Source organism: Nocardioides marmoribigeumensis, from assembly GCF_031458325.1.
Lineage (GTDB): Bacteria > Actinomycetota > Actinomycetes > Propionibacteriales > Nocardioidaceae > Marmoricola_A > Marmoricola_A marmoribigeumensis.
In genome coordinates, this window is sequence record NZ_JAVDYG010000001.1 from 170390 (window position 1) to 280261 (window position 109872).

Annotated in this window: 111 protein-coding genes and 4 pseudogenes (2 of these 115 only partly in view); 66 read left to right on the plus strand and 49 right to left on the minus strand. The window is 72.5% G+C overall.

All coding sequences use genetic code 11. From position 1 onward, the window contains the following. From lipB to J2S63_RS00790, 5 genes are all read left to right on the plus strand, one after another. Positions 1 to 654 carry the 3' portion of a lipoyl(octanoyl) transferase LipB gene (gene lipB / locus J2S63_RS00770; RefSeq protein ID WP_310306550.1) on the plus strand. The gene continues 24 nt to the left of window position 1, outside the view, so only the last 654 of its 678 coding nucleotides appear in the window; the start codon falls outside the window, past its left edge; it ends in the stop codon at positions 652 to 654. 70 nt (positions 655 to 724) lie between these two features. Further along, positions 725 to 1657 (plus strand): ABC transporter ATP-binding protein, encoded by a 933-nt coding sequence (locus tag J2S63_RS00775; protein WP_310297309.1) that lies wholly within the window; start codon positions 725 to 727, stop codon positions 1655 to 1657. Then, a complete protein-coding gene (locus J2S63_RS00780) occupies positions 1654 to 2625 on the plus strand; it encodes a hypothetical protein (RefSeq protein WP_310297312.1) in 972 nt (323 codons plus the stop codon). Before J2S63_RS00775 ends, J2S63_RS00780 begins: the two co-directional genes overlap by 4 nt. 36 nt (positions 2626 to 2661) lie before the next feature. Continuing rightward, entirely contained in the window at positions 2662 to 3630 is a 969-nt protein-coding gene (gene lipA, locus J2S63_RS00785; RefSeq protein WP_310297314.1) for a lipoyl synthase, read from the plus strand. A gap of 53 nt (positions 3631 to 3683) precedes the next feature. Beyond that, entirely contained in the window at positions 3684 to 4376 is a 693-nt protein-coding gene (locus J2S63_RS00790; protein WP_310297317.1) for a DUF4191 domain-containing protein, read from the plus strand. 3 nt (positions 4377 to 4379) lie between these two features. On the opposite strand, the gene J2S63_RS21370 is transcribed toward J2S63_RS00790, so the two are convergent. Continuing rightward, entirely contained in the window at positions 4380 to 5348 is a 969-nt protein-coding gene (locus J2S63_RS21370; protein ID WP_486348067.1) for an SCO4651 family lipoprotein, read from the minus strand. Here J2S63_RS21370 and J2S63_RS00800 point away from each other — a divergent pair. The 3 genes from J2S63_RS00800 to J2S63_RS00810 are packed head-to-tail and all read left to right on the plus strand — an operon-like array spanning position 5275 to position 8668. Beyond that, complete coding sequence (locus tag J2S63_RS00800; RefSeq protein ID WP_310297323.1) at positions 5275 to 6615, plus strand: NAD(P)/FAD-dependent oxidoreductase; 1341 nt, start codon at positions 5275 to 5277, stop codon at positions 6613 to 6615. The genes J2S63_RS21370 and J2S63_RS00800 overlap by 74 nt on opposite strands. Continuing rightward, the gene (locus J2S63_RS00805; protein WP_310297325.1) at positions 6612 to 7394 is read left to right on the plus strand and encodes a DUF1365 domain-containing protein; all 783 of its coding nucleotides are present in this window, start codon (positions 6612 to 6614) and stop codon (positions 7392 to 7394) included. Before J2S63_RS00800 ends, J2S63_RS00805 begins: the two co-directional genes overlap by 4 nt. Continuing rightward, positions 7391 to 8668 carry a class I SAM-dependent methyltransferase gene (locus tag J2S63_RS00810; RefSeq protein WP_310297328.1) on the plus strand — a complete coding sequence of 426 codons (1278 nt, stop codon included), beginning with the start codon at positions 7391 to 7393 and terminating at the stop codon, positions 8666 to 8668. Before J2S63_RS00805 ends, J2S63_RS00810 begins: the two co-directional genes overlap by 4 nt. Before the next feature lie 3 nt (positions 8669 to 8671). On the opposite strand, the gene J2S63_RS00815 is transcribed toward J2S63_RS00810, so the two are convergent. Beyond that, on the minus strand, positions 8672 to 9091 hold the full coding sequence (locus tag J2S63_RS00815) for an RDD family protein (RefSeq protein ID WP_310297331.1): 420 nt from the start codon (positions 9089 to 9091) through the stop codon (positions 8672 to 8674). Between the two features lie 189 nt (positions 9092 to 9280). Here J2S63_RS00815 and glnA point away from each other — a divergent pair, with 189 nt between their 5' ends. Then, the gene (gene glnA / locus J2S63_RS00820; RefSeq protein ID WP_310297334.1) at positions 9281 to 10702 is read left to right on the plus strand and encodes a type I glutamate--ammonia ligase; all 1422 of its coding nucleotides are present in this window, start codon (positions 9281 to 9283) and stop codon (positions 10700 to 10702) included. 137 nt (positions 10703 to 10839) lie between these two features. Here glnA and J2S63_RS00825 read toward each other — a convergent pair whose 3' ends face one another. The 6 genes from J2S63_RS00825 to J2S63_RS00850 all read right to left on the minus strand — a co-directional run bounded on the left by J2S63_RS00825 (position 10840) and on the right by J2S63_RS00850 (position 15566). Continuing rightward, entirely contained in the window at positions 10840 to 11784 is a 945-nt protein-coding gene (locus J2S63_RS00825) for a right-handed parallel beta-helix repeat-containing protein (protein ID WP_310297337.1), read from the minus strand. Between the two features lie 218 nt (positions 11785 to 12002). Further along, positions 12003 to 12197, minus strand: a complete 195-nt coding sequence (locus J2S63_RS00830; protein WP_310297340.1) for a hypothetical protein — start codon at positions 12195 to 12197, stop codon at positions 12003 to 12005. Beyond that, the gene (locus tag J2S63_RS00835) at positions 12179 to 12736 is read right to left on the minus strand and encodes a CPBP family glutamic-type intramembrane protease (protein ID WP_310297342.1); all 558 of its coding nucleotides are present in this window, start codon (positions 12734 to 12736) and stop codon (positions 12179 to 12181) included. The genes J2S63_RS00830 and J2S63_RS00835 overlap by 19 nt, the downstream gene beginning before the upstream one ends. A 111-nt stretch (positions 12737 to 12847) precedes the next feature. Then, positions 12848 to 14290: a VWA domain-containing protein gene (locus J2S63_RS00840; protein ID WP_310297345.1), complete on the minus strand. Its 1443-nt coding sequence runs from the start codon at positions 14288 to 14290 to the stop codon at positions 12848 to 12850. 93 nt (positions 14291 to 14383) lie between these two features. Beyond that, a complete protein-coding gene (locus tag J2S63_RS00845; protein ID WP_310297346.1) occupies positions 14384 to 14896 on the minus strand; it encodes a flavin reductase family protein in 513 nt (170 codons plus the stop codon). A 25-nt stretch (positions 14897 to 14921) separates the two neighbouring features. Next, the gene (locus J2S63_RS00850; RefSeq protein WP_310297347.1) at positions 14922 to 15566 is read right to left on the minus strand and encodes an esterase/lipase family protein; all 645 of its coding nucleotides are present in this window, start codon (positions 15564 to 15566) and stop codon (positions 14922 to 14924) included. A gap of 132 nt (positions 15567 to 15698) precedes the next feature. Here J2S63_RS00850 and J2S63_RS00855 point away from each other — a divergent pair, with 132 nt between their 5' ends. From J2S63_RS00855 to imuA', 14 genes are all read left to right on the plus strand, one after another. Continuing rightward, the gene (locus J2S63_RS00855) at positions 15699 to 16667 is read left to right on the plus strand and encodes a ferritin family protein (protein WP_310297349.1); all 969 of its coding nucleotides are present in this window, start codon (positions 15699 to 15701) and stop codon (positions 16665 to 16667) included. A 1-nt stretch (position 16668) separates the two neighbouring features. Further along, entirely contained in the window at positions 16669 to 18777 is a 2109-nt protein-coding gene (locus J2S63_RS00860) for an MMPL family transporter (RefSeq protein ID WP_310297351.1), read from the plus strand. Beyond that, entirely contained in the window at positions 18774 to 19712 is a 939-nt protein-coding gene (locus tag J2S63_RS00865) for a diacylglycerol/lipid kinase family protein (protein WP_310297353.1), read from the plus strand. The genes J2S63_RS00860 and J2S63_RS00865 overlap by 4 nt, the downstream gene beginning before the upstream one ends. Positions 19713 to 19724: 12 nt before the next feature. Next, positions 19725 to 20834, plus strand: a complete 1110-nt coding sequence (locus tag J2S63_RS00870; RefSeq protein ID WP_310297356.1) for a fatty acid desaturase family protein — start codon at positions 19725 to 19727, stop codon at positions 20832 to 20834. A gap of 3 nt (positions 20835 to 20837) precedes the next feature. Next, positions 20838 to 21743 (plus strand): class I SAM-dependent methyltransferase, encoded by a 906-nt coding sequence (locus tag J2S63_RS00875; protein WP_310297358.1) that lies wholly within the window; start codon positions 20838 to 20840, stop codon positions 21741 to 21743. After that, complete coding sequence (locus J2S63_RS00880) at positions 21740 to 23206, plus strand: MmgE/PrpD family protein (protein WP_310297361.1); 1467 nt, start codon at positions 21740 to 21742, stop codon at positions 23204 to 23206. Before J2S63_RS00875 ends, J2S63_RS00880 begins: the two co-directional genes overlap by 4 nt. An 83-nt stretch (positions 23207 to 23289) precedes the next feature. After that, positions 23290 to 23739, plus strand: coding sequence for an SRPBCC family protein (locus J2S63_RS00885; RefSeq protein WP_310297365.1), 450 nt, complete (start codon positions 23290 to 23292; stop codon positions 23737 to 23739). Position 23740: 1 nt separating this feature from the next. Continuing rightward, complete coding sequence (locus J2S63_RS00890; protein WP_310297368.1) at positions 23741 to 24775, plus strand: SDR family oxidoreductase; 1035 nt, start codon at positions 23741 to 23743, stop codon at positions 24773 to 24775. Next, positions 24772 to 26016 (plus strand): aspartate aminotransferase family protein, encoded by a 1245-nt coding sequence (locus J2S63_RS00895; RefSeq protein WP_310297370.1) that lies wholly within the window; start codon positions 24772 to 24774, stop codon positions 26014 to 26016. The genes J2S63_RS00890 and J2S63_RS00895 overlap by 4 nt, the downstream gene beginning before the upstream one ends. Before the next feature lie 45 nt (positions 26017 to 26061). Beyond that, positions 26062 to 26541, plus strand: a complete 480-nt coding sequence (locus tag J2S63_RS00900) for a type II toxin-antitoxin system RatA family toxin (protein ID WP_310297373.1) — start codon at positions 26062 to 26064, stop codon at positions 26539 to 26541. Then, a complete protein-coding gene (locus tag J2S63_RS00905) occupies positions 26541 to 27665 on the plus strand; it encodes an acyl-CoA dehydrogenase family protein (protein WP_310297376.1) in 1125 nt (374 codons plus the stop codon). Before J2S63_RS00900 ends, J2S63_RS00905 begins: the two co-directional genes overlap by 1 nt. 12 nt (positions 27666 to 27677) lie before the next feature. Continuing rightward, positions 27678 to 28166, plus strand: coding sequence for a hypothetical protein (locus tag J2S63_RS00910; protein WP_310297379.1), 489 nt, complete (start codon positions 27678 to 27680; stop codon positions 28164 to 28166). After that, positions 28108 to 29121 carry an MprF family protein gene (locus J2S63_RS00915; protein ID WP_310297383.1) on the plus strand — a complete coding sequence of 338 codons (1014 nt, stop codon included), beginning with the start codon at positions 28108 to 28110 and terminating at the stop codon, positions 29119 to 29121. The genes J2S63_RS00910 and J2S63_RS00915 overlap by 59 nt, the downstream gene beginning before the upstream one ends. 84 nt (positions 29122 to 29205) lie before the next feature. Continuing rightward, positions 29206 to 29868 (plus strand): DnaE2-dependent mutagenesis accessory factor ImuA', encoded by a 663-nt coding sequence (imuA', locus tag J2S63_RS00920; RefSeq protein WP_310297385.1) that lies wholly within the window; start codon positions 29206 to 29208, stop codon positions 29866 to 29868. A 30-nt stretch (positions 29869 to 29898) separates the two neighbouring features. Here imuA' and J2S63_RS00925 read toward each other — a convergent pair whose 3' ends face one another. After that, positions 29899 to 30861, minus strand: coding sequence for a hypothetical protein (locus tag J2S63_RS00925; protein WP_310297389.1), 963 nt, complete (start codon positions 30859 to 30861; stop codon positions 29899 to 29901). 297 nt (positions 30862 to 31158) lie between these two features. Between J2S63_RS00925 and J2S63_RS00930 the strand changes: the two genes are divergently transcribed. Both J2S63_RS00930 and J2S63_RS00935 read left to right on the plus strand, forming a co-directional pair. After that, the gene (locus tag J2S63_RS00930) at positions 31159 to 32727 is read left to right on the plus strand and encodes a Y-family DNA polymerase (RefSeq protein ID WP_310297393.1); all 1569 of its coding nucleotides are present in this window, start codon (positions 31159 to 31161) and stop codon (positions 32725 to 32727) included. Positions 32728 to 32742: 15 nt separating this feature from the next. Beyond that, positions 32743 to 36138 (plus strand): error-prone DNA polymerase, encoded by a 3396-nt coding sequence (locus J2S63_RS00935; RefSeq protein ID WP_310297396.1) that lies wholly within the window; start codon positions 32743 to 32745, stop codon positions 36136 to 36138. Between the two features lie 87 nt (positions 36139 to 36225). Here the strand turns inward: J2S63_RS00935 and J2S63_RS00940 are convergent, their stop codons facing one another. Next, entirely contained in the window at positions 36226 to 36828 is a 603-nt protein-coding gene (locus tag J2S63_RS00940; protein ID WP_310297398.1) for a hypothetical protein, read from the minus strand. Between the two features lie 232 nt (positions 36829 to 37060). Between J2S63_RS00940 and J2S63_RS00945 the strand changes: the two genes are divergently transcribed. After that, on the plus strand, positions 37061 to 37498 hold the full coding sequence (locus tag J2S63_RS00945) for a pyridoxamine 5'-phosphate oxidase family protein (RefSeq protein WP_310297400.1): 438 nt from the start codon (positions 37061 to 37063) through the stop codon (positions 37496 to 37498). A 37-nt stretch (positions 37499 to 37535) separates the two neighbouring features. Then, the gene (locus tag J2S63_RS00950; protein ID WP_310297402.1) at positions 37536 to 39110 is read left to right on the plus strand and encodes a GAF domain-containing protein; all 1575 of its coding nucleotides are present in this window, start codon (positions 37536 to 37538) and stop codon (positions 39108 to 39110) included. Here the strand turns inward: J2S63_RS00950 and J2S63_RS00955 are convergent. The 3 genes from J2S63_RS00955 to J2S63_RS00965 form a co-directional block, all read right to left on the minus strand. Next, positions 39104 to 39763 (minus strand): response regulator, encoded by a 660-nt coding sequence (locus J2S63_RS00955; RefSeq protein ID WP_310297406.1) that lies wholly within the window; start codon positions 39761 to 39763, stop codon positions 39104 to 39106. The genes J2S63_RS00950 and J2S63_RS00955 overlap by 7 nt on opposite strands. 87 nt (positions 39764 to 39850) lie before the next feature. Next, positions 39851 to 40057 carry a hypothetical protein gene (locus tag J2S63_RS00960; protein WP_310297408.1) on the minus strand — a complete coding sequence of 69 codons (207 nt, stop codon included), beginning with the start codon at positions 40055 to 40057 and terminating at the stop codon, positions 39851 to 39853. Positions 40058 to 40175: 118 nt separating this feature from the next. Next, on the minus strand, positions 40176 to 43373 hold the full coding sequence (locus J2S63_RS00965; protein WP_310297410.1) for a carboxypeptidase regulatory-like domain-containing protein: 3198 nt from the start codon (positions 43371 to 43373) through the stop codon (positions 40176 to 40178). A gap of 200 nt (positions 43374 to 43573) precedes the next feature. On the opposite strand from J2S63_RS00965, the gene J2S63_RS00970 reads away from it, so the two are divergent. Then, positions 43574 to 44005, plus strand: coding sequence for a type II toxin-antitoxin system Rv0910 family toxin (locus tag J2S63_RS00970; protein ID WP_310297411.1), 432 nt, complete (start codon positions 43574 to 43576; stop codon positions 44003 to 44005). Between the two features lie 15 nt (positions 44006 to 44020). Here J2S63_RS00970 and J2S63_RS00975 read toward each other — a convergent pair whose 3' ends face one another. Next, the gene (locus tag J2S63_RS00975; RefSeq protein ID WP_310297414.1) at positions 44021 to 44794 is read right to left on the minus strand and encodes an ABC transporter permease; all 774 of its coding nucleotides are present in this window, start codon (positions 44792 to 44794) and stop codon (positions 44021 to 44023) included. Positions 44795 to 44930: 136 nt separating this feature from the next. Between J2S63_RS00975 and J2S63_RS00980 the strand changes: the two genes are divergently transcribed. The 5 genes from J2S63_RS00980 to J2S63_RS01000 all read left to right on the plus strand — a co-directional run bounded on the left by J2S63_RS00980 (position 44931) and on the right by J2S63_RS01000 (position 48590). After that, the gene (locus J2S63_RS00980; RefSeq protein ID WP_310297416.1) at positions 44931 to 45440 is read left to right on the plus strand and encodes a hypothetical protein; all 510 of its coding nucleotides are present in this window, start codon (positions 44931 to 44933) and stop codon (positions 45438 to 45440) included. Further along, positions 45437 to 46156, plus strand: a complete 720-nt coding sequence (locus tag J2S63_RS00985; RefSeq protein ID WP_310297418.1) for a CPBP family intramembrane glutamic endopeptidase — start codon at positions 45437 to 45439, stop codon at positions 46154 to 46156. The genes J2S63_RS00980 and J2S63_RS00985 overlap by 4 nt, the downstream gene beginning before the upstream one ends. A gap of 28 nt (positions 46157 to 46184) precedes the next feature. Next, positions 46185 to 47342 carry a sensor histidine kinase gene (locus J2S63_RS00990; protein WP_310297420.1) on the plus strand — a complete coding sequence of 386 codons (1158 nt, stop codon included), beginning with the start codon at positions 46185 to 46187 and terminating at the stop codon, positions 47340 to 47342. Beyond that, positions 47339 to 48010, plus strand: coding sequence for a response regulator (locus J2S63_RS00995; RefSeq protein WP_310297422.1), 672 nt, complete (start codon positions 47339 to 47341; stop codon positions 48008 to 48010). The genes J2S63_RS00990 and J2S63_RS00995 overlap by 4 nt, the downstream gene beginning before the upstream one ends. Before the next feature lie 121 nt (positions 48011 to 48131). Next, a complete protein-coding gene (locus J2S63_RS01000) occupies positions 48132 to 48590 on the plus strand; it encodes an SRPBCC domain-containing protein (protein ID WP_310297424.1) in 459 nt (152 codons plus the stop codon). A gap of 31 nt (positions 48591 to 48621) precedes the next feature. Here the strand turns inward: J2S63_RS01000 and J2S63_RS01005 are convergent, their stop codons facing one another. Then, entirely contained in the window at positions 48622 to 49854 is a 1233-nt protein-coding gene (locus J2S63_RS01005) for an alpha/beta fold hydrolase (RefSeq protein WP_310297426.1), read from the minus strand. Positions 49855 to 49921: 67 nt separating this feature from the next. Between J2S63_RS01005 and J2S63_RS01010 the strand changes: the two genes are divergently transcribed. From J2S63_RS01010 to J2S63_RS01020, 3 genes are all read left to right on the plus strand, one after another. Continuing rightward, complete coding sequence (locus tag J2S63_RS01010; RefSeq protein WP_310297428.1) at positions 49922 to 50380, plus strand: TrkA C-terminal domain-containing protein; 459 nt, start codon at positions 49922 to 49924, stop codon at positions 50378 to 50380. Next, complete coding sequence (locus J2S63_RS01015) at positions 50377 to 51669, plus strand: ArsB/NhaD family transporter (protein WP_310297431.1); 1293 nt, start codon at positions 50377 to 50379, stop codon at positions 51667 to 51669. Before J2S63_RS01010 ends, J2S63_RS01015 begins: the two co-directional genes overlap by 4 nt. A gap of 392 nt (positions 51670 to 52061) precedes the next feature. After that, positions 52062 to 52343 carry a hypothetical protein gene (locus J2S63_RS01020; RefSeq protein WP_310297434.1) on the plus strand — a complete coding sequence of 94 codons (282 nt, stop codon included), beginning with the start codon at positions 52062 to 52064 and terminating at the stop codon, positions 52341 to 52343. A 19-nt stretch (positions 52344 to 52362) separates the two neighbouring features. Here the strand turns inward: J2S63_RS01020 and J2S63_RS01025 are convergent, their stop codons facing one another. Next, entirely contained in the window at positions 52363 to 52497 is a 135-nt protein-coding gene (locus J2S63_RS01025) for a hypothetical protein (protein WP_310297437.1), read from the minus strand. A gap of 66 nt (positions 52498 to 52563) precedes the next feature. On the opposite strand from J2S63_RS01025, the pseudogene J2S63_RS01030 reads away from it, so the two are divergent. The 3 genes and pseudogenes from J2S63_RS01030 (at position 52564) to J2S63_RS01040 (ending at position 54791) form a co-directional block, all read left to right on the plus strand. Beyond that, positions 52564 to 53857: pseudogene (locus tag J2S63_RS01030) on the plus strand (IS3 family transposase). Between the two features lie 320 nt (positions 53858 to 54177). Beyond that, positions 54178 to 54408 carry a hypothetical protein gene (locus tag J2S63_RS01035; RefSeq protein ID WP_310297440.1) on the plus strand — a complete coding sequence of 77 codons (231 nt, stop codon included), beginning with the start codon at positions 54178 to 54180 and terminating at the stop codon, positions 54406 to 54408. 152 nt (positions 54409 to 54560) lie between these two features. Continuing rightward, a complete protein-coding gene (locus tag J2S63_RS01040; RefSeq protein WP_310297443.1) occupies positions 54561 to 54791 on the plus strand; it encodes a hypothetical protein in 231 nt (76 codons plus the stop codon). A gap of 615 nt (positions 54792 to 55406) precedes the next feature. On the opposite strand, the gene J2S63_RS01045 is transcribed toward J2S63_RS01040, so the two are convergent. Together J2S63_RS01045 and J2S63_RS01050 are read right to left on the minus strand one after the other, a co-directional pair. Beyond that, the gene (locus J2S63_RS01045; protein WP_310297445.1) at positions 55407 to 56864 is read right to left on the minus strand and encodes a DUF222 domain-containing protein; all 1458 of its coding nucleotides are present in this window, start codon (positions 56862 to 56864) and stop codon (positions 55407 to 55409) included. Positions 56865 to 56953: 89 nt separating this feature from the next. Beyond that, positions 56954 to 57586: an MBL fold metallo-hydrolase gene (locus tag J2S63_RS01050; protein ID WP_310297449.1), complete on the minus strand. Its 633-nt coding sequence runs from the start codon at positions 57584 to 57586 to the stop codon at positions 56954 to 56956. A gap of 198 nt (positions 57587 to 57784) precedes the next feature. Here J2S63_RS01050 and J2S63_RS21250 point away from each other — a divergent pair. Together J2S63_RS21250 and J2S63_RS01060 are read left to right on the plus strand one after the other, a co-directional pair. Beyond that, a pseudogene (locus tag J2S63_RS21250) lies at positions 57785 to 57880 on the plus strand (GntR family transcriptional regulator); the annotation flags it as partial. 784 nt (positions 57881 to 58664) lie between these two features. Further along, positions 58665 to 59036 (plus strand): aminotransferase-like domain-containing protein, encoded by a 372-nt coding sequence (locus J2S63_RS01060; RefSeq protein ID WP_310297455.1) that lies wholly within the window; start codon positions 58665 to 58667, stop codon positions 59034 to 59036. Between the two features lies 1 nt (position 59037). Here the strand turns inward: J2S63_RS01060 and secD are convergent, their stop codons facing one another. From secD to J2S63_RS01075, 3 genes are read right to left on the minus strand one after another with little or no spacing between them, the layout of a single operon-like run. Continuing rightward, the gene (gene secD / locus J2S63_RS01065) at positions 59038 to 61296 is read right to left on the minus strand and encodes a protein translocase subunit SecD (protein ID WP_310297457.1); all 2259 of its coding nucleotides are present in this window, start codon (positions 61294 to 61296) and stop codon (positions 59038 to 59040) included. Then, entirely contained in the window at positions 61293 to 61940 is a 648-nt protein-coding gene (locus tag J2S63_RS01070) for a response regulator (protein ID WP_310297460.1), read from the minus strand. Before J2S63_RS01070 ends, secD begins: the two co-directional genes overlap by 4 nt. After that, a complete protein-coding gene (locus J2S63_RS01075; RefSeq protein ID WP_310297464.1) occupies positions 61937 to 62914 on the minus strand; it encodes a HAMP domain-containing sensor histidine kinase in 978 nt (325 codons plus the stop codon). The genes J2S63_RS01070 and J2S63_RS01075 overlap by 4 nt, the downstream gene beginning before the upstream one ends. A gap of 73 nt (positions 62915 to 62987) precedes the next feature. Between J2S63_RS01075 and J2S63_RS01080 the strand changes: the two genes are divergently transcribed. The 5 genes from J2S63_RS01080 to nhaA all read left to right on the plus strand — a co-directional run bounded on the left by J2S63_RS01080 (position 62988) and on the right by nhaA (position 67496). Beyond that, positions 62988 to 63797, plus strand: a complete 810-nt coding sequence (locus tag J2S63_RS01080) for a hypothetical protein (protein WP_310297466.1) — start codon at positions 62988 to 62990, stop codon at positions 63795 to 63797. Between the two features lie 34 nt (positions 63798 to 63831). Further along, on the plus strand, positions 63832 to 64590 hold the full coding sequence (locus J2S63_RS01085) for an ABC transporter ATP-binding protein (protein ID WP_310297469.1): 759 nt from the start codon (positions 63832 to 63834) through the stop codon (positions 64588 to 64590). Next, positions 64587 to 65348 (plus strand): ABC transporter permease, encoded by a 762-nt coding sequence (locus J2S63_RS01090; RefSeq protein WP_310297472.1) that lies wholly within the window; start codon positions 64587 to 64589, stop codon positions 65346 to 65348. Before J2S63_RS01085 ends, J2S63_RS01090 begins: the two co-directional genes overlap by 4 nt. Continuing rightward, positions 65342 to 66100: a MerR family transcriptional regulator gene (locus J2S63_RS01095; RefSeq protein ID WP_310297475.1), complete on the plus strand. Its 759-nt coding sequence runs from the start codon at positions 65342 to 65344 to the stop codon at positions 66098 to 66100. The genes J2S63_RS01090 and J2S63_RS01095 overlap by 7 nt, the downstream gene beginning before the upstream one ends. A gap of 85 nt (positions 66101 to 66185) precedes the next feature. Then, the gene (gene nhaA, locus J2S63_RS01100; RefSeq protein ID WP_310297478.1) at positions 66186 to 67496 is read left to right on the plus strand and encodes a Na+/H+ antiporter NhaA; all 1311 of its coding nucleotides are present in this window, start codon (positions 66186 to 66188) and stop codon (positions 67494 to 67496) included. An 11-nt stretch (positions 67497 to 67507) separates the two neighbouring features. Here the strand turns inward: nhaA and J2S63_RS01105 are convergent, their stop codons facing one another. Both J2S63_RS01105 and J2S63_RS01110 read right to left on the minus strand, forming a co-directional pair. Beyond that, positions 67508 to 68179, minus strand: a complete 672-nt coding sequence (locus J2S63_RS01105; protein WP_310297482.1) for a haloacid dehalogenase type II — start codon at positions 68177 to 68179, stop codon at positions 67508 to 67510. Between the two features lie 170 nt (positions 68180 to 68349). Continuing rightward, positions 68350 to 69855: an acyl-CoA carboxylase subunit beta gene (locus J2S63_RS01110; protein WP_310297485.1), complete on the minus strand. Its 1506-nt coding sequence runs from the start codon at positions 69853 to 69855 to the stop codon at positions 68350 to 68352. Positions 69856 to 69977: 122 nt separating this feature from the next. Between J2S63_RS01110 and J2S63_RS01115 the strand changes: the two genes are divergently transcribed. From J2S63_RS01115 to J2S63_RS01135, 5 genes and pseudogenes are all read left to right on the plus strand, one after another. Further along, positions 69978 to 70889 (plus strand): ABC transporter ATP-binding protein, encoded by a 912-nt coding sequence (locus tag J2S63_RS01115; protein ID WP_310297487.1) that lies wholly within the window; start codon positions 69978 to 69980, stop codon positions 70887 to 70889. Further along, positions 70886 to 71674 carry an ABC transporter permease subunit gene (locus J2S63_RS01120; RefSeq protein ID WP_310297489.1) on the plus strand — a complete coding sequence of 263 codons (789 nt, stop codon included), beginning with the start codon at positions 70886 to 70888 and terminating at the stop codon, positions 71672 to 71674. Before J2S63_RS01115 ends, J2S63_RS01120 begins: the two co-directional genes overlap by 4 nt. A gap of 18 nt (positions 71675 to 71692) precedes the next feature. After that, entirely contained in the window at positions 71693 to 72124 is a 432-nt protein-coding gene (locus J2S63_RS01125) for a hypothetical protein (RefSeq protein ID WP_310297491.1), read from the plus strand. Positions 72125 to 72217: 93 nt separating this feature from the next. Further along, the gene (locus J2S63_RS01130) at positions 72218 to 73003 is read left to right on the plus strand and encodes an alpha/beta fold hydrolase (protein ID WP_310297494.1); all 786 of its coding nucleotides are present in this window, start codon (positions 72218 to 72220) and stop codon (positions 73001 to 73003) included. A gap of 54 nt (positions 73004 to 73057) precedes the next feature. After that, positions 73058 to 73162 (plus strand): annotated as a pseudogene (locus J2S63_RS01135) (SigE family RNA polymerase sigma factor); the annotation flags it as partial. A gap of 113 nt (positions 73163 to 73275) precedes the next feature. Here the strand turns inward: J2S63_RS01135 and J2S63_RS01140 are convergent. The 4 genes from J2S63_RS01140 to ppgK form a co-directional block, all read right to left on the minus strand. Next, positions 73276 to 73962: a DsbA family oxidoreductase gene (locus J2S63_RS01140; protein WP_310297497.1), complete on the minus strand. Its 687-nt coding sequence runs from the start codon at positions 73960 to 73962 to the stop codon at positions 73276 to 73278. Positions 73963 to 74001: 39 nt separating this feature from the next. After that, positions 74002 to 74397, minus strand: coding sequence for a VOC family protein (locus J2S63_RS01145; protein WP_310297499.1), 396 nt, complete (start codon positions 74395 to 74397; stop codon positions 74002 to 74004). A gap of 171 nt (positions 74398 to 74568) precedes the next feature. After that, positions 74569 to 75531 carry a Rossmann-fold NAD(P)-binding domain-containing protein gene (locus J2S63_RS01150; protein ID WP_310306552.1) on the minus strand — a complete coding sequence of 321 codons (963 nt, stop codon included), beginning with the start codon at positions 75529 to 75531 and terminating at the stop codon, positions 74569 to 74571. A 5-nt stretch (positions 75532 to 75536) separates the two neighbouring features. Next, positions 75537 to 76292, minus strand: coding sequence for a polyphosphate--glucose phosphotransferase (gene ppgK, locus J2S63_RS01155; protein WP_310297502.1), 756 nt, complete (start codon positions 76290 to 76292; stop codon positions 75537 to 75539). Between the two features lie 55 nt (positions 76293 to 76347). On the opposite strand from ppgK, the gene J2S63_RS01160 reads away from it, so the two are divergent. After that, complete coding sequence (locus J2S63_RS01160; RefSeq protein WP_310297504.1) at positions 76348 to 77292, plus strand: hypothetical protein; 945 nt, start codon at positions 76348 to 76350, stop codon at positions 77290 to 77292. 8 nt (positions 77293 to 77300) lie between these two features. Here J2S63_RS01160 and J2S63_RS01165 read toward each other — a convergent pair whose 3' ends face one another. After that, positions 77301 to 77759 (minus strand): MarR family winged helix-turn-helix transcriptional regulator, encoded by a 459-nt coding sequence (locus J2S63_RS01165; RefSeq protein WP_310297506.1) that lies wholly within the window; start codon positions 77757 to 77759, stop codon positions 77301 to 77303. Positions 77760 to 77815: 56 nt separating this feature from the next. On the opposite strand from J2S63_RS01165, the gene J2S63_RS01170 reads away from it, so the two are divergent. From J2S63_RS01170 to J2S63_RS01190, 5 genes are all read left to right on the plus strand, one after another. Further along, positions 77816 to 78880: a glucose 1-dehydrogenase gene (locus tag J2S63_RS01170; protein WP_310297509.1), complete on the plus strand. Its 1065-nt coding sequence runs from the start codon at positions 77816 to 77818 to the stop codon at positions 78878 to 78880. After that, a complete protein-coding gene (locus tag J2S63_RS01175) occupies positions 78877 to 81234 on the plus strand; it encodes a molybdopterin oxidoreductase family protein (protein ID WP_310297513.1) in 2358 nt (785 codons plus the stop codon). Before J2S63_RS01170 ends, J2S63_RS01175 begins: the two co-directional genes overlap by 4 nt. Next, complete coding sequence (locus tag J2S63_RS01180; protein WP_310297516.1) at positions 81234 to 81698, plus strand: hypothetical protein; 465 nt, start codon at positions 81234 to 81236, stop codon at positions 81696 to 81698. The genes J2S63_RS01175 and J2S63_RS01180 overlap by 1 nt, the downstream gene beginning before the upstream one ends. A gap of 21 nt (positions 81699 to 81719) precedes the next feature. Further along, positions 81720 to 82292, plus strand: coding sequence for a hypothetical protein (locus J2S63_RS01185; RefSeq protein WP_310297518.1), 573 nt, complete (start codon positions 81720 to 81722; stop codon positions 82290 to 82292). Positions 82293 to 82553: 261 nt separating this feature from the next. Further along, positions 82554 to 82850, plus strand: a complete 297-nt coding sequence (locus J2S63_RS01190) for a DUF1330 domain-containing protein (protein ID WP_310297520.1) — start codon at positions 82554 to 82556, stop codon at positions 82848 to 82850. Positions 82851 to 82852: 2 nt separating this feature from the next. Here the strand turns inward: J2S63_RS01190 and J2S63_RS01195 are convergent, their stop codons facing one another. The 12 genes from J2S63_RS01195 to J2S63_RS01250 form a co-directional block, all read right to left on the minus strand. Then, positions 82853 to 84292 carry an aldehyde dehydrogenase gene (locus J2S63_RS01195; protein ID WP_310297522.1) on the minus strand — a complete coding sequence of 480 codons (1440 nt, stop codon included), beginning with the start codon at positions 84290 to 84292 and terminating at the stop codon, positions 82853 to 82855. After that, positions 84289 to 84492 carry a tautomerase family protein gene (locus tag J2S63_RS01200; RefSeq protein WP_310297525.1) on the minus strand — a complete coding sequence of 68 codons (204 nt, stop codon included), beginning with the start codon at positions 84490 to 84492 and terminating at the stop codon, positions 84289 to 84291. The genes J2S63_RS01195 and J2S63_RS01200 overlap by 4 nt, the downstream gene beginning before the upstream one ends. 2 nt (positions 84493 to 84494) lie before the next feature. Then, positions 84495 to 85301 carry a 2-keto-4-pentenoate hydratase gene (locus tag J2S63_RS01205; protein WP_310297529.1) on the minus strand — a complete coding sequence of 269 codons (807 nt, stop codon included), beginning with the start codon at positions 85299 to 85301 and terminating at the stop codon, positions 84495 to 84497. Beyond that, positions 85298 to 86266 (minus strand): PDR/VanB family oxidoreductase, encoded by a 969-nt coding sequence (locus J2S63_RS01210; protein WP_310297531.1) that lies wholly within the window; start codon positions 86264 to 86266, stop codon positions 85298 to 85300. Before J2S63_RS01210 ends, J2S63_RS01205 begins: the two co-directional genes overlap by 4 nt. Continuing rightward, positions 86250 to 86918: an HAD-IA family hydrolase gene (locus tag J2S63_RS01215; RefSeq protein ID WP_310297532.1), complete on the minus strand. Its 669-nt coding sequence runs from the start codon at positions 86916 to 86918 to the stop codon at positions 86250 to 86252. The genes J2S63_RS01210 and J2S63_RS01215 overlap by 17 nt, the downstream gene beginning before the upstream one ends. Next, positions 86918 to 87214 carry a hypothetical protein gene (locus tag J2S63_RS01220; RefSeq protein WP_310297534.1) on the minus strand — a complete coding sequence of 99 codons (297 nt, stop codon included), beginning with the start codon at positions 87212 to 87214 and terminating at the stop codon, positions 86918 to 86920. The genes J2S63_RS01215 and J2S63_RS01220 overlap by 1 nt, the downstream gene beginning before the upstream one ends. Then, complete coding sequence (locus J2S63_RS01225) at positions 87207 to 88463, minus strand: Rieske 2Fe-2S domain-containing protein (RefSeq protein ID WP_310297536.1); 1257 nt, start codon at positions 88461 to 88463, stop codon at positions 87207 to 87209. Before J2S63_RS01225 ends, J2S63_RS01220 begins: the two co-directional genes overlap by 8 nt. Positions 88464 to 88503: 40 nt before the next feature. Beyond that, positions 88504 to 90318: a PEP-utilizing enzyme gene (locus tag J2S63_RS01230; RefSeq protein ID WP_310297538.1), complete on the minus strand. Its 1815-nt coding sequence runs from the start codon at positions 90316 to 90318 to the stop codon at positions 88504 to 88506. A 76-nt stretch (positions 90319 to 90394) separates the two neighbouring features. Beyond that, on the minus strand, positions 90395 to 91498 hold the full coding sequence (locus J2S63_RS01235) for a PEP/pyruvate-binding domain-containing protein (protein ID WP_310297539.1): 1104 nt from the start codon (positions 91496 to 91498) through the stop codon (positions 90395 to 90397). Between the two features lie 8 nt (positions 91499 to 91506). Beyond that, positions 91507 to 92610: a histidine phosphatase family protein gene (locus tag J2S63_RS01240; protein WP_310297541.1), complete on the minus strand. Its 1104-nt coding sequence runs from the start codon at positions 92608 to 92610 to the stop codon at positions 91507 to 91509. A gap of 10 nt (positions 92611 to 92620) precedes the next feature. Next, a complete protein-coding gene (locus tag J2S63_RS01245; protein ID WP_310297543.1) occupies positions 92621 to 93517 on the minus strand; it encodes a catechol 2,3-dioxygenase in 897 nt (298 codons plus the stop codon). A gap of 14 nt (positions 93518 to 93531) precedes the next feature. Next, entirely contained in the window at positions 93532 to 94647 is a 1116-nt protein-coding gene (locus J2S63_RS01250; RefSeq protein ID WP_310297545.1) for a catechol 2,3-dioxygenase, read from the minus strand. 100 nt (positions 94648 to 94747) lie between these two features. Here J2S63_RS01250 and J2S63_RS01255 point away from each other — a divergent pair, with 100 nt between their 5' ends. Genes J2S63_RS01255 through J2S63_RS01265 form a run of 3 tightly spaced genes read left to right on the plus strand, consistent with a single transcriptional unit; the run spans position 94748 to position 97394 of the window. Beyond that, positions 94748 to 95401, plus strand: coding sequence for a hypothetical protein (locus J2S63_RS01255; protein WP_310297547.1), 654 nt, complete (start codon positions 94748 to 94750; stop codon positions 95399 to 95401). Then, positions 95398 to 96168 (plus strand): IclR family transcriptional regulator, encoded by a 771-nt coding sequence (locus J2S63_RS01260; protein ID WP_310297549.1) that lies wholly within the window; start codon positions 95398 to 95400, stop codon positions 96166 to 96168. Before J2S63_RS01255 ends, J2S63_RS01260 begins: the two co-directional genes overlap by 4 nt. Beyond that, positions 96165 to 97394, plus strand: coding sequence for an alpha/beta fold hydrolase (locus tag J2S63_RS01265; protein ID WP_310297551.1), 1230 nt, complete (start codon positions 96165 to 96167; stop codon positions 97392 to 97394). The genes J2S63_RS01260 and J2S63_RS01265 overlap by 4 nt, the downstream gene beginning before the upstream one ends. Positions 97395 to 97436: 42 nt before the next feature. On the opposite strand, the gene J2S63_RS01270 is transcribed toward J2S63_RS01265, so the two are convergent. The 6 genes and pseudogenes from J2S63_RS01270 to J2S63_RS01295 form a co-directional block, all read right to left on the minus strand. Next, entirely contained in the window at positions 97437 to 98297 is an 861-nt protein-coding gene (locus J2S63_RS01270; RefSeq protein WP_310297554.1) for an alpha/beta fold hydrolase, read from the minus strand. A 34-nt stretch (positions 98298 to 98331) separates the two neighbouring features. After that, positions 98332 to 99107: pseudogene (locus tag J2S63_RS01275) on the minus strand (SPFH domain-containing protein). Beyond that, entirely contained in the window at positions 99104 to 99535 is a 432-nt protein-coding gene (locus tag J2S63_RS01280; RefSeq protein WP_310297556.1) for a DUF5994 family protein, read from the minus strand. The pseudogene J2S63_RS01275 and the gene J2S63_RS01280 overlap by 4 nt, the downstream one beginning before the upstream one ends. A 96-nt stretch (positions 99536 to 99631) precedes the next feature. After that, a complete protein-coding gene (locus tag J2S63_RS01285) occupies positions 99632 to 100774 on the minus strand; it encodes a N(5)-(carboxyethyl)ornithine synthase (RefSeq protein WP_310297558.1) in 1143 nt (380 codons plus the stop codon). Beyond that, on the minus strand, positions 100771 to 100911 hold the full coding sequence (locus J2S63_RS01290; RefSeq protein ID WP_310297561.1) for a hypothetical protein: 141 nt from the start codon (positions 100909 to 100911) through the stop codon (positions 100771 to 100773). The genes J2S63_RS01285 and J2S63_RS01290 overlap by 4 nt, the downstream gene beginning before the upstream one ends. A gap of 61 nt (positions 100912 to 100972) precedes the next feature. Then, a complete protein-coding gene (locus J2S63_RS01295) occupies positions 100973 to 101998 on the minus strand; it encodes a hypothetical protein (RefSeq protein ID WP_310297563.1) in 1026 nt (341 codons plus the stop codon). Positions 101999 to 102101: 103 nt separating this feature from the next. Between J2S63_RS01295 and J2S63_RS01300 the strand changes: the two genes are divergently transcribed. The 5 genes from J2S63_RS01300 (at position 102102) to J2S63_RS01320 (ending at position 106530) form a co-directional block, all read left to right on the plus strand. Further along, entirely contained in the window at positions 102102 to 103229 is a 1128-nt protein-coding gene (locus J2S63_RS01300; RefSeq protein ID WP_310297565.1) for a DUF6544 family protein, read from the plus strand. A 90-nt stretch (positions 103230 to 103319) separates the two neighbouring features. Continuing rightward, complete coding sequence (locus tag J2S63_RS01305) at positions 103320 to 103559, plus strand: hypothetical protein (protein WP_310297566.1); 240 nt, start codon at positions 103320 to 103322, stop codon at positions 103557 to 103559. After that, positions 103556 to 104830 carry an HNH endonuclease signature motif containing protein gene (locus J2S63_RS01310; protein ID WP_310297568.1) on the plus strand — a complete coding sequence of 425 codons (1275 nt, stop codon included), beginning with the start codon at positions 103556 to 103558 and terminating at the stop codon, positions 104828 to 104830. The genes J2S63_RS01305 and J2S63_RS01310 overlap by 4 nt, the downstream gene beginning before the upstream one ends. A gap of 105 nt (positions 104831 to 104935) precedes the next feature. Further along, positions 104936 to 105664: an alanyl-tRNA editing protein gene (locus J2S63_RS01315; protein WP_310297569.1), complete on the plus strand. Its 729-nt coding sequence runs from the start codon at positions 104936 to 104938 to the stop codon at positions 105662 to 105664. A gap of 98 nt (positions 105665 to 105762) precedes the next feature. Continuing rightward, positions 105763 to 106530: a dienelactone hydrolase family protein gene (locus J2S63_RS01320; RefSeq protein ID WP_310297571.1), complete on the plus strand. Its 768-nt coding sequence runs from the start codon at positions 105763 to 105765 to the stop codon at positions 106528 to 106530. Between the two features lie 15 nt (positions 106531 to 106545). On the opposite strand, the gene J2S63_RS01325 is transcribed toward J2S63_RS01320, so the two are convergent. Together J2S63_RS01325 and J2S63_RS01330 are read right to left on the minus strand one after the other, a co-directional pair. Continuing rightward, complete coding sequence (locus J2S63_RS01325; RefSeq protein WP_310297572.1) at positions 106546 to 108012, minus strand: DEAD/DEAH box helicase; 1467 nt, start codon at positions 108010 to 108012, stop codon at positions 106546 to 106548. Positions 108013 to 108147: 135 nt separating this feature from the next. Next, entirely contained in the window at positions 108148 to 108447 is a 300-nt protein-coding gene (locus J2S63_RS01330; RefSeq protein ID WP_310297574.1) for a MerR family transcriptional regulator, read from the minus strand. A 111-nt stretch (positions 108448 to 108558) separates the two neighbouring features. On the opposite strand from J2S63_RS01330, the gene J2S63_RS01335 reads away from it, so the two are divergent. Further along, positions 108559 to 109002, plus strand: coding sequence for an Hsp20/alpha crystallin family protein (locus J2S63_RS01335; protein WP_310297576.1), 444 nt, complete (start codon positions 108559 to 108561; stop codon positions 109000 to 109002). Between the two features lie 51 nt (positions 109003 to 109053). Here J2S63_RS01335 and J2S63_RS01340 read toward each other — a convergent pair whose 3' ends face one another. Beyond that, on the minus strand, positions 109054 to 109872 hold the 3' portion of the coding sequence (locus J2S63_RS01340; protein WP_344117095.1) for an alkaline phosphatase family protein. It continues 27 nt past the right edge of the window; the window shows 819 of its 846 coding nt (coding positions 28-846); its start codon lies off the right edge, out of view; the stop codon is at positions 109054 to 109056.

Genomic DNA, 109872 nt, shown 5'->3' on the forward strand with positions numbered 1-109872 from the left:
CTCCAGCGCAGGATCCACGCCGAGGTCGTGGCCGGCGCCGAGGGGCAGGTCCTGCTCCTCGAGCACCCGCCGGTCTACACCGCGGGCAAGCGCACCGAGGCCCACGAGCGCCCCCTCGACGGCACGCCCGTCGTCGACGTCGACCGCGGCGGCAAGATCACCTTCCACGGGCCCGGACAGCTCGTCGGCTACCCGATCGTCCGCCTCCCGCAGCACGTCTACGTCGTGGACTACGTCCGCCGCCTCGAGGAGGCGCTGATCGGCGTGTGCACGGACCTGGGCGTCACGACCGCGCGCGTCCCCGGCCGCAGCGGCGTGTGGCTGCAGGAGGACGACCGCGGGCCCGAGCGCAAGGTCGCCGCCATCGGCATCCGCGTGAGCCACGGCGTCGCGATGCACGGCTTCGCGCTCAACTGCGACGTCGACCTGGGGTGGTACGACCGCTTCGTCCCTTGCGGCATCAGCGACGCCGGCGTCACCACGCTGTCCGCCGAGCTCGGCCGGGACGTGACCGTCCACGAGGTCGCCCCGCGCCTGCGACCGCACCTGGACCGCCTGCTCTCCTGGGCGCCGTACGACCGCACGCCCGACTACGCGCCGAAGCCCGACCCGAGCGCCCGGGTGCGTGTCCCCGTGGTCAATCCGCTGACCTGACGCCTGCGTGCGAGAGGGTGGAGCGGGCCTCCAGGGGCCCGTCCCGCCGAGCAGGAAGCGCAGGAGCGTCGTGAGCGAGCTGGCCATCGAGACCCGAGGGCTGCGCAAGGAGTTCCGCGGCGCACGTGGGCGCCGCCACCTCGCCGTCGAGGACCTCGACCTCCAGGTGCCGTACGGCGGCGTGCACGGCTTCCTCGGGCCCAACGGCAGCGGCAAGACCACCACGATCCGCCTGCTCCTGGGGCTGGCCCGCGCCAGCGCCGGCGAGATGAGGCTCCTCGGCGAGCCCGTCCCCCGCGCCCTCCCCCAGGTGATCGGCCGGGTCGGGGCGGTGGTGGAGCAGCCGCGGTTCCTCCCGGGCTTCACCGGCGAGCGCAACCTGGCCCTCCTCGCCCGTGCGGCGGGCCTCCCGGAGCAGCGGGTCGGTGAGTCGATCGAGCGCGTCGGGCTCGCGGGGCGCGAGGGCGACCGCTACCGCACCTACTCCCTCGGCATGAAGCAGCGGCTCGCGATCGCGGCGACCCTGCTCAAGAAGCCCGACCTGCTGATCCTCGACGAGCCGACCAACGGCCTCGACCCGGGCGGCATCCGCGACATCCGCGGCATGATCCGCGACCTCGGCCGGTCCGGGGTCACGGTGCTCCTGAGCTCCCACCTCCTGGCCGAGGTGCAGCAGGTCTGCGACTCGGTCTCGATCATCGGACAGGGTCGCCTGCTCTCGTCGGGCCGCGTGGGCGACCTGGTCGGCAGGGAGCCGGGCGCCGCCGTACGCGTCGGCGTGTCCGACCCCGCCGCGGCCCAGCCCCTCCTGGAGCAGGCCGGGTGGCGCGTCGAGCGGCTCGGCGACGGCCTCCGTGTCGTCGGTGCCCCCGACCCCGCCGACATCAGCCGCGTGCTCGGAGAGCAGAGCATCTGGGTGCGGGCCCTCACCGCGGAGCAGACCGACCTGGAGAGCGTGTTCCTCGAGCTGACCGACCGTGACCGGCAGAAGGGCGGGCGATGAACCTCGTCGGGGTCGAGGCGCGCCGCTTCTGGGCCCGTCGCGCCGTCGCCGTCGTCCTGCTCCTCACCACGGTGCTGGTCGGGCTGCTCGTCGCCTCGACGGTCTGGTCGAGCCGTCCCGCGACCTCCGCCGAGACCCGTGACGCCCAGGTGCAGGTCGAGCAGGCGGGCGACTCCTGGAAGCTGGAGGTGGCCCGGTGCGAGAAGGACCCCACCTCCTACCTCGGGTCCGGCCGGAGCGCCGCGGACTGCGCCAGTCTCCGACCGCGGGTCGAGGACTTCCTCGGCCGCGCGCCGCTCGACCTCGAGCAGGAGCGCGGGACCCGCGGGATCGCCCTGGTGGTCGTCCTGGCGGGGGCCGCGATCGTGCTCGCCACCACCTTCAGCGGGGCCGACTGGAGCAGCGGCGCGATGGGCACCCAGCTGGTCTTCGAGCCCCGCCGCGTGCGGGTCTGGGTCGCCAAGGCGGTCGCCGTCGTCCTCTCGACCGTGATGGCGGCCGCGCTGCTCTCCGCGGTCTTCTGGGGCGTGCTCTACGCCGTGGCCCGGGCCCGTGGCCTGCCGGTGCCCGGTGCGACCGTCACGGCCTTGCTCGAGCAGTCCGGACGGGGCGTCGTGCTCGTCGCGGCCGCGGCGCTGGGCGCCCACGCGCTCACCATGCTCCTGCGCAGCACGGTCGGCACCCTGGGGCTGCTGTTCGGCTATGCCGTGGCCGGCGAGATCGTGGTCGCCTCGCTCCCCCTCGACAAGGTGAGCCAGTGGTCGCTGGCCAACAACGTGCAGGCCTGGATCTCCGACGGGGTCCGGGTGTACGACGAGAGCACGTGCTCCGGCTCGGCCGGGGCCCGCGGCGGCTGCGACCCGACGTACCTCCTGAGCGGGGCGCACGGCGCGGCCTACCTCGCGGTGCTCCTGCTGGTCGTGGTGCTGGTCTCGCCGCCTGCCTTCCGGCGGCGTGATCTCGACTGAGCCCGATCACCGCGGGGCTCGTAGGATGGGGCCACGATGACTGCTCCCGCTGAGACCTCCTCGACCTCCTCCAACGTGGCTCCCGACGGGCGCCGGCTGCTGCGGCTGGAGGTCCGCAACGCGGCGACGCCGATCGAGAAGAAGCCGGAGTGGATCAAGACCCGCGCCCGGATGGGCCCGGAGTACACCGCGCTGCAGCAGCTGGTGAAGTCCGAGGGACTGCACACCGTGTGCCAGGAAGCCGGCTGCCCCAACATCTACGAGTGCTGGGAGGACCGCGAGGCCACCTTCCTCATCGGCGGCGACCAGTGCACCCGACGCTGCGACTTCTGCCAGATCGACACCGGCAAGCCCCAGCCGCTGGACCGAGACGAGCCCCGCCGCGTCGCGGAGTCGGTGCAGACCATGCAGCTCAAGTACGCCACCATCACCGGCGTCGCCCGCGACGACCTGCCCGACGGCGGCGCCTGGCTCTACGCCGAGACCGTCCGCGCGATCCACGACCTCAACCCCGAGACCGGGGTGGAGAACCTGATCCCCGACTTCAACGGCCGCCCCGAGCTGCTGGCCGAGGTCTTCGAGTCCCGCCCCGAGGTCCTGGCCCACAACGTCGAGACCGTCCCGCGGATCTTCAAGCGCATCCGCCCCGCGTTCCGCTACGACCGGTCCCTGGACGTGCTGACCCAGGCCCGCGCGTTCGGCCTGGTCACCAAGTCCAACCTCATCCTCGGCATGGGCGAGACCCGCGAGGAGGTCTCCCAGGCACTGCGCGACCTGCACGACGCCGGGTGCGAGCTGGTCACGATCACCCAGTACCTCCGCCCCTCCCCCCGCCACCACCCCGTGGAGCGGTGGGTCCGGCCCGAGGAGTTCGTCGAGCTCGCCACCGAGGCCGAGGAGATCGGCTTCGCCGGCGTCCTGTCCGGCCCGCTCGTGCGCTCGTCGTACCGCGCGGGACGGCTCTACCAGCAGGCCATGGACCGGCGCGCGGCCGTCGAGGCATAGGGAACAATGGCGGGCGAGGCCATCGAGGTCTCGACGAGCTGACGAGGAACGAGATGGCACGCAAGAACGGCAAGCCCGGACGCGCATCGCAGGTGCGACAGGTCTACACGCTCACCAAGCAGGGTGACCCCCGCATCGGCTGGATCCTGCTGGGCACCTTCCTGGCCGGCACGCTGATCGCGTTCTTCCTGCTGTCGCTGATCCCGCCGAGCTGGTTCGTCCTGGACCTGGTCACCGCGCTGCTGGTCGGCGTGGTCGCGCTCCTCTTCGTCTTCGGCCGCCGCGCGACCAAGTCGCAGATCGCCCAGGTCAAGGGCAAGCCGGGCGCCGCGCTCGCGGTCCTCACCGTGCTGCGCCGCGGCTGGCGGATCGACCAGATGGTCGCCTTCAACCGCAACCAGGACGTCGTCCACCGCGTGGTCGGCCCGCCCGGCATCGTGCTGATCGGAGAGGGCCAGCCCAGCCGGGTGCAGCAGCTGCTCCGCACCGAGAAGGCCCGCCACCAGCGGGTCGCCGCCGACACCCCCGTGCACGAGCTGATCGTCGGTGACGGCGAGGGCCAGGTGCCGCTGGAGAAGCTCACCCGCCACATCACCAAGCTGGGCCGCCAGATGCAGCCGGCCGAGATGACCGAGGTGCTCTCCCGCCTCAAGGCGATCGACGCCTCGCGCCAGCAAATGCCGCTGCCCAAGGGCCCCGTGCCGACCTCCATGAAGGGGATGCGCGGCAACCTGCGGGGTCGCTAAGCCTCAGAAGCCCGGTGGCGGCTTGACCACGTCTGACTTCGGCGGGGCCGCGATCGAGACCGGCTCGCCCCACCGGGACAGCTCCATCGTGAGGCGGGTCCCCTCGATGACCAGACCCATCCGGCGCATGCGGTCCTGCCCGTCGAGCCACACCTGGTAGGTCAGCGTGTCGGGCATCCCGGGCACGGCGTCCGAGCCCTGGGCCTGCAGCGCGCGGACGGTGTCGGCCTTGACGTCGTACCTCGTGGTGCTGACGCCCTGGACCGTGTCACGCCCCCGCTCGCGCACCGAGATCAGGCCCGCTCGGAAGGCCTTGACCGACTGGTCGGGGCTCATCTGGAGGCTCGCGCCCGCCAGCTGCTCGAAACGGGGGTCGTCCTTGCCGATGCGGATGAACTTCCCGGCCTTCACCAGGCCGGGGATGCTGACGTAGGCGGCGTCGTGGAGCACCACCATCTCCAGCGCCCCGGACCCGAGCTTGGGCGTGCGGGTGGTCAGATCGATCTCGCTGCCGCGGCCGCCGTACCTCATGTCGCCCGAGGACCGGCTCGGCGCGCTGCCCGCCACCGTCATCTCGAGGTGAGCGGTCCCGCGGGGCCCCATCCCCCGCCGCATCCGGTCGAGGAACCGCTGCGCGGCCGCGTCCAGGCGTGGGGAGGGCGAGGCCGAAGGTGTGGCGGAGGCCGTGGACGGGGAGGACTCGGACGGGACGAGAGACGGGGCCGCAGCGGGCTCGCTATCGTCCTGACACGCGGTCAGGGAGAGACAGACGACGACCGCGAGCGGCAGGAGGGACCGGCTCAGGCGTCCGTTCGGGCGACGGAGAAGCACGCCAGACGATAACCCCCCGGGCTGCTGCGTCACCCATCCCTCTTGCCCCGAGGAGCGAACGCCCGACGTGAGCCAGATCCCCCTTCCGAGCTCGACCGACGTCGACGGCCGCCCGCGGGTCGCCGTCGTGGGCGCCGGCATCTCCGGGCTCACCGCCGCCTACCTGCTCCAGCGCGACCACCACGTCACGCTCTTCGAGGCCCAGGACCGGCTCGGCGGCCACGCGCACACGCACGACGTCGAGTCCGGGGGCCGTGCGGTCTCCGTGGACTCGGGGTTCATCGTGCTCAACGACCGCACCTACCCGCGGCTGCGCACGCTGTTCGCCGAGCTCGGCGTCGAGACGCGCCCGACCGAGATGAGCATGAGCGTCACCTGCCGCGGCTGCGGGCTGGGGTACGTCGGCGGGCGGGGTGCGGGCGGCATCTTCGGCCAGCGGCGCCGGGTGGCCGACCCCCGCTTCCTGCGGCTGCTGCTGCAGATCTCGCGCTTCCAGAGACGAGCGCTGGGGCTCCTCGACGCGGGTGACGAGTCGCTGACCTACGGCGAGTTCCTCGCCCGCGAGGGGTTCGGCGAGCACTTCGTCGCCCACTACGCGATCCCGGTCGTGTCCTGCGTGTGGTCGATGGGCCGCGCCGAGGCGCTGGCCTACCCCGCGGCGTACCTCTTCCGCTTCCTGGAGCACCACGGGTTCCTCCGCCTCGGCGACGCGCCGACCTGGCACACCGTCGTCGGTGGGTCGCAGACCTACGTCCGCGCGGTCGCCGACCGTCTCGACGTCGTACGACGGGGCGCGCCGGTCACGGCGGTCAGCCGCAAGCCCGACGAGGTGCTCGTCCAGACGACCGGGCCGCAGGGCACCGAGGTGGCCGGGTTCGACAAGGTCGTGCTCGCCGCCCACGCCGACGAGGCGCTGGCGATGCTCACCGACCCGACCGACGACGAGCAGCGGCTGCTGGGGGCCTTCGCCTACTCGCAGAACCGCACGCTGCTGCACCGTGACGACTCGTTCCTCCCCGAGCCCCGGGTGCGGGCGTCGTGGAACTACCGGCTCGAGGAGTGCGGCGAGGTCGCCGACCGGACCCGGGTGTCCTACTGGATGAACCGCCTGCAGCACCACGACGAGGCCGACCCGCTCGTGGTGACGCTCAACCCGGACCCTGCCGAGGAGCCGCGCGAGGTCATCGCCGAGATGAGCTACGCGCACCCGATCTTCACCGCCGAGGCCGTCGCCGCGCAGCGCGAGGTGGCCGGCCTCAACGACGGGCGCATCGCGTTCGCCGGCGCCTACCAGGGCTGGGGCTTCCACGAGGACGGCTGCGCCTCGGGCATGCGCGCGGCCGTGTCCCTCGGCGCCTCCCCGCTCCCCGTCGACCTGCCTCCGGGTGACCATCGGGACGCCTCGTGACCGCGACCGTGCAGCGGACGGCGGCGACCCGCGACGACCTGCGCCGGCTCGGCGCCCAGGTGGTCGAGGCGACTGTGACCCACCAGCGCACCAAGCCGTTCGACTACGGCTTCACCCACCGCACGACGGCCTGGCTGGTCGACCTCGACCGGCCCCGGGCGGCCTTCCCGCGCTGGCTGCGGGGTGCGGTCACCGTCCGCGAGGACGACCACCTCTCCCCCGGCCACGCGACGCTGCGGTGGAAGCTCGAGCACTACCTGCGCACCGAGCGGCTGCCGTGGACCGCCCACCGGGTGCTGGTCCTGACCGGGGCGCGGACCTTCGGCTACGCGTTCGACCCCCTGACGACGTACTTCGTGCTGGCTCGGGACGGCTCGCTCGAAGGGATCCTCGCCGAGGTCCACAACACCTACGGCGAGCGCCACTGCTACCCCCTGACCGCCGACGCGGCGGCCAAGGGTGCGAGCACCGCGAAGGACTTCTACGTCTCGCCGTTCTTCGCCGTCGAGGGCCGCTACGACATCCGGGCCCGGCTCGACGGCTCACGCGTCGCCGTCTCCATCTCGCTCACCCAGGGCGAGGAGAAGGTCTTCACCGGCGCCGTCGCGGGCGACCTGCGGCCGGCGACCCGGCGCAGTGTGCTGCGGGCCGTGCTCCGCGACCCCTTCGCCGCCCAGCGCGTCACCGCGCTCATCCGACTGCACGGCATCACCCTGTGGGCCCGTCGCCTGCCCGTGGTGCCCCGCCTTCCTCAACGCACACCGAAAGGGCTCCGATGAGCACTGCTGCCACCCACTTCGACGCCACCCCGACCTTGACGGCCGGAGCCGTCGCGGTCGCCCGCCCCGTGCCCGAGGCGCCCGCCCTGGGGATCAAGGGCCGGGTTGCCCGGTCGGTGCTCTCGCGCATCGTGCGCAAGGTCGACGTCGGTCTCTCGCTGCCCTCCGGTGAGCGCTTCGGCCCGAGCGACCCGCGCCTGCCGCAGCTGCGCGTGCTGGACGAGGAGGCGTTCTTCGGCCGCCTCGGCGACAGCCCGATGATCGGGCTCGGTGAGGCCTACATGGCCGGCGAGTGGACCACCGCCGACGGCACCGACCTCGCCGACGCGCTGGCGCCGTTCGCGGCCAGCCTCACCGACCTGATCCCCAAGAGCTTCTACCGGCTGCGGCACGTCGTGCTCCCCCGGCTGCTGTCGTCGGAGCAGAACACCCGCGACGGGTCGCGGCACAACATCCACCGCCACTACGACCTGTCCAACGAGATGTTCGCCGAGTTCCTCGACCCGACGATGTCCTACTCGTGCGCGCTGTTCGACGGGCTCGACCCCGCGCCGGTCCTCGCGGACCACGAGGAGGCCCAGCTCCGCAAGATCGACGCGGTGCTCGACGCGGCCGGCGTGCGCGCGGGGAGCCGGGTCCTCGAGATCGGCACCGGCTGGGGCTCGCTGGCCATCCGCGCCGCCGAGCGGGGCGCCACCGTCACCACGATCACGATCTCGGCGCAGCAGGCCGAGCTCGCCCGGGACCGCATCGAGGCGGCCGGCATGACCGACCGGGTGTCGGTCGAGCTGTGCGACTACCGCGACGTCCAGGGCGAGTACGACGCCGTGGTGAGCGTCGAGATGATCGAGGCGGTCGGCGAGGAGTTCTGGCCGACGTACTTCGGCAAGATCGACGAGGTGCTCGCCCCCGGTGGCCGCGCCGCGATCCAGGCGATCCTCCTCGAGCACGAGCGCTTCCTGGCCACCCGCAACACCTACGGCTGGATCCACAAGTACATCTTCCCGGGCGGCCTGCTCCCCTCGACCCAGGCGATCGAGGAGGTCCTGGCCCGGCACACCGGCCTGCGGCTGGTCGAGGAGCGCTACATCGGCCTCCACTACGCCCACACGTTGCGGCTGTGGCGCGAGCGGTTCAACGCCCGCTGGGACCACGTGCAGGCGCTGGGGTTCGACGAGACGTTCCGGCGGATGTGGGAGTTCTACCTGGCCTACTGCGAGGCAGGATTCCGCACCGGCTACCTCGACGACGCGATCCTCACGATGAGCCGCTGACCCTCAGCGGCGGATCACGATCGTCCCGGCCGCGAGGTCGTGCAGGCCGCGCTGGTCGCGGTTGAACACCAGCGGCGGGACGACCAGGCACACCAGCAGGCTGCGCAGCAGGGACTGCAGGAGGGGGACGGCGCGCCCGTCGAGCCGAGCGACCCGCAGCTGCATCGCCAGCTGGCCGAACGACGCCCCCGTGATCGCCACGAACAGCGCGGTCTCGAGCAGGAACACGGCGAGCGGCACGAACGAGGCCTGGTCCTTGCTCAGCCCGGCCAGGTCGGAGATCAGGTTGGCCACGAGCAGGCTCGGGATCCAGTCGAGGAACAGGGCGACGATCCGGCGTCCCCACGAGGCCACGGACCTGGGCCCGTCGGCGGGAAGTCCGAGCCGCTCCCCGGGATAGGCCGGCTGGTTGGCGTCGCTCACTCCCCCACCGTAGCCAGCGGTCGGCCGGTCTTCTCATCGGAGAGATGCACGTAACACGCCCGAAACAACCGGGATACGGTGGAGAAACTGCCCGAGCCTAGGGTCCGGTCAGGTGGTGCTGCTCGACGACGAGCGGCACCCGCCCTGTCACCGTCATCGGGTCGCGAGCCCGCGACCGAGGAGGAATGCATGTTCGCCAACAGCGACGAGCTGCTCAAGTACATCAAGGACGAAGGCGTCGAGATGGTCGACGTGCGCTTCTGCGACCTTCCTGGTGTCATGCAGCACTTCACCGTCCCCGTGTCGTCCTTCGACCAGTCGGTCTTCGACGACGGCCTGAACTTCGACGGGTCCTCGATCCGCGGCTTCCAGGCGATCAACGAGTCGGACATGGCGCTGTTCCCGGACCCCACCACGGCGTACATCGACCCCTTCCGCGTCTCCAAGACGCTGATCGTCAACTTCTTCATCCACGACCCGATCACCGGCGAGGCCTACAGCCGCGACCCGCGCAACATCGCCCGCAAGGCGCTGGCGTACCTCAACACCACCGGCATCGCCGACACCGCGTTCTTCGCGCCCGAGGCGGAGTTCTACGTCTTCGACTCCGTGCGCTACAACACCGACGCGCACGAGGGCTTCTACCACATCGACTCCGAGGAGGGCTGGTGGAACAGCGGCCTCGCCGACTCCGCCAACCGTGGCTACAAGACCCGCATGAAGGGCGGCTACTTCCCCGTCGCGCCCTATGACCAGCAGGGCGACCTGCGCGACGTGATGGTGAAGAACCTCGAGGCCTCCGGGCTCCTCGTCGAGCGCGCCCACCACGAGGTCGGCACCGCCGGCCAGGCGGAGATCAACTACCGCTTCGACACGCTGCTCAAGGCCGCGGACGACGTGATGAAGTTCAAGTACATCATCAAGAACACCGCCTGGCACGCCGGCAAGTCGGCGACCTTCATGCCCAAGCCGATCTTCGGTGACAACGGCTCCGGCATGCACGTCCACCAGTCCCTCTGGAAGGACGGCGAGCCGCTGTTCTACGACGAGAAGGGCTACGGCGGCCTGTCCGACATGGCGCGCTGGTACATCGGCGGCATCCTCAAGCACGCCCCCGCGGTGCTGGGCTTCACCAACCCGACGGTGAACTCCTACCACCGTCTGGTGCCCGGCTACGAGGCTCCGATCTCGCTGGTCTACAGCTCGCGCAACCGTTCGGCCAGCGTCCGCATCCCGATCACGGGCGCCAACCCCAAGGCCAAGCGCGTGGAGACCCGCTTCCCCGACCCGTCGGCGAACCCCTACCTCGCCTTCGCCGCCCTGATGCTCGCCGGCCTCGACGGTGTCCAGAACAAGATCGAGCCGGCCGCGCCGATCGACAAGGACATCTACGAGCTGCCGCCGGACGAGATGGCCGAGATCGAGCAGGTGCCGACCAACCTCGGCGCCGTGCTCGACGCCCTCGAGGCCGACCACGACTTCCTCACCGTGGGCAACGTGTTCACCCCCGACCTGATCGAGACGTGGATCAACTTCAAGCGCACGCAGGAGATCGCGCCGGTGCAGCTCCGCCCGCACCCGCACGAGTTCGAGCTCTACTACGACATCTGAGCAACGGGGCCACTCCTCGGTTGACGTCGCGCTTCACCCAGCCCCTGCCAGGGTCCCCGGATTCACCTGGTGGGGGCTGGCGTTTCCCGGGACCGGGAAAGCTGCAGCGGCCCCAGCGGCGGCGTGACCCGGCGGCGTCACCCCGCCGAGCAGACGACGCCCAGGCACTGCAGCGTGTTTCCGTTGCCGTAGGCGACGTTGCCGCCCCCGTCCGTGACGCCGGGCGCGTTGATCCCGAGGAACCCGTTGTACGTCGACGTGTTCTGCACCACCACGGCATCCGGCAGGGGAGCGTCGACAGTGCCGACCCTGATGCCGTCCCAGGCGCTGCCGGACACCGAGTTCTGCCCGACCACGGTGCCGCCGCCGGCGTTGGACACGATGAGGATGCCTTCCTGGCCACTGTCAGTCACGACGTTGCGGCTCACCGTCGTCCCAGAGGAGCCGCCCGACACGCTGATCCCGAAGTTGCCCGAGCTGCTCACCTGGTTCTGGGTCACCGTGTTGTCGATGCCGCCGTCGGCGACGTGGACGCCCCAGACGTTCCCGGAGATCACGTTCTGCCGTGCGGTGTTGTCCCGCGAACCTGCGCCGCCGAACCGGATGCCGTCCCCTCGGTTGGCGGTGATCTGGTTTCTCTCCAGGACGTTGCGCCCGGCGTTGGCGATGTCCATGCCGCGCTGGTTGCCGGTCAACGTGAGGTTCCAGACGCGGTTGAGCGTGGCGGTGTCGATCCGGACGCCGTACTGGAAGCCCCGGACGGTGCCGTTGCGGACCTCGACGTTCGAGCTGTCGAGGTCGATGAGGACGCCGTTGCCCTGACCGGCGCCTGTCAGCGTGCGTCCCTTGAGGTCGAGGACGATGTCCTGTCCGCGCACGGTGATGGCGTTGCCGGTGGGACACGTCAGGTTGGTCGACAGGGCGTAGACCGTGGGAGCGGTGGCCCCCGAGGTCAGCACGGAGCCGCACGTGATCCCAGCGGACGCCGCCGGACCCGCCAGCGCGACGGTGAGTGGGCCCGCCAGCACCAACGCCGCGCCGAGCCCGAATGCCGCACGCTGCGACCTGTTGTGACGCCACATGAGAAGAACCCACCGCCGAAGGACACCCGTCTGGTCGAAGACTGTCACCGGGAGCCGGGCGGGGGTACCGCTCGAACGGGTCAGGGGAATCGGGCCCCACGCCCCGGGCCCCCCGGTTCACCGCACCGTCCGAGGAAGTCGCCGGACGATGCCCGCGCCCGTCGCGGCTCGCCACCGATCGGCGCCCAGGACCACGACGTTGTGAGGGGCGCCCCTCGTCACCCGTGCAACGCCTTGGCCGCGAGCAGCGCCAGCAGGACCTCGACCCCGGTGAGCACGGCGAACGCCCCCGTCGCGTCGGTGAGCGGGAGGAGCGCCACGTTGACCAGGTTGAAGGACACGTGGAACGCCACCGCGACCAGGACGCTCCAGCGGGACCGGCGCGCGAGCCAGCTCAGCAGGGCACGTGCCACATCGCGACGACGAGACCCAGCACGAGGCTCGCCCGCGACCAGCCCTGCCGTCGTACGAGCGCGGGGAGCGCCACTCCCCGCCACCCGACCTCTTCGCCGAAGGACGCCACGACGAGTCCGACGGCGGTGCCCACCAGCGCGCCGACCCGCAGGTCGGCCGCGGGGCTCGGTGCCGTCCCGGCGAAGGAGGAGAGCACCGCGGCCAGGCCCAGGACGGCGGGCTGCAGCGCCAGCGCAGGCCACCAGGCCGCCCCGACCCGCCAGGTCGTCGCGCGGGTGCGGAGGTCGTGCAGGGTCGCGCGGCTGCGGCGCGCACACAGCACGGTGCCGACCACGGACGGGACGAGCACCCCGGGGAGTGCGAGGGCCACCATCGACCCGGTCGGGACCCAGTCCGGCAGGAGCCCGACCCGGATCGCGGCCAGCGGGACCCACACCGCCCACGACACCGCCAGCGTCAGGACGAGGAAGCGGCTCGCGGAGATCGCCGCCGCCTCGGGCATCGCGTCCTGCGCCGGGCGGTCCACAGGACCTCGCATGCTGAGCACGGCACTGCCTCCTGGCTTCATCGTGCGCGTCGTCGCCTGCTGGTCGGCAGGGTCCGAAGACCCCACCACCGCGCTGCCCGGCACGTGTGCCGTGCGGCCCGCTCAGCAGGCAGCCCCGGAGCAGAGCCGGCTGCCGATCGCCTCGCGGAAGATGACCGGGAGGTCCCGCGGGTCGCGGGCGGTGTAGAGCGTGCCGCCGGTGGCGTCGGTGACGGCCCGCATCGCCGCGGTGTCGGAGTCGGGGCCGTAGGCGATCCCGATCACCCGCACCGGCCTGGCCGGGTCGGCCTCGCTGGTCAGGGCGTGGAGCAGCGTCCGCAGCGGGATGTGGTGTGCCTCGGCGTCCCGGTCGCGTCCGTCGGACAGGACGATCACGCTGTTGACGCGGCTGTCGTCGTACGACGCCCGCACCGCGCGGACAGCGGCCAGGGTCGAGGAGTAGAGCCCCGTCCCGCCGTCGGGGTCGACCCTCAGGCGGTCGACCGCCGGGCCCAGCAGGCCGCGCGTGCGATCGGTCAGCTCGGTCAGCGGAGCGACCTCCTCGTAGTCGGTGCTCGGGGTCAGGTTGTCGGAGAAGCGCCACAGCCCGGCGACGGTGCCGTCCGGGAGGAGCCCGAGCCCGGCCCGGATCGCCTCGCGGGCGAGGTCGATGCGGGTGGCGCCGTGCGCGCCGGGGACAGGGGCCGCCATCGAGCCCGAGACGTCGATGAGGGCGAGCGTGCGCGTGGGCCGCTGGAGCACCTGCAGCGTCTGCCGCACGCGGGCGGCGGCGGCCTCGGTGAGGACGCGGGTGTCCGTCGGCGGACCGAAGCCGGCCTGGGCCAGCGCATCGCGGCCCGCCGAGCCGCTGAGCGCGGCCAGGAGGGCACCGGCCGCCTTGGACGACCGCAGCGTGACGAACGGGTAGTCCATGACGGTGCCGCCCGACGCGGGCCGGACGACGGTGGAGGACGCCGGAGCGGCGACCTCGGTCGTCAGGACCGCTCCCCCGGCCCGGCTCGAGACGGAGCGCAGCAGCCCGGTCAGCACGCCCCGCTGGGAGGGCCCGCCCTGCAGCGCAGCGGTCAGGTCGACCAGCCCTGCCTGCGTCACCGGGTCGCCCTCGACGTCGGTCGCGGTGAACCGGAGGCCGGCCGGGAGGCGGTCGTACGTCGGCTCGGGCCCGAGCCCGCGCCCCTGGAGCGCGGGCACGGCCAGGACCACCGGCGAGGAGGCGACCGACGTGCCGGACGTGCGGACCGACGACTCGGCGACCCACACGTCCGCACCGGTCGGCCGCTCGAGCGTCGTCCGCACCACGTAGGTCCGGCACGTACCGGCCAGCCCGTCGGCGACGTGCGCGACCACGGGCGCGATCTCCGGCGCCGCGGCGACCCGGACGGTGGTGCCCGGGCAGGCGGCCGTCCCCTGGGAGGGCGAGGCCCCACCCACGAGGACGGCCCCGGTCGCGACGGTGCCCACGGCCAGCGCCGAGGCGCCGACGACGACGCCCCGCCGACGGGGCTTGCGGTGACGAGCGGGGGTGGTGGGGTGGGTCGAGGGCATTGCGGATCAGCTCCTGGGGGTCGGCTCTGGAGGGAAGGAGGACGCCGGGGCCCGCTGGATACGTCGGTGAATACGTCGGTGGGGCCGGGCGGGCTAGCCCGCCAGCTCGAGGGCGGCTGCGGGCTCGAGACGCGCGTAGCGGCCCTCGTGGAACAGCAGCGGGTCGGTGGCGGGCCGGGAGGTGTAGGCCGCGACCTCCCCCACGACGATGACGTGGTCCCCTCCGGGGAGCGCCTCGTGCACGCGGCACGCGAAGGTCGCCGAGCTGTCGGTGAACCGGGGGCAGCCGTGCCGGTCGAGGGTGAAGCGGGTCCCTGCGAAGCCGGCGGAACCAGGCGCCCGGTCCCGGCTCGCGAAGTGCGCGGACAGGTCCTCCTGCGCCGAGCCGAGCACGCTCACCGCGAAGAACCCCGAGTCCAGGATCGCGCCCAGCGTCCGGCTGCCGGTGGTCAGGCAGACCAGGACGAGCCGGGGCGACAGGGAGACGGAGGTGAACGAGTTGGCGGTCGTGGCGTGGAAGCCGTCGGAGGCCGCCGTCGACACGACGGTGACGCCCGTGGCGAAGCCGCCCAGGGCGGCCCGGTAGGCGCGCTGCTCGTGGTCCATCGGTCCTCCTGGTTCTCGGCCGGGGTCAGCCGGCCTGCTCGCAGAGCACCGCGCCCGCGCCAGGGGGGCCCTCGGTGGAGGCGAGCTCGTGGACGATCGAGCGGACGAGCCGCTCGTCCTGGCAGAGGGCGAGGTGCCCGCGGCCGGGGATCAGGTGGTTGGTCACGACGGCGCCCACGACCGACGGCGCCAGCCGGGCGACGGTGGGCGGTGCGACCGGGTCGACGTCGGAGTAGTAGGACAGCCAGCGCGGCAGCGGTCGCCGGCGTACGACGGCCAGGCGGCGGACCACGCAGCGCTCGGAGCGCGGCCCGGCCTGGGTCGCGACGGGCTGCTGCGGGTGCCGGGCCGCAACGGTCACCGCGGTCGCCGTTACCCCCGACAGCGGGCCGGAGGCGAGCCGGCTCACGAGCTCCCCGCCCTGGCCGTGCCCGACCAGGTGGACCGCCGGGGTGCCGGAGTCCGCCATCGCCTCCGCCGCGCAGCGCACCGTCCGGTCGAAGACGGAGCGCAGGACCAGCGGACCGGGACCTGCCCAGTCCGCGTCGACGGCGACGACCGGGAGACCGGCCTCCTCCAGCGCGGCCCGCAGGGGTGCCCACAGCAGCGGCGTCCCGGGCCTGCCGGGGACCAGCAGGACCGGGAGCGACCGGGAGGTGGAGCTGTTCATGCCGGTTCAGGAGCGATGCCGTGGCGCGGTGATACGCACCGATGACGAATCCGCCGCGGTCGTATCAGGGCCGCCGGTCGCGACTCCTCGTCCCACGTGGCGGCCCCCCACCACCCGACACCGAGGAGAGTCATGACCACGACGACCACCAGCTCGCACGACATCCCCGTCGAGGCCGACCTCGACGCCGCGCCCGGACTGCTCGACGGCGCGATGTCGCTGGAGCTGACGCCGCAGCAGTGCAACCTGGAGTACTGGATCGGCGCCGTCGCCCAGGGCACGCTGCGCGGTCTCGCGAAGGGCGGCCACCGCCCCGAGACCCCCGTCCCGGACCACATGCTCCTGGAGGGCCCGCTGCGGCAGGCCCTCATCGAGGAGTTCGCCTTCCGCTCCGTCGCGGAGGAGAAGGCCACCCGCGCGCTGTCCTACCTCGTGCTGCACGCCCCCGACACCGACACCATGGAGTTCTTCGCCACCCAGCTGGTCGACGAGGCTCGTCACTCGGCCTGCTTCCGCGGCCACCTGCTCGAGCTCGGGGTCGGCGAGGAGGAGCTCGCCGAGACCGTCGAGCGTGCGGCCGGCGCGGACGTCGCGTCCGTGCTGGTGCCCCTCGAGGAGTTCGGCCTCCCCCTGGGACGCGACCACGGCGACTTCATCGGCGGGGTCATCGTGATCACCGTCCTCGTCGAGGGGGTCCTGGCCCCCGCCGCCGAGCTGAGCGAGCGCAAGTGGCGCCTGCTCGACCCGGCCGCCGCCGAGATCGAGCGCGCGGCGGGCGTCGACGAGATCCGCCACCTCACCGTCGGCAGCTCGATCGTCAAGCGCTACCTCGAGGAGCACCCCGAGGAGCTGGACCGCGTGCAGGCCCTCATCACCCGCGGCCGCGAGCTGTGGGGCAGCCTGCCGGTGCTCGACATGATCCTGCGCCGCGAGCAGCTCTTCCAGCAGGGTCTGGCCGACCACGAGGACCTGCTCGCCGACTACGAGATCGCCCCCGGCAAGCGCCTGCTCGACACCACCGCGGAGGAGCGGATGATGCTCGCCGCCACGTGGTCGCTGGAGATGCAGGAGAGCCGGCTCGCCTACATGGGACTGAGCTGACATGGAACAGCTCATGGAGCGGGCCGCCCGCGCCCTGCTCGCCCGCCGCGGCCGCGTCCTGGTCGTCTGGGCGCTGCTCTGCGTGGTCGGCGCCGGCTTCGCCGCCGGTCTCCCGGGCCGCATCGTGTCCGGCGGTGAGGCGCCGGCCTCGGCGGACTCCGAGAAGGTCGCCCGCGCCCTCGCCGACAGCCCGCTGCCCTCGCTCTTCCTCGCCGTCCGGCTGCCCGCGGACGCCTCCCCGGCGCTCACCGAGCAGGTCGTCACGAAGGTGGCCGACGAGGCCGGCGACGTCGACGGCGTCACCCGGGTCAGCCGCCTGCCCGACACCCCTCCGGTGACCGAGGACGGCGCACGCGTGGTCGTGCTGAACCTGTCCACGACCGGCGGCACGGACGGCGCGATCAAGGTCGCCCACGAGCTCGAGAGCCACGCCGAGCACCTCGCCCCCGAGGGGACCGACGTGTACGTCGGCGGGTTCGGCGCCTACCGCGACCAGCTCACCGCGCTGTCGCAGCACGACCTGGAACAGGCCGAGCGGCTCGGGCTCCCGATCGTCTTCCTCGTGCTCCTGCTGACCTTCGGGTCGGTCTGGGCCGCCGGGCTGCCGCTGGTCATCGCGCTGTCCGGGCTGCTGATGGGGCTCGGCGCGGTCGGCGCGGCGTCGTACGTCCTGCCGATGTCGGACTTCGTCACCAACTCCGCCTCGATGATCGGCGTCGCCCTCGGCGTCGACTACGCGATGTTCCTGCTGCAGCGGGTCCGCGAGCTCACCCGCCGCGGCACCTCCACCGACGAGGCGATCGTGCAGGCGATGCGCTCGACGGGCACGGCCGTGCTGTGGAGCGCGGTCACCGTCCTCGCCGCGGAGGCGACCCTCCTGCTCGTCGACAGCCGGTCGATCCGCTCGGCCGCGTTCGGCATGGTGATGGTGACGCTCTTCGCGGGCCTGACCGCGCTGGTCGTGGCCCCGGTGCTGATCTCGCTGTTCGGCCGCCGGGTCGCCGTCCCCCGCCGCCACGCCGCGGAGGGCGCCTCGACCGCCGGCTGGCGCCGGTGGGCCACGCGCGTCACCGGCCGCGGAGCGCTGTGGCTGGTGGTGAGCTCGGGCCTGCTCGTCGCCCTCGCGCTGCCCGCGCTCGGGCTGCGTGACCACGTCTCGATCTCCGGGGCCTCCACGCTGCCGGCCCACGCATCGGTGCGGCAGGCCTACGAGCAGGCCGCGCTGCGCTACGGACCGACCGCGATGTCGCCGGTCACGGTGCTCACCGACGGGCCGGACGCGCCCCTGCGGCAGGTGCTCGCGAGCTCGCCCGACGTGGTCTCGGTCGACGCCGTGCCGCTGGGCGACGGCCGGTCGGCCGTGGCGGTCACCACCACGCACGAGCCCTACTCCGCAGCGAACCGCGACTTCGTCCAGATGCTGCGGGACCGCTCCGACGGCGACTACCTCGTCGGGGGCGAGACCGCGGCCTCGATGGACGCGACCCGCGCGATGTTCGACGGGCTCCCACGGGTCGGCGTCGCGCTCCTGGTCGTGGTCGCCCTCGTGCTGCTCCTGGCGCTGCGGTCGGTCTTCCTGCCGCTCAAGGCGGTCGCGCTCGTCGTGGTCTCCCTCGGGGCGAGCCTGGGCTCGCTGCTCCTGCTCACCAGCACCGAGTGGGGAGCGAGGCTGATCGGGGCCAGCGGCCCGGGCGACATCCACCCGATCGTGCCGATCACGATCGTCGCGGTGACGGTGGCGCTCTCGACCGACTACGAGGTCATCCTCATCTCGCGCATGAAGGAGGTCTTCGAGCGCACCGGCGACAACCGCGGCGCGATCGTCGACGGCGTCGAGCACACCGGCGGTGTCATCACGAGCGCCGCCGCGATCATGGTCGCCGTCTTCTTCGGCTTCGCGATGGCCGACCTCGCGCCCCTCAAGCAGCTGGGCGTCGGCCTCGCCATCGCCGTGGTCCTCGACGCGACCGTGGTGCGCGGTGTCCTCGTCCCGGCCGCGATGGCCGTGATGGGCGCGCGCAACTGGTGGTGGCCGGGACGCCCGGTGAGCCTCCCGGTGGTGCCCGAGCCGCGACCCCGCCACGCCCGCCTCGAGGAGGTGGCGTCGTGAGGACGCTCGGCGGCACGACCTTCCGGGACTGCCTCGTCGTCGCCAACCCGGCGGCCGGCAGCATCCAGGACGACACCGCCTCCCGGGTCGCCACCGCGGTGGCGCGCTCGGGTGCACTCGAGGGCCCGCTTCGCCTGGTCCGCACCGAGGGCCCCGGCCACGCCGCGGCGCTCGCCGCGGGAGACCCGGCCGAGCTCGTCGTCGCGATCGGCGGGGACGGCACGGTCAGCGAGGTCACCCAGGTGCTCGCCGGCACCGACCGGACGCTGTGCGCCCTCCCCGCCGGCAGCGGCAACTCGACCGCCCGCGCGCTGTGGGGTGACCGCTCCTGCGACGAGGTCACCGACCTGCTGCGGCACGGCCGGACCAGGACCTGGCGCATCGACCTGCTGCGCCTCGCCGAGCTCGACGCGGTGTCGGTGCTCGGCACGTCCACCGGGTTCCTCGCGCAGGTGCTCGCCGACGCCGCGGCGTACGACGGCGTGCTGAGCGGGATCGACAGGTACTACGCGGCCGCCGCCGGACTCCTCTCCGACATGCCCGACTCCCCCACCCGCGTGAGCGTCGACGGAGCCGTGCTCAGCGACGGGCCGACGAGCTCGGTCGCGATCGGCGGCGGGAGGCACCGTGCCCGCGCGTTCGAGTTCCTGCCGCGATCGGTGCTCGACGACGGGCTGCTCGACGTCAGCACCATCGAGCACCTCACCGGGGAGGCGACCGAGAGGGTGGCCGCCACGATCCCGACCGGCGACCACCTCGACCTGCCCGGCGTGACCTACGCCCGCGGTCGCGAGGTCGTCGTGGAGCGCACCGACGGCCACCCCCTCGTCGCCGAGCACGACGGCACCGTCGTCGACGTCGGACCGCGCCTCACCGCCAGCGTCATGCCCGCCGCGCTCACCGTCCTCACCGTCCTCGACCGTCCTCGACCCTGAAGGAAACCCGTCATGACCCTCCTGACCGCCGCTCCCGAGCAGCCCCTCCACCCGGCAGCCGGACCGGGCATCCTGCCGCGGTCGGACTGGCCGTCCATCGGCAACCAGCACTGGACCGAGCTCCAACGCCGCATCAAGGCGGCCGGTCTTATGGACCCGAAGCCGGTCTACTACTGGGCCAAGATCACCTCCAACCTAGCGATGCTCGTCGCGTCGTGGGTGGCCCTCTTCGTCGTCGGCGACTCGTGGTGGTTCCTCGTGGTCGCGGCCGCCATGGCCTTCTGCTACACGCAGACCGGCTTCATCGGCCACGACATCGGGCACCGCCAGGTGACCCGCAGCCGCCGCGGGCAGGACCTCCTCGGGCTCCTGCACGGCAACCTGCTGATGGGCTTCTCCTACGGCTGGTGGGTGGGTCACCACAACAGCCACCACTCGAACCCCAACCACCTGGAGAAGGACTCCGACATCGTCCGCCGGCGGGCGATCTTCATCCCCGACCAGGGGTTCGCGGAGAAGCGCCGCACGCGCGGGACGCAGTTCATCGTGCGGCACCAGCACCTGCTGTTCTACCCGCTGCTCTCCACCGAGTCGCTCGGCCTGCGCACCGAGTCCCTCAAGGCGCTGCGGGCCCGGCTGCCGCGCCTGACCCGCACCGAGACGGTGCTGATCCTCACCCACCTCGCCCTCTACTTCGGCACGCTGGTGTGGGTCCTCGGCCCCCTCAAGGCGCTGCTGTTCGTGCTCACCATGAACGCGATGTTCGGGGTCTACATCGGCGCGGTCTTCGCCCCCAACCACAAGGGGATGCCGATCCAGCTGCCCGAGGAGGAGTGGGGGTGGCTCACCCGCCAGGTCGTCACCTCGCGCAACATCCGGTCGTCGTACCTCATCGACTTCCTGTACGGCGGTCTCAACTACCAGGTCGAGCACCACCTCTACCCGGCCATGCCGCGCAAGAACCTGCGCCACGCGCGCCCGATCACCAAGGCCTACTGCGCCGAGATCGGCCTGCCCTACCACGAGGTCGGCGTCGTCCGGTCCTTCACCGAGGTCATCGCGCACCTCTACCGCACCACGAAGTCCTACCAGGCCCTCGCCGCCACCCAGAAGGAGATCTGACCCATGTCCGTGCTCGACCGCCCCACCGACGTCGGCCAGCTCCGGCCCAGCCAGACCGCCGAGATCACCTGCGCGCAGCGGGCCGGCGAGACCCTGCGGCCTGCCGACCGCCGCCTCATCGACGACCCCGTCGCACGGGTCTTCGTCACCCGGCCCCTGCGCCGGCTGATGGTCCGCAACCGGGTCACCTCGCGCCTCACCCTGAGGACCTTCGACCACCTCTACGGCGGGTTCATGGCGATCGTCCTGCTGCGCAACCGCTGGTTCGAGGAGCTGCTCGCCGAGCTCGTGTCCGACGGGGTCACCCAGGTGGTCAGCCTGGGAGCCGGCTACGACACGACCGCGTGGCGGCTGGACCTCGGCGGCGCCACGCTCTTCGAGGTCGACGCCCCTCCGACCCAGGAGCTGAAGCGCTCCCTCACCCGCGGCCTCGAACCGCGCGGTGACCTGCGCTACGTCGCCTGCGACTTCGAGACCGACTCGCTTCCCGAGCGCCTGCTCGAGGCCGGCTTCGACCCCACGAGGCCCGCGCTGTTCGTCTGGTACGGCGTCTCGTTCTTCCTCACCCCCGCCGCCGTCCGCGTCACCCTGGAGGACGTCGCCGGGCTGGCCGCCGTCGGCAGCCGGTTCGTCTGGGACTACCTCGACCCGTCGGTGGTCGACGGCACGACGCGCTACCGCGGGGCCCTGCGCGCGCGGGCCGCGGTGGCCAAGCGTGGCGAGCCCTACACCTACGGGCTCACCGCCGACGGCGCGGAGAAGGTCATGGAGCTGCACGGCTTCCGCGTCGAGGACAACCTGTCGATGGCCCAGCTCGCAGGACGGTACGGCGGCCCGCGCGGTTTCGCCTACAGCACCGACGACTTCTTCGGGATCGTCACCGGGGTCCGCGTCCGGGACGTGCCGTGACGGCGATCGAGCGGCTGTCCACCTGGGCGTCCTCGGTGCGCCTGCCGGACGTCCCCGACCGGGTCGTCGCGCTCGCGGAGAGCCAGGTGCTCTCGCAGCTCGCGGCGGCCCGCGCCGGGCTCCAGCACCCGCTCGGGCAGCGGCTGGTCGCGGGGCTGGGCCGTCCCTTCGACGGCGCCGCCGCGCAGTCGGCGTACGTCCTCGCCGGGCTGACGTCGTGGCTGCACTTCGACGACACGGCCTATGCCGGCCACCTGTCCAACTCGACCGCGACCGTGCCGCTGGCCTACGCCCACGCGCTGGAGCTCGACGGCGAGCAGCTGCTGACCGCCGTGGTCGTCGCCAACGAGTGTGCGGCGCGGATCGCGGCGGCCGCCACGCTGGGCCGTTTCCGCGGGCAGAACGCCGCCCACACGCACGTCGCGGGCGCGGTCGCGGGACGCCTCGCCGCCGAGGCGGCGCCGCGGCAGCAGTGGGTGGACGCGCTGGGGCTGGCGTTCAGCCTCCCGCCCTACCCGCTCCTGCCGGCCTTCCTCAGCAGTGACGCGAAGACGCTCAGCGCCTCGGTGCCGGTGCGTCTCGGGCTCGACGCCTGCGACGCCGCGGCGGCCGGGCTGCAGGGGCACCCCGGGATCCTCGAGGAGCCGGACGGCTTCCTGGACCGCTTCGCGACCGTGCCGCTTCCGGAGGCCGTCGACCTCGACCTCGGCGTGCGCTGGCACACCGACTCCCTGTCCTTCAAGGTCCACCCGGGCGGGCCCGGCCTGGACGCCGCGGTCGACTGCGCCTCGGAGCTCGTGTCCCGCTTGGGGCTCCTCGAGGAGGCCGACGTCGCGTCGGTGGTGGTGGAGACCTCGCTCTACACGATCGTGGTCGAGCAGCGCGCCGGCGCGTTCGTCGACGGCCCCCGCTCGCCCGTGCACGCCCTGGTCTTCCACACGCCGTACGCCGTGGCGACGACGCTGCTCACCGGGTCCTTCTCGGGGCCTGACCTCGCCCCGCCGCGGCTCGACGACGACGCCCGGTGGGCCCTGGCCGCGCGGGTGCGGCTCGAGCACGACGAGGCGATGACGCGCGAGTCCCTGAGGTGCGAGGTGCCGTTCGGCGAGGCCGTGCGGCAGGCCGGCCCCCGGGCCGAGGCCTGGCTCTCCGAGGTCGGCGGCGACTGGCTGGTGGACCTCGTCGGCACGCCGCCACCGCCCTCGCCGACCTTCGACGGCGTGGCCAAGGCGACCCCCGCCCGCGTGGTGCTCACGCTGGCCGACGGGTCGGTGCACGTCGCGGAGCGCTCGATCCCCGTCGGCGCGACCGGTGACCCCTCACGCGACCACCACGCCTCGCTGGTGCGACGCAAGTGGTCGTCCGTGGGCGGGGACGAGAAGGTCGCCGACCTCGCCCTGTCGCTGAGGACCGCCTCGGCCTCCGACGTGCGCCTCATGCTCGAGGCCGCACTCACGCCCTGAGATCTCGCGCCGAGACGTATCACCGGCCGTCGCGAACGCCTCTTCCCTCCCGACAGATCCCCACCCCGGAGGAGACCAGCGACATGCCCGTCATCGACGAGACCGTGACCGTCCCAGCGCCCGTGCCGACCGTGTTCTCCTACCTGGTCGACGGCGAGAACCTCCCGGCCTGGGACAGCTCGATCATCGAGTGCACCCGGGTGGCCGGGGCCGCCGAGGTCGCGGTCGGCACGCGCTACGCCGGCGTCAGCAGGATCATGGGCAAGCGCCTCCCCTGGACCACCGAGGTCGTCGAGCACACCCCCGACCGCAGCGCGACCAGCCGCAGCGTCGAGGGGTCCCTCAGCTTCACCGCGACCTACGAGGTCGAGGCCGTCCCGGGCGGCACCCGTGTCCGCTACCTGCTGCAGGCCGACTCCGGCCTGGGTGGGGCCTTCGGCAAGGTGATGGAGCCCCTGGTCGAGAAGGCGCAGACCAAGGTCGTCCGCGCCAACCTCCAGCACCTCGTCGCGACGTTCGCGAAGGTGGCCTGAGATGACGCGCACGATCCTCCTCACCGGTGCCTCGGGCGTCGTCGGCAAAGCCCTGCTGCCGCGCCTGCTGCGGAGCGGCGACCGGGTCGTCGCCCTGGTCCACCGCACTCCCGTCACCCACCCCGGCGTCACCAGCATCCGCGGCGACGTCGCCGCCCCGCGGCTGGGGCTCTCCGAGCGCGACCACGCCGCCCTGGCCCGCCAGGTCGACGTCGTGGTCCACGCCGCCGCCGTCACCGACTTCAACCGCAGCGACGGGTCGCTCGAGGCCACCAACATCGCGGGGACCAGCAACATGGTCGCCCTGGCCGAGGCCGCCGGAGCCCTGCTCTACCACGTGTCCACGGCGTTCGTCGGGGTCGGCAGCACGGTCGGTCGCGGTGAGCAGGCCGCCGGCTACGCGGCCTCCAAGGCCCAGGGTGAGGACGTCGTACGACGGGCCACGGTGCCGCACGTGATCCTGCGGCCGAGCGTCGTGATCGGGGACTCCGAGACCGGCGAGATGGCAGCCTTCCAGGGCCTGCACCAGGTCGTGCAGGGGCTCTTCGCCGGCCTCGTGCCGATCATCCCCTTCGACGCCGCCTGGCCGATCGACTTCGTCCCCGTCGACGTCGTCGCCGACTGCATCGCCACCGTGGTGGAGAAGCGCGTGACCGAGGGTGAGCTCTGGCTCGCCGCGGGCGACCGCGCGCTGCGCCTCGACGACGCGATGGACGTCGCGGTCGAGTGGGCCCACCGGTGCGGCGTCGAGGTCGACACCCCGCGGTTCGTCACCCCCGACCTGTGGGACCGGCTCATCGCGCCGGTGTTCCTCGACGAGCTGCCCGACTTCGTGGCCAGGTCGGTGACCCGGATGCTGGAGTTCTTCACGACGTACCTCCAGGACGGGCAGACCAAGCCGAGCAGCCTGCGCGAGCTCGAGGCCCTCGGCGCGATGCCGCTGCCGGACCAGACCGAGTCCCTCGCCGCGAGCCTGCACCACTGGGCCGACGTCAAGGGGCACCACCTGTGCGAGGCGACCAGGAGCGCGGCGTGAACCACCTCGACCGCGACCTGGTGCTCGCCAGGTACGACCAGCACGTCAGCTCCTCCCTCGCCAACATCGCCCGGATGGTGTCGACCCCGGTCGAGACCCACGCCGAGGGCGCCCACGTCCACGGCAGCGACGGCCGGACCTACCTCGACTGCGGCGGCTTCGGGGTGTTCCTTCTCGGGCACCGCCACCCCAAGGTCGTCGAGGCGGTCCACCGCCAGCTGGACCGCAACCCCCTGGCCACGCGGCTGTTCCTCAATCCCGAGCTCGCCGACGCGGCCGCGGAGCTGGCGTCGGTGTCCCCCGCCGGGCTCGACAAGGTGTTCCTGACCAACTCCGGCGCCGAGGCGACCGAGGTCGGCATCAAGCTCGCCCGCCTCGCCGGCAAGGGACGCGTCGTCGCGACCACCGGTGGCTTCCACGGCAAGACGACCGGCGCGCTCAGCGTCACCGGCCGGCCGCAGTACCGCGACCCGTTCGGGCCGCTGCTGCCCGGCGTGGAGTTCGTCGCCTTCGGCGACCTGGCCGCGCTCGAGGCGGTGATCGGCCCCGACACCGTCGTCATCCTCGAGCCGGTGCAGGCCGAGGGCGGCGTGCGGGTGCCGCCTCCCGGCTACCTCCGCGCGGTGCGCGACCTGTGCACCACGCGCGGCGCGCTGCTCGTGCTCGACGAGATCCAGACGGGTCTCGGCCGGCTCGGCACGTGGTGGGGTGCGGACCGGGAGGGCGTCTCCCCCGACGTGCTGCTCACCGGCAAGATCCTCGGCGGCGGCGTGATGCCGGTCGGCGGAGTCGTGGCCACCGCCGAGGTGTTCGCGCCCCTCGACGCCGACCCCCTGCTGCACTCCAGCACCTTCGCCGGCAGCCCGCTGGCCAGCGCGGCCGTGTCCGCGACGATCGGCGTCCTCCGCGAGGAGGGGCTGGTCGAGCGCACCGCCGAGCTCGGCCCGCACGTGCTGGAGATGACCCGCGCCGCCATGGAGCAGCACTGCCCGCACCTGGTGACCGAGACCCGGGGCGAGGGGCTCCTCGTCGGCGTGGACCTGGTCACCGCCGAGGCGGCTACCGAGCTCCTCATCGCCCTGCTCGACGAGGGCGTCATCCCGTCGTACTCCCTCAACTCCAGCAACGTCCTGCGGCTCACCCCGCCGGCCGTGCTGACCACCGACGACCTGCACCGGCTCGAGTCCGCACTGGACCGGGCAGCAGCCACCCTCGGCCGGACCCTCCGCGCCGCCGCCTGACCGCCGACACCACTGACCGCCCCACCACACAAGGAGAACACCACCATGCGCATCGTCGAGATCCTCATCGACGTCCCGGACCGGACCGCCACCGAGGCGTACGCCGCCCTGGCCGACTTCGAGCGCTACCCGGACCTCGCCGACGCCGTCAACAGCGTCGCGGTCACCCGGGTCGCCGAGCACGTCACCCGCTCCGCGTGGGAGGTGAAGTTCCGCAACGGCCTGCTCCGCTGGGTCGAGGAGGACACCTTCGACGCCGCGGGTAGGACCATCACGTTCCGCCAGCTCGAGGGGGACGTGGCCGTCTTCGACGGCTCCTGGCGCTGCCTCGACGCGGCGGACGGGGCCCGGATCGCCTTCCACGCACGGATCGACATGGGCATCCCCAGCCTGGCCGACGCGCTGGAGCCGATCGCCGCCCGCACGCTGGTGGACAACACCGTCGCGATCGTCGGCGGCCTCCTCGACGGCGCCGCCCTGCACGCCTCGAGCGTGGCCACGCCGGACCAGCAGGCGGTGGCGTGATGACGATCATGAGGCGCGAGCGCGCGACGCTCGAGGACTACCTCCCCGGCCTGGACAAGTACCTCGCCGACCGGCCCCTGGAGGAGCTCGAGGCGCCCGGCAACGGGTCGCTCGAGGTCTTCCGCGAGGTCGGGGGGCCGGCGCTCATGGTGCCCGCGGACCTCGGCGGCAAGGGGGCCAGCCTGGTCGACGCCGTGCGCATCCAGCGCGCGGTCGGCAGCCGGTCCCCCAGCCTGGCCGTGGCCAGCACCATGCACCACTTCTCGGTCGCCTCGCTCGTCGAGCTGACCGCCGTCGGTGACGGCTTCGAGTGGGCCATGCTCACCGCCATCGCGGAGCAGCAGTGGCTGCTGTCCTCGGGGTTCGCCGAGGGCCGGCCCGGCCAGCACATCCTGTCCCCCGGCATGCGGGGCACCGCCGTCGAGGGCGGCCTCCTCGTCAACGGCGTCAAGAAGCCCTGCTCGCTCACCTGGTCGATGCACCTGATGTCGGCCAGCGTCGCCGTCACCGACCCCGACGGCGGCCCCGACCGGCTGGCCATCGTGCTCATCCCGGCCGAGTCCGAGGGCCTCGAGCGCACGAGGTTCTGGCAGTCGCCGGCGCTCACCGGCGCCGAGAGCGACCAGGTCACGCTGACCGACGTGCTCGTCCCCGAAGCGCTCGTGTTCTACCCCGAGGACGGCGACCACATGGACCCGATCCAGGCGCGCGGCTTCGTGTGGTTCGAGCTGCTCGTCTCCGCGTCGTACCTCGGCGCGGCGACCCGCCTGGCCGAGCGCGTGCTGCGCGAGCACCGCGGGTCCGACCAGGACCGGACCGACCTCGCCGTCGAGCTGGAGACCGCGATGGCCGCGCTGGAGGAGGTGGCGCGGGCCTCGGAGACCAGCGAGGACGACGACGACCTCCTCGCGCGCGCGCTGTTCGCGCGCTACGCGACCGAGCGCACCATCGAGCGCGTCGTGATGGCCGCCTCGGCGGCCGCCGGGGGGATGGCGTTCATCGGCAGCGGCGAGGTCGCCTACCTCCTCGCCGCCACCCGCGCCCTGGCCTTCCACCCGCCCTCCCGAGCGGCCGCCTCCGGCCCGCTCGCGGCGTACCTCGCCGGCGAACCGCTGGCCCTCTAGGAGACGAGACCCATGGACTCCCACAACCTGTTCTTCACGCGCGCGACGGCGTACTGGCTGCGGGCGGAGTACGCCCTGGCCCTGGCCGTCGCCGTGGTGCTGGCCGTCCTGCACCTCGGCGAGATCCGATGGCTGTCCTTCATCGGGCTGTTCCTCTACATCGACCTCATCGGCTACCTGCCCGGCGCCGTCGCGTTCCGCCGGTCGCCGGACGGCCGGGTCCCGCTCGCCTACTACCGGCTCTACAACGTCATGCACTCCCACCTCAGCGCCGCGCTCGTCGCCGGGGTCTGGTGCCTGGTCGTGGGCCCGGAGTGGGCGCTGCTCGCGCTGCCGATCCACCAGTGCGGCGACCGCGCGCTCTTCGGCAACTTCCAGAAGCCCTACGGCCTGTCCTTCGAACCCGCTACCCACCCCGCCTACCAGGAGCTCGTGAACCGCTATGACCAGCCAGACCCTGCACGCCCCCCAGACCGAGCCGTCGTCCGCACAGCTGCTTGAGCGCCACGCCGACAACCCGTCGGCCTACCTCGCCCTCAACGAGGGCACGCAGCACTTCCGCGCACCCGGCATCGACGGCCTCGTGGCCTACCGCCCGGCCGGCCGGCGGGCCCTCGTCCAGCTCGGCGGCGCCTTTGCGGCACCGGAGGACCGGCCGGCCCTGCTGGCCGCGTTCGCGACGTACGCCGAGGAGCGGCGGCGACGGATCGTCGCCGTCCAGCTGCTCCGTGAGGACGCGGAGCTCTACGCCGCCAACGGCTTCGTGGTGAACCAGCTCGGCGCGAACTACGCCCGGGCGCTCGCGGGGTTCGACCTCAAGGGCAAGAAGCACGTGTCACTGCGCAACAAGGTCTCCCGCGCCCGGCGCGCCGGCGTCACGGTGACCGAGACCCCGCTCGACGCGCGTCTGCGGCGCGAGCTCGAGGAGGTCGACGCCGTCTGGCTGCGCGCCAAGGGCAGGCACGTCAAGGAGATCCAGCTCATGGTCGGCGAGGTCGGCGGCGAGGCCCAGGCGCAGCGCCGGCTCTTCGTCGCCCGTGACGAGGCCGGGCAGGTGCTCGGCTACCTCTCCTTCGCCCCCGTCTTCGGCAGCCGCGCGGGCTGGCTGCACGACCTCTCGCGACGTCGTCCCGACGCCCCGCCCGGGGTGCTCGAGCTGCTCGTGGTCAGTGCGGTGGAGGCCTTCCGGGCCGAGGGTGCGGGCTTCCTCCACTTCGGGATGACGCCGTTCACCGGCCTCGACCCGGCGCACGAGGTCGAGGGGGCCAGCCCGATGACGGCGCGGTTCGTGCGCCTGCTCGCGGAGAAGGGCTCGTTCGTCTACCCGGCGGCCGCCCAGCTGGCCTACAAGGAGAAGTGGGCGCTGGACCTGGTCGAGCCGGAGTACGTCGCCTTCCAGGGCCGGCTCACGCCGGGGGCCCTGGTGGCACTGCTGCGGGTGACCAACTCGGTCTGAGGGTGCCCGCCGGCCCGGGCCAGGGCAGCCCGCGAGCAAGCCGGCCGTCTTGACTGGTTCGAACATGTGTTCGATCATGGAGCCATGTCCTCCAGCCGCTCCGTGCCGCTCGACCCGGGGCGGCCGGTCGTCGACCAGCTCCGGGAGCGGGTGGCGGCGATGGAGCGGCGACCAGCCCTGGAGCCGGTCCCCACGATGCCGGACATCGCCGAGGTCCTGCAGCTGCATGCGGGGGCGACGTACGCCGTCGACTCCGCCTCCCTGGCGCTGGCCCTGGCTGCAGGGGCGTCGCAGGCCGGAGAGTGGGTCGGCTTCGCCGGCTGCCCCGACTTCGGGGCCGAGGCGGCGGCCGAGGTCGGCATCGAGCTCTCGCGCACGGTCCTCGTCCCCGACCCCGGCGAGCACTGGCTCGAGGTGACAGCGGCGCTGGTCGACGTGCTCCGCGTGGTGGTCCTCCGGCCTCCCGCCTCGGTCAGCGAGCGCACCGCGGGCGTCCTCGACTCGCGGCTGCGCACCCGCTCAGCCGTCCTCGTCGTCCAGGGCGAGTGGCCGCGCGCGACCGCCCGGCTGAGCACCGAGCTGTCCACCTGGCGCGGCCCGACCTCGGGCACCGGACGGCTCGAGGAGCGGCGCGCCCGCGTCGCGGTGCACCGGGGCGCCCGCCCCCCGCTGCGCGCCGACCTCACCTGGCCCGGCCTGCGTCGCGTCGACCGGCCGGCGCACGAGGACCTCCGGGCGTCCGGCTGACGCACGAGCCGACGTTAGGACGTTAGGACGTCAGGACACGACCGTGCGGGAAAAGTACGCCGAGTCGGTGTTGGCCGCGACGAACGCCGGGTAGATCTGCGTGGGGATCTTCAGCGCGGGAGAGCCGTTCTTGGCCGTGGCCTGCGACCAGGAGGTCGACTTCAGGGTGCCCGAGGTGCCACAGGGGTTGGTGTACGAGTAGCCGTTCTTGCCCGTGAGGGTCGCGGACCCGCCCCCGGCCTTGGCCACGAGCGTGGCCGACGCCGCCGTGCCCTTGAAGGTCGGCAGCGTCACCGACGACAGCGACCTGGAGTCCGACCGGTAGGCGCCCGCGGGGCTCGAGAGCTTGACGTTGCGGTAGGCGTAGGCACTGGCCTTCGTCCCGGTCCGGTAGCCGCTGATGCCCTGGTAGGACGTGGCACTCGAGCGCGTCACCGACCAGCTCAGCGAGCTCGCGCACGGCGGCTTCGGGCTGGGGCAGGGGTTGGGGTTGTCGTAGCTCCAGCTCACCGAGCCGGTCCCGAACGTGATCGAGCTGGACGCCTTGCCGACGTTGCCCCAGGCCTTGGTGGCGGACTTGGCGAAGGCGATGCCGCTCACCGCGACCTTGCGCGTCTTGGAGGAGACCTGACCCCCGCAGGAGGTCGTCTTCGCCGGGTCCGTGGGGCGGAAGCTCAGCTTGACCCTGCCGCGGTCACCGGTCTGGGTCGAGGTGAGGGTCAGCGTCCCCTTGCCCGTGCTGTCCATGGTCAGGTCGGCGGCACGGGCCTTGTAGGACCAGGAGTGCGACTCGGTGCCGTTGGCCATCGACAGCGACACGGTGGTGCCGTCGCTGTAGGAGTAGCCGGAGACGCTGAAGACGATCTTCTTGCCGCTGGTCGACGTGAGGGTGGTGCGGGCGTACATGCTCTTGCCGGTCAGGGTGCTTCGTGCGCTGGTCGAGGCGGCCGGGTCGCCGGCAGCAGTGGCGACCGCCGCGCCCGCCACACCCACGACCTGGAGGGCAGCGGCGGCGCACACAGCAAGGACGGATGTTCGAGACGAACGCTTCATGGTTCCCCCACGATGGTCGAGTGGCCCGTCGGTCGGGCAGTCAGCGGGACGCTACTCGCGAGATTGGGCTCCCGTCAGGGTCCCGGGTCCGAGACGGGCCTTTCGTCACGGTTCCCCGTCTTGACGAGATCGAACAGGTGTTCGATCCTTGGGCATGCCCCTCCGCAGCCCCGACACCCTTGACCTGGCCCGCCCGGTGCTCGACCAGCCGCGGCGCGAGGGCCCCTGGGTCGCCCGATGAGGGTGATGGTGGTGTGGTGCCCCGACTGGTCGGTGGTCGCGGCGCTCGAGGAGGCCGAGGAGTCCCCGCGCTCCCCTGCCGCCGTGCTGCACGGCAACGTCGTCGAGGTCTGCAACGGACCCGCCCGGTCCGAGGGCGTGCGCCGGGGACAGCGTCGGCGCGACGCGCAGGCCCGGTGCCCGGAGCTGGTGCTGCTGCGGGCCAACCCCGACCGTGACGCGCGGGCCTTCGAGCCCGTCCTCGCCACGGTCGAGGACCTTCGACCCGGGGTGGCGGCGCTCCGGCCGGGCATGCTCGCGGTCCGCGCACCCGGCAGCTGGTACGGCACCGAGGCCACCGCCGCGGCGACCGTGAGCCAGGCGCTGGTCGAGGCCGGCGTGTGGGACGTGCGCCTCGGCATCGCCGACGACCTCTTCACCGCCGAGCAGGCGGCCCGCACCGCCCAGGTGCAGGCGTGGACGGTCGTGGACGAGGGCGGGTCGCCGGCGTTCCTGCGCCGGCTGCCCGTCGAGGTGCTGCAGGACGACGGCGCCCGCGGGCGCGAGCTGGTCAGCCTGCTGCAACGGCTCGGCCTCCGCTCGCTCGGCGACCTGGCCGACCTGCCGGGTGAGGCGGTCGAGCACCGGCTGGGTGCCTACGGCGCCGTCGTACGCCGTCGTGCACGTGGCGAGGACCCGACCCTCTTCGCCGCGCGCACTCCCCCGCCCGAGCTCGACGCCCAGGTGTTCTTCGAGGACGCGCTCGACTCGGTCGAGGCGATCACCTTCAGCGTGCGCACCACCGCCGAGCGCTTCGTCGACCAGCTCGCGCAGCGCCAGCTCGTCGCGACGGGGGTGCGGGTCGAGGCCGAGTCCGACGGCCTGGTGTGCTCCTCGCGCGTGTGGCTCCACCCGCGTCACTTCACCGCGCGCGACCTCGTCGACCGGGTGCACTGGCAGCTGCAGTCCGGCGACGTCGGGGGGTCGCTGCGTGCGCGCAAGCAGTCCGGGGAGGTGCGGGCGCCGGTCGAGCGCATCCGCTTCCTGCCCGAGGTGGTCGAGCCCGCCGCCGCCCACGGCGAGGCCCTGTGGGGCGGCGCCAACGACGACCTGGTCGAGCGGGGCGTCGCTCGCGTGCAGGGCATGATCGGCTTCGACGCCGTGGTCCGACCGGTGCTGCAGGGCGGGCGCAGCCCGTCCGCGCGCCAGGCGCTGGTGCCGTGGGGCGAACGCCCGGTCGACCTGCGCCCCACCGACCGGCCGTGGCCGGGACGCGTCCCCGGACCGGCTCCGGTGCGGGTCTTCGCGGAGCCCCCGGTCGCCGAGGTCGTCGACGGCGCCGACCGCGAGGTGCGCGTCACCGACCGTGGCGCGGTGACGGGCGAGCCCCGTCGCTTCCGAGTCGGGGGCGGGGTGCTCCCCTGGCAGCCGGTGACCGCCTGGGCGGGGCCCTGGCCCACCGACGAGGGCTGGTGGACGGGCGGGCCCGGACGCTCGGCGCGCTTCCAGGTCGTCGGCGCGGACGGGCGCGCGTGGCTGCTGCTGCGCGCTCCCGACGGGTGGTCGCTGGAGGCTGCCTATGACTGAGGACCGTGCGGCCTGATGGGGTGGAACAACCCGACCATGCGGTGGGCCGAGCTCGAGCGCCGGCTCAGCGGGCTGCCCGGCGCCGACGACGCGCCGGTCTCCCGGCGCAAGCGCGGCCACACCACGGCCCGACCGATCGAGCGGCCCGCCGCGGTCACCCCCTACGCCGAGCTGCACTGCCACAGCCACTTCAGCTTCCTCGACGGCGCGAGCTCGCCCGCCGAGCTGGTCGAGGAGGCCGTGCGCCTGGGGCTGCACGCCCTGGCGATCACCGACCACGACGGCTTCTACGGCGCGCCGATGCTGGCCGAGGCCGCGGCGGCGTACGACCTGGCGACCGTGTTCGGTGCCGAGCTGTCCCTCGGCCTCACCGGCCCGCAGAACGGCACGCCCGACCCGGAGGGCAGCCACCTGCTGGTGCTGGCGCGCGGCGTCGAGGGCTACCACCGGCTGGCCGCGGCGATGACCGACGCCCACCTGCGCGGCGACGAGAAGGGCCGGCCCGTCTACGATCTCGACGAGCTCGGTGAGCAGGGCCGCGGCCAGTGGGTGGTGCTGACCGGCTGCCGCAAGGGCACGGTCCAGCAGGCCCTCGCCGGCGACGGCGGGGAGCGTGCGGCTGCCGAGGAGCTCGACCGGCTGACCGGTCTCTTCGGGCTCGAGCACGTGCTCGTCGAGCTGTCGCCGCGCCCGGGTGCCGACACCACCAACGCCACGCTCGCCCGGCTGGCGGCCGCGCACGGCCTCGACGTCGTCGCGGCGGGCAACGTCCACCACGCCACCCCGGAGAGGCACAGGCTCGCCTCCGCGATGGCGGCGGTGCGGGCGCGCCGCAGCCTCGCCGAGCTCGACGGCTGGCTCGACCTCTCGGGCTCGGGCCACCTGCGCAGCGGCGCGGAGATGCAGGACGCGCTGGCGGCGCACCCCGGAGCCGTCGCGCGGAGCGTCACCCTGGCCGACGAGCTGGCCTTCGACCTCCACAAGGCCTCGCCCGCCCTGCCCAAGCGGCAGATCCCCGAGGAGCACACCGCCGACTCCTGGCTGCGCGTGCTGGCCGAGCGCGGCTTCGCCGAGAGGTACGCCGGGGTGCCGCACGAGCGCGAGGCCCGCGAGCGGCTCGAGCACGAGCTGCGCGTCATCGCCGAGAAGGACTTCGCGGGCTACTTCGTCATCGTCCACGACATCGTCGCCTTCGCCCGCGGGCGCGGGATCCTCTGCCAGGGAAGGGGATCCGCGGCCAGCTCGGCGGTCTGCTTCGCCCTCGGGATCACCGCGGTCGACGCCGTGTTCTACCGCCTGCCGTTCGAGCGCTTCATCTCCGCGCACCGCGACGAGGAGCCCGACATCGACGTCGACTTCGACTCCGACCGGCGTGAGGAGGTGATCCAGTGGGTCTACGACACCTACGGCCGGCGCAACGCGGCCCAGGTCGCCAACGTGATCGCCTACCGCCCGCGGATGGCGGTGCGCGACGCCGCCAAGGCGCTCGGCTTCTCCCCCGGCCAGCAGGACGCCTGGTCCAAGCAGATCGACGGCTGGAAGTCGGTGGTGGCGGGCGACCAGGGCGACCCCGAGGCCCACGACGTGCCCGCCCCGGTGGTGGCCCTGGCCGAGGAGCTGATGGGGGCACCACGTCACCTCGGCATCCACTCCGGCGGGATGGTCCTGACCGAGCGGCCGATCGGCGAGGTCTGCCCGATCGAGCGGGCACGCATGGACAAGCGCACCGTGCTGCAGTGGGACAAGGACGCCTGCGAGTCGATGGGGCTGGTCAAGTTCGACCTGCTCGGTCTCGGCATGCTCGGCGCGCTCGACCACACCATGCGCCTGGTCGCCGACCACCTCGGCGAGCGGTGGGACCTCACGACGATGCCCAAGGAGGAGCCCGCGGTCTACGACATGCTGTGCCGCGCCGACTCCATCGGCGTCTTCCAGGTCGAGAGCCGGGCCCAGATCGGCACGCTGCCGCGGCTGCGTCCGCGCGAGTTCTACGACCTGGCCATCGAGATCGCGCTGATCCGGCCGGGCCCGATCCAGGGCGGAGCGGTGCACCCCTACGTCCGCCGTGCCACCGGCCAGGAGCCGATCACCTACGACCACCCCGAGCTCGTCCCCGTCCTCGAGCGCACCAAGGGAGTGCCGCTCTTCCAGGAGCAGCTGATGGCCATGGCGGTCACGCTCGGCGACTGCACCCGCGACGACGCCGACCTCCTGCGCCGGGCCATGGGCTCCAAGCGGGGCGTCGAGCGCATCGAGTCGGTCAAGGCCACGCTCTACGCCGGCATGGAGCGCCGCGGCATCACCGGCGAGCTGGCCGACTCGATCTACGTCAAGATCCTGTCCTTCGCCAACTTCGGCTTCGCCGAGTCGCACGCGCTGTCCTTCGCGCTGCTCGTCTACGCCTCGTCGTGGTTCAAGCTGCACTACCCCGCCGCGTTCCTGGCCGGCCTGCTGCGCAACCAGCCGATGGGCTTCTACTCGCCCCAGTCGCTGGTCGGCGACGCCCGCCGCCACGGTGTCGACGTACGCCGGCCCGACGTCACGCGGTCAGCGGCGCAGGCCGACCTGGAGCCCGTCTCGGGCGAGGTCACGACCACCGGCCTCGAGGAGTGCCGCCGTCCCCGGTTCGAGCGCACCGAGTGGGTGCCGGGCACCCCCGACCCCGTGCCCGCCCACCGGCGCGACGGCGCGCTCGCCGTGCGCCTCGGGCTCGACTCGGTCCGAGGCGTCGGGCTCGAGGCGGCGCGACGCATCGTCGCGGCCCGCGACGAAGCGCCGTTCACCGGCGTGCCCGACCTGTCCCGCCGAGCGGGCCTCACCTCCGCCCAGCTGGAGGCGCTGGCGACCGCCGGCGCGTTCGACGCGTGGGGGCTCGACCGCCGGGAGGCACTGTGGGCGGCCGGGTTCGCCGAGGGCGCCGACCACCTGCCCGGCACGACCCCCGCGCCGGCGGCGCCCACGCTGCCCGGGATGGGCGAGCCCGAGCTCACCATGGCCGACCTGTGGGCCACCGGCGTCTCGCCCGAGCGACACCCGGTCGAGCACCTGCGCGAGGAGCTCCGCCGCGCCGGCGTGCGCTCGATCGCTGAGCTGGAGAGCACCGAGGCGGGCCGCCGCGTCCACGTCGGCGGGCTCGTCACCCACCGTCAGCGACCGGGCACCGCGATGGGCGTCACCTTCCTCAACCTCGAGGACGAGACCGGGATGCTCAACGTGGTCTGCTCGATCGGCGTGATGAAGGCCCACCGGCAGGCGGCACGCAACCGGGTCGCGGTCGTCGTGCGCGGGCGGCTCGAGCGCAACGAGGGGGTGACCAACCTCGTCGCCGACCGGGTCGAGCCGATCGACGTCGTGGTCCCCGGAGCCGGGGCGGTCCTCCAGGCGCGCGCGTCGTCGCGCGACTTCAGGTGAGGCGCGGACGAAGGGCGGGACCAGGTGGTCCCGCCCTTCTCGCTGTGCCGCTGTGCGGCTGTGCTGCTGTGGTGCTGGGTGCCCGGGTCAGGCTCCGACCAGCTCGTCGTGCCGGTGTCCGACCTCCACGTCGGCCGGGGTGCGACGCATGTGGACCGCGCCGGCGCCGACCAGGAGCAGCAGGACCGCAGCCCCACCGAAGGAGGCGTACGCCGCGTAGCCGGCGATCTCGCCCATGGTGTCGAAGGCGTAGGCGTTGAGGAGCAGGCCGCGCAGGGTGTTGCCCATGAAGAGCGTCTGGCGGAGCTGTCCCAGCTGCTGGCCCTCGGGACTGGCCGCGAACTTCGGGTCCGCGCCGCTCTTGGCGATGAACTCGCCGCTGACGTCCTCGTAGGTGCGGTTGCCGCTGGCGGCGTTCATGTGGACCAGGATGTAGTGGTCCGCGAAGGCCTGGGCCTGGTCGCCGGTCGCCATCTTCTGGCCGGCGTACTGGTCGAGGGCCTTGTGCTGGCTCGCAGTCTCGAGCGAGTCCTTGGCCGGCATCGTGATGTCCTGCATGGTCAGCTGGTCGCGGACCTGGGTGTCGATGTAGCTGCTCGCCCAGGTGAGCAGGCCGCCCGCAGCGAGCAGCACGATGGCGATGACGGCGCCGGTGGAGGCCACGAGCGCGTCGAGCGTCTTCCTTCGCATGATGATCCAGTCCTTCGGTCTGTTGCGGTTCTTGTCGTCGAGACAAGTCTTGGCGACCGGCCACTCCGGACCGAAGGGTCTTTGTCCTCTAGGTCGATGGTCGAAGGTAGTTGACCTGTCCTCGGCACCCGCTGGGGCTGACTTCCTCCTCGGTTGAGGTCTTTGGACCATCGACCCCCGGGGGTGGCCCACGTGAGGCTGGAGTCATCAGGACGCGCGAGAGGACGAGATCATGCCCAGGCCACGAGAGCTCGGCTTCGAGGAGTGCGTGCGACTGCTGCACTCCAACGTCATGGGACGCGTCGCGCTGACGACGCCGCGGGGGCCCCACATCGTGCCCGTGAACTACGCGGTGGTGGAGGAGACGATCCTGGTCGCCACCTCCCCCTACAGCGCCCTCGGCACCTACGGCCCGCAGGACCTCGTCGCGTTCGAGGTCGACCACTTCGACTACGCCAACCACACCGGATGGAGCGTCACCGTCCAGGGCCGCGCCGAGGTCGTCACCGACCCGGCCGAGGTGCGCCGGCTCAAGCGCATCTGGGCGCCCCGACCGTGGGCCGACGGCGACCGCGACCTGCACCTGCGCATCCCGTGGTCCGAGATCTCCGGGCGGAGCGTGGGGGACGACCTGACCACCCCGGTGCAGCGGGTGGTGCACGCCTCCTGAGGTCGCCCCGCTCCGGGGCAGGCGGTAGACAGGTCCCGTGACCTCTCCGGACTCCCCCGACGACAGCCGCGCCGCGCGGGCGCTGCTCGACGCGGTCGTGGCCATCTCCACCGACCTCGACCTGCACCGGGTGCTGAGCCGGATCGTCGAGTCGGCCTGCGAGCTCACCGGTGCGACGTACGGCGCGCTCGGCGTGGTCGACCGCACCGGCGGCCTGCAGAACTTCGTCATCCATGGGATGGACCCCGAGGCGAGGGACCGCATCGGCGACCTCCCTCACGGCCGCGGCATCCTCGGCGTCGTCATCGACGACCCGCGCCCGCTGCGGCTGGACGACCTGACGCAGCACCCGCAGTCCTACGGCTTCCCGCCGGGGCACCCGCCGATGACGACCTTCCTCGGCGTCCCGATCGAGGTGCACGGGACGGTCTTCGGCAACCTCTACCTCACCGAGAAGCACGGTGGCTTCACCGACGAGGACGTGCAGACCGTGACCGCGCTCGCGGGCGCCGCCGGTCACGTGATCGGCAACGCGCGCACCTACGGCCTGAGCGAGCGCCGGCGGCAGTGGTTGGAGGCCACGGGTCGGGTCGGCGACGCGCTGCAGCCTCCGATCCCGGTCGACGACGCCTTCGCCGAGGTCGTGCGGATCCTCCGCTCGGTGACGACCGCCCGCGCCGTCGCGGTGGTGCACCTCGACGAGGACGGCGCGGTCGTCGAGGCGAGCGACGGCCCCGAGGCGGCCGCGCTCCAGGACCTGCTCGACCGCGAGGGCGACGCACTCCTCGACCCCTCGGACCCGCGCGACCTCCAGCCGGTCGTCCTCGACGGACGGCCGCGGTTCGCCGTCGTGCTGCCGATGCGCTCGGCACTGTCGGCCTCCAACGCGCTGCTGGCCGTCTTCGACGACGACGAGCGTCTGCAGGACGCGCAGGAGCAGCAGCTGATGCACTCCTTCGCCGACCACGTCGGCCTCGCGCTGGACCGCACCCGCGCCGTGCAGGACCGGGAGCAGCTCGCGATCCTCTCCGACCGCGACCGCATCGCGCGCGACCTGCACGACCTGGTCATCCAGCGGCTCTTCGCCACCGGCATGCGGTTGCAGGGCCTGCGGATGCTGGCCGACCGGCCGGAGTTCGCAGCCGGGCTCGACCGCGCCGTCGACGACATCGACCTGACCGTGAAGGACATCCGCGGCACGATCTTCGAGCTGCAGAGCCGCAAGGAGGCCTCGCTGCGGCGCGACGTGCGCAAGCTGGTCAAGGAGTACGTCGAGGCGCTGGGCTTCGCGCCCGCCGTCCGGACCGCGGGGCCGGTCGACACCGCGGTGCCCGACCAGGTGCAGGTCGAGCTCCTCGCCGTGCTGCGCGAGGCGCTGTCCAACATCGCCCGGCACGCGCGGGCGACGCTCGCCGAGGTCCAGCTCGACGTCACCTCGCGCGACGTGGTGCTGCAGGTCGTCGACGACGGGGTGGGCCTGCCGTCCGAGGTGCACGAGAGCGGGCTGCGCAACGCGCGCACCCGGGCCTCGGCGCTCGGCGGACGCTTCACCCTCGGGCCGCACGCACCGCGCGGCACGGCCCTGCGGTGGCAGGTGCCCCTGCGTCAGTGAGCCGGGGGGCGGTCGCCCAGCAGCCGGGTCGCGAGCACCGCGGCCTGGGTGCGGCGCTGCAGGCCGAGCTTGACCAGCAGGTGGGAGACGTAGTTCTTGACCGTCTTCTCGGCGAGGAACATCCGCTCGCTGATCTGCCGGTTGGTCAGGCCCTCGGCGATCAGTGACAGCAGCGTCAGCTCCTGCTCGCTGAGCCCCTCGAGCTCGGGGGCGACCTGCGGGCCGTTGCGCACGCGGTCGAGCACCCGGGCCATGAGCGCCGGGTCGATCAGGGACTGGCCGGCTGCCACCCGCTCGATCGCGTCGACGAAGTCGTGACCCTTGACGTCCTTGAGGACGTAGCCGGCCGCCCCGGCCATGATCGCGGCGAACAGCGCCTCGTCGTCGTCGTACGACGTGAGGATGAGCGCCTTGAGGTTGCTGTCGACCGCCCGGATCGTGCGGCACACCTCGATGCCCGAGCCGTCGGGCAGCCGCGCGTCGAGGATCGCCACGTCGGGCCGGATCGCCGGGATGATCCGCGCCGCCTCCTTGGCGGAGTCGGACTCCCCCACCACCTCGACGCGTCCCGAGGCCTCGAGCATGACCTTGAGCCCCTCCCGGACCATCTCGTGGTCGTCGAGGAGGAACACCGTCGTCCGTGCGTCCGTCATGGGCCCATTCGACCAGATCCCGCGGGCCGCGTCGGCGCTGCGGTGCGGGAGGACGGCGGAATCCTGCCGCGGGCGGTCCCCGCGGCCTCAGAGCCTCGGCAGGCGCCCGCGCGCACCGACCGGTCGGGCCCGCGGCGTCCGGAGGCGTGGCTGCTCGACGACGGACATCGACCACCAGTTGCGCCAAGCGCCGCGCTTGGCGACGTAGATCCGGCGTGCCCGGACGCTCGCGCCGTCGCGCTCGCGGACGTTGCCGTTGACGAGGTGGTCGGAGAGGACGGGCGCGTAGTGCATCGGGTTCTCCTCGGTTGCCGGACCAGGACCCCCTCGACGGTCCTCCCCGAGGGAGGCCGCCGGCATCGGGGGAAACCCTCGACCGCGACGAGCGGGACCCCGGGTGCTCCGTCCTCGGTCAGCGCCGCGGGACGGACACGGTCAACCGGGTCGTGGACCCGATCACCCTGCGGTTGCCGCCGTAGACCACCGTCAGGCGGTGCCTGCCACGCGGCAGCACGAGGCGGACGACGCGGACGCCCTCGCCCTCCGGGCGCAGCCGCGCGCGGCGCACCACCCTCCGTCCGTCCCGGATGACCAGGAGACCGTTGGGGCGTGCAGCACCGGGGGCGGTCACGGCGATGGTCAGGCGCGACCTCGTCAGCGAGGCGCGCGTGCGCGAGACCGCCTTGGGCACGACGTAGGAGCGGCTCGTCCAGACCCCGGCTGGCCTCGTGCCCGCGCGGGCCACGACGACGCGGTAGGACACGCGCCTCGATCGCGCCCACACGGGGACGGTGAAGCGCTGGGAGTGGGCGCCGCTGCTCCAGCGACCGGCCGGTGCCCCGTCGAGCAGCCACCTGACGCGCACGTCGCGACCTGCCAGGGCGACGCTCCAGGTGCCCAGGGTCGTCGTCACGGTCCGTCCCGCGCCGACCGTGCCGCTCAGCACCGGCGCGGTGACGACGGTGGGCGCGAGCTCGGGCTCGGGGGCGGGGGCGGGCTCGGGGTCGGTGGGCGCGTCGGTCGGGTCGGGCGTCGGGTCCTCGGTCACGGTGCGGGTCAGCGTGACCGTCGGCAGCACCGCGCCCGCGAGGGGCGAGCCGTCGACGGTGACGGTCCCGCCCTGGCCGACCACGACGGGCGTGGCCGTCGCGCCGCCGAACCACGCGGCGTCGTGGTCCGCGCCGGTCAGCCGGACGACGTAGGTCCCGACGACCAGGCCGTCGGCGCCGCCGAGGGTCCACCGCCCGTCGTCGCCGCTGGTCGTGGTGGCGAGCGGGGTGGTGCGGTCGTCCGGGGAGTACGCCGACACGGTGACGCCGGGCAGCGGGTGTCCGCCCTCGGCGACCGCTCCGTGGAGGGGGTACGCCGTGCTGCCGAGCACCTGCTGCTCGCCCAGGTCGCCGTCGGCCACCGCCGTCGTGCCGTCGAGCACCGTGCCGTCGAGCTGCACGGTCACGGTCCCGACCGTGGCGTCGAGCCAGTCGGCACCGCCGTCGACACCGAGGTCGTAGGCGCCGGGCACGAGGTCGAGCCGGTAGCCGCCGTCGGGGCCGGTCGTGGCGGTCGGCGCGCCCCCGGACCCCTCCGGGACGGCGCGCACGGTCAGCCCCGAGACGGGTGCTCCCGTCACGTCGACGACCGTGCCGACGACGGGGTGCGTGACCGACGAGGGGGCGCGGGTCAGGACGACCCGGCCCAGCGTGGCGTCGGCCACGGGGACCTGGGCCACGGACACGACTCCGTCCTGGGCGACGACCACCTCGGAGGCGGGGTCGCCACCGAACCAGGCAGCGTCGTACGTCGAGCCGCCGGAGGCGCCGGAGAGCTTGACCCCGTAGGTGCCCACCGGCACGCCGTGGTCGCCGTCGAGCACCCAGGTCCCGTCGGGGCCGGAGGTCGTCGAGGCGACGGGAGTGCTCAGGTCGCCGGGCACGAAGGCCTCGACGGTGATGCCGGACAGCGGGTGGTCGCCCTCGGCGACCGAGCCGCGCAGCACGTGGACCGGGCGGCCCTGCACCTCGACCTGGCCGAGGTCGGCGCCGGGACAACCGACGCCGTTGACGAGCACGGCACCGTTGAGCTGGACCGTGACCAGCGCGGTGGAGGTGTCCCCACCGGTGTAGGAGGTGTCGAGCCAGTCCGCTCCCCCGCCGGCGTGCAGCTCGTAGGAGCCCGGCACCAGGCCCAGCCGGAACCGGCCGTGGTCGCCGAGCGAGTCGTCGGCCCCGCTCGTCGTGGTGGTGGCGAGGCCGGAGCCGACCGGGACCGCACGCACCGTCACCCCGTCGACCGGCGCGCCCAGCACGTCGGCGACCGAGCCGACCACGTCGTGCGGGAGCGTCGCCAGGGACACCGTGAGCTCCACCGGCGGCAGCGTGGCCACCGGTGCCCCACCCACGGTCAGCGCGCCGTCCTGGCCGACGGTCACCTCGGCCAGCACGGTGGAGACGTACGCCGGCGCCGCGGCGTCGTCGTCGCGCACCGCGAGGTCGTAGCGGCCCACCGGCAGGGACACCGTGTAGCCGCCCTGGGAGCCGACCGTCTGGGAGTCGACCAGGTCCGCCGGGTCGGTCGACCCCTGGGGGAAGACGTCCACCACGACACCCGAGGGCGGACCGTCGGCGGTCGTCACGCTGCCGCTGAGGGCGAAGGGGGTGCTGGCCAGGACGACGTCGTCGAGGGTGCTGCCCGCGTCCGCGACGGTCACCGTCGTGGGCGACTCGGGTCCGCCGTACCTCGTGCCGGCCCAGCCGGTCTTCTGCAGCGTCACCTGGTAGGTGCCCGGCTCCACGGGGACGACGTACCCGCCGTCGGACGCGGTGGTCGCGGTCCCCGAGTCGGTGGACGTCCCGATCGGGTCGACCGAGACCGAGACACCCGCCACGGGGTCGCCGAGGGCGTCGACGACCCGCCCGGAGACCGTGGGCTTGCTGATCAGGGCCACCGGGCACAGGCTCGGGCAGGGGAGCCGGCCGTAGAGCCACAGCCTCCCGTCCTCCTCGACGTTGAGCTGGCGGTCGGGACCGCCACCCAGGTAGCCCGTGTAGTGCCGCTCGGTCGGGTCCGTGTAGCGCACGGAGAAGTAGCCCGCGATCAGGTCGATCACGTAGGCGCCGTCCTCGCCGGTCGTCGCGGAGGCGGCCGGCTCGGTCGGGCTGCCCTCCGCGTCGAACGCCTCGACGAGGACGCCGGAGAGCGGCGCCCCGTCGTCGTCGACCACCTCCCCCGAGACAGGGTGCGGCGTGGCCGGCAGCAGGGTCACGTCGTCGAGGGTGTTGTCCGGCACGGGCCGGCCGCCGATGGAGGCCTGGCCGGAAGCGTCGATGACGATGGAGGCAGGCGTGTCCGCGCCGCCGTACCAGGTGGAGTCGTAGCCGTGTGCCGAGTACTCCACCTGGTAGGTGCCGGGCCGCGACAGGTGGAGCGCGTAGTCGTGCTGCATCGTGAAGATCTGCAGCACCCGGTACCCGGGCATCGTGACGTCGTACACCGTGATGGACGCGTTGTAGACCGCTCCGCCGTCGGAAGCCTGCAGCCGCCCGCTGAGGGTCCATGACTGGGCCTGCGCCGGGCCGGCCGTCAGGGACAGCAGGACGAGCAGGGACGTCATCACTGCCAGGACAGAGCTCACCACGCGCCGAGATCGCATCCGCACAGCGTGTCGGCGATCGCCCACCTGCGAGGGGTTTCACCCAGGTTGACCCGTTTGCCCAGAACTTCGCGCTTGTCCCTCGGTCGTGGCGCAGGCGTGGTACGTCGGGTGGCCGCGTGCTCGCGCGAGCGGGCCGACCCACCTCTAGGCTCGCGCCCATGACCGAGCTCAGGTTCACCGCAGCCAGCCACGTCCCGGTCGAGGAGGCGTGGGCGGCCGTGACCGACCTGTCGCGGTTCGACCAGTGGCTGTCCCTGCACGACGGCTGGCGCAGCGACCTCCCCGACGAGCTCGCGGAGGGCCAGCGCATCGAGAGCGTCATCCGCGCCAAGGGGATCCGCAACCGCATCGCCTGGACGATCCGCGACCTCCGGCCGCCGCACCACGCGTCCCTGGTCGGCGACGGCGTCGGCGGCACCGCGGTGAGCCTGACCTTCGACCTGACCGGGCGCGACGGCGGCACGGAGATCGCCATGCGCGCCGACTTCCGCCACCCGATGCTCAAGGGCCCGCTCGGCGGGGTCGCCGCGCGCACCATCAAGGGCGACCTCGAGGCCTCGATGACGCGGCTGGCCGCGCTCGTCGGCTGACGCCCGGTCCCTGCGTCAGCGCGCGAGGCCGCCCAGCTCCAGCGGCAGCACCCGGCGTACGGCGACCAGGCGCAACAACGTGGCCGCGGTCGAGGCCTGGACGGCCAGGAGCCCCACCAGCACGAGGATCTGGGCCGCCCCCGCGTCGACCGCACTGCCCCCGCCGAGCAGCACGCCGACGTACGCCCCGGGGAGCGTGACCAGTCCGACCGTGCGGGTCTGGTCGATGCCGGGCATGAGCCCGTCTCCGGAGGAGGGCTCGACGACGAGCCGGATCGCCTCGGGCCCGGAGAAGCCGAGCGCGCGGGCCGCCTCGTAGGTCCCGACGTGGGCGCGCAGCTCCTGCAGCGCTCGTCGTCCGGTCAGCGTGGCCGCGGTCATCGCGCCGCCGATGAGGATGCCCGACATCGGCAGGAGCCCCGGCCCGTTGAACGGGATCACGCCCGTCGCCAGGACGAGCACCACGACGGGGGCGGCGCCGGCGGCGACGGCGAGGCCGACCCAGCCGAGCTGGTCCAGGGGTACGCCGAGCCGCCGCGTCGCGGTGAACGTCGCGACCGCGAACATCAGCAGCACGAAGCCGATCGACCACGGCGTCGACCGCAGCACGAGCGCGATCACCGCGGAGACCGCGGCGAGCTGGAGCACCGCCCGGACCGCGGCGAGCGCCTGCTCGCGCGCGACCGGCAGCCGCCCGGCCCGCGAGACCAGGACCGCGGCCACCCCCAGGACGAGCAGCACGACGGCCAGGCGCCAGTCGGCGGCGGGGGCGGTGGAGAGGGCGACCACGCGCCGAGCCTCCCACGCGGTCTCCACCCTGGGGTGGAGGCGACAAGGTCGACCCGCACGCCGATCCGGCGGGCACCTCTGTGCTCCTACCTTTCCGGAGGGCGACCGACCGGTCGCCGAGAAAGGGGAACCACCGATGACCGTCACGCAGTACGTCCTCAACGCAGGGCTGCTCGTCTTCGTCCTCGCGACCAACCTCGGGACCCGTGACCTGACCTGGCGCCGGCTCGTCCTGCCGTTGGCCCTCGTGGCCGTCGCGGCGGCCGTGTTCCTGAGGCACGTGCCGACCGCGGGCAACGACGCCACCCTCGAGGTGGTGGGCCTGGTCGCGGGCGTCCTGCTCGGGCTGCTCGCCGGGGCGCTCGTGCGGGTCCGGAGGGAGGCGGGACGAGTCGTCACCTCGGCCGGGCGGGCCTACGCAGCCCTCTGGACCGTCGTCATCGGCGGTCGCGTCCTCTTCGCCTTCGGCGCCGACCACTGGTTCTCCCAGCAGATCGGCCTGTACTCCTACACGCACCGGATCACCGGGGCGGACGCCTGGACCGCTGCCTTCGTCCTGATGGCGCTGGCCATGGTGTCCACCCGCGTCGCGGTCACCGCCGCCCAGTACGTCGGCGCCACTCGGCCCGTGGTGGTGGCGGCATGAGGCCGCTGACGCGAGCGGTCCTCGTCCTGGTGTGCTTCCTGGCTGCGGCGTCCGGCTGGTACGCCGTGTGCGCCGCGGCCTGGCCGGCGTCCTCGCAGCAGGCCCGCGCCCTGTCGTTCGTCGCCCTCCTCACGGTGGCCGTGGTCGCGTTCTCGGCGCGCACCCGTGGGTGGCGCGCGGTGGGCGTGACGCCTCGCAACGAGTGGCGACAGACGTCCTTGCTGGTGCTGCCTGCGCTGCTGGCGGTCAGCCCGCTGGTCCACGGCGTGCGCCACCTGTCGTCCGGCACGTGGGCGGTCCTGGTCGCGGGCTACCTCCTGACCGGGGTCGTCGAGGAGCTCATGTGGCGCGGGTGGGTCCACCGACTGCTGCTGCCGCTGGGACTGCGGCGCGCCGTGCTGGTCGGGTCCGCGCTCTTCGGGCTGGCCCACCTGGCCAACCTGCTCTACCGCGACAGCCCCGGCCTGGTGCTGGCGCAGTGCTGGGGGGCGTTCTGCTTCGGCGTCGGGTACGCCGCCCTGCGCGCTCGCACGGGCACGCTCGTCCCGCTGGTCGTGCTGCACTTCCTCACCGACCTGGCCGCCCAGGTCGGCCAGGTGCCGGCGATCCCGGTCCTGGTCGCCCAGGACGTCGTCCTGCTCGGCCTCGGCCTGCTGCTGGTGCGGCGGGGTGCGACGCGCGTGAGTCCCGTCCTCCTGCCCCCGCTGCGTGCCTGACGTGCCCGGCCTTGTCTACGGTGGCTCCATGCGGGTGCACTCGGCGAGCGCGCCACCCTCGGAGGACCTGGTCCGTTGGCAGCGCGCGGCGCGGGCCCTCGGGCTCGTCTCGACCGTCGTCCTGCTGGTGGGCCTGCTCGGCGACCTGGCCGATCCGGTCGTCCTGTGCCTGACGCTCGTCCCGGTCGCACTCTGGCTCCTCGAGCTGTTCGCCCCGCCGAGGTCACCACGCGTCGAGGGAGCACTGCTGCTCGTCGTCGGAGCGGGAGGCGGCCTGCTCAACGCTCGCGCGTTCGACTCCTCGGGGTTCCTCCTCGCGTTCTTCGCCGCGGCGGCACTGGGCATCCGCCTCCCGCCGCGCGAGGCGCTGCCCTGGCTCGTCGGCGTCCTGGTGGTGCTGGACCTCGGCTCCGCAGCCGTCTCCCCGCACGTGCTGACCTCGATCACCTCCAACAGCCTCGGCGTCGGCTTCACCTTCGCGGTCGGGGCCGCCACCCGGACCGCGCGGCTCGAGCGCGCCCGGTCCGAGCAGCTGCTGGCCGAGCTCGAGGTCGCCCGTGTCCACGAGGCCGAGGGCGCCGCCCTGGCGGAGCGGGCTCGTCTCGCGCGAGAGCTGCACGACGTGCTGGCCCACGCCCTGTCGGGCCAGGTGATGTCGCTCGAGGCTGCTCGCGTGCTCGCGGAGAGCACCCAGGCGGATCCACGCGTGGTCGAGGGGGTCACCCGTGCGTCGAGACTGGCACGCAGCGGCCTCGCCGAGGCGCGGGGGGCGATCGCTGCTCTGCGCGGGGACGCCCTCCCCGGTCCTGACCGCCTCCCCGAGCTGGTCGAGCAGGCCGCCTCGGCGTACGGCCTGCGGGCGAGCCTCGCCGTCCGAGGTGAGCCGCGCGCCGTCACCGCCCAGGCCAGCCTGGCGATCTACCGCACCGCCCAGGAGTCCCTCACCAACTCCGCGAAGCACGGCGGCGTGGGCGTGTGCGCGACGCTGCTCCTGGAGTGGCGGCCGGACACGGTCGTGCTCACCGCCACCGACGTACGACGCCCGGGAACCGCCCCCGTCCACACCGAGCACGACGGCGGACACGGGCTCACCGGTCTGCGCGAGCGGGCCGAGCTCGCAGGAGGCTCCCTCGAGGCCGGCCCGACGAACGACGGGTTCGTGGTCAGGCTGGAGCTGCCGACGTGAGCGGCACGGTCCGCGTGCTGGTCGTCGACGACCAGCGCATCGTGCGAGAAGGCCTGGAGACCCTGCTCGGGCTCCTGCCCGACATCGTCGTGGCCGGGAGCGCGGGCGACGGCGAGGAGGCCGTGGAGCTCACGGCCACGCTCGAGCCCGACCTGGTGCTGATGGACCTCAACATGCCGAGGATGGACGGCATCGAGGCCACCGCGCGCATCACCGCTGCGCATCCCCATGTCGCCGTCGTCGTGCTGACCACCTACTCCGACGACGAGCGGGTCTTCGCAGCGTTGCGCGCCGGTGCCCGGGGCTACCTCACCAAGGACGCCGGCGCCGACGAGATCCACCACGCGATCACCTCTGCCGCTGCCGGGGCTGCCCACCTCGACGCCGAGGTCCAGCGGATGCTCCTCGAGGCCCTCCGCTCGGGTCGCGCCTTCGGCGTCCCGACCCCGACCGGGCTCACGCCCGAGGAGCTCACGGCCCGGGAGGCGGACGTGGTGCGCCTGATCGCGCTGGGCCGGTCCAACAGCGAGATCGCCGACGAGCTCGTGGTGTCGTTGTCGACGGTGAAGACGCACATCAACCACGTCTTCAGCAAGACCGGCCTGCGCGACCGCGCGCAGCTCGTGGGCTACGCCTACCGCGCCGGCCTCGTCGAGCTGTCCGACTGACCCGGGTCCGCCGCCACCGGCGGAGGTCGGGACATCTGCAGGACGACCTCGGGACACCTGTATCTGGTCGACGGGACAGTCCTCCTCGCACTCTGAGGGCATCGAGAGGCGAGGAGGGGCCATGAGGTTCGACGGGAAGCGCGAGGTGTCGGCGACGCGGGACGCGGTGTGGCGGACGCTGCACGACGCGGAGGTCCTGCGTGAGCTCGTGACCGGGTGCGAGTCGCTGACCCCGCGGGGCGCCGGGACGTACGCCGCGACGATGGCCGCGCGCGTCGGTCCGGTCGCCGACCGCTACCGGGGCACCTTCACCATCGAGGACCAGGTCGCCGGCGAGGAGCTGCTCGTGCGGGTCGACGCCAAGGGCCGCTGCGGCCGCATCGACCTCGTGCTGCGGGTGCGTCTCACCGACGGCCCGCGGGGCACGACCGTCCTGACCTACGTCGCCGACGCCCGGGTCGGGGGCCTCGTCTCGCGGGTCTCGGGGGCCGCGCTCCGGGTCTTCGGCAACCACTTCACCGGCTGCTTCTTCCGCGGTCTCGACCGCGTGGTCCCTGCCCGGACCCTGGTGCCGGCCTGACGAGCGTGGGGCGCGCGGCCGCGGACCGAACTCAGAGGTCGCGAGCCAGCGAGATCAGCCGGTCGAGGATGCGTTCCCCGTCGGTGCGCAACCCGTTGTGGAGGTACTCGTTGGTCAGCCACGGCCGCATCGAGGGGACCAGTGCCGCGGTCTCCTCGGAGAAGCCGCGCAGCACGTAGGGGTCGTCGGCGTAGATGATCGCCGCACACGGCACGTCGACCCGCGCGAGCACGTCCGCGTCGTACAGCCGGGGCCACTCGTGCTCGGCGAGCAGCGCCGCGACCTCGCGGTAGGGCCGCAGCAGCGGGTCGTCCTCGAAGTGCCAGGGGAAGAGGTGCTCCCCGGTGAGCAGCAGCGAGTCGCCGGCGAAGTCGTCGGGCAGCACGCGGTCGGCCGACCACCGCGTCGCTCCCCCGTCCGCGCAGCACGACTCGTGCAGCACGGCATAGATGGGGTTGCGCGCCCCGAACGCCAGCAGCGCCGCCGCGTCGTGGGAGAAAGCGGCGGAGGTCGGGTCGTGCTCGAGCAGGTGGTGGAGCGTCTCGGCTCCTCCGTCCATGCCGAACGGATGGCCGATCGTGCGCATCAGCCGCCGGGAGATCGGGTTGCCGTGCGGGTCGCGCACCGCTCCCTCGTCGCACAGCTCGAGCAGTCGCCGGAGCCTCGAACGGTCCTGGGGGAACCGGCGGTGGTAGCGCTCGTTGAGGACCCGCATCGCGTCGAGCGTCCCGGCGTAGATCTCGTCGGCCGGTCGACCCACCGGAGGCAGCCCACCGGTGAAGAAGACCTCGCGCAGGCTGTCCGGCGCCACGCTGAGGTAGTGCAGCGCGCAGAAGCCGCCGAAGGACTGGCCCAGCACGCTCCACCGCTGCGCCCCGAGGTGCTCCCGGAACCGCTCCGCGTCCTGCACGATCGCATCGGCCCGGAAGTGCCTCAGGCGCTCGGCGTCGGCGGCAGGGTCGGGACCCGGGGCGTCGTACGGGGTGGAGAGGCCGGTGCCGCGCTGGTCGAGCATCAGCACGCGGAAGTCCTTCAGCGCCCGACCGAGCCACGCGGGCCCCGAGCGGGCGCTCTCCGGTCGCGGCGCCTCGTGACCCGGACCGCCCTGCAGGAAGACCAGGAACGGCCGGTCGCGACCGTCCGGCGCCGCGACCTCCCTGGCGAAGACCTCGATCGTCTCGCCGCCCTCCTCACCGTGGACCAGGGGGACGGTCAGCCGGTGCTCGATCGTGACAAGGCCGGGGAGCTTGGTCTCGGTGGTCATGCGTCGGAGCCTAGATGGGTGGCAGCCGCCATACCCCGGGCCGACGAGCCCACGAAGACTTGACCCCATGGTCGGCGTGGTGGAGGTGGCAGTCTCGGTCGGGATCCTGTGCGCTGCCCTGGGCTTCACCATCGGGTTGGCGATCGGCTGCGGTCGCCAGCCGCGGTGGGAGGAACGAGGGAGCCTGACCCACAAGGTTTCCATCGGGTACGCCGACCTGGACCGGCTCGACGCCGTCCTCCTCCGCTTCGAGGTCGAGGACGACTCCCGTCTCGCCGGGGTGGAGGTCGACGAGCTGCGCCTGCCCGTCGGCTCCGCCGTCTCCCTGGTCACGCGCGGCCGGCGCGTGTTCGTGCCAAGTGGCAGGACCGTGCTGCGCAGCGGCGACCGCGTGCTCGCCGTGACCGCGCGTGACCAGGTGGGGCAGGTCGAGGACCGGCTCAGGGCGGTGAGCCGGTCCGGTCGCCTGGCCCGGTGGTACGACGAGGAGGGCGAGCTGGTCGGGGCACGGGGCCGGACCGCGTGATCCTGACGTCGGCCGCCGTCTCGATCTTTCTCGTCAGCTACGCCTTCATCGCCACAGAGCGGGTCCACCGGGTGGCCGGTGCGCTCGGTGGCGTCGCCGCGATGACCGTGATCGGGCTGGTCGATGCGGAGACCGCGTTCTTCGACCCGCACACCGGCATCGACTGGAACGTCGTCTTCCTGCTGTTCGGGATGATGGTGATCGTCGGCGTGCTCAAGCAGACCGGGCTGTTCGAGTTCCTCGCCCTGTGGGCCGCGCAACGGTCGGGCGGCCAGCCCTACAAGCTGCTCGTGCTCCTGGTTCTTGTCACCGCGACTGTTTCTCCGATCCTCGACAACGTCACCTGCGTGCTCCTCGTCGCCCCGGTGACCCTCTCGGTCTGCCGGCGGCTCGGGACCTCCCCCGCGCCGTACCTCATCTCGCTGATCCTGGCTGCCAACATCGGCGGCACCGCGACCCTCATCGGCGACCCGCCCAACATCATCATCGGCAGCCGCGCGGGGCTCACCTTCGACGACTTCCTCGTCCACTCGCTCCCGCTCACGGTGATCCTGCTGGGGTTCTTCCTGCTGCTGGCGCGGCTGCTGTTCCGTCATGACCTCCAGGCGCCGGTCTCTGTCGAGGCGCTCGCGGACCTCCGCCCGGCCGAGGCGATCACCAACGTCCGGATGCTCGTGCGCTGCCTCGTGGTGCTCGGCCTCGTGATGGTGGCCTTCAGCCTCCACACCATGCTGCACCTCGATCCCTCGGTGGTCGCGATGATGGGTGCCGGTGCGACCGTCGTGGTCTCGCGCACGACGCCCGAGGAGTTCCTCGAGGAGGTCGAGTGGGGCACCCTCGCCTTCTTCATGGCGCTCTTCGTGCTCGTCGGGTCCCTGGTCGAGGTCGGCATCATCGGGGCCGTCGGCGAGTGGGCTGCCGACGCCATGGGGCAGCGCGAGCTGCTCGCCGCGACCGTCCTGCTGTTCGGCTCCGGCGTGGTCGGCGCCTTCGTCGACAACATCCCCTACTCGACGGCGACCGCCCCGATCGTCGAGGACATGGTGGCGGCGACCTCGTCCTCGGGTGCCGACAGCCCCCTGTGGTGGGCCTTCGTCTTCGGCGCCGACCTGGGCGGCAACGCGACCGCGGTCGCCGCCGGCGCCAACGTGGTGGTCCTCGGCATCGCCGCCAAGGCCGGGTCCCCGATCAGCTTCTGGGGCTTCACGAAGTACGGCGTCGTCGTCACCGCGGCCACGCTCGTCGTGGCGTGGGGGTACGTCTACCTCCGCTACTTCGTGCTCGCCTGACGGTCGTGCGCTCTCCGCCCGCCGTGGTTCAGGTTCGGGATACCCAGCCGTCAGACTCTGCCGATGGTCGCTCGCGAAGAAAGGTTCGGCGGATCGGGTCCGAGTTCGGCGGATGCCGACATCCGACCACGGACAACCGGTGTCCGGATCCGCCGAACAGTGCACGAATCCGCCACACATCGGCGGGCCGTGCCCATCATCCGTGAGAACGGGAAACGACTGATCCCCGATCCGCTGGGCGACTGGGTACGGATCGGACCCCGCAGCGAGGCCCGAGTCGCACCCAACCTCATGCCCGACCATGCCGCTGTCGGGGCGGAACTCGTCGACGGCCCCATCGCTGGAGCTGTGTGCCCTGGTCGATGCGCGAGGTTCTCTCGTAGCCTGCGGGTATGGCGTCGTCGGAGCATCGGACCGCGTGTGAGGCCGTGGGGAAGTATCACGAGGCCCAGCTCGGGGCGCTGTTGGCGCATGTGGAGGAAGCGCTGCGCCGGTTTAGGTCCGGTGAGCTCGATGCTTTCGAGGTCGATCAAGAGCTGTTCCAGTACAGCCGTGCCGCAAAGGAACTGTGGAAGTTTTGCACGTTGAACAACGCGGTCGACACGGCTCACTGGATCACCGAGAGGCCGCCGAGTGACTGGTGGAAGCGGGGATCGTTTCGTCGCCGGCGATGAACACCAGCTGCGGGCTGACTCAGGTCCCGGCCGCCATGAATGCCGCTAGGACGTAGTTCGCGTGGCGGTCCAGGTTGTTGCGGGCACGGTCGTACCGCATGGTCGTGCGGGGGTCGGCGTGGCGTGCGGCGATCTGGACGTCCCGCAGATCCACGCCAGCGTCGAGTATTGAATCGCCCCGGGTCTGATGGAGGCTCTCAATCCATGGAGGATGAGAGTCATGGCAGCACCGAAGAAGTACCCCGACGAGTTGCGTGAGCGGGCGACTCGGATGGCGGTGGAGCTCCGGGCGAATCCGGAGACGAAGGTCGGCGCGATCGCGCGTGTGGCCGAGCAGCTGGGGATCCACCGGGAGACGTTAGGGGCCTGGGTCCGGCGGGCCGAGATCGACGGCGGCGCCCGGCCCGGCACGACGACCAGTGATGCGCAGCGGCTGGCCGAGCTCGAGCGGGAGAACCGCGAGCTGCGGCGCGCGAACCACATCTTGAAGACGGCCTCGGCTTTCTTCGCGGCGGAGCTCGACCGCCCCACCAGCAGGTAGTGGCCTACATCGACGCCCATCGCCACGACGTGGTCGAGGGGCGCGAGGTCGGGGTCGAGCCGATCTGCGCGGTGCTGAAGGACGCCGGCATGCAGATCGCCCCGAGCAGCTACTACGCCGCCAAGACCCGGCCACCCTCAGCACGTGCGGTGCGCGACGCAGAGCTGGTCACTGACATCAAGGTCGCCCACAAGGCGAACCTCGGTGTCTACGGTGCGCGGAAGATCCACGCCGAGCTCAACCGCGAAGGCGTCAAGGTTGCCCGGTGCACCGTCGAGCGGCTGATGAGAGCTGAGGGTCTGCGTGGGATCCCGCGGGAGAAGACCTGCAAGACCACGATCGGCGACGGTGCGGAGACGGAACGGCCCGAGGACCTGGTCAAGCGCAAGTTCATCGCCACGGCCCCGAACCAGCTGTGGGTGGCGGACCTGACCTACGTCCGCACACGCCGGGTGGACCTACGTCGCGTTCGTGCTCGACGTCTTCTCCAGGATGATCGTCGGCTGGCAGGTGTCGACCAGCCTGCGCACCGACCTGGCGCTCGACGCCCTCGACATGGGGCTCTGGGCCCGGCAACGGACCGGGCAGGACCTCACCGGCCTGATCCACCACAGCGACAGAGGCGTGCAGTATCGAGCGATCCGCTACACCGAGCGACTGGCCGAAGCCGACGCCGTCGCCTCGGTCGGCAGCCGCGGCGATTCGTATGACAACGCGATGGCTGAGGCACTCAACTCGCTGTTCAAGGCCGAGTGCATCCGCAACCCGGTGATGCGACCCAAGGGCGGATGGAAGTCCGTCAGCGACGTCGAGATCGCCGTCGCCGAGTACGTCGACTGGTTCAACCACAGGCGCCTGCACGGCGAGATCGGCCTCGTCCCACCCCGCGGAGTTCGAGGCCAACCACTGGGCGACCCACGCCACCGAGCACTACCGTGAGAACCCGGTCCTCATCGAGGTCGGATCCAACTAACCGAGCCTCCACGAAACCCGGGGCGATTCAGTCCCTTGTACTGCGCGAGGTATGCCGCTGCAGCGCGCCAGGTCCGGTCCTGACCGGGAACGATGAGAGAGGGAATGAGGACTGCATTCATCTGATGAGTCCCGCACCGCCACCCCCTACAGTCAACCGGCCCGAGTGGCACGGGGCTACGCCATGCAGTCGCGACTCCGCCCTCCACGCGGCATGGTCGGGCTCCGCCCCGACAGCGGCATGGTCGGGCTCCGCCCCGACAGCGGCATGAGCGGACGGAACGACGGACCTGTGCCTCTCCCTCGTGAGAGTGTCTGCTCATGTCGGAGCGGCAAGGCACATGGGCGCAGTGGCAGGCCGTGGCTGTCTCGGGTCTGCTCGTCGTGTTCATCCTGGGAGCCGGTGCCGAGGCCGGCTTGAAGCTATCCGACTGGCTGGGCATCCCTGCGGTCATTGGGTGGGGAGTCGGACTCGTCGGCGCATACCTGCTGTCGCGGCTCATGGTCAGTTGGGTCCTTGCCCACACCGTTTACCGCGACGAGCACAAGTAGCGACCGCACCGCGGCATGGTCGGGCTCCGCCCCGACAGCGGCATGGTCGGGCTGTCGTCCCGACAGCGGCATGGTCGGGCTGTCGTCCCGACAGCGGCATGAGCGGTCGGAACTGCGAACCGGGGCACACTCCCTCGTGAGAGTGTCTGCTCATGTCGGAGCCGCAAGGTACGTGGGCGCAGTGGCAGGCCGTGGCTGTCTCGGGTCTGCTCGTCGTCGTCTTCCTGGGAGCCGGTGCCGGGGCCGGCTTGAAGCTGTCGGACTGGCTGGGCGTCCCGGGGGTCTTCGGGTGGGGCGTCGGCCTCGTGGCCGCTTACCTGCTGTCGCGGCTGATGGTCAGTTGGGTTCTGGCCCGCACCGTTTACCGCGACGAGGACAAGTAGCGACGCTCAGCCCGACCGCAGCGCGGCATGGTCGGGCTGTCGTCCCGACAGCGGCATGAGCGCGCTCTTCGGACCCCTGGACGGCAGCCGGTTTAGACTCCGAGACATGCGGACGACGGGCTCTCGAACCGCGGCCTATCTGGTAGTCGGACTGGTCGTCTCCCTCCCCGTGTGGTTCTTGGCGACGCTCATCCTTGGATTGCCGGGCGGATGGGCCGTACTTGTCGTGGGCTGGGCCACGGGCCTCGTCTGGCTCGCGAAGAAGCGCCAGGACGATCCCGGCTGGGATGCTCGCTTGCCCTAGCTTCGCTCCGCACATCGGCATGACCTCGCCCTCAACGCGGCATGGTCGGGCATGAGGTTGGGTGCGACTCGGGCCTCGCTGCGGGGTCCGATCCGTACCCAGTCGCCCAGCGGATCGGGGATCAGTCGTTTCCCGTTCTCACGGATGATGGGCACGGCCCGCCGATGTGTGGCGGATCCGTGCACTGTTCGGCGGATCCGGACACCGGTTGTCCGTGGTCGGATGTCGGCATCCGCCGAACTCGGACCCGATCCGCCGAACCTTTCTTCGCGAGCGACCATCGGCATGATCGAGCGCCTGCTGGGCTCGGGTCAGCCGGTGAGGTCGAGGTCGAGGTCGAGGGTGAGGGGCTCTTCGGGGAAGTAGAGCTCGATGCCGTCGCCTGCGGCGAACATCTGCCTGGCGTGGTCGGGGTCGAGGGGTCGGGTGCCGCGATGGTCGACCAGGAACGTCAGCCCGTGCGGTGTTGCCCAGACGTAGCGGCCGTGGCCGCACTGGCGTGACCGGTAGCCGGCGTGGGTCTTCCATCTGTGGTGTCGGCGGCCCAACGGGCCGGAGTTGTGGTTGCCGGTCTGCGGTGGATCTTCCGGTGGGGCCCCGGGCCGGTAGGGCGTGGGATGGTCGTAGTCCACCCGGCGACTCACCGAGGCCGCGTAGGGCCAGTAGTCGCCGCCGGTGACCAGGTGGACCCGCGCCTTGAGCGACTCCGGGTGCTCATAAGCGGTGGTCCGGACCCGGTCGGACAGATCGATCACCGGCGTGACCACCACGGTGCGACCCGCCAGCAGCATCTGCAGCTGGGACAGGGTGTGCGGACCGAGACCCTCGACCCGAGCCACACCCTCCCCGCTCAGCAGACCCGCTTCGTGCAGGTGGACGTAGAGCACCGACTGCGGGGCGATCCGCGCCGCGATGGCAGGGTCACGCAACAGCTCCAGCACCTCGGCCGGCAGAGCAAGCGCACTGGCGAGGTCCTCGGGGTCGGTGTCGACCGCGTCTCGCAGGAGCAGAGCGAACAGCTCACCCAGCCGCCCGAAGTAGCCCATCGCCATCGACCGCCGCTCATCCAGGCTCGCGTCGGGGTGGCTGACCAGGAGGATCTTTGCGACCCGCGCCAGCACCGCGTCCACACCGGCCGCGTCAGCAGCAGTCACACGGGCCACGACCATGCGCAGCTCGTCCTCATCGGACTGACCGACCGCGGCGAACCTCCGCTCGCGGGCTTGCTCGGCCTTCTCCTCCGCACGCGCGGGGTCGGCCTCGACGATCTTGGCGTCGGCGACGTCCAGGGTGCGGCTGATGGCCTCGGTCGCGATCATCCGCGCCACCGCCTGGTCAACGATCCACATCCGGTCCACCGGGAGCTTGCGGGACCGCGAGGCCACCAGCCGGGCCACCCACAGGTCGCAGTCCCCGGCCTGGCACACCGCCCACGTCGCCGGCATCCGGTGCTGCAGGTCCAGCCCGTCGGCGATCGCCGCACGCGTGGAGTTCACGTGCCTGCCGAGCGCGGCCGCGATCTCGCCCAGGCAGAAGTCCTGCACCCCAGGGGTGCCCTCACCTCCGAGCTGACGCAGCACCTTGCCGATCCGCCGCGCATGGTCCCGCTCCCGCGGCTCCAGCCCGTCCAACGGATCCGTGCCGTGCATCGCTGCCCACTGCAGCAGCACCTCCAGCTCGTCGACCTCAGCCAACCGCCGCGCCCGCACGCGGTCCGTCGCGGCAGCGAGCACCACTGCAGCAGGCAGGTCGCGGAGGTCGGTAGTCATGGCCCCATCCTACCTTGGCCCGACTACATTCGCACGTATGTTCGCAGGTCTGTGGACAGCGTGCCGGCAGACCGATGCCCAGCGTCGCTCTACCCCCGAGGTCGCCAGGGCTCGTCCTGGTGGGAGAGCCACACCAGCACGGGGTCCAGCGCGCGGATCAACCGCTGGCCCTCGGTGCGCGGCTGGTCGAGCTCCTCCGGGAAGACGGCTGTGTCGCCGGCGATGACCACCGGACGACCGTCGACCTCGACCACGACCACCTGCGATCCAGGGGTGTGGCCGGGGGCCGGGACGAGCCGGAGGCCGGGGAGCAGCTCGAGCTCCCCGTCGACGGGGACGTACTCCATGCCGGGAGCGTCGACCCACTCGAGGATGGTGTAGTTCCCGGCCCGCGCGTCGTCGAGCTCGCGCTGCTGGACGTACGTCGGGGTGCCGGCGAAGCGGTGGTTGCCGCCGCAGTGGTCGAAGTGCAGGTGCGTGTTGACCACGAGGTCGACTCCCGCCAGCAGCGCGTCGGCCTCGGGGCCGAGCGGCACCAGCTGGGGGTCCATGTCCTCCACCAGCGGGTGCACCGCCGTCAGACCGGTGTCGACCAGGACGCGAGCCTCGGGGTGGTCGACGACGTGCACGTAGACCGGCATCGGCGAGCCCTCGGGGTTGAGGTGGGCCACGAGGATCGAGGTGATGGTGGGCGTCTGGTCCGGGGCGGGAGCGTGGCGCATGGGCACAGCCTGGCGGACCGATCGGTCCGACAGGAAGGTCCAATCCAGACGTCGTTGAGTGGACCACTTCTCGGGTCCAGCCCGTAACCTCACGCCATGTCCATCGACAGCGGGGTCGTGGCAGCCCTCGCGATCGCGGTCGACCGCTCCGCCGAGACGCCCCTGGGGCACCAGGTCCAGGAAGCGCTGCGGGACGCCATGAGGTCCGGGGTGCTGGCGCCCGGCGAGCGGCTGCCGTCGACCCGCGTGCTGGCGGACCAGCTGGGGGTGTCCAGGGGCCTGGTGGTGTCGGCCTTCGAGCAGCTGGCCGCCGAGGGGTACGTCGTGTCGACCACCGGCTCCGGCACCCGGGTGGCCGCTGCCCTGGCCGGCCACGGCGACCGAGCACCGTTCGCGGCCGCGGAGGTGGACCGAGAGCAGCCTCCGCGGATCGACCTCGGGTACGGCGTGCCCGACCTGGGGGCGTTCCCCATGCGCGACTGGCTGTGGGCGCTGGGCGACGCCGCACGGACGATGCCGACCGCCGACCTCGGAGACGGCACCGTGGCCGGCGACCCCCACCTCCGCGCGGTGCTGGCGCTGCGCCACCGGCGGGTGCGCGCGGGGTGCACCGACCCGGCGGGCACGCTCGTGGTGGGCGGGTTCCGCCAGGGCCTCACCCTCGTCCTCGACGCCCTCGCCGGCCACGGGATCGAGCGGATCGGGCTGGAGGACCCCGGCCCGCGCGACCACGACCGGATCGCACGACGGGCAGGCCTGCGCGTCTCGGCCGTGGCCGTCGACGCCGACGGGCTGCGCGTCGATCGGTTGCGCGAGAGCGGTGCCCGCGCGGTGCTGCTCACCCCGGCCCACCAGTGCCCGACCGGTGCGGTGCTGAGCCCGGGTCGTCGTCAGGAGCTCGTGGAGTGGGCCCACGACGTCGACGGGGTGATCCTCGAGGACGACTACGACGCCGAGTTCCGCGCTCCGCATCGGCTGGGTCTTCGCGCCACCGCCCCTGCGCGACGCGATCCTGACCGAGGCGGAGCTGCGGACCCGCGGGGTCCCGCAGCTGGACCAGGCCGCCCTCGCACGCCTGATGGAGTCCGGTCGCTTCGACCGGCACCTGCGACGGGCCCGCGACCACTACCGCCGGCGCCGGGACGAGCTCGTCACCACCGTGGACGAGTGCATGCCGCCCGGCGTCAGGATCACCGGGCTCGAGGCCGGGCACCACCTCATGCTCCGGCTGCCGGCCGGCGTCGAGGAGGAGCTGGTCGTCGCGGGCGCGCGCATCGCCGGCGTCGCCGTACGAGGCCTCGGCGACTACCGGGTCACGTCCGACGACGGTCCCGCGCCTGACCGAGAGGGAGCCGCCCTGGTGATCGGCTACGGCAACGTCACCGGCAGCCTGCTCCGCGAGGGTGTCCGCATCCTCGGCGAGGTGGTCGGGCAGGCGCGGGAGACCTGAGTCAGACCACCGCGCCGGAGTCCTCCCGGCTGCCGTCCCGCACCGTCTTGACCGGGCGGGAGCGAGGCATCGGCCAGCGCCGGTTGAGCACGACCAGCAGCGGCGTCGCGGTGAACACCGAGGAGTAGGTGCCGACCACCAGCCCGAGCAGCAGCGCCAGCGCGAAGTCGTGCAGGGAGTCGCCGCCCAGCACCGCCAGCGCGGCGAGGATGAACATCGCGCCGAGGCCCGTGTTGATCGTCCGCGGGACGGTGTCGAGGACGGCGGTGTTCGCCACCGAGGCGAGGGACCCCTTGTCCCCGCCCCACCAGCGCTCACGGATGCGGTCGAACACCACGACGGTGTCGTTGACCGAGAGGCCGATGATCGTGAGGAGGGCTGCGAGGAACACGCCGTCGATCGGCTTGCCCAGCCAGGCGAAGACGCCCAGCACGATCAGCACGTCGTGCACCATCGCCACGACCGCCGAGAGGCCGAAGGCGCGGTTGAAGCGGAACGCCAGGTAGAGCAGCTGCGCGCCGATCGCGACCCCGAGGGCGATGAGCGCCTGGTTGCGCAGGGTCGGGCCCATGCTGGCGCCGATCAGCTCGTCGCGGACCTTGGTGACGTCTCCCCCGGCCGCACCCGACAGGGCGTCCCGGATGCGCGAGACCTCGCGGTCGTCGATGACGCCCGTGCGCACGGAGATCTCGTCGTCACCCGACGACTGCACGACCGCGTTGGCCTGCCCGACCGAGGCCACCGCGTCCCGGGCGTCGTCGACCGAGAGCCCGCGCACGTCGGAGTACTCCGTGATCCGCCCGCCGGTGAACTCGACCGCCAGGTTGAGCCCGTTGACCGCGATGCCGGCGAGGGCGACCACGGACGCCGCCGCCGAGATCCCCAGCCAGACCCGGCCTCGCCCGACGAGGTCAGGATCCCTGCGACGCAGCCAGGTGCGCACCGGCCCCAGCGAGCTGAAGCCCGTCGCCGCCGGACGCCGCTGCAGCCAGCGCCACCGGGAGGCGAGCTCCACCAGCGAGCGCGCGATCACCAGGGCCGAGACCATCGAGGCCAGCACACCGATGGTCAGCGTGATGCCGAAGCCCTTGACCGGCCCCGCGGCGAGGAAGAACAGCAGCCCGGCCGCGAGCAGCGTCGTCACGTTGGAGTCGATGAGCGCGGTCCAGGCGCGCTCGAACCCGGTCGTGGCGATCCGCGCGAGCGGCAGGCGCGGGTTGTCGGCGTACTCCTCCCGCGAGCGCTCGAAGGTGAGCACGTTGGCGTCGATCGCCATGCCGATGGCGAGCACGAAGCCGGCAAGCCCGGGCAGGGTCAGCGTCGCACCGAGCGCGACGAGGAGCGCGTAGGACAGCAGGGCGTAGCAGGCCAGCGCGATCGTCGCGAGCAGCCCGGCCAGCCGGTAGACGATGGTGATGAACAGCCCGGTCAGGATGATGCCGATGACGGCCGCCTGGAACGACGCCTCGATCGCCGCCTTGCCGAGCGTCGGCCCGACCGTGCGCTGCTCGGCGATCTCGACCGGCACCGGCAGGGCGCCGCCCTCGATCAGCAGAGCCAGCTCCTTGGCCTCCTCGATCGTGAAGCTGCCGGTGATCTGGGTCGACCCGCCCGGCATCCCGGCGCCGCACTGGATCTCCTGCACGACCTGCGGCGAGGAGATGACCTCGCCGTCGAGGACGATCGCCACCCGCCGCGCGGGGTCACCCGGAGCAGCGCAGGCGGCGTCGGCGGTCAGGGAGCGCCAGTTCTCCTTGCCCTCGCCCCGGAAGTCGACGGTGACGTACCACCCCGACCCCTGCTCGGGGTCGTTCCCGGCGTCGGCGCCGGCGATCTGGTCGCCGATGACGGCGGGCTTGCCGAGCTTGATCGGCTGACCGGTCTCGTCGACCTGCGTCGAGCCGGTGGGGTCGGAGGCCACCGGGTGGAACGCGAGCTGCGCTGTCTTGCCGATCGTGTCAGCGGCCTCGGTCGGGTCCTGGACCCCGGGCAGCTCGACGATGATCCGGTTGTCGCCCGAGCGCACCAGCGTCGGCTCGGCGACGCCGAGGGCGTCCACCCGCCCACGCAGCACCTCGAGCGTGCGGTCGGTCGCGGCCTTGTCGGCCTTGCGCTGCTCGGTGTCGCGCGTCTCGAGCACGAACTGGGTGCCACCCGACAGGTCGAGTCCCAGCCGGGGCGAGCTGTCCCAGGCCACCACCGCGGCGGTCGCCACCATCGCGATCGAGGCCAGCAGCCGGAAGAGCGCGGCGCGGGTCACGGCTCGATCAGCCCCGCTCGCACGGCGTAGCGGGTCAGCTCGGTGCGGTCGCGCATCCCCAGCTTGGACAGCACGTTGGCGCGGTGCCGCTCGACGGTGCGCGGGCTGATCACCAGGATCCGCGCGATCTCCCGGGAGGAGTAGCCCTCCGCGATCAGCTTCACGACCTCGTCCTCCCTGTCCGTCAGGACCCCTCGTGGCATCCTCTCGCCTCGCTCCATCCGCTCGAGGAAGTCGCGGACCAGCGCGCCGGCCACCCCGGCGTAGAGGAACGACTCCCCGCGCGCGGCGGCGCGCACCGCGGAGACGAGGTCCTCGTCAGCCGCGGACTTGAGCACGTAGCCGCACGCGCCGGCCTTGAGGGCGGAGAAGAAGTACTGCTCGTTGTCGTGCATCGACAGCATCAGCGTCTGTACGCCGGGTGCGCGGCGCTTGATGTCGCGCGCGGCCTGCAGCCCGGTGGCCCGCGGCATGGAGATGTCGAGGACGGCGAGGTCGGGCTCGAGCGAGCGGGCCAGCTCGACCGCCTCGTTGCCGTCGGAGGCCTCCCCCACCACGACCAGGTCCGGCTCGGCCTCGAGGATGCGGCGCACTCCGGCACGCACCAGTGCATGGTCGTCGGCCAGGAGGATGCGGATGCTCACGCCGCCGCCCCCGGTGCATCGAGGGGTACGTCGAGCAGCACCTCGGTGCCTCCACCCTCGTTGGCGCCCACCGACAGCCGCCCCCCGACCATCTGCGCCCGCTCCTGCATGCCCTGGACGCCTGCGCCCACCGGAGCCCCGCCGATCCCGACCCCGTCGTCAGCGACCCTCAGGACGAGCGCGTCGCCGCGACGGGTCAGACCGAGGTGCACGCGCTCGGCGCGGGCGTGACGGGCGACGTTGGTCAGCGCCTCCTGGGCGACGCGGTAGACGACCAGCTCGGTCTCGGGCGCCAGCGACGGCAGCCCCGGCCCGAACCCGCGGGTCACCACCACCCCTGTGCGCGCGGTCAGGTCGCTGGCCAGGCTGGAGAGCGAGTCGACCAGCCCGAGGTCGGCGAGCACCCCGGGGCGCAGGGCTTGCGAGATCCGGCGTACCTCCTCCAGGCTGGCGCGGGTGGTCTCGCGCGCCTGCTCGAGCTCCTCCACGACCTCCGGCGGTGCGGTGCGGATCGCCTGCTTGAGGCCGAGCAGCACGGCGGTCAGGCTCTGGCCGACCTCGTCGTGCAGCTCCTGCGAGATCCGCTGCCGCTCGGCCTCCTGCGCGTGCAGGGCGCGAGCCGTGCTGACGCTGCGCTCGACCTCGAGCCGGTCGAGCATCGCGTTGAACGACCGCACCAGCGGCTGCGCCGGGCCCGACCCGACCTCGTCGAGCCGCTGCCCCGGGTGTCGCGGGTCGATCGAGGCCATCGCCGAGGTCAGTCGGTCCATCGGGCGCAACAGGGAGCGCAGCAGCAGGGCGTTGAGCACGACGATGACGGCCGCGCCGACGGACACGACCACGACCTCCGACCACAACGGGCGCTCCGACACCGTGACCGGCGCGAGCACCAGCACGAGCGTGCCGAGCAGGAAGACCACGGCGTTGGTCACGCAGACGCGCCAGAACAGCGATCCCGCCCGCTCACGCACCATCTCCCCAGCCTGTCAGGCATTCCTGAGGGAACCATGGGGTCCAGACCCCATCTCGCGACTAGGGTCGGGGCCCATGGTGCGTCCCATCGACCCGACCGCCTCGCCGCGCCTGCTGGCGCTGCTGGAGGGCACCGACGGGCACGCGGCCGGGTCGGTGCTGGCTCGCTGGTCCGAGCGGCTCGACTGGTCTGCGCTGCCCAAGCGGCTCACGCTGGCCGACGGGTCGAGCCTCGAGCTCGACCACAAGCGTCGCCAGGGCATCGTGCGCGAGGTCCGCGGCGGCACCTTCGTCGCCGACCTCGGTCGCCCGGACAGGATGCGCGATCTCGAGGACGTCCTCACCCCCGACCTGACCGTCGAGGCCGGCCCGAGCCTCGACGGGCTCCTCGAGATCCCCTTCATCGAGGGCCGCGGCGAGGTGTCGGTCAACGACCCGCTCGACCCCAAGGGCAAGCGCACGCGCGACTTCATCGACCTCGGGCCCGTGCCGGTGGTGCGGTTCCTCGACGGCGACGGCTTCCCGCGGGTCGTCGGGTACGGCGACCTCGGCCACGTCACCGGCTTCGGCACCACCCTCATGTCCGACGGCGGCGCCTATGCCAGCCTCAGGACCCACTCGGGCCTGGCCGCGGTGCACGACGCCCGTCGCACCTCCTTCAAGCGGAGCGTCACCGGGTCCCACGCCGAGCAGGCCCGTGCCGAGGGGTTCGCCCCGGTCACCACCAAGGACGGCGTGATCGGGGTCGTCGTCGACACGCGCACCCCGGGCCACCACCTCGTCCTCGCGGCGTACGGCGGCCCGCACGGTGGCACGGTCGGCTACGTCGTCGACCTGCGACGCCCCCCGGTCGAGGACGGCGCGATCGTCGACCTCCGCGCTTGACCTTGACGCTGCGTCAGGGCTGCACGCTGCTCGCATGAGCTCCACACCAGCCATCGAGGTCACCGCACTCACCAAGGCGTACGGCGACCTGGACGTCCTGCGCGGCGTCGACCTGACCGTGCCGGCAGGCAGCATCCACGCGCTCCTCGGCTCCAACGGCGCGGGCAAGACGACCATGATCAGGATCCTCGCCACGCTGCTGCGTGCCGACGGTGGGAGCGCGACCGTCGCCGGCCACGACGTGGCGCGGGAGTCCGCGCTCGTGCGGGGGGCGATCAGCCTCACCGGCCAGTTCGCCGCGGTCGACGAGATCCTCACCGGCCGCGAGAACCTCGTCATGGTGGGCCGCCTGCGTCACCTGGGCGACCCACGGGCCACGGCCGACGAGCTGCTCGAGCGCTTCGACCTGACCGACGCCGGAGGACGCCGCGTGGCGACGTACTCCGGCGGCATGCGGCGCCGGCTCGACATCGCGATGAGCCTCGTAGGCGACCCGACCGTGCTGTTCCTCGACGAGCCCACGACCGGCCTCGATCCCCAGTCCCGGCAGGAGGTCTGGCGGACCGTTCGTGAGCTCGCCGGTCGGGGCACCACCGTGCTGCTCACCACGCAGCACCTGGAGGAGGCCGAGGCGCTCGCCGACTGCATCGCGATCCTCCACGAGGGCCGGATCATCGCCGAGGGCACGCTCGCCGACCTCAAGCGGCTGCTGCCTCCGGCGAAGGTCGAGTACGTCGAGAAGCAGCCCAGCCTCGAGGACGTCTTCCTCGCCGTGGTCGGGAGCCGGTCATGATCCACGACACCGCCGTCCTCACCCAGCGGTCGCTGCGCCACGTGCTGCGCAGCCCCGACACGATCATCACCACCGCGGTCACGCCGGTCGCGATGCTGCTGCTGTTCGTCTACGTCTTCGGCGGCGCCATCGACCTCGGCTCCTCCGGCGAGGAGTACGTCGACTACCTGCTGCCCGGGATCCTGCTGATCACGGTCGCCTCCGGCGTCGCCTACACGTCCTACCGGTTGTTCCTCGACCTGCAGAGCGGCATCTTCGAGCGCTTCCAGTCGATGCCGATCTCGCGCGCGGCTGCGTTGTGGGCCCACGTGCTGACCTCACTGGTCGCCAACCTGGTGTCGCTGAGCCTGGTCGTGCTGGTCGCCCTCGCGATGGGCTTCCGTTCGGGCGCGGGACCCCTTGCCTGGTCGGGGGTCGCGGCGATCCTCGTGCTCTTCACCCTCGCCCTTACCTGGCTCGCGGTCGTCGCCGGGCTCACGGCGAGGTCGACCGACGGAGCCGGCGGGTTCGCCTATCCCCTGCTGTTCCTGCCGTTCCTCAGCTCGGCCTTCGTGCCGACGGACACCATGCCGGGCCCGGTGCGCTGGTTCGCGGAGAACCAGCCGGTCACCTCGATCGTCGACACCCTGCGCCGCCTGTACGCCGAGCAGCCGCTGGGCGGGACCGTCTGGGTCGCGCTGGCGTGGTGCGTCGGGCTGCTCGTGCTCGCCTACCTGCTGGCCATGCGCGCCTATCACCGCAGAATGAGCGCATGCTGACGATCAGCCAGCTCGCGTCGTACGCCGGGGTGACCGTGCGCGCGGTCCGGCACTACCACGCCACGGGCCTGCTGCCGGAGCCCGGGCGCGACCACTCGGGCTACCGCCGCTACGACGCGGGCGCGGTCGTGCAGCTGATCCGGATCCGCACCCTGGCCGAGGCGGGGGTCCCGTTGTCGAGGGTCAGCGAGCTGCTCGGCGCCGACGACGAGGAGTTCGCCGCAGCCGTGGCGCAGATCGACGCGCGGCTGCTCGCGGAGATCCGCGAGGCCCAGGAGCACCGTCGCCGGATCGCCCTGCTGGCGGCCGGTGACAGCCTCGCGCTACCGGAGGAGGCGGTGGCCTACCTCGCGCGTCTGCGAGAGGCGGGCGTGTCCGAGCGCATGGTCGACGCCGAGCGCGACGCGTGGATCCTGGTCGCCGCCCAGCTCCCCGAGCGGATGCCCTTCTTCATGGCGATGAAGAACCAGCAGCTCGACGACCCGCGGGTCGCGGAGCTCTACGTCGAGCTCGACGAGATCGTCGAGTGGGATCCGGAGGACCCCCGCCTGCACGCGGTCGCCGACCGCCTGGTCACCGAGCTCGACGCCGTCCCCGACGCGGGGTGGGAGGACGAGGGCGCGCTGCCCGAGGACCTCGCCGCCCTGCTGGACGCGGTGTTCCTCGACTCCGTCCCCGGCTCCCGGCGGATCCTGCGCCGGCTCGAGCACCACGGGTGGGAAGGGTGGACCAACCTGCGCCGCAGGCGATGAGCGACCGGAGGGCGGATAGGATGGCCGCGGTGTGCCGGGAAGCCTGGTCGGCAGTGACGTCGCCGACCCCTGGAGCCACTCAGCCATGACCGCCCCCGCTCCCCCGCCACGCCAGCGCCTGTTCTCGCGCGGCTCGTTCCTGGAGCACTCACGGGTCGCGGAGATCCTGCGGGCGGAGACCACCGGCGGCCTGCTGCTGATCGCGGGGGCGCTCGCCGCGATCGTCTGGGCCAACACGCCCTGGGCCGACGCCTACGAGTCGCTGCGGGACCTTCGCGTGGGCCCGTCCGGGCTGCACCTCGACCTGAGCCTCGGCACCTGGGCTGCGGACGGTCTGCTCGCGATCTTCTTCTTCGTCGCCGGGCTCGAGCTCAAGCGCGAGTTCGTGGCCGGGGACCTGCGCGACCCGCGCCGCGCCGCGCTCCCGGTCGCCGCGGCCGTCGGCGGCATGGCGGTGCCCGCCGTCATCTACGTGCTGTGGAACCTCGGTGGCTCAGGGGCGCTCGAGGGCTGGGCCATCCCGACCGCGACGGACATCGCCTTCGCGGTCGCGATCCTCGCCGTCATCAGCACCCACCTGCCCAGTGGGCTGCGCACGTTCCTGCTCACCCTCGCGGTCGTCGACGACCTGCTGGCGATCACGATCATCGCGCTCTTCTACACCTCCGAGCTCCACCTGGCGTTCCTGGCGCTGGCCCTGGTCCCGCTCGCGGCGTTCGCGATCCTCGTCCAGAAGCGGGTCCGCTCGGGCTGGCTTCTGATCCCCCTCGCCGTGCTGACCTGGGTGCTGGTGCACGAGTCCGGCGTGCACGCCACCGTCGCCGGCGTCCTGCTCGGCTTTACCGTGCCCGTCGTGCGCAGCGAGGCGGCCGGCGGACCCGACGCGGGCCCTGGCCTCGCCGAGCACTTCGAGCACCTCATGCGTCCGGTCAGCGCCGGCGTCGCCGTGCCGGTCTTCGCGTTCTTCGCCGCCGGCGTGACCGTCGGCGGCCTGTCCGGCCTCGTCGACTCGCTCCAGGACCCGGTGGCCCTCGGGATCCTCAGCGGGCTGGTCGTAGGCAAGAGCATCGGCATCGCCGGCTCGACCTGGCTGTTGTCGACCTTCACCCGCGCTGACCTCGACGAGGAGCTGTCGTGGTGGGACGTGATCGGGATGTCGCTGCTCGCCGGGGTGGGGTTCACGGTCTCGCTGCTCATCGGCGAGCTCGCGTTCGGCGCAGGCAGCGCGCGCGACGACCACGTCAAGGTGGGGGTGCTCGTGGGCTCGCTGGTGGCTGCGCTGCTCGCCGCCGGCCTGCTGCGTGCCCGCAACCGCGTCTACCGCCGGCTGTGCGAGGAGGAGGCGGTCGACGCGGACCGGGACGGCGTGCCCGACGTGTTCCAGCGCGAGGGCTGACCCGGCGGCCCCTAGGTCCGCCGGAGCATGCCGGCGAGGGCGACGAACGAGTCGGCCTCGAGGTCCGGTGGAGTGAAGCAGCCGGGATAGGTCCCTCCGCCGCGCCGGATCCACGCCGTGCGCAGACCCGCCCGGCTCGCACCCTCCAGGTCCCACGGATGGACAGCGACCATGAGGGTGCGCTCCGGCACGACGTCCAGCACGTCGAGTGCGTAGGCGTACGCGCGAGCCGCGGGCTTCCACGTGCCCGCGTCCTCCACGGACAGGTAGCGCTCGACGACCGGACCGGCTTCGGTCCCGCCGAGCAACGCCTCGGCCACGGACGCCGACCCGTTGCTCAGGGTCGCCACCCGGCAGCCGGTGTCGGCGATCGCCAGGAGGCCGGGCACGACGTCGGGGTGCGCCGAGAGCGCCGTGAAGCGGGCGAGCACCTCCGCGGCTGGCTGGCCCGGGTCGGCGTGGCCGGCGACCGACAGCCGTGCCCGCAGCGACGCCGTCGCGATCTCGGCGAACGCGGGGTTGTCACCCAGGACGGTCAGGGCGAACCCGTCCCGCAGCACGCCCGCGAACCAGCCCCCGACGTCGTCGCGGGGCAGCCCGACCTGCTCGAACGCGTCCTGCAGGCCGGTCAGGTCGGAGAGGGTCTCGTTGACGTCGAGCAGGACGAGGTCGGGGCGGGTCATGGTCGAGCCCTACCCCGTCGTACCGAGCCGGATGCGGGCAGCGCCCGGAGCCGGCCGTCCGGACCGGCAGATCGCGGACCGACCGCCCCCCGTGACGGTGTGGCCGCCCCGGACCCGGGCCGTCGTGCCGGTCCCGGTGGTCGCCACGGCGAGGCTCGCCTGGCCCTCGCTCAGCCGTGCAACGCGGCCCGCAGGGTCGAGGCGACCACGAAGCGCGTCTCGGCCGGGTCGATGACGTCGTCGATCTCGAAGACGCGAGCCGCGTTGAGCGCGGCTGCGTGGTCGCGCAGGTCGGCGGTGTGCCGGCGCACGGCGTCCTCGCGCTCGTCCGCGGGCATCGCGGCGAGCTCGCGCGCCAGAGCGAGGCGTACGGCGCCCTCGAGCCCCATCGCGCCGAGGTGGGCGCTCGGCCAGGCGACCGTGATGAGCGGCCGGTGGGTGGAGCCGCCGAGCATCGCCTGAGCGCCGAGCCCGTAGCCGCGCCGCAGCACCACCCCCACCAACGGCGTGGTCAGCCGGGCACCGGCGATGACCATGCGCGAGGCGTGCCGCACCAGCCCCTCGCGCTCCGCGTCGGGGCCGACCATGAAGCCGGGGGTGTCGACCAGGCTGACGACCGGGAGCCGCCACCGCTCGCACAGCTCGAGGAAGTCCGCGGCCTTGGCCGACTCGTCGGACCCGATCGCCCCGCCCAGGTGCGTGGACTGGTTGGCCATGACCCCGACCGGGACGCCGTCGACGCGCGCGAGCGCGGTCACGATCCCGGGCGCCCAGCCCTCGCGCAGCCAGGTCACGCTGTCGGTGTCAGCCAGCGTCTCGACGACGGGCCGGACGTCGAAGGCCTCGCGGTCGTTGTCGGGCATGGCCCCGCGCAGCTGCTCCTGCGGTGCCGCGTCGCCGCTGTCGTGGGGCGGCTCGAGGTAGCCCAGCAGCCGGCGTACGACGGCCACCGCCTCGGCCTCGTCCTGCACCACCACGTCGAGCACGCCGTTGGCCGCCTGGTCCTCGACCGGCCCGATCTCCTCGGGGCGGAAGTCGCCCAGCCCGCCACCGGCGATCATCGCGGGCCCGGCCATGCCGAGGTTGGCGTCGGGGGTGGCCACGCGCAGGTCGGCGCACCCGGCGAGGACCGCGTTGCCGGCGAAGCAGCGGCCCGACACCACCGCGATGCGCGGCACGGCGCCCTGCAGCTCACCCCACAGCGCGAACGACCCGACGTCGAGCGCCGAGACGATCGGCAGGTCGCTGTCGCCCGGACGTCCCCCGCCGCCCTCGGTGAAGAACACCGTGGGCAGCCGCATCCGGCGCACCAGCTCGAGCAGCCGGTCGGACTTGCGGTGCCCCCGCATGCCCTGGGTGCCGGCCATCACGAGGTAGTCGTAGGACAGCACCGCGCACGGGCGTCCGCCCACGCGGGCGGTCCCGGCGACCAGCCCGTCCCCCGGACCCTCGACGACGAGGTCGGCAAGGTGTCGCCGCTGCTCCTGGGCAGGGGTGATGAAGCGGCCGTACTCCACGAACGACCCGTCGTCGACGAGGTCGGCGATGTTCTCCCGGGCGGTCCGGCGCCCGCGCGCGTGCCAGCGCCCGACCTTGTCCGGTCGCGCCTCGTCGGTGGTCAGGAAGCGCCGTGCCACGACCTCCTCGAGGCCCTTGGCGGGGGTCTGCTCGCTCACCGGGCCGATGATGTCACCGCAGCGGTGGCGACCGGCCCTCCACCCCGTGACAGAAGGCTCTCGCCCACTGTCAGTCCGGGTGGTGGCATGGGACCAGGAGGACCACCACACCGGGAGGGCCGATGTCCGAGGTCGTGCGCACCGACGCGCTGAGCAAACGGTACGGGCGCACCACCGCGGTCCGCTCCCTCGACCTCGTGGTGCACCGCGGGAGCATCTTCGGCTACCTCGGGCCCAACGGCGCGGGCAAGACGACCACGATCCGCATGCTGGTGGGCCTGCTCCGGCCGACGTCGGGCTCCGCCACCGTGCTGGGGCACGACGTCGTCCGTGACCGCGACGAGATGCAGCGCCGGGTCGGCTACCTGCCCGGAGCGTTCGTGGCCTACCCGGACCTGACCGCCTGGGAGTACCTCCGCTTCCTCGGCCACCTGCGCGGGGGCATCGACGAGACGCGTGTCGCGGGCCTCGCCGGCCGGCTGAGCCTCGACCTCGACCGGCACATCGGCACGATGTCGCACGGCAACAAGCAGAAGGTCGGCATCGTGCAGGCGCTCGCCCACGACCCCGAGCTGGTCGTCCTCGACGAGCCGACCTCCGGCCTCGACCCGCTGGTGCAGCGGGAGTTCCTCGAGATCCTGCGCGAGCACCGGGACGCGGGCACGACCGTCCTGCTGTCGTCCCACGTGCTCAGCGAGGTCGAGGCGGTGGCCGACGAGGTCGCGATCCTGCGCGACGGCGCCCTGGTCGTGGTCGAGGCCGTGGACCGACTCAAGGCACGGGCCCAGCGCCGGGTGGACCTCGTCCTCGAGCACGACGGCGCGGTCGCGACGCTGCTGCGGACCCCGGGGGTCCACCGGGTGGACGGCACCGGCCGGCGGCTGCAGGTCTCGGTCGAGGGGTCGATGGCGGCGTTGTTCAGCGCCGCGGCGCCGTACGGCATCGAGCGCGCGGTCACCCACGAGCCCGGGCTCGAGGAGATCTTCCTCGGCTACTACGAGCAGCACCACGAGCACGAGGAGGTCGTGCGATGACCCTCTTCCGCAAGACCATGCGGGACCAGCGCCGCGCGCTCGTCGGGTGGGGCGCAGGGGTGGTCCTGCTGGTCCTGGCCGAGTCGGCCCTCTGGCCGACGGTCCGGGACATGCCCGACTTCGGCGAGCTCCTGAAGAGCTACCCGGAGGGCATGAGGGAGCTCTTCAACGTCGAGGCGATGACCACCGGTCGCGGGTTCCTCAACGCCGAGCTGTTCAGCCTCCTCCTCCCCGCCCTGTTCATCACCTACGCCGTCGGCCGGGGGGCCCGCCTGGTGGCGGGCGAGGAGGAGGACGGCACCCTCGAGGTCCTGCTCGTCACGCCGCTGTCGACCGGCCGCCTGCTCTGGGAGAAGGCGCTGGCCCTGGCCACCTCCGTGGCCCTGCTCGGGGTGGTGCTCGCGCTCGGGACCTGGCTCTGCTCGCTGGTGTTCGGCCTGGACCTGTCGTTGCTCCAGGTGCTGGCGGGCTCACTGGCCGTCTCGGCACTCGGCCTGGAGTACGGCCTGCTGGCCCTCGCCGTCGGTGCGGCGACCGCGCGGCGGGCGGTCGCGGTCGGTGTCGCGACGGCGGCGGCCGTCGCGGCCTACGTGCTGTACGCCGTGGCGCTGTTCGTCGACTGGCTCGCGGACTGGCGAGGGTGGTCGCCGTTCGAGCAGGCGCTGTCGGCGGGACCGCTCGCGGGCTCGGTGCCCTGGCAGCTCGTGTGGGTCGGGCTCGCGGGCCTCGTCGCGGTCGCCCTCGCCGCCCCGATCCTGGCGCGGCGCGACATCGCCGCGGCCTGACTCCGGCATCCTGGGCACGTGCTCGTCACCAACCACGTGCTGTCGGGAGCGGTCGTCGCGGCCCTGTGCCCCGGGCCGGTGAGCGCGTTCACCGCGGGGGTCGTCTCCCACTTCCTGCTCGACACGGTCCCGCACTGGGGCGACGTCGAGTTCGACGAGATGGTGCCGATCGGCGTGCGCGACGGGCTGGTGGGCCTCGCGGCCATGACACTGGTGCACGGCGCCACTCCCCCGGGCCGTCGGCTGCGGGTCCTCGCCGGGATGAGCGGCGCGGCCTTCCCCGACCTCGACAAGCCGGCGCTGCTGTTCTTCGGTCGCTCGCCGTTCCCCCGGGCGTGGGACGACTTCCACGTCTCCATCCAGCGCGAGTCCCGCGACCGGATGACCCAGGAGTTCCTTGTCGGTGGCGCGTTCCTCGCCGCCGCGCTGGTCGCCGTACGCCGGCGCTGACGCGGGCCTGGACCGGTGGTCCGCCCCCGGCTTCCACGAGAGGTGCGCCGGTCCTAGCCTCGGGACGAGGGGGCCGACCTTCGGAGGTGGGCCATGCACGAGGCCTGGGAAGAGCACGTCGTCGGACCCGCGGACGCCGAGCACGCGGTCCTGCTCCTGCCGGGCGGCGCCAACGCGGCGCGGTCCTTCGACCTGGTGATGGCCGACCCCGCGCTGGCCGGGGTGCGGCTGGTCGCCACCACGCTGCCCGGCATGGCGGGCGCCCCGCTCACCGCCGAGGTCTCGATCGAGGCCATGGCCCGTCGCGCCGGGGAGCTGGCGGCACGGCACCGCTGCGACGTGGTCGTCGGCTTCTCGCACGGCGCGACCGTGGCCCTCGAGATGGCCCTCGGTGGCCACTTCACCGGACCGGTGGTGCTCCTCGGGATCAGCCTGACGACCGAGGACGAGGCGGCTCTCTTCCGCGGGCTGGTGCGTGCCTCGGAGCGGGTGGGCCCCTGGGTGTTCGGCGCCCTGCTCAGGCTCATGCCCCTGATGGCCCGCTCGGCCAAAGTTCCCGAGCAGCACCGCCGGGAGCTCGTCGAGGACCTGCGGCAGAACCGCGCGCGCGACGCCGTGGCCGTCTGCTCGACCTACCTCGACTACCTCGCGGCCGACCGTGACTACGCCGCGGAGCTGGCCGACTCAGGCGTCCCCGCGTGGCTCGTCCACGCCGAGAAGCACGGCGACGGCGGCCTCACCGACACCGAGCGCGCGCGGCTCGAGGCCGCGGCCGACGTCCACCTGGTGACGCTCCCCGGCGCGGTCTTCCTCATCCCCGACGAGGCGCCCGCCCAGACGGCCGGGGTGATCGCCGAGGCGGTCGCGTCCCTGCGCTGAGGACCGGCGAAGGTGAAGACCGGCGCGTCGTGCGACCTCACCGGAGCCGAGGACGTGGTCCAGGAGGCCTTCGTCCGTGGGCTCGACCGGACGCGACGGCTGCTCGGCGCCGACAACCCCGAGACCTGGCTGCGGACCGTCGCGGTCAACCTGCGCGCGCGCCGCGGTCGCGAGGTACGACGGCACCGACTGGGTCTACCGCCCCCTCGCCCCCGGCCCGCGCCGGCCGACCCCACGACCCTCGTCGGGGCCGACCGGCAACGCGCTGAGCGTCAGCGGGGCTTGTCGTCCCACGCGGTCGCGAGCGCCTGGTCGAACAGCTCGGGCGGCTGGGCGCCGGAGACGGCGTACTTCCCGTCGAGGACGAAGAACGGCACCCCGCTGATGCCCAGCTGCCGGGCCCAGGCGATGTCGGCGTCGACGGCCTCCGCGTGGGCGTCGCCGGCCAGCGCGAGGAGCACCTCGTCGCGGTCCAGTCCGGCCTCGACGGCCAGGTCGGCCAGGACGCCGTGGGTGCCGATGTCGCGCCCGTCGGTGAAGTAGGCGCGGAACAGCAGCGCGGCGACCTCGGCCTGCACGCCGTGCTCGCGGGCGAGGTGGAGCAGCCGGTGGGCGTCGCGGGTGTTGGCGACCAGGGCACGGTCGAAGCGCAGGTCGAGCCCGACGGCGGCGGCCCGGGCGGCGACCTGGGAGTTCATCGCCTCGGCCTGCTCGGGGCTCACCCCCTTGGTCTCCACGAGCACCTCGACCACGTCGCGCCCCGGACCCTGCGGGAGCTCGGGCATCAGCTGGAACGAGTGGTAGCGCACCTCGACGGGGCGCCCGGAGCGCTCGATCGCCTGCGCGAGCAGGGTGTCGCCGAGGTGGCAGAACGGGCAGATGACGTCGCTCCAGACGTCCACGACCACCCGGTCGGAGGGGTCGTCGAACGTGGGAGCGGTGTGGCTGGGTGCGGTCACTCCTGTCCAACAGGGCGGTCACGCCGCCCATTCCCCGGCTCAGCCCTGGTAGCCGACCAGCCACCGCACCCCGAACCGGTCGGTGACCTGCCCGTCGTGGTCCCCCCAGGGCCGCAGCTGGAGCGGGTCGACGTCCGACCCGTCGACGCCGAGGTCGGCGAACCAGCGCTCCAGGACGTCCGGCTCCGCGGTGCCGAGCAGCGAGAACAGCACACCCTCGAGCCGCAGCGTCGCCTGGTCGCCCGTCGCGTCGGAGGCGAAGAGCTCGACCGGGCCCTGCAGCATCCCGTGGGCGATCGACTCGGCCGGCCCGTCGGAGCGGCCGAGGTCGGCGAGCGTGTGGAGCACCACCTCCCCGCCGAAGACGTCACGGTAGAAGGTCAGCGCCTCCCGCGCGGTCCCGGGGAAGCTCAGGTAGGGCGTCAGTCCGGTCATGCGTCATCTCCTGTCGTGGGTGTCCCCAGCATCGACCGTGCCCGGGTCGCGAACTCATCGGGCCTCCCCGACCGGCACATCGGCGCGCGCCGGGCCCGGTCAGGCGGGAGAGCCCCCGGCCGGCCGGCATCGTGCCGGTCCGCAGGGCCGGGGCCCGAGGCCGACCGGGGGTCAGAGCTGGGCGAGCAGCTCGGCCTCCCGCGCGCGGCCGAGCCCGGCCCGACGGGGTCGGTCGAGCCCCTGCTCGCGCTCCCACCCGAGTGCGGCGGCCGCGGTGTCGGCCAGGGGGCGGGTGGTGAGCCCGAGCGCCCGGGCAGCCGCGTCGGAGACCGCCATCCCCCCGTGGTCGTCAGCGGGCAGCCACAGCGGCAGCGAGTCCGGCCCCATCCACGGGTTCACGCCGTGCACCAGCAGCCACTCCTCGGAGGCCTCGTGCCACAGGGGGTGCGTCCCGCTCGCAGCCGCGCACGCGTCGATCGCGTCTCCGACGGTCATGGCCGGTCCGACCGCGTTGACCGTCCCGGAGCTGCCGGACAGCCCGGCCGAGACGAGCCATGAGGCCAGGTCGTCGGCGTCGAGCACCTGGAGCGGCTGCTCGCGTGGCGGCACGAGCACGGGCCCCTCGTGGGAGAGCCGGGCCGGCCAGTAGCCGAAGCGGTCGCTGCGGTCGCCGTGCCCCGCGAGCAGCCCCGCCCGCGCGACCAGCGCCGACGGGAAGGCCGACAGGACGGCCTCCTCGCACCCCACCTTGGCCGGGCCGTAGTCCTCGGGCCCGGCAGCGTCCCCGGCCAGTGCCGGGAACAGCGGTGCCGACTCGTCGCTGCCGGGCGCCAGCCCATCGGCGTAGGCCGAGACCGACGAGACGTAGACCCACGCCCGGGCCCGCCCGGCCAGCGCGGCGAGGGCGGAGCGCACGAACCCCGGCTGCCAGCTCACGTCCACCACCACGTCCCACGAGCGGTCCGACACCGGGCCGTAGGCGCCCGGGGCCGAGCGGTCGGCGGGGACCAGCGTCGCGCCCACAGGGACGGACCCCGAGGCGCCGCGCGCCAGGCACGTCACCGAGAGCCCCGACTCGAGCCCGTGCCGGGCGACCAGGCCCCCGAGCCAGGAGGTCCCGCCGAGCACGAGCATCGAGCTCACGCTTCTGTCTCCTCCGCCCAGAGCGCCGCGCCGACGATGCCGGCGCGGTTGCGCAGGGCAGCGGCGACGATCGGGGTCCTGACGTCGATGAGCGGGATGAACTTGTCGCCGTCCTTGCTGACCCCGCCGCCGATGACGAACAGCTCGGGCGAGAACAGCTTCTCCAGCGTGCGGTAGTAGACCGTGAGCCGCTCGGCCCAGTCGGGGTAGGACAGGTCCTCCTTGCTCCGGATCGAGCTGGCCGCCCAGCGCTCGACGTCGGGATGGCCCTCGACGTCGAGGTGGCCGAGCTCGGAGTTGGGCACGAGCTGCCCGTCCATCACCAGGGCCGACCCGATGCCGGTGCCGAGGGTGGTGACGATGACCAGGCCGTCCTGTCCCTTGGCCGCGCCGTAGCGCACCTCGGCGAGCCCCGCGGCGTCGGCGTCGTTGACCACGTGGACCTCACGGTCGAGCACCTCGGTGAACAGGCCGTCGGCGTCGAAGTCGATCCACGACTTGTCGATGTTGGCCGCCGAGTGGACCACGCCGTGCCGGACCACGCCGGGGACGGTGACCCCGACCGCGTCGTCGGCGTCCTGCTGCGGGTAGTGGTCGATCAGCTCCTTGAACACCTCGGCGACCGCCCGCGGGGTCGCCGGCTGCGGGGTGTCGATCCGCACCCGGTCGGCGGCGAAGTCACCGCGCTCGAGGTCCACCGGCGCTCCCTTGATGCCGGAGCCGCCGAAGTCGATGCCGAAGCTGTGGGTCATGCCCCTATCCCACCACTACTCGCGCACCGGCCGCAGCCGGTGCCAGAGTGCTGCTGTGGACCTGAGGTTCCCTGACGCCGCTCCGGGCGCCGCGCTCTACGAGAGCGTGTACGCCGTGCTGTCGCCTCCCGAGGGCGACCGCGCCCTGTGGGTGCGCACGACGGTGAGGAAGCTCCCGGACGAGGAGCCCACCGGCGCCGTGTGGGTCACGTGGACCTCCCCGGACGGTGTCCGCGCGGCCAAGGTCGGGGCGCTGCCGGTCCAGCCCGGCGGCCACGGGATCGACGTCGAGGACGCCACCCAGGGACCGAGCGGCAGCAGCGGGCGCGTCGACCTCCCCTCGCTCGCCGCCAGGTGGGACCTGCGGTTCACCTCCGACGAGACGCTGATGCGGCACCTCCGCCCGTCCTGGCTGTACGGCGCCCCGCTGCCGCGGACCAAGTCGACCTCGCCGCTGCCCGACCTCCGGGTGGAGGGGACCCTGGAGGTGGACGGCGAGCCGGTCGACCTCACCGGCTGGACCGGGATGCTCGGCCACAACTGGGGCACCGAGCACGCCGCCCGCTGGATCTGGCTGCGCGCGGCCGGCCTCGGCGACGACGGGCGCGGCTGGCTCGACGCCGTCCTCGCCCGGGTGCGGGTGGGGCCGGTCCTGACCCCGTGGACCGGCTTCGGCACCCTCTCGCTCGACGGGCACCGGCACGCGCTCGGCGGCCTCGGCAGCCGGCGCACCGACGTCGTCCTGCGCCCCGACGGCGCCGACGTCACGCTCGCCGGCCACGGGGTGCGCCTCACCGCCGCGGCGGGTGTCGACCTGCGCCGCACCGTGGGCTGGAGGTACGCCGACCCGGGCGGCGGTGGTCACGAGGTGGCCAACTGCTCGGTCGCCACGGTGAGCCTCGACCTGGGCGGCCGCACCCTCACCGCCCGGTCGGGGGTGCTGGAGGTCGGGGGCGACGAGATCGCCTTCGACGTGGCCCTGCAGCCCTTCGCGGACTGAGCCCGGACTCACCAGGGGTCGCGCGCCCACGGCGCCTCGTCGAGGTCGCGCGCGGCCTGGTTGAACGCCTCGAGCGCCTCGACCAGGGCAGCGGCCCGGGCGGGCGGCACCGGGCCGAGCAACCGGCGTACGTCGTCGCGCCGGCGCTGCATCACCGTCTCGACCACGTCCTGACCCTCCGCGGTGAGCCCGACGACCACGACGCGGGCGTCGGAGTCCAGCCGCTGACGGGAGACCAGGCCGTGGCGTTCGAGCCGGTCGACCTGCCGGCTGGCGTTGGACTGGTTGACGCCGAGGTGCTCGGCGAGGTCACCGATGCTGAGGCCGCCCTCGGCGACGAGCACGAGCACGCGGAACTGCACGACCGTCAGGTCGACGGGCGCGGACGACACGGAGTGGACGGCCACCGCCACCAGGGCTCGGCTCGCAGTGACGAAGGCGTCGACCAGGGCGTCGTCGCTGACCATCCGCGAACTCTATGCGCAGCCGCATGTTCTCTCCACCTTCCGGGTAGTTCACGACCATGCGCGCCCTGACGGTCCGTCCGAAGAGTGCCGGCACCATCCGCGTGGAGGACGTCCCCGACCCGGTGGGCGACGGCGAGGTCGTCGTGCACGGCCTGGCCGTCGGGGTCTGCGGGACCGACCAGGAGATCGTGCGCGGCGACTACGGCTGGTCGCCCCCGGGCCGCGACCGGCTCGTGCTCGGGCACGAGTCCCTCGGGCGCGTCGAGAGCGCCCCGCCCGACAGCTCCTTCTCGCCGGGTGACCTGGTCGTCGGGGTCGTGCGCCGACCCGACCCCGTCCCGTGCGGCGCCTGCGCGCGCGGCGAGTGGGACATGTGCCGCAACGGGGAGTACGTCGAGCGCGGGATCAAGCAGGTCGACGGCTACGCCAGCGAGACCTGGACCGTGCCGGAGGAGTTCCTCGTCGCGGTCGACCCCGGCCTGGGGTTGCTCGGCGTCCTGACCGAGCCCACCAGCGTCGTCGCCAAGGCGTGGGAGCAGGTCGACCGGGTCGGCGGCCGCGCCTGGTTCGAGCCCGAGCGGGTGCTGGTCACCGGCGCCGGGCCGATCGGCCTGCTCGCCGCGATGATCGGCGTCCAGCGCGGGCTCGACGTCCACGTCCTCGACCGGGTGACCGACGGCGTCAAGCCGGAGATCGTGCGCGACCTCGGGGCGACCTACCACCACGGCAGCGTCGCCGACGTCGCGGCGCAGGCGCGTCCCGACGTGGTGATCGAGGCGACCGGCGCCGGCCGGCTGGTCCTCGACGCGATGGACGGCACGGGCTCCTACGGGATCGTCTGCCTGACCGGCGTCTCCCCCACCGGCCACACCCTCCGGCTCGACGCCGGCGGGCTCAACCGCGAGCTGGTGCTGGAGAACGACGCCGTCGTCGGCTCGGTCAACGCCAACCTGCGGCACTACCGGGCCGCGGCCGACGCGCTCGCCGCCGCCGACCGGTCGTGGCTGCGACGGTTGGTCACCACCGTCCTCCCGCTCGACCGGGCGACGAGCGCGTTCGACGAACCACCCCAGGACGACGTCAAGGTCGTCATCGCCCTCGACGAGGAGATCACTGCATGACCCAGGACCGGATCGACGACGTGTGGGGCGAGCGCACGCCCCACGCCCGCGGGACCGAGTGGCCCACGCGCGTCGACCTCCACCTGCACGACGGGGTGCGCGAGGAGGAGGTCGAGCGGTGGGTGCAGTCGGCCTGCCTGCTGTGCAGCAACGGCTGCGGCGTCGACATCGCGGTGAAGGACGGCCGGATGGTCGGCGTCCGCGGGCGCGCCACCGACCGGGTCAACCACGGCCGGCTCGGGCCCAAGGGCCTCTACGGCAGCACCCCCTGGGCCTCCTCCCCCGACCGGCTCACCCGCCCCCTGGTCCGCGAGGACGGCAGGCTGGTCGAGACCGACTGGGAGACCGCGATGGGCCGCATCGTCGCGGAGTCCACGCGCCTGCTCGAGGAGAAGGGCCCGCTGAGCCACGGCTTCTACACCAGCGGGCAGCTCTTCCTGGAGGAGTACTACGTCCAGGCCGTCGTCGGGAAGGCCGGCGTCGGCACCCCCCACATGGACGGCAACACCCGGCTGTGCACGGCCACGGCCGCGGCCGCGTTCAAGGAGTCGTTCGGCACCGACGGGCAGCCCGGCGCCTACGACGACATCGAGCACTGCGACGCGGTCTTCCTCTACGGCCACAACATGGCCGAGACCCAGACCGTCCTGTGGGCGCGCATCCTCGACCGCACGCGCGGCGAGGACCCCCCGAAGGTCGTGTGCGTCGACCCGCGCCGCACCGCGGTCGCCGAGGAGGCCGAGCGCACCGGCGGGGTCCACCTGCGACCGCGCGTCGGCACCAACCTCGCGCTGATGAACGCCCTGACCCGCGAGGTGCTCGAGAACGACTGGGTGGACCGGGACTACGTCGAGGCCCACACGATCGGCTACGACGACCTGGTCGCCACCGTGGCGCCGTACACCCCGGAGGAGGCGGAGCGCATCTGCGGCACCCCGGCCGACGACGTACGCCGGGCGGCGCGGATCTTCGGCGAGTCCGAGGCGGTGCTCTCGACCGTGCTGCAGGGGTTCTACCAGTCCCACCAGGCGACTGCGGCCTCCGTCGCCGTGCACAACCTGCACCTGCTGCGCGGCATGCTCGGTCGTCCGGGGGCCGGTGTGCTGCAGATGAACGGCCAGCCGACCGCGCAGAACAACCGCGAGACCGGCGCGGACGGCGACCTCACCGGCTTCCGCAACTGGGACAACCCGCAGCACGTGCGCGAGCTCGCCGAGCAGTGGAACGTCGACCCGATGACCATCCCGCACTGGGCGCCGCCGACGCACGCGATGCAGATCTTCAGCTATGCCGAGGCCGGCACGATCGGGCTGCTGTGGATCTCGGCGACCAACCCCGCGGTCTCGATGCCGGAGTCCGCGCGGATCCGGCGGATCCTCGGCGGCGACCAGTGCTTCGTCGTGGTGCAGGACCTGTTCCTCACCGAGACCGCCGAGCTCGCCGACGTGGTCCTGCCGGCCGCCGGCTGGGGGGAGAAGACCGGCTGCTTCACCAACGTGGACCGCACCGTCCACCTGTCGGAGAAGGCGGTCGACCCGCCCGGCGAGGCGCGGAGCGACCTCGACATCTTCGTGGCGTACGCCGACGCGATGGGCTTCACCGACGAGGACGGTGAGCCGCTGGTCAAGTGGCGCACGCCCGAGGAGGTCTTCGACGCCTGGCGGGAGGCCACGCGCGGGCGGCCCATCGACTACACCGGCCTGTCCTACGACAAGCTCCGCGGACCGAGCGGCATCCCGTGGCCGGTCGACGAGGAGCACCCCGACGGGACCGTGCGCCTCTACGCCGACGGGGTCTTCCCCACGCAGACCGAGGTGTGCGAGACCTTCGGCCACGACCTGGTGACCGGGGCGGCCCACACCGAGGAGGAGCACCGCGCCCTGCGACCGGACGGGCGCGCCTTCCTCAAGGGGGCGCCGTACTCCCCGCCGCACGAGGAGCCGAGCGAGGACTTCCCGCTGCGCTACACGACCGGCCGCACCGTCTACCACTTCCACACCCGCACCAAGACCGGCCGCGCCAAGCGGCTCGACGACGCCGCACCCGACGCGTGGGTGCAGCTGTGCGCGTCCGACGCCGAGGCGCGGGGAGTCGCGGACGGCGACTGGGTGCTCGTGGAGTCGCCGCGTGGCTCGATCGAGGTCCGGGCCCGCATCGGCCCGGTCATGGAGGGGGCGGTCTTCGCGCCCTTCCACTACGGGCACTGGGACCCCACCGGTCTGTGCCCCGACGCCGAGACCCGGCAGGCCAACGAGCTGACCATGACCGTGTGGGACCCGGTGTCCAAGCAACCGACCTTCAAGACCGCGGCCTGCCAGGTCACCAAGGTCCGCACCGACGAGCGGAGGCGCTGATGCCGCACCTGTCGACGTACGTCGGTCTGGCCGACCACAGCGAGGAGACGCTGGCCGACTCCTTCCGCACGATCGCCGACGGTCATGCCCACGTCGCCGACGTGTTCCACACCTGCCGGATGCTCGCCGGGTGGTGCGACGACCACCGCTCGCGGCTGAGCGAGGCGGTCGAGAGGTACGGCGAGCAGGACGACGTCGACGAGCCCGAGCGCCTGCACGCGGCCGGCCTCGCCGAGCCCCGTGAGGGCGAGATCGGGCTGCTGCGGGACCTGCAGGACCTGCACGTGCTCGCCACGCTCGTGCAGACCACCTGGGTCGTGATCGCTCAAGGTGCGCAGGGCCTGCGGGACGAGGAGCTGCTCGAGATCGCCCAGCACTGTCGCGGCGAGACCGAGCGGCAGCTGTCCTGGCTGACCACCCGCATGAAGACCGCCGCGCCGCAGGCTCTCATCGTCGCGCCCTGAGAGGGGATGGGAGACTGCGGCATGAGCCGACCGTCGCCCACCCTGACGGACTGGATCGCGCGCTGGTCCCGCCGGCCCGTCCTCGCCGGCTCCCCCGCCGACCTGGTCCGGCCGCTGCTGTCGTTCAACCAGGCGACCACCGGACGGGACGGCGACGTCGAGCTGCTGGTCGCCGAGCACCAGGGTGTCTGGCTGTGGGGCCGCGACGACCGCGGCGCGTTCGTCGAACGCGAGAACACGCCGGGCAAGCCGTGGATGCCCACTGGTGAGGACGAGGCCGCCTTCTGGCTGCACCACGCGGCGTTCGAGTTCCTGTCCTCCCACTTCCCCGCCTGGCGCAGCACCAACGACCAGACCGAGGACGTCGCCGAGCTCCTCCTGGAGGCCACCGACCCGCTGCCCGTCGGCGAGTGGCGCTGGCCGGCGAGCCGGCAGCGCATGCGTCACCGCGAGGACTCGCTGGCGATGGTCTGCGACCACGGCGGCCTGTTCTGGCTCGTGGTCGGCGGACCGGACGAGGCCGCCCTCACCTGGGCCGACGCGCTCGCCGTCACCTGGGACGAGACGGACTCCTGGCGCGAGCACCACGAGTGAGAGACGCAGAGCCACCCTGACCGGGGCTTACCCGGCGGGTGGCTCCGCGCTGCTGCTCGCCGGCCCGACAGCCGCCTCTCGGCGAGTGGCCGCTCGAAGCGGCAGATGGTGAGGCCCGGGGGCATGTAGCGGACCGGCGACCGTCACAACAGGGCCGGCGACCGGATCATTCCCTGCTGCCACACTTGGGTCCATGGCCATCGACCCGACCGGACGCTCCCTCAGCAGTTCCTCGCCGACGACCCCGACACCCCTGTGGTGATGCTCAACCTGCTGCGCTTCGCCGAGGGCGGGCGCGCGAGCTACGACCAGTACGCCGAGGCTCTGCGCACCACCTTCCTCCCGAGGTACGGCGGCGAGGTGCTCTACGCGGGCGACGGGGCGACCCCGTTGGTCGCCGAGCACGGCCAGGACTGGGACATGGTGCTGCTCGTGCGCTACCCGACCCGCCGCGCGTTCAGCGAGATGGTCGCCGACCCCGCCTACCAGGAGGTCACCCATCTGCGCACCGAGGCGCTGGTCGAGGCGGTCCTGCAGCCGACCACGCCGCTGGTCTGAGGTCAGCGGCTGATCTGCATCACCACGGCCTTGGGCTCGGTGAAGAACTCGCGGCTGAAGTCGCCGCCCTCGCGACCCACGCCGCTGTCGCCGACGCCGCCGAACGGCGTGCGCAGGTCGCGGATGAAGAAGCAGTTGACCCACACCGTCCCGGCTCGCAGGCGCGAGGACACCCGGTGCGCGCGCGAGAGGTTCTCGGTGAACAGCATCGCGTTGAGGCCGTAGCGCGTGTCGTTGGCGAGGGCCACGACCTCGTCCTCGGAGTCGAAGGTGTTGACCACGCAGACCGGCCCGAAGATCTCCTCGCAGTACGCCGGCGCGGTCAACGGCAGGCCGGTCACGATCGTCGGCCGCACGAGCCAGCGGCCGGTCTCGTCGACCCCACCGGTCAACAGCGTGCCGCCGTCGTCCCCCACGCCCTCGACGTACGACGCCACCTTGTCGAAGTGCCGCTTGCTGGCGAGGCTGCTGAACTTCGTCGCCGGGTCGAACGGGTCGCCGATCGTGAGCGCCTCGGCGGCCGCGGTGAACCGCGCGAGGAACTCCTCGCGGATGCCGGACTGCACGAACAGTCGCGACCCGGCGAGGCAGACCTGGCCGGAGTTGCGGAAGATCGACTCGACCGCCCAGTGCACCGCGTTGTCGAGGTCGGCGTCGTCGAACACGATGTTGGCGCCCTTGCCGCCCAGCTCGAGCGACACCGGCGCGAGGTGCGTCGCGGCTGACGCCATCACCAGTCGCCCGGTCTGCGACGAGCCGGTGAAGGTGACCCGGTCGACGCGCTCGTCGGCGGTGAGCGACGACCCGGCCGGGGCGCCGTGGCCGTTGAGCACGTTGAGCACGCCCGGCGGCAGACCCGCCTCGACGGCGAGGCGGCCCAGCATCGTCACCGACGCGGGCGTGTCCTCCGACGGCTTGATCACACACGTGTTGCCCCAGGCGATCGCCGGCGCGGCCTTCCACGTCGCCATCATCAGCGGGAAGTTCCACGGGCTGATCGCGGCGACGACGCCGGCCGGGCCGTACTCGCTGTAGGAGTGGTGTCCCGAGTCCATCGGGTAGACCTCGCCGACGTGGTCGCGCTGGTGGTCGGCGAAGAACCGGAAGTTCCACACCGACCGGCCGACGTCGTGCTTGGCCTGGGCGAACGGCTTGCCCATGTTGGTGCTGTCGAGGGTCGCGAGCTCGTCGGCGCGCGCCTCCATCAGGTCGGCGAGGGCGTGCAGGTGGCCGGCCCGCTCCGCGCGTCCCATCCTCGGCCAGGGCCCCTCGTCGAACGCGCGACGCGCGCTCGTCACGGCACGGTCGGCGTCCTCGGGGCCGCCCTCGGCGGCTTGGGCGAAGACCTCCTGGCTCCACGGGTTCCAGACGTCGAAGGTCTTGCCGTCGATCGACGCCACCTCCTCGCCGTCGATGACGTGGCCGAAGAACGTGTCGGTCATGACGTCTCCTTCCCGCGCCGCTCGGCGATGGTCACGTCGCCCGCGGCCCAGTGCGTCGCCGGCACCTCGCGTACGACGACCCGCACGGTCTCGCGCGGAGCCTCGACGGCTGCGACCGCGGCATCGGTCAGGCCGGTGATCAGCGCACGCACCTGCTCGGGCGTGCGGCCCTCGACCATGGTCACCTCGATCAGGGGCATGGTCAGCCACCCTCGACGGTGACCGAGCCCAGGTGGGCGAACCGCATCGTCACCGTCGTGCCCGAGGGGATGGGGACGGCGTCGGTCATGCCACCGGTCAGGACCACCCACCCGGGCTCGATCGCGCGCCCGCGCCTGGCGAGCTCGTTAGCGGCCAGCGCGAGCGCGTCGCCCGGGTGCCCGAGCACGGCCTCGCCGGTCGCGGAGTCGACCTCCTCGCCGTCCACCTCGACGCCGACACGCTCGGCGACGAGGTCCAGGTCGGCGGGGGCGAGCTCGACGGACCCGGTGGCATAGGCGCCTGACGAGGCGTTGTCGGCCACCACGTCACCGGCCTTGAACCGGAAGTCGCGGTAGCGGCTGTCGATCACCTCGGCGCCGGCCAGCACCGTGCCGACGGCCGCCATCGCGGCTTCGCGGGTCACGCCCGGCCCCTCGAGCCGGTCGCGCATCACGAACACGATCTCCGGCTCGATGCGCGGGTGGATCAGCCGGTCCTGCGGGACGGGCGCGCCGGCGGGCAGGATCATCGCGTCGGTCAGCCACGCCACCAGGGGCACGTCGACCCCCATGCGCTCCTGCTTCGCCTTGCTGGTCAGGCCGAGCTTGACGCCGACGAGTCTCTCGCCGCGCGCGATCCTGAGCTCCAGCGCCAGGTCCTGGACGGCGTAGCCGGTCTCGAGGTCGAGCTCGGGCCACTCGTCGGTGAAGGGTGTGCGGTCACGTCGCTCGTCCTCGCAGCTCAGCAGCTCGGCGGCGACGGAGTCGAGGTCCCAGCTGAGGTCGGGGGCCTTGTCGGTGCGGGTCACAGCTCCAGCTCCAGTCTCGGGCAGGTCGGTCGGGACACACAGATCATCATCTGGTCCATGGCGGCAGCCTCCCGCTTGGTGAGCACGAGGTCGCGGTGGTCGACGGTGCCCTCACGGACGCGGGTCACGCAGGAGCCGCAGATGCCGTCGCGGCAGTCGTTCTCCACCTCGATGCCGAGTGCCAGCACGGTCTCGAGGATGTTGGTCTCGGGCTTGAGGCGCAGCGTGTGGCCGGACTCGGTGAGCACCAGCTCATAGCTGTCGGCGTCGAGCGACGCGCTCTCGGCCGGCTCGATCCCCGCCCGGCTGAACAGCTCGAAGCGCACCACGTCCTGGTCGGGCCCGAGCACGTCGTCGGCCGCCTTCTGGACCGCGCGCAGCAGCGGGAGCGGGCCACAGACGTAGACCAGACCGCCGTCCGGGAGGTCCTTCACGAGCGTCTCGAGGTCGGGCCGCCCGTCCTGGTCCTCGGCGAGGAACGACACGTGGTCCCCCAGCGCGGCCAGCCGCTGACGGAACGCCATGGACGAGGCCGTGCGGCCGCCGTACGTGAGGTGGAAGGGGCGTCCGTCGCGGTGCAGCCGCTCGGCCATCGCCATCATCGGCGTGATCCCGACGCCGCCCGCGACAAGCTCGTGGTGGGTCGCATCCTCGAGCACGAAGTTGTGCTTCGGGCGCGTGACGAGCAGGCGGTCGCCGACACGCACCGTGTCGTGGACGTACGCCGACCCGCCGCGACCCTCGGGCTCGCGCAGCACCGCGATCTGCCAGGAGGACAGGTCGTCCGGGTCACCGCACAGCGAGTACTGCCGCGTGGTGCCGTCGTGGACGTAGACGTCGACGTGGTCGCCGGGCTCCCACGCGGGCAGCGGGTCGTTGCTCTCGATCCGGCTCAACCGCAGGGACAGGACGCCGTCGGCCTCCCAGGTCATCTGGGAGACGCGGACCTCACGCTGTTCGACCATCGCCTTCTCCTTCCAGCCCGAGCAGCTTGCGCACCTGCGCGTACGACGCGTCGGGGTCGAGCACGTCGAACCACACCGACGGGATGCCGATCGCCTCGGCCCCGCGGATGTTGGTGGCCTGGTCGTCGAGGAAGACCATGTCGTCCAGCGCGACGTCGAGCCGCTCGCCGAGCAGCTGGTAGAGCCGCGGGTCGGGCTTGAGGAAGCCCTCGACCGACCCGTCGACGATCAGGTCGATCTCGCGGAGCACGTCCATCTCCGCGAGCCACTGGTCGCTGTGGAAGGCCTTCATGTCGTTGGTGAGGATGCTGACCGGGATGCCGGCGGCCCGCGCGTCGCGGATCAGCGCCCGCGCCTGGTCGCGGATGAGCTCGGGCCGGGCCGGCTCGAACAGGTGCGCCACAAGGGCTCGGATGTCGCGGCCGACGCCACCCGCCTGGTGCCACTCCTCGGACCGGTGCGCCCAGTAGGTGCGCTCGGTGATGCGGCCGGCCTGCAGGTCGTCCCAGTCGGGGTCGGACCCGGGCTGCGCCAGCGGCCCACGTCCGTGCAGCAGCGCGTGGGCCGGCGTGTCCGGCTCGAGCTCGACCAGCTCGAAGATCGTGAGCAGGACGGGACCGCCGAAGTCGAGGACCAGCGCGGGCGTGCTCATCAGTGCTCCGCCTCCTCGATGACCGCGCGACGGAAGAGCACGACGTTGCCGGTCCACCGGCACTCCGCGCACCAGGTGAGGAAGATGCGCTCCTCACCGCTCCACCACTCCGAGATCAGGCCACGCTCCAGCGACGAGCCGCAGCCGGGGCAGAACTTCGGCCGGTCGAGCAGGTGGTGCGCGGCGTCCGAGGCGAACCAGTCCCCCGGCGGCGGCAGCCGGTGGGGGTCGGGCGGCAGCTCCGGCATCGGCCCGTGGTGGGCCGCCCGTCGTGCCTCCTGGTCCAGGTCACGCACCGGACCCGGCCTTCTCCCGCGCCTCGGCCGCGTCGTGGTGCACCTTGAGCAGCTCCTCGCGGATCGGCGAGTAGCGCATCGAGCCACCGTTGATCCACTGGTCGACGAAGGCCGTGCCGGCGCCGAACTTGTCCTTCTCGCACGGCAGGTCGATCCGGTCGTGCTTCTCGCGCACGGTGCCCGGCGGGTCCTCGCCGTCCTCGACCATCGCCATGGCCTCCTTGAACATCTTGCGCAGCATCGCGACCCCCTGGTCGGAGCGACCGAGGTGCTCCTGGGAGCGGTCGGTGATCGCGCCCTGCGAGACCCACGCCATGACGTCCTGGCCCTCGACGTAGTCGGTGACGAAGTCGCCGTTCTCGTCGAAGACCTCGTAGTTGTAGACGACCGGACGCTCCTGCGGCTCCCACGTGCCGCCCTCGGGGTGGTGCACGGAGTAGAAGAGCTTCCAGGTGGTGGTGTCGTCGATCGGCACCCGGATCTGCATCTGGTCGATCCACTGGCCGCCCACGCGCATGCCGTAGGGGAACATCAGCGGGTGGCCGATGGCCCAGTCGTCGTTGTCCTCTCCGTGGCCCTCGAGCACGCGCCGCTTGATGATGCCGTACTCGAACTCGTCGAACGCCACCTTGACGTGCTTCTTCTGGAAGGACTTCGGCGCCTCGAAGCCCTGGGTCTGGCCGAGGAACTCGAAGTAGGCGCCGTGCAGCCACTCGACGTGGTGCGGGTCGACCGAGTTCTCCATGATCTGCAGCCAGTTGCACGGGAGCGTGGCGACGCCGATGTCACGGATGCCGTCCATGACGTAGACGTCGAACCGCGGCAGCTCCGGAGCGGGACCCGGGCCGACGTACACCCACACCATCCCGCCCAGGGTCTGGGCGGACCCGGCCTTGGCCTTGATCTTCTCGCGGAAGGTCGTGTTGTCGTTCTCGGCCGGCTGCTCGATGCACTGGCCCGAGAAGTCATACTTCCAGCCGTGGTAGCCGCACCGGACGCCCTCGTCGTCGACGATGCCGTAGGTCAGCGACGCCCGACGGTGCGGGCAGGCCTCGCCGATGATCCCGTAGCGGCCGGACGGCGTCTTGTAGAGCGTCCAGCTCTCCCCGAGCAGCCGGACGGTCTTGCTGGGCCTCTTGTCGAAGTCCTGCTCGAAGGCGATCGGGTACCAGTAGCGGCGCAGCAGCTCGCCCATCCGGGTGCCGGGGCCGACACTGGTCAGCTCCTCGTTCTGCTCGACGGTCAACATGCGTGGTGTCTCTCTTTCGAAGGGGTCGAGGGGGAAGGGGTCAGTCGTCGAGGACCTGGACCTTGCCGGTGTTGCCGTCGACGCGGATCACCTGGCCGGTCTTGATGGTCTTGGTGCCGAAGGCCGTGCCGGTGACGGCAGGCAGCCCGTACTCGCGGCAGACGATGGCGGCGTGGCTCATCATGCCGCCGACGTCGGTGACGGTCGCCTTGATCTTCCCGAACACCGGCGCCCACGACGGGGCGGTCAGCGGGGCGACGAGGATCTCGCCGTCCTCGATCTCGGAGATCTGGTCGGCGGAGAAGATCACCCGCGCGGGGCCCTCGACCAGTCCGGGCGAGGCCGCGAAGCCGCTCAGCGAGCCGTCGGCCGACTCGTCGCCGGAGCTCAGCCACGCCGACACGGAGTCGGAGGTGATGCCCCACAGCATGACGGTGAACGGCTCGGTGACGACCTCCGGCGGGATGCCGAGGGCCGGCGGGGCCGACCACTGCTTGAGCGCGTCGTGGATGCCGTGGCGGCGCTCGATCTCGGCGGGCCAGCGACCGGGGCCGGCGGGCTTGGTGCCGACCGCCCAGGCCGAGTAGAGGTCGAACAGGACGTCGGAGAGCTCGGCCCGCTTGAACATGAAGACGTCCTCGACCTCGGCGATGAAGCCGGCCTCCACGAGCACGTTGCCGAGGTCGCGCATCTTGCGCCAGATCACCGAGTGCGCCCAGTGCTCGACGTAGAAGTTGTGGTTCTCCACGTAGGGGAACACCGTGCGGGACAGGCCCAGCTTGGCGTCGAAGGCCTCGCGGTCCTCGTCGGAGTCGAGGAGCTCGCGGTACTCCCCCACGACCCGGTCACGCTCGACGTGCAGCGCTGCGACCGGGCGGTTGAGGTCGACGCCCTCCTTGACCTTGACGATGTAGTCGGCGATGTAGCCCAGCGGGACCTCGACGTTCTCGATCCAGATCTTGTCGGAGTGATAGAAACCCGAGCCCGTCGAGAAGTTGAACCACGGCTCGGCAGCCTTCTCCCACTCCGCGATCCAGGCGGCGCCGACCTCGTCGCTGGCGAGCTTCTCGAAGGTCTGCTCGATCGCGCCGACGTCGAAGCGGTCGTCGACGCCCGAGCTGACCGCGAGCCGGGCGAGGCGCTTGAGCTCGTCGTCGGGACGGAAGAGGTCGACGTCGACCCCGGCGACCATCTTGGCGATCGCCAGGTCGGGGATCGAGGGGAACGCCGCCTTACAGAAGCCGAAGAAGTCGAGGTAGGCCGCGTAGCCGAGGTTGAGGAACTCGAAGTGGTACTGCCACAGCGTCAGCGCGTGGTCGAGCAGGCGGTGGTAGGCCGACAGCAGGCGGTTGCCCGACCCCTGGCCCGCACCGGAGGTGATCACCTCGAGCGGCTCGCGCGACGGGAGGCCGGAGAGGTCGAGCGCGCTCAGCTGCTGCACGAGGTCGCGGATCTTGACCAGCCAGTCGTCGTACAGGCTGTCCCAGTTCTGGAAGTAGTGGCCCGCCCGCTCGAGGAACTCCGGCACGCGACCCTCGATCTCCTCCATCGGCGCGGGCACCGGGCTGAGGTAGACGTAGCCGTTGAGGATCCGGAAGTCGACGCCGAGCGCCGGCGGGATGACGTAGTGCCGGGTGTTGTACTGCGAGAGCGACGCGATCGCGAACTCGAACAGCGTGGTGTCCCACGGCGTCAGCGCCTCCGGCCAGTGCACGCCGTCGTGAAACCAGAAGCCGCCGTCCTCGTAGTCGCGACGCGACTCGGTGAACAGCGAGGAGTAGCTGTAGAGCTCCTCCCAGCCCTCCGCGCCCGGAGGTGTCTGGATGTCGTACGGGCTGTCGAAACGGTCGGCCATGGTCATTCCTTTGTGTGACAGGGAGGTGGAGTGGATCCCGCCCGAGCGGGTCGGTGCCTGACGGTGACGTGCGCCGTCAGGCGGGCTGGGACCCCTTCCGTGCGTAGAGAGGGTTCACGAGCGTGTCGACGATGGAGGCCATCGAGTCGGCCTTGGCGTGGACGCCGCGGCTCTTCTTGCTCCAGACCGTCTCGGGGCGTGCCTGCAGGAGCACGACGTTCTCGCCGTCGGGCAGGTCCGCGTCGACGGCCCACTCGATGTCCTGCGGGCAGCAGTAGTGCTTCTCGGCCTGGCGCGCCATGCGGGCGATCGCCACGATCTCCTCGTCGGTGAGCGAGGGCGCATGCACCTGGTCCTCCGGAAGCTCGACGAGGTCGACCTTCGGGAGACCACCGTCGACGCCGTCGACCAGGAGGTGCGCGTGGGTCTTGGGGCTGAGCGTGCGGCGGTTGATCGTCCACATCACCTTGTCCACCAGGAAGTTGTCGGGCGTGACGTCCCCGGAGACGACGCCCTCGCCGAATCCCCAGGCGGAGTCGATGCAGATGCCCGAGCGGTCGCCGTTGGTCGGGTCGAGCGTGAAGGCCACGCCCGCCGATCGGGGGCGCACCATCTTCTGCACGGCCACAGCCATGTCGACCTGGGCGTGGTCGTAGCCCATCTGGTTGCGGTAGGCGATCGCGCGCTCGGTGTAGAGGCTCGCCCAGCAGGCCTTGATCCGGTCGAGCACGTCGTCGATCCCGACGACCCAGAGGTAGGTGTCGTGCTCGCCCGCGAAGGACGCGTCGGGCGAGTCCTCGGCGGTGGCCGAGGAGCGGACGGCGACGGGCACCTGGTCGAGGCCGCTCAGCGTGCACAGGTCGTCGTACATCCGGCGGATGCAGTTCTCGTGACGCTCGGGGATCTCCCAGGAGAGCACGATTTCGCGGGCCGCCTCGGCGCCGACCTTGAGCGCCGCCTGGTCCTCGGGGTGGATGTGCGCCACCAGCTCGTTGAGGCGCGGCATGAGGCCGCTCGCCTCCTTGGCGTCGGCGAACACCTCGGTCAGCACGGCGAAGCCGGGCGGCACGGGCATGCCGGCCTGGCTCATCGTGGCGAGCGACGCGCACTTGCCGCCGACCTTGGTGTGCTGCTCGGAGGCGAGGCTGCCGAAGACGACAGCGGTCACGGAGTCGGTCATCACTGCGGTCACTCCTGGAATCGGGCGTCGTTGGTGGGCGGGAGGGCGTCGAGGTCGGGGACGGAGACCTCCTGCACCCGGTTGCGGTAGAGCACCAGGGCCGTGTGACCGCCGGAGAGCAGGCGCACGCGGACGAACTCGGTGTTGAACGGCTCGCCCGGGTCGTAGCCCATGGCGAGCGTGGCGAAGGCGCGGATCGGGCCGGAGTGGGTGGCGACCACGACGCTGCGGGCCTGCGTGTTCTCGTGTGCCGCGAGGATGCCGCGCCAGAAGCGACGCACGCAGGAGACCGGCGGCTCGAAGTACATCATCGGCATCGTGAGCCAGTGCGTGATCGGGTCGCCGCCGCCCTGCTGGATGCCCCAGAACCGGTCGACGTCGACCAGCCAGCCGGGACGCTCGCCGAGGCCGAGGCGCTCGTACTTCTCCATCTCGCGGTGGTAGAGCCGGAACGCGCTGGTCACGTCGCGCGGACCGGCGGGCGTGGCCACCTCGAAGTTGCGGAAGTCCGGGCTGTCGTGGAGCTCGCCGATCTCGGCGTCGCGGCCGAAGAGCCGGAGGTTGTCCAGCAGTCCACGGCGCAGGTGCTCGCCGGTCTGACGGGCGCGGTTGGTGGGGGCGCTGAGCAGTGCGACCTTGTGGCCGTCCGCCACCCGACGGGCCAGCTCCTGACCACGGCGGTGCGCCTGCCACGAGCCGAGCGGGGTGAGGCCGGACTCCGAGGAGTAGCCCTGCGTCTCGCCGTGGCGGACGAGGTAGATGTCGCAGTCGACGTCGGCCAGCTGGTCGCGCCGCTCGGGGACGACCTCCTTGGTGCGGGTGACGTCGGCCCAGGCGCGGGTCGCGGAGATGACGTTGCCGTCGTACTCGATCGTCTCCTCGCGGTGCGCGCGCTCGCGGAACCGGCGGAGGTAGAGCGGCACGCTCTCGTCGGGGGCGTCCTCGGGCGTGGCCTCCGGGGTCGTCTCCGGCGCCGGGGCGTTGCGCCGACGGGCCTGGTGGCGGGAGAGGTACGCCGGGGCGTCCGGCCGCTCGGTGCGCGGGAGGTTCGCGGACTGCGACTGCGGGGACTCGGTCGACTCGGGTGCGTCGGAGTGCGTCTCGATGGTCATCGCGCCGGCCTCAGCTGTGCACCGTGAGGAACTGCTGGTTGACGACGCCGTCGTAGTAGAACATCGCGCGTCCCATCTCGGCCTCGGTCCAGGTGATCGGCTCGGAGCCCGGGTCCACCCAGTAGCCACCGGTGAACATCTCGTTGCGGTTGCCGACCGGGTCGAAGAAGTAGAGGCACTGACCGCGGGTGGCGCCGTGCCGCGTGGGGTTCGTCTCCATGTGCACGCCGTGGTAGACGCAGGCGTCGGCGGCGTTGCGCAGGTCGTTCCACCCGTCCACCCAGTAGGCGAAGTGGTGCAGACCCCGGTTGGGTCCGGTGATGAAGGCGATGTCGTGCGAGCGGTGCGAGACCTCGAGCCAGCTGGCGATCTGGAAGCCGTCGTCGCCCATCACCTGCTCGGTGAGGCGGAAGTCGAGGTGCTCGATGAGGAAGCGGGTGTTGGTGTCGACCTCCTCGGCGGTGAGGAAGACGTGGTCGACGCGCGGCGGCGCGATGCCGACCAGGCCCATCGGACGCGGCGGCGGGTTGGTCTGCGGCAGCAGGTTGCCGACCTGCTGCATGCCGTAGACCAGCTCCATCTCGTGGCCGCTGGGGAGCTCGAAGCGGATCGCCGTGCCGTGCCCGGGTGCCCACTCGTCAGCCAGATAGCGACGTACGGCGACGCCGGCCGCCTCGAGCCGCTGCTGGTAGTGGTCGAGGTCGCCCTCGTCGGTCACCTTGAACCCGAAGTGGTTGACGCCGTGCGTGGGCTCCAGCGTGAGGACCACGCTGTGGTGCTGGTGCTCGTCCCAGCACTTGAGGAAGACCCGGGAGGAGTCACGGCCGGTCTCGACCATGCCGATCACCTCCTCGTAGTAGGCCGTGGCCAGCTCGAGGTCGGGGACGCGGAGCTCGATGTGGGACATGCGCAGGATGGTCATCAGGTGTGCACTCTCAGGAAGCGGTCGTTGACCTCGCCCTCGTAGTAGAAGACGGCGCGGCCGATGTTGTCCTCGGTCCAGGTGACGGTCGGGAAGTCGGGATCGGGTCGGTAGCCACCGGTGAACACCTCGTTGCGGGTGCCCAGCGGGTCGAAGAAGTAGATGGTCGAGCCGCGGGTGATGCCGTGGCGGGTGGGACCCACGTCGAGCTGGATCCCGTTGTAGGCAAGGACGTCCGCGGCGTCGCGCACGTCGTCCCAGTCGTCGAGCCAGAAGGCGAAGTGGTGCAGGCCTCCGTTGGGCCCCTGCACGATCGCGAGGTCGTGCGGCGAGTGGGAGCGCTCCAGCCAGGTGCCGAGCTGGTGCCCGTTGCCGTCGAGGAGCTGCTCGGTGATGCGGAAGCCGAGCACGTCCATGAAGAAGCGGGTGGACTCGCCGACCTCCTCCGCGTTGATCAGCATGTGGTCCATGCGCGGCGGGGCGATGAAGTCGCGCGGGAAGGGCTGGTCGTCGCTGGCCTTGTCGGGGAGGTGGCGCGGCTTGGTGGTGCCGACCTTCTCCACGTCGGCGACGAGCTCCATCACGTGGCCGCTCGGGGTGAAGAAGCGGATCGACTCGCCCTGGCCCAGGGACTCGCCCTTGCCGAGGCGCTCGACCGGGAACCCGTAGCGGGTCACCTTGTCCTCGAGCTCGGCGAGGTCGTCCTCGTGGTGGACCTTGAACGACATGAGGTCCATACCCATGCGCGGGGCGTAGCGCAGCCGCAGCGAGTGGTGGTCCTCCTCGTCCCAGCACTTGAGGTAGACGCTGTCCTCGGTCAGGGCGGTGATCTCCATGCCCATCACGCCGGTGTAGTAGGCGGTCGCGAGGTCGAGGTCGGTGACCGTGACGTCGACGTGGCCGAGGCGGAGGACGCCGCGCGGCCGGCCGATGCTGGTGGCGCGGCCCGCCTGGCGCGAGTCGGAGGGGTCGCGACGGGGGGTCCCGTCGGGCGGGGCCCACGGGGCGGTGACCCGGCGGGTGCCTGCCGGGGTGCCCTCGGCGAGGTCGACGTGGGCGCCGCCCTCGCTGTCAGGCCCGCCGAGTGGGGCTGTGACGCCGTTCACAGATGTCATGCAACGGACGTTAGGCCGGGGGTCCACGCCTGCCCATAGCCCGTTCCGCCATGCAGAACAGAAGGTGGCGCTGTTCGCTCCAGCGGGACAGGCTGGGGTCATGGACGCGCAGGCACCGACCGGCCCCGAGGGGATGCGGCAGCTCGTGCGCGACTACGTCTGGACGGTCCACGCGACGTACCTCGACCACGTCAAGCACCTGCCACCGGGCGTGCGCGCGACCCTCCCCCTGGTCGCCGCCGACCAGCTGACCGTGGCGGCCGCGGCGGCCCGTCGTCTGCACCTCGTCGCGGTGACGACCCCGCTGCCCGCCGGCGCTCCGCACGAGGTCGCGATCACCGACGAGCACGGTGGGACGTCCTGGACGACCCGCTTCTACGACCCGACCGTCCTGCCCGCGCTGGGCGTCCTGGGCGACGACTCCCCCGCCGACGTACGACGGGTGCTCGGCGTCGCCGGCACCGTCTACCACCTGACCGTCGAGCCGGGCGGCGGACTGGACGCGCACCACGCGCAGCACACCGGTGTCGCGCTGGCCAACCAGCACGCGCGGACCGTGCGCCAGCTCGAGCGGCTGCGGGTGCTGCTCCCCCACCGGACCGGACTCGTCGACGAGCTCGGCACCTGCGCCGCGCTCGGCCTCGACCACGCCGCAGCACTCCTCGGCCGAGAGCTCGCCGGGATCGAGCCGGAGCCAGGCACGTCCGCCGCCGACGTGCTGGACGCGGTCGTCGCCCGGGTGGGGCGCCGATGACGCGGCCCCTGGCCACCCGGCTCTCCAGCGTCGCGACCGCCGCCCGCATCCTGCGCGAGTTCGACAAGCACAGCACCCAGCTCGGCGTGACCCAGCTGGCCGGCCGGGTCGGGGTGGGGAAGAGCTCGGCGCACCGCGTGATCTGGACCCTGGTCGAGGAGGGCCTGCTGGAGAAGGTCGAGGAGACCGGGCTGTTCCGCCTCACCACGACCATGCGGTCCCTCGGAGCGAGCGCCGAGACCGCGCAGCGCCTGCACGAGGCCGCCACCATCCCGCTCGACCGGCTGCGGGCGCTGACCCCGGGCACGCTCCACATCGCGATCCTCGAAGGTGGCGACGTGCTCTACATCGAGCGCCGCGAGGGCCCGGGCGCGATCCAGCTGTTCCGCTCGGTCGGCGCTCGCAACGCCGCCCACGTGACGTCGAGCGGCAAGGTGCTGCTGGCCTTCCTCCCTCCCGACGAGCAGGAGCGGGCGCTGGCGCGCCTGCGGCTCACGCCCAAGACACCCCGGTCGATCACGTCCCCGCGCGCCTTCGCGACCGAGCTCGCCGCCGTACGACGGCAGGGCTACGCCGAGAACCGCGGCGAGTCCCAGCCCGGCATGTGCTCGATCGCGGCCCCGGTCCGCGACCCGGTCGGCCGGGTCGTCGCATCGGTCTCGGTCGCGGTGTACGTCGAGGACGTGGACGCCGGCCTGCCCCACCTCGCGCGGCCGGTGATCGAGACCGCCACCCACATCTCGTCCGGGCTGGGGTGGAGACCGTGACCGGCGCGTGGGAGCGGGTCTGCCCCGAGGACGACCTGCTCCCCGACCAGCCGCACGGCGTGCTCGTCGGCGACTCGGGCCAGGACCGCGACCGGGTGTGCGTGGTGCGGCCGGCGTCCGGCGAGCCGGTCGCGATGCTGGACCGCTGCCCCCACCGCGACATCGCGCTCTCCGGCGGGATCGTGAAGGACGGACAGCTCGTGTGCCCCGGCCACTTCTGGCGGTTCGACCTGGCCTCGGGACGCTGCACCGACCGTCCGCGCCAGTCGGCCTCGGTCTACCCCACCCGCGTCGTCGACGGCTGGGTCGAGGCCCTCGTGCCCGCCCCGGCAGCGCCCCTGTCCATGCGCGAGCGGCTGCTGGCCGCCGCTGCCACCGCTCCCCCGAGGAGGTCCGCCGTGACCGCTGTCGCCACCAACCCCGAGATCGGCGAGACCGTCTCCGCAGGAGGCATCCGCACCAACCACCACGACGAGGGGTCCGGTTCGCCCGTCCTCCTCGTGCACGGGTCCGGCCCCGGGGTCAGCGCCTACGCCAACTGGCGACTCACCCTCCCCGCCCTCGCGCAGCGGTTCCGCGTCGTCGCCCCGGACGTGCTCGGCTTCGGCTACACGGAGAAGCCGCCCGGGACGTCGTACGACGTGGACACGTGGGTCCACCACCTCGTGGGCTACCTCGACGCGCTGGAGCTAGAGCGGGTCTCCGTGATCGGCAACAGCTTCGGTGGTGCCCTGGCGCTGCACCTGGCCACGCGGCATCCCGAGCGGGTCGATCGGCTGGTGCTCATGGGCAGCGTCGGCACCAGCTTCGACCTCACCCCTGGTCTCGAACGCGTGTGGGGCTTCGAGCCGTCGCTGCCTGCGATGCGCGAGCTGCTCGAGGTCTTCGCCTTCGACACCTCGCTGCTCACCGACGACCTCGCCACCATGCGCCTGCGGGCGGCGACGCGGCCCGGCGTCCACGAGGCCTATCGGAAGATGTTCCCGGCGCCGCGCCAGCGCAGCATCGACGCGCTGGCAGTCGACGAGCAGCTGCTGCGCGAGCTCCCGCACCGCACGCTCGTCGTCCACGGACGCGAGGACCGCGTGATCCCCCTGTCGTCGTCCGAGCGCCTGCGCGAGCTGGTCCTCGACTCACGGCTGCACGTGTTCGACGGCTGCGGCCACTGGGTGCAGATCGAGCACGCGGACATGTTCAACGAGCTGGTGATCGACTTCTTGTCCTGAGTGCCGGCCTCGATGCGCGTGTCGACGGGCTCCTCTCGCGGGTCAGGTAGCCAGGAACCGCAGCAGGTGCCCGGCGACCACGTCGGGCTGCTCCAGCTGGAGGAAGTGGCCCGCGTCGGGGACGAGCACGGCCTCCGCCGGTGGCGCGACGCGCGCCTCGAGGACGACGTGGAAGCGCGGGTCGAGGCAACCGTCCCGGTCGCCGTGCAGGTGCAGCAGGGGCACCACCGGCTCGGCCAGCGCGTCGCGGGTTCCGGCGCTCAGGAGGGCGCGGTAGTAGGAGACCACCGCCCTCGCGTGGGCCCGGTCCGGCACGGCGTCGGCGAGGTGGGCGAGGTCGTCGGTGGCGTCGTACCCCGGTGACCAGTCGGCCCACAGACGCCTGGTGAGGCGGGCGAAGACCCGCTCGCTCACACCGGGGACCTGGTTGAGCGCGATGTACCACGAGTGGAACGGCTGCCGGACGACCGCCGCCGCCCAGGGACCGATGGTCGCCCGGGTCGGGTTCACCCAGGCCAGGGGCGGGACGGCGAGCGTCGCCACCTTGGCGTACGGCGACCGCGGGTCGCCCGCGACCGCGGCGGCCGCGATCGCGCCCCAGTCGTGACCCACGAGCACGGCCCGCTCGTCCCCGTCGTACAGCCGGTGGAAGGCGCGTGCGTCGGCGGCGAGCGCTCGGACCGAGTAGTCGTGGTCCGACGGGATCCCCGACGGCGCGTAGCCACGCAGGAACGGCGCGACGACACGGTGCCCCGCCTCGCCGAGCAACGGCCCGACCCGGCGCCAGGTCCAGGCCGAGTCCGGGAAGCCGTGCAGGGCCACGACGAGCGGGCCCTCGGGCGGTCCCCACTGCAGCGCCCCGACCTGGTGCGTGGGCAGGGCGTCGAGCAGTCGGCTGGTCACGCCCCCAGCCTGCCGCACGACGTCGCGCCGGCCCTCAGACGACGGGGGTGCGCACGCGTCCGGCGACCACCTTCTGGACGGGGACGCCGGTCGACGACGACGCGGCTGCGGCCTCGGACTCCCTGGCCAGGAACGCGCCGAGCTCGCCGATCGTGCTCATCAGGGGCGCAGCGAAGACCACCGTGGTGTTCTTGTCCACGTCTCCGAGCGCCGCCGCGGCCAGGGACTCGCCCTCGGCGTTGATGATCTTGGCCCGCTTCTCGCGCTCGGCCTCGGCCTGCTTGGCCATCGCGCGCTTCATGCCCTCGGGCAGCTGGATGTCCTTGAGCTCGACCAGGGTCACCTCGACACCCCAATCCACGGTGGTCATGTCGAGGATCCGCCTGATGTCCAGGTTGATCCGGTCGGTCTCCGAGAGCGTCTCGTCGAGCGTGTGCTGCCCGACCACCTTGCGCAGCGTGGTCGGGCGATCTGGTCGATGGCGGCCCTGACGTTCTCGACCGCGATCACCGACTTCACCGGGTCGTCCACGCGGAAGTACGCGACCGCGGACACGTCCACGCTGACGTTGTCGCGCGTGATGATCCCCTGCGACTGGATCGGCATCGTGACGATCCGCAGCGAGACCCGGTGCAGCACGTCGACCACCGGGATGATCAGCCGTAGCCCGGGCTCGCGGGTGCCGACGAGACGACCGAGCCGGAACAGCACGCCGCGCTCGTACTGCTTGACGATCCGGACCGCCAGGGAGAGGCCGACCACGACGACGACCAGGAGGGTGGCCAGCGCCCAGCCTGCCGCCGTGCTCATGACGACATGCTCCCCCGGGCGTGCGCGATCAGCTCGGGGGCCGATCGCCGGTTGGTGGGGGCCAGCGCCTCGGCGACCAGCTGCTCGGCGGCGTCCGGCGTGGTCTCCGGCGGGATGACCATGACCTTGAGCTGCTGCTCGCGGGCGAGCTTGAGCAGGACGACGTGGGAGTCGTCGCTGGGGAACGATCCGGTCTTCATCATCCCGCGTCCGACCTGGATGTGACGCGGATGGGTCTGCCAGTCCGGGCGGGAGAACAGCACCCGGCTGACGCGTCCGACCTCGGGCGGGAAGTGGTCGACGAGGTCGGCCAGCTCGGTCTCGAGGTCGTGGGAGTAGGGCCACCACGCGCCGTCCAGAAGGCCGTCCGAGGGGTCGGGGGCCAGGTGGAGACGAAGGGGCCGGGACATGTGGTTCGACGTCGTCATGACGTCCGCCTTCCGACCGGGTCGAGGGAAGGATCCTGATGAGGCTTCCCGACCGGGTGTCACCCTCAGTCTACTCCGGTTTTCGCCTCCGCCCGCTCACACGAGGGCGTACGGCGGCACGTCGGCACGCCCCTGGAACGCGAGGATGGCGGGGTTGAGCACCTTGCCGTCGAGCACCTCGATCGCTCGCCGGACGGTCTCGTCGGCCTCCCAGGACTCGGGTCCCTCGAGCACCCGGCGCAGGAACGGGACGACCGCACTGCTGACCTCCCAGGTCGCCGAGCTCCAGAGGTAGGACGGGCTGTGGTCCACGCCGTAGTACAGGACGTGGTCGCCCACCTCGAAGGTCGGCTCGTCGAAGGTCGTGGGCCGCGCCCAGGAGAACCCCATGCCGAGGTCGCAGGACACGTCGACGATCACGCTGCCGCGCCGGAACCCGGCGAGGTCGTCGGTCCTGAGGTAGACCAAGGGGTGCTCAGGGTCCTGGAGCGTGCAGTTGACGACGACGTCGTTCTCCGCGAGGTACGCCGCCAGCGGCTCGCGGCCGCGCTCGGTGATGACGTGGCTCAGGTGTTCCCCGCCGGGCTCGTGGTCGAGCTGGCGGATCCGCACCGAGTGGATGGGCGCGCCGACTGCGGCGACCCCTCGATGGGTGAGCACCGCGACCTCGTGGATCCCGTGCGCATTGAGGGCCGTGACGGCCCCTCGGGCAGTGGCACCGAACCCGATGACCACGGCGCTGAGGCGCCGTCCGTAGTCCCCGGTGAGGCCGGCCAGCTGGAGCGCGTGGATCACCGAGCAGTAGCCGGCGAGCTCGTTGTTCTTGTGGAACACGTGGAGCCCGACCGCCCCGTCGCGGGTCCAGTGGTTCATCGCCTCGAACGCGATGAGGGTCAGTCGCCGGTCGATCGCGAGCTGGGTGAGCTCGGTGTCCTGCACGCAGTGCGGCCAGCCCCACAGCACCTGCCCGGGCTCCAGGGCCGCCACGTCCTCGAGCTGGGGCTTGGGCAGCAGGACGACGTCGGAGGAGGCCAGCAGCTCCTCACGCGAGGCGAAGCCGGCGACCACGCCCTCCAGCTGGGCGTCGCTCAGGCCGAACCGCTCGGCGTACCCGTGCTCGAGGGTGATCCGCTCGCGCAGGTCGGCGTCGAGGAGCGGCAGGTGATCGGGGTGCAGCGGCAGGCGGCGCTCGTTCTCCTTGGCCGACGACCCGACCACCCCGAGCCGCAGCAGCGTCACCTGCGCTTGTCGTGGTGGAGCTTGTCGGCGAGGCTCTCCGTCGCAGCGGTGGCCTTGTCGCGCTTGTCCGCGCGCTTCTGCTTGAGGGTCTTGTCGGACTTCTTCGATGCGCTCTGCCGCGGCGACTTGTCGCTCATGGGGATCTCTCTGAGAGGAGGGCCTGAACGGCTCCCGTCCCACCACCGTACGCCGCTCGGCTCACCCCAGCAGCGCGGCGACCTCGTCGGACTCCCAGAACGGCTCCAGCTGGGAGCGGACGAGCCGCTCCAGGTCCCCGCCTTCGCGCAGCTCACCGACCACGCCCGGGGCCAGTCGCACGAGGTCGTCGACGACGTCGTCTCTGCTGATCTCGAGCTCGTCGAGCAGCTGGGTGGGTGTGCGGTCACCGAACCGGTCGAAGAAGGCGGCGACGACCACCTCGCCCACCCGTCCCGCGTGCTCGCTCGCCGCCGCGCTGGTCACCAGGTCGTGCCCGGCCGTGACCACCCCGGCCAGCTCCTCCCTGCTGAGGTAGTCCCCCAGCCCCTCCACCGGCTCCTGGGCGACCAGGTCCCAGACCTCCAGGAGCGCCTCGCGGGTGGTGGGGTCGCGCAGCGTCTCGACCAGGATCTTGTTGAGCCGGCGCACGGCGAAGGTCCCGCCCTTGCCGACCGCGCCCCCGACGAGGGCCTCGACCTGCTTGTCCGCAGCGCCCATCGCCCGGCTCGCGGCGCTGGTGCCCAGCGACACCAGCGAGCCCAGCCCCGGGACCTTGCCGGCGACGGCCTTGTTGGCCTGGACGACCTCGCCAACCACACGGCCCATGAAGCGCGTGGCCACGGTGCCGACGAGTGGGCCGTCGCTCAGGCGGTCGAGCGCACGCTCGAGCACCGGGTGCAGGGCGAGCAGCTCGTCGAGCAGGACCTCGACGCGCTCGCGGTGGACGAGCTCGCCCAGCGGGTGCGGCTCAGCCGGTCCTTCGTGCAGCACGTCCGCGGCGAGCTCGACGATCTCCCGCACCGCACTGCTGCCGGGCACCGTCGCGAGGGCGCGCGCCACGATGTCGGTGACCACCGCGCGGTCGACGAGGTCCTCGATGCGGTGCCGTTCCGATGCGGCCAGGAGGCCGGTGGCCAGGTCCCTGACCGTGCCCTCGAGACGGTCGCCGGTCAGCCGGTCGAGGTGGTGACGCACCTGGGCGTCGAGCAGCAGCTGGGCGCGAGGTCGGCTCGGGGTCGCGGTCACGGGGTGAACCGTACGCGTGGGACGTGCTCGGGATCACGGCGCCCGCCGGAGGCAGGAGTGGGAGCCTGGAGGTGCGGGGGCTCGTGCCCGAGGAGGCGTTGCCATGACCACCGCAGTCCGTTGGACCGTCGTCCTGCTGCTCACCGTGCACGGGCTGATCCACTTGCTCGGCGTGGTCAAGGGCTTCGGGTGGGCCGAGGTGCCCGCACTCACCCAGGACGTCTCGCCGGCCGCGGCCGTGCTGTGGTCGGCGGCGACCGTGCTCGTGCTGGCCACCGCGGCCACGGTCGCCCTGGGCGGACCAGACTGGCGGTGGGTCCTGGCCGGAGCCGCGGCCGTCGTCTCGGAGGTCGCGATCGTGAGCAGCTGGGCTGACGCCAAGGCAGGCACGGCGGCCAACCTCGTCCTGGTCCTGGTTTCTGCCTACGGTTTCGCCTCCCTCGGCCCGGGGAGCCAGGCCGCCCAGTTCGACCGCCAAGCCCACGTGGCGCTGAGCCGCACGCCGCACACCGCCGGCGTCGTCACCGAGGCCGACCTGGCCCGCCTCCCGGAGCCGGTCGCCACCTACGTGCGCCGCTCCGGCGCCGTCGGCCGGCCGCGCGTCACGAGCCTGCACGCCGACGTGCACGGACGCATCCGCAGCGGACCCGACGACGCCTGGATGCCCTTCCACGGCGAGCAGGTCAACACCTTCGGCGAGGTGCCGCAGCGGGTCTTCCACATCGACGCGACCATGCGCGGCCTGCCCGTCTCGGTGCTCCACGTGTTCGACGAGCACGCCGCCACGATGCGTGCCGAGCTGCTGGACGTCGTACCCGTCGTCCGGGCGCGGGGCCCGGAGATGGACCGCAGCGAGACCGTCACCATCTTCAACGACCTCCTCGTCCTGGCCCCTGCCGCCCTCGTGGACGCTCCCGTTGCCTGGGAGGTGCTGGACGCGCGGCACGTGCGGGGGACGCTGACGGCCCACGGCCACCGGGTCTCGGCCGACCTGACCTTCGACGAGGCCGGTGACCTGGTCGACTTCGTCAGCCGCGACCGGTCCCGCGCGTCCTCCGACGGGCAGAGCTTCCTCGACCAGCCGTGGAGCACGCCCCTCCAGCACTACGCCGACCTGCACGGTCGTCGCCTCGCGGTCGAGGGGCAGGGTGTCTGGGACGCACCGGCACCCGAGGGCCGCTTCGCCTACATCGACTTCGTCGTCGACGACCTCACCTACAACCCCAGCTGACCTGCTGCACGCACACACTGCTGGTCGAGCAGCGAGAGGACGGCTGTCAGCAGAACCAGGAATGTCGGTGGGTCCTGGTGGGATGAGGTCATGACAGCGACCGCCGGGTTCACCGCCCCCGCCCCTGAGGACCTGACGTCCCAGGGTCGTGGGTGGCGCCGTGAGGTGCTGCTGTCGGAGGTCCGTGCCGAGCAGCGCACGATCGAGGCGGCCGAGGCCCGCAAGCTGTCCTCTGTCACCGAGTGGGCCGACCTGCACCGCGCCGACACGGTCGTCCTCGACGGCGACACCCTCGCATGTCCGGGGTGCCGGTCGAGGAGTACTGCGTGACCGAGCTGGCCACCGCGCTGCGCACCAGCCACGCCGCGGCGCGGTCGTTGACCGAGGACGCCCTGGAGCTCCGTGAGCGTCTGCCCCGCTGCTGGGCCCGCGTCCACGCCGGGAAGTGTCCAGCGTGGAAGGCCCGCACCGTGGCCCAGCAGACCCGGACCCTGCCGGAGGAGGCGGCGGACTGGGTCGACCGCAACCTCGCCCCGTTCGCCACCAGCCTGTCGGTGACCCGGATCAAGAACGCCGCCGCCGCCGCGGTCCTGCGCTTCGACCCCGACCGTGCCGCGGCCGAGGCCGAGGCCGCGAGTGACAAGCGGGGGGTGTGGTTCGACTTCGAGCACGGGGCCGACGACCTCGATGATCCCGTCCTGCAGGGCAGCCGACCCGACGGCACCATGCGGTTCGAGGGCCTCGCCTCGGTCCCCGACGGCCTGGCCTTCCGTGACGCGCTCAAGGCCACGGCCACCGAGCTGGGCATCCTCGGCGACGACTCCCCCGAGCTGGTCCGCATGTCCAAGGCCATCGGGATCCTCGCTGACCCGCAGCATGCGATCGACCTGTCCCACTCCGCCGACGCCGTCATCAACGCCGAGACCGGGGAGACCGGGGAGACCGAGGACAGTGAGTTGGTGCCGCGTCGCCGGCCCCACCGGGCCACCCGGGTGCGGAGCCCGCTGGGGGTCGAGCGCCCCATCCACCTGCACCTGCACACCTCCACCGACGTCGCAAGGATCCAGGCGAGCGGCCTGCCCCACGCCGCGTCACCGGTCAGCCGGGCCGCGGTCGAGCAGTGGCTCGCCGACCTCGCCCCCGGCACACGCGTGCAGGTCACCCCCGTGATCGACCTCAACCACCACCACGCCGTCGACGCCTACGAAGCCCCCGCCCACCTCCGCGCCCTGGTCGACGAACGCGACCACGGCTGCGTGTTCCCCTACTGCACCAACCGAGGCCGCTACGACCTCGACCACACCGAGGCCTACCTCGACCCCGACGACGGCGGGCCACCCGGGCAGACGAGCAACCACAACCTCGCCAAGCTCTGCCGACACCACCACCGAGCCAAGACCCACGGGCACTGGACCTACCGCCGCGTCACCGACCCCTGGGACCTCGACATCGGCTGGCCCGACCCACACCGGGAGGACGAGCAGCACCCACCCGTGACCTCCACCGCCGACCGCGGCGGACCACCCGCCGCCTACCGCTGGGACTCACCCCTCGGCCACGCCTACCTCGTCACCGCCACCGGCACCTACCCCCTGGACTGACGACGCGTTCGTGCACGCGGCGACTGCGGCGCGCTCCGCGCGACCGTTTGGGAGACTCGACCCCTCAGCTCAGGCACGGTCGACGAGACGAGGGATCCCCGCGACATGGCACTTCCGACGACCGACACGATCGTCACCTACCCCGACGGCGACGTGTCCTCGACGGGCGTCGTCGTGCACGTCGAGCCCGTGGCCGACGGCAGGTCGGCAGTCCTGCTCGACACCACGGCCTGCCACCCGGTCGACACCGCATGGCCCGACCAACCTGCGGACCGGGGCACGCTCATCACGGCCCAGGGACCATTGACGATCGTCGACGCGGTGACGGGCGGCGTCCACGACGGCGACCTGCACCTCGGGGCCGACCTCCCGGTGCGCACCGGGACGGAGGGCTGGACGTTCGTCGTCGCCCACGTCGTCGACGGCACAGCCCCCGACGTCGGCCAGGAGGTCCGCGTCGAGGTCGACCGCGACCACCGCGCGGCCCTCTCCGCGGGGCACACCGCCTGTCACCTCGCCGCCCTGGCACTCGACCACGCCCTGGCAGGCGCGTGGACCAAGGAGGCACCTACCGACGCCCTGGGCAACCCGGCCTTCGACTCCCTCGCGATCGCGTCCTCGCGCATCCACGCGTTCGGGTCGGCCGACACCTACCGGATCGGCAGGTCCATGCGACGCAAGGGGTTCCCTCCCACGGCGCTGGGCTGTCCGCGCGTCGCACCTGGGTCTGCGGCCTCCCCGAGGGCCGCACCGACATCCCCTGCGGCGGCACGCACGTCCGGAGCCTCTCCGACCTCCGCCGGGTCGCGGTCTCGCTCGCGACGCGTCCGGTAGAGGGCGGCCTCGAGCTGACGATGGAGACGGCGGTCGAGCCGGTCAGCCACCACCGCGTCGCCGGGAACTGATCACCACCCCTGGGGCACCATGCCTGCATGGACCTGCGCATGCCCACCGCCATCGAGCTCGTCGGCGTCCCGGTCGGCGACCACACCGCCGACGCGATCCTGGCCCGGCCCGAGGGCACCGGCCGGTGGCCCGGCGTGCTGGTCTGGATGGACGCCTTCGGCCTCCGGCCACGACTGGAGGAGATGGCTGCCCGTATCGCCACCGAGGGCTACGTCGTCCTCGTGCCCAACCTCTACCACCGCAAGGGCCGTGCCCCGGTGACGCCGCAACGCGACCTCACCACCGACGAGGGCCGCAGCGCGGCGTTCCGGGAGCTCGGTCCGCTGATGAGGTCGCTGACCGCCGAGGTCGTCGAGCACGACGCCGCGGCGTACCTCAACGCGCTGCTCGCCCGCGACGACGTCCGCGGCCCGATCGGCACCGTGGGCTACTGCATGGGTGGCCGCTTCGCCGTGCGCGCGGCCGCCACCCGTCCCGACGACGTCGCAGCCGTGGGCAGCTTCCACGCCGGCGGGCTGGCCACCGACGACGAGGACAGCCCGCACCTGCTGCTGCCGCGGGTCCGCGCAGAGGTCTACGTCGCGCACGCCGACCACGACCGCTCGATGACGCGCGGGCAGCAGGAGCGGTTCGGCCAGGCGCTGGCCGAGGCCGGGCTGGTGCACACCGCGGAGCTCTACCAGGGAGCCCCGCACGGGTTCACCATGTCCGACACCGCGATGTACGACGCCGCGGCGACCGAGCGGCACTGGGCCGCCCTGCTCCCGCTCCTCGAGCGGACGCTGAAGGGCTGAGCCCTCCCGGTCGGGTCAGCGACGCCCGGAGCTGAACGACGCCGCGCTGTGGCCGCTGCGCGCCGGCTGCGCGGACGGCGTACGACGGCCGCCACCCGAGCGAGCCGAACCACCGGACTGCTGGCCGCCCGACGCACCTGCGCCGGACCGCTGAACGCCCGACCCGCCCCGACGGCGACGATTGCCGTTGGAGCCAGAGCCGTTCGACGCAGAGCCGGTGGAGCCCGACCCGGGCTTGGAGGAGCGCGACCCGCGTGACCCGCGCGCGCCCCCGGTCGAGGTGCGCGGCGCCGGCACGGTCTCGGGCATCGGGCCGGACAGGACCCGTTCCCCCGGCGCGAGCTCGCGCAGCACCGGGTGGTCGGAGCCCTGCAGACGCGTGGTGGTCGGGCTGATGCCGGCGGCGCGGGTCAGGTCGCGCACGTCCTTCTTCTGCTCGCTGGTCATCAGCGTGACCACGGTCCCGGAGTTGCCCGCGCGGGCCGTGCGGCCGGAGCGGTGCAGGTAGGCCTTGTGCTCGGCCGGCGGGTCGGCGTGGACGACGAGGGCCACGTCGTCGACGTGGATGCCGCGGGCGGCGATGTCGGTCGCGACGAGCGCGGCAGCGCTGCCGTCGTGGAAGGCCTGGAGGTTGCGGGTCCGGGCGTTCTGGCCGAGGTTGCCGTGCAGCTCGACGGCGGCCACGCCGGCCTTGTTGAGCTGGCGGGTGAGCGCCTTGGCGCCGTGCTTGGTGCGGGTGAAGACGACCGTGCGACCGGGGGCACTGGTCAGGTCGACCAGCACGTCGAGGCGGTTGTTGCGGTCGATGTGCAGCACGTGGTGGTCCATGGAGGACACCGGCGACTGCGGGGAGTCGGCCTCGTGGGTGACCGGGTCGACGAGGAACTGGCGGACCAGCTGGTCGACCGCGTTGTCGAGCGTGGCGCTGAACAGCAGGCGCTGGCTGCCCTTGGGGGTCTTGGCCAGCAGGCGGCGCACGGCGGGCAGGAAGCCGAGGTCGGCCATGTGGTCGGCCTCGTCGATGACCGTGACCTCGATGCCGTCGAGCGAGCAGTGCCCCTGCGAGATGAGGTCCTCCAGACGACCGGGGCAGGCGACGATGACGTCGACCCCGCGCTTGAGGGCGTTGACCTGGGGGCCCTGGCCGACGCCGCCGAAGACGGTGCGGGTGCTCAGACCGGCGACGGCGGCGAGCGGGGCGAGCGAGTCGTCGATCTGGAGCGCGAGCTCGCGCGTCGGGGCGAGGATCAGCGCCCGCGGGCGGCCAGCACGCGGGCGGCCGCCGTCGGACAGGCGCGCCACGAGCGGGAGCAGGAACGCGAAGGTTTTGCCGGAGCCGGTGCGCCCACGGCCGAGGACGTCGCGCCCGGCGAAGGAGTCGGGCAGCGTGGCTGCCTGGATCGGGGTCGGGGTCTCGATGCCGAGGCCGGTGAGGACGGAGGAGAGGCGTGCGGGCACGCCCAGCTGCGTGAAGGAGTTCAAGGTGTCGCGATCTGTGCGGGTGTCTCGCCGAAACCGGTGGTCCGAGGGGTTCGGGTCGGCTGCGCACGGAGCAGGTGAGTGCTTCGACGTGCGGACAACTCGCGGCGAGAGCTCGACGAGCTGAAGACCTCCAGGCTAGCGGGTGCGGGAGCGTTCCGACGAATCGACGCGCTCCAGGCGGCTGCGCAGGCGGCGCACCTCGTGCTCGAGCTCGAGCACGCGCGCGACCCCGGCGAGGTTGAGGCCCTCGGCCAACAGGTCACGGATCCGGTGCAGCACCTCGATGTCGGCCTGGGAGTAGAGCCGCGTCCCACCGCTGGTCCGGTCCGGCTCGAGCAGCCCCCTGCGCTCGTAGACGCGGAGGTTCTGCACCTCCATGCGCACCATCTCGGCGGCGACGGAGATCGCGAAGACACCCTGGGTGCGACCGGCCATGGACTTGATCTTGCCTCATGGATGGAATATAAGAAACCTGTAACCGTTGATACAGGTACGACGGGCTCACGCAGACCCGTCGACCGCGACACGAACCGTCAGGAGGCACCCATGCTGCTGCGCACCACCGACCCCTTCCGCGACCTCGACCGCCTGGCCCAGCAGATGCTGGGAGCTGCCGGCACCACCAACCGCCCGGCCGTCATGCCGATGGACGCCTGGCGCGAGGGTGACCGGTTCGTCATCGAGTTCGACCTTCCCGGCATCAGCCGCGAGTCGCTCGACATCGACGTCGAGCGCAACGTCCTCACGGTCCGCGCCGAGCGCGTCGCCCGCAACGGCGACTGGGAGCGACTGGCGTCCGAGCGGCCGACCGGCGTCTTCAGCCGCCAGCTCGTGCTGGGCGACAACCTCGACCTCGACCGCATCGAGGCGAGCTATGACGCCGGCGTCCTGCGCCTCGTCGTCCCCGTGGCCGAGCGGGCCAAGCCCCGCAAGGTGACGGTGACCGGTCTCGAGACCGGCAAGGACGAGCAGGTCTCGATCGAGAGCTGACCCCCAGGAGAGGCCCCGGGCCCGGCGCGCCGGGCCCGGGGCCCTCCCCTCTCAGCGCCCCCCGGCGGCGACCGCAGCGGCGAGGTCGTTGACGGAGGCGTCGCGTGTGCCCAGCGGCTCGAGCCCGAAGCTGCGCTCGATCGTCGCCAGGATCGACGTCGTGTCGTAGCGGGTGTGGTCGACGCCCGACCGCGTGAGCGACCGACCGATCACCATCGCCGGGATCCTCGTGCCCGGCCCCCACGCGTCCCCGGTGGGCGGCGAGACGTGGTCCCACTGGCCGCCGAACTCGTCGTAGGTCACGACCACGAGCGTGTTGCCGGCCGACCCGCCCTCGACCACCGCGCGGACCAGCTCGACGAGGTTGGCGCTGCCGAGCGGCTCGCTGGCGTAGCCCGGGTGCTCGTTCTCCGACGCGTAGGGCTTGACGAAGCTCACCGTGGGCAGGGCGCCTGCCTTCGCCGCCGCCACGAACTCCTCGCTGTCGCGCAGGTGCGCCCGCCCGGGCGTCCCCGGCGCGTAGTCCTCGAAGTAGAGGAACGGCTGGTGGTGGAACTGGAACTGCGGCACCTTCGACGGGTCGCTGTTCACCTGGTCCCACCCACCGGCGTACCACGCCCAGGAGATGCCCGCGTCGCTCAGCCGGTCGCCGATGTTGGGGTAGACGTCGTCGTCGATCAGCGGCATGAAGCGGGCGTTGGCGTTCGTCGTGTTGTACGGCGGGCTGGAGGGCTGGGCGGTGTTGACCACCCAGTCACCGCAGGCCGCGTCGTACGACGAGGGCGCGCCGCCCGGGCAGGCTCTGGTCATCTCGAAGTCGCTGACCTTCGACTCCGTGCGGTAGAGCGGGTAGCTCGACACCGGCATGCC

What these genes read in the sequence shown, in the direction of transcription:
- J2S63_RS00850 (WP_310297347.1), bottom strand. Translation starts at nt 15,566, where the DNA reads ATGAACAGCTCCACCTCCCGGTCGCTCCCGGTCCTGCTGGTCCCCGGC.
- J2S63_RS01050 (WP_310297449.1), bottom strand. Translation starts at nt 57,586, where the DNA reads ATGCGCCACGCTCCCGCCCCGGACCAGACGCCCACCATCACCTCGATC.
- J2S63_RS01250 (WP_310297545.1), bottom strand. Translation starts at nt 94,647, where the DNA reads ATGACATCTGTGAACGGCGTCACAGCCCCACTCGGCGGGCCTGACAGC.
- J2S63_RS00960 (WP_310297408.1), bottom strand. Translation starts at nt 40,057, where the DNA reads ATGCACTACGCGCCCGTCCTCTCCGACCACCTCGTCAACGGCAACGTC.
- J2S63_RS00940 (WP_310297398.1), bottom strand. Translation starts at nt 36,828, where the DNA reads ATGCGAAGGAAGACGCTCGACGCGCTCGTGGCCTCCACCGGCGCCGTC.
- J2S63_RS00930 (WP_310297393.1), top strand. Translation starts at nt 31,159, where the DNA reads ATGAGGGTGATGGTGGTGTGGTGCCCCGACTGGTCGGTGGTCGCGGCG.
- J2S63_RS00970 (WP_310297411.1), top strand. Translation starts at nt 43,574, where the DNA reads ATGACCGAGCTCAGGTTCACCGCAGCCAGCCACGTCCCGGTCGAGGAG.
- J2S63_RS01225 (WP_310297536.1), bottom strand. Translation starts at nt 88,463, where the DNA reads ATGTTGACCGTCGAGCAGAACGAGGAGCTGACCAGTGTCGGCCCCGGC.
- J2S63_RS01240 (WP_310297541.1), bottom strand. Translation starts at nt 92,610, where the DNA reads ATGACCATCGAGACGCACTCCGACGCACCCGAGTCGACCGAGTCCCCG.
- J2S63_RS01095 (WP_310297475.1), top strand. Translation starts at nt 65,342, where the DNA reads ATGCTGACGATCAGCCAGCTCGCGTCGTACGCCGGGGTGACCGTGCGC.
- J2S63_RS01060 (WP_310297455.1), top strand. Translation starts at nt 58,665, where the DNA reads ATGGAGTCCGGTCGCTTCGACCGGCACCTGCGACGGGCCCGCGACCAC.
- J2S63_RS00870 (WP_310297356.1), top strand. Translation starts at nt 19,725, where the DNA reads ATGACCCTCCTGACCGCCGCTCCCGAGCAGCCCCTCCACCCGGCAGCC.
- J2S63_RS01075 (WP_310297464.1), bottom strand. Translation starts at nt 62,914, where the DNA reads ATGGTGCGTGAGCGGGCGGGATCGCTGTTCTGGCGCGTCTGCGTGACC.
- J2S63_RS00905 (WP_310297376.1), top strand. Translation starts at nt 26,541, where the DNA reads ATGACGATCATGAGGCGCGAGCGCGCGACGCTCGAGGACTACCTCCCC.
- ppgK (WP_310297502.1), bottom strand. Translation starts at nt 76,292, where the DNA reads ATGACCCACAGCTTCGGCATCGACTTCGGCGGCTCCGGCATCAAGGGA.
- J2S63_RS01195 (WP_310297522.1), bottom strand. Translation starts at nt 84,292, where the DNA reads ATGACCGACACGTTCTTCGGCCACGTCATCGACGGCGAGGAGGTGGCG.
- J2S63_RS01045 (WP_310297445.1), bottom strand. Translation starts at nt 56,864, where the DNA reads ATGACTACCGACCTCCGCGACCTGCCTGCTGCAGTGGTGCTCGCTGCC.
- J2S63_RS00875 (WP_310297358.1), top strand. Translation starts at nt 20,838, where the DNA reads ATGTCCGTGCTCGACCGCCCCACCGACGTCGGCCAGCTCCGGCCCAGC.
- J2S63_RS01335 (WP_310297576.1), top strand. Translation starts at nt 108,559, where the DNA reads ATGCTGCTGCGCACCACCGACCCCTTCCGCGACCTCGACCGCCTGGCC.
- J2S63_RS00980 (WP_310297416.1), top strand. Translation starts at nt 44,931, where the DNA reads ATGACCGTCACGCAGTACGTCCTCAACGCAGGGCTGCTCGTCTTCGTC.
- J2S63_RS01315 (WP_310297569.1), top strand. Translation starts at nt 104,936, where the DNA reads ATGGCACTTCCGACGACCGACACGATCGTCACCTACCCCGACGGCGAC.
- J2S63_RS00885 (WP_310297365.1), top strand. Translation starts at nt 23,290, where the DNA reads ATGCCCGTCATCGACGAGACCGTGACCGTCCCAGCGCCCGTGCCGACC.
- J2S63_RS01245 (WP_310297543.1), bottom strand. Translation starts at nt 93,517, where the DNA reads ATGTCCCACATCGAGCTCCGCGTCCCCGACCTCGAGCTGGCCACGGCC.
- lipA (WP_310297314.1), top strand. Translation starts at nt 2,662, where the DNA reads ATGACTGCTCCCGCTGAGACCTCCTCGACCTCCTCCAACGTGGCTCCC.
- J2S63_RS01255 (WP_310297547.1), top strand. Translation starts at nt 94,748, where the DNA reads ATGGACGCGCAGGCACCGACCGGCCCCGAGGGGATGCGGCAGCTCGTG.
- J2S63_RS01330 (WP_310297574.1), bottom strand. Translation starts at nt 108,447, where the DNA reads ATGGCCGGTCGCACCCAGGGTGTCTTCGCGATCTCCGTCGCCGCCGAG.
- J2S63_RS00890 (WP_310297368.1), top strand. Translation starts at nt 23,741, where the DNA reads ATGACGCGCACGATCCTCCTCACCGGTGCCTCGGGCGTCGTCGGCAAA.
- J2S63_RS21370 (WP_486348067.1), bottom strand. Translation starts at nt 5,348, where the DNA reads ATGCCGGCGCCCACGACGGCGACCCGCGGGCGGCCGTCGACGTCGGTC.
- J2S63_RS01180 (WP_310297516.1), top strand. Translation starts at nt 81,234, where the DNA reads ATGCCGCACCTGTCGACGTACGTCGGTCTGGCCGACCACAGCGAGGAG.
- J2S63_RS01120 (WP_310297489.1), top strand. Translation starts at nt 70,886, where the DNA reads ATGACCCTCTTCCGCAAGACCATGCGGGACCAGCGCCGCGCGCTCGTC.
- J2S63_RS01035 (WP_310297440.1), top strand. Translation starts at nt 54,178, where the DNA reads ATGTCGGAGCGGCAAGGCACATGGGCGCAGTGGCAGGCCGTGGCTGTC.
- J2S63_RS00840 (WP_310297345.1), bottom strand. Translation starts at nt 14,290, where the DNA reads ATGCCCTCGACCCACCCCACCACCCCCGCTCGTCACCGCAAGCCCCGT.
- J2S63_RS01010 (WP_310297428.1), top strand. Translation starts at nt 49,922, where the DNA reads ATGGTCGGCGTGGTGGAGGTGGCAGTCTCGGTCGGGATCCTGTGCGCT.
- J2S63_RS01305 (WP_310297566.1), top strand. Translation starts at nt 103,320, where the DNA reads ATGACAGCGACCGCCGGGTTCACCGCCCCCGCCCCTGAGGACCTGACG.
- J2S63_RS01300 (WP_310297565.1), top strand. Translation starts at nt 102,102, where the DNA reads ATGACCACCGCAGTCCGTTGGACCGTCGTCCTGCTGCTCACCGTGCAC.
- J2S63_RS00990 (WP_310297420.1), top strand. Translation starts at nt 46,185, where the DNA reads ATGCGGGTGCACTCGGCGAGCGCGCCACCCTCGGAGGACCTGGTCCGT.
- J2S63_RS00935 (WP_310297396.1), top strand. Translation starts at nt 32,743, where the DNA reads ATGGGGTGGAACAACCCGACCATGCGGTGGGCCGAGCTCGAGCGCCGG.
- J2S63_RS01000 (WP_310297424.1), top strand. Translation starts at nt 48,132, where the DNA reads ATGAGGTTCGACGGGAAGCGCGAGGTGTCGGCGACGCGGGACGCGGTG.
- J2S63_RS01190 (WP_310297520.1), top strand. Translation starts at nt 82,554, where the DNA reads ATGCTCAACCTGCTGCGCTTCGCCGAGGGCGGGCGCGCGAGCTACGAC.
- J2S63_RS01320 (WP_310297571.1), top strand. Translation starts at nt 105,763, where the DNA reads ATGGACCTGCGCATGCCCACCGCCATCGAGCTCGTCGGCGTCCCGGTC.
- J2S63_RS01150 (WP_310306552.1), bottom strand. Translation starts at nt 75,531, where the DNA reads ATGCTCGTGCTCGGCGGGACCTCCTGGCTCGGGGGCCTGGTCGCCCGG.
- J2S63_RS01130 (WP_310297494.1), top strand. Translation starts at nt 72,218, where the DNA reads ATGCACGAGGCCTGGGAAGAGCACGTCGTCGGACCCGCGGACGCCGAG.
- J2S63_RS01175 (WP_310297513.1), top strand. Translation starts at nt 78,877, where the DNA reads ATGACCCAGGACCGGATCGACGACGTGTGGGGCGAGCGCACGCCCCAC.
- J2S63_RS01260 (WP_310297549.1), top strand. Translation starts at nt 95,398, where the DNA reads ATGACGCGGCCCCTGGCCACCCGGCTCTCCAGCGTCGCGACCGCCGCC.
- J2S63_RS01090 (WP_310297472.1), top strand. Translation starts at nt 64,587, where the DNA reads ATGATCCACGACACCGCCGTCCTCACCCAGCGGTCGCTGCGCCACGTG.
- J2S63_RS00855 (WP_310297349.1), top strand. Translation starts at nt 15,699, where the DNA reads ATGACCACGACGACCACCAGCTCGCACGACATCCCCGTCGAGGCCGAC.
- J2S63_RS00955 (WP_310297406.1), bottom strand. Translation starts at nt 39,763, where the DNA reads ATGACGGACGCACGGACGACGGTGTTCCTCCTCGACGACCACGAGATG.
- J2S63_RS00910 (WP_310297379.1), top strand. Translation starts at nt 27,678, where the DNA reads ATGGACTCCCACAACCTGTTCTTCACGCGCGCGACGGCGTACTGGCTG.
- J2S63_RS00965 (WP_310297410.1), bottom strand. Translation starts at nt 43,373, where the DNA reads ATGACGTCCCTGCTCGTCCTGCTGTCCCTGACGGCCGGCCCGGCGCAG.
- J2S63_RS00860 (WP_310297351.1), top strand. Translation starts at nt 16,669, where the DNA reads ATGGAACAGCTCATGGAGCGGGCCGCCCGCGCCCTGCTCGCCCGCCGC.
- nhaA (WP_310297478.1), top strand. Translation starts at nt 66,186, where the DNA reads ATGACCGCCCCCGCTCCCCCGCCACGCCAGCGCCTGTTCTCGCGCGGC.
- glnA (WP_310297334.1), top strand. Translation starts at nt 9,281, where the DNA reads ATGTTCGCCAACAGCGACGAGCTGCTCAAGTACATCAAGGACGAAGGC.
- imuA' (WP_310297385.1), top strand. Translation starts at nt 29,206, where the DNA reads ATGTCCTCCAGCCGCTCCGTGCCGCTCGACCCGGGGCGGCCGGTCGTC.
- J2S63_RS00825 (WP_310297337.1), bottom strand. Translation starts at nt 11,784, where the DNA reads ATGTGGCGTCACAACAGGTCGCAGCGTGCGGCATTCGGGCTCGGCGCG.
- J2S63_RS01020 (WP_310297434.1), top strand. Translation starts at nt 52,062, where the DNA reads ATGGCGTCGTCGGAGCATCGGACCGCGTGTGAGGCCGTGGGGAAGTAT.
- J2S63_RS01280 (WP_310297556.1), bottom strand. Translation starts at nt 99,535, where the DNA reads ATGACGACGTCGAACCACATGTCCCGGCCCCTTCGTCTCCACCTGGCC.
- J2S63_RS01165 (WP_310297506.1), bottom strand. Translation starts at nt 77,759, where the DNA reads ATGGTCAGCGACGACGCCCTGGTCGACGCCTTCGTCACTGCGAGCCGA.
- J2S63_RS01115 (WP_310297487.1), top strand. Translation starts at nt 69,978, where the DNA reads ATGTCCGAGGTCGTGCGCACCGACGCGCTGAGCAAACGGTACGGGCGC.
- J2S63_RS00810 (WP_310297328.1), top strand. Translation starts at nt 7,391, where the DNA reads ATGAGCACTGCTGCCACCCACTTCGACGCCACCCCGACCTTGACGGCC.
- J2S63_RS00835 (WP_310297342.1), bottom strand. Translation starts at nt 12,736, where the DNA reads ATGCGAGGTCCTGTGGACCGCCCGGCGCAGGACGCGATGCCCGAGGCG.
- J2S63_RS01200 (WP_310297525.1), bottom strand. Translation starts at nt 84,492, where the DNA reads ATGCCCCTGATCGAGGTGACCATGGTCGAGGGCCGCACGCCCGAGCAG.
- J2S63_RS00985 (WP_310297418.1), top strand. Translation starts at nt 45,437, where the DNA reads ATGAGGCCGCTGACGCGAGCGGTCCTCGTCCTGGTGTGCTTCCTGGCT.
- J2S63_RS01040 (WP_310297443.1), top strand. Translation starts at nt 54,561, where the DNA reads ATGTCGGAGCCGCAAGGTACGTGGGCGCAGTGGCAGGCCGTGGCTGTC.
- J2S63_RS01215 (WP_310297532.1), bottom strand. Translation starts at nt 86,918, where the DNA reads ATGAGCACGCCCGCGCTGGTCCTCGACTTCGGCGGTCCCGTCCTGCTC.
- J2S63_RS00845 (WP_310297346.1), bottom strand. Translation starts at nt 14,896, where the DNA reads ATGGACCACGAGCAGCGCGCCTACCGGGCCGCCCTGGGCGGCTTCGCC.
- J2S63_RS01185 (WP_310297518.1), top strand. Translation starts at nt 81,720, where the DNA reads ATGAGCCGACCGTCGCCCACCCTGACGGACTGGATCGCGCGCTGGTCC.
- J2S63_RS01290 (WP_310297561.1), bottom strand. Translation starts at nt 100,911, where the DNA reads ATGAGCGACAAGTCGCCGCGGCAGAGCGCATCGAAGAAGTCCGACAAG.
- J2S63_RS01170 (WP_310297509.1), top strand. Translation starts at nt 77,816, where the DNA reads ATGCGCGCCCTGACGGTCCGTCCGAAGAGTGCCGGCACCATCCGCGTG.
- J2S63_RS01080 (WP_310297466.1), top strand. Translation starts at nt 62,988, where the DNA reads ATGGTGCGTCCCATCGACCCGACCGCCTCGCCGCGCCTGCTGGCGCTG.
- J2S63_RS00915 (WP_310297383.1), top strand. Translation starts at nt 28,108, where the DNA reads ATGACCAGCCAGACCCTGCACGCCCCCCAGACCGAGCCGTCGTCCGCA.
- J2S63_RS00790 (WP_310297317.1), top strand. Translation starts at nt 3,684, where the DNA reads ATGGCACGCAAGAACGGCAAGCCCGGACGCGCATCGCAGGTGCGACAG.
- J2S63_RS01085 (WP_310297469.1), top strand. Translation starts at nt 63,832, where the DNA reads ATGAGCTCCACACCAGCCATCGAGGTCACCGCACTCACCAAGGCGTAC.
- J2S63_RS01235 (WP_310297539.1), bottom strand. Translation starts at nt 91,498, where the DNA reads ATGACCGACTCCGTGACCGCTGTCGTCTTCGGCAGCCTCGCCTCCGAG.
- J2S63_RS01105 (WP_310297482.1), bottom strand. Translation starts at nt 68,179, where the DNA reads ATGACCCGCCCCGACCTCGTCCTGCTCGACGTCAACGAGACCCTCTCC.
- J2S63_RS00945 (WP_310297400.1), top strand. Translation starts at nt 37,061, where the DNA reads ATGCCCAGGCCACGAGAGCTCGGCTTCGAGGAGTGCGTGCGACTGCTG.
- J2S63_RS00900 (WP_310297373.1), top strand. Translation starts at nt 26,062, where the DNA reads ATGCGCATCGTCGAGATCCTCATCGACGTCCCGGACCGGACCGCCACC.
- J2S63_RS01210 (WP_310297531.1), bottom strand. Translation starts at nt 86,266, where the DNA reads ATGGTCGAACAGCGTGAGGTCCGCGTCTCCCAGATGACCTGGGAGGCC.
- J2S63_RS00780 (WP_310297312.1), top strand. Translation starts at nt 1,654, where the DNA reads ATGAACCTCGTCGGGGTCGAGGCGCGCCGCTTCTGGGCCCGTCGCGCC.
- J2S63_RS01005 (WP_310297426.1), bottom strand. Translation starts at nt 49,854, where the DNA reads ATGACCACCGAGACCAAGCTCCCCGGCCTTGTCACGATCGAGCACCGG.
- J2S63_RS01230 (WP_310297538.1), bottom strand. Translation starts at nt 90,318, where the DNA reads ATGGCCGACCGTTTCGACAGCCCGTACGACATCCAGACACCTCCGGGC.
- J2S63_RS01145 (WP_310297499.1), bottom strand. Translation starts at nt 74,397, where the DNA reads ATGACCGGACTGACGCCCTACCTGAGCTTCCCCGGGACCGCGCGGGAG.